The organism is Citrobacter sp. Cpo126, assembly GCF_030332445.1.
Lineage (GTDB): Bacteria > Pseudomonadota > Gammaproteobacteria > Enterobacterales > Enterobacteriaceae > Citrobacter > Citrobacter portucalensis.
Genome location: NZ_JAOWHT010000026.1, coordinates 1 through 115,343 on the forward strand (window position 1 = coordinate 1; position 115,343 = coordinate 115,343).

Annotated in this window: 104 protein-coding genes and 1 pseudogene (1 of these 105 running past the window's edge); 65 read left to right on the top strand and 40 right to left on the bottom strand. The window is 52.4% G+C overall.

The genetic code is table 11. The features are described 5' to 3' along the window. From OGY17_RS04170 to OGY17_RS04190, 5 genes are all read right to left on the bottom strand, one after another. Positions 1-455 (bottom strand): IS110 family transposase (locus OGY17_RS04170; protein WP_267445968.1); only part of this gene is annotated, 455 nt, incomplete at its 3' end. Positions 456-689: 234 nt separating this feature from the next. Beyond that, positions 690-1,199, bottom strand: coding sequence for a hypothetical protein (locus tag OGY17_RS04175; RefSeq protein ID WP_239497872.1), 510 nt, complete (start codon positions 1,197-1,199; stop codon positions 690-692). 183 nt (positions 1,200-1,382) lie between these two features. Then, entirely contained in the window at positions 1,383-2,477 is a 1,095-nt protein-coding gene (locus OGY17_RS04180; RefSeq protein WP_286606462.1) for a 4Fe-4S binding protein, read from the bottom strand. Between the two features lie 219 nt (positions 2,478-2,696). Next, the gene (locus tag OGY17_RS04185; RefSeq protein WP_174770653.1) at positions 2,697-4,085 is read right to left on the bottom strand and encodes a diguanylate cyclase; all 1,389 of its coding nucleotides are present in this window, start codon (positions 4,083-4,085) and stop codon (positions 2,697-2,699) included. 79 nt (positions 4,086-4,164) lie between these two features. Then, positions 4,165-4,797 carry a LysE family transporter gene (locus tag OGY17_RS04190; protein WP_008783857.1) on the bottom strand — a complete coding sequence of 211 codons (633 nt, stop codon included), beginning with the start codon at positions 4,795-4,797 and terminating at the stop codon, positions 4,165-4,167. A gap of 325 nt (positions 4,798-5,122) precedes the next feature. Here OGY17_RS04190 and yahO point away from each other — a divergent pair, with 325 nt between their 5' ends. After that, the gene (yahO, locus tag OGY17_RS04195; RefSeq protein WP_032942474.1) at positions 5,123-5,398 is read left to right on the top strand and encodes a DUF1471 family periplasmic protein YahO; all 276 of its coding nucleotides are present in this window, start codon (positions 5,123-5,125) and stop codon (positions 5,396-5,398) included. Between the two features lie 32 nt (positions 5,399-5,430). Here yahO and prpR read toward each other — a convergent pair whose 3' ends face one another. Continuing rightward, positions 5,431-7,041: a propionate catabolism operon regulatory protein PrpR gene (gene prpR, locus OGY17_RS04200; RefSeq protein ID WP_057067073.1), complete on the bottom strand. Its 1,611-nt coding sequence runs from the start codon at positions 7,039-7,041 to the stop codon at positions 5,431-5,433. Positions 7,042-7,294: 253 nt separating this feature from the next. On the opposite strand from prpR, the gene prpB reads away from it, so the two are divergent. From prpB to prpE, 4 genes are all read left to right on the top strand, one after another. Continuing rightward, on the top strand, positions 7,295-8,176 hold the full coding sequence (gene prpB, locus OGY17_RS04205) for a methylisocitrate lyase (protein WP_003830903.1): 882 nt from the start codon (positions 7,295-7,297) through the stop codon (positions 8,174-8,176). Between the two features lie 80 nt (positions 8,177-8,256). Next, positions 8,257-9,426: a bifunctional 2-methylcitrate synthase/citrate synthase gene (gene prpC / locus OGY17_RS04210; RefSeq protein ID WP_032942476.1), complete on the top strand. Its 1,170-nt coding sequence runs from the start codon at positions 8,257-8,259 to the stop codon at positions 9,424-9,426. Between the two features lie 40 nt (positions 9,427-9,466). Further along, positions 9,467-10,918 carry a bifunctional 2-methylcitrate dehydratase/aconitate hydratase gene (locus OGY17_RS04215; RefSeq protein WP_048214832.1) on the top strand — a complete coding sequence of 484 codons (1,452 nt, stop codon included), beginning with the start codon at positions 9,467-9,469 and terminating at the stop codon, positions 10,916-10,918. 40 nt (positions 10,919-10,958) lie between these two features. Next, the gene (gene prpE, locus OGY17_RS04220; RefSeq protein WP_286606466.1) at positions 10,959-12,845 is read left to right on the top strand and encodes a propionate--CoA ligase; all 1,887 of its coding nucleotides are present in this window, start codon (positions 10,959-10,961) and stop codon (positions 12,843-12,845) included. A gap of 94 nt (positions 12,846-12,939) precedes the next feature. Here the strand turns inward: prpE and OGY17_RS04225 are convergent, their stop codons facing one another. The 3 genes from OGY17_RS04225 to OGY17_RS04235 form a co-directional block, all read right to left on the bottom strand. After that, a complete protein-coding gene (locus OGY17_RS04225; protein ID WP_032942480.1) occupies positions 12,940-14,193 on the bottom strand; it encodes an MFS transporter in 1,254 nt (417 codons plus the stop codon). 51 nt (positions 14,194-14,244) lie between these two features. Further along, entirely contained in the window at positions 14,245-17,328 is a 3,084-nt protein-coding gene (locus tag OGY17_RS04230) for a beta-galactosidase (protein WP_286606469.1), read from the bottom strand. Between the two features lie 121 nt (positions 17,329-17,449). After that, on the bottom strand, positions 17,450-18,532 hold the full coding sequence (locus tag OGY17_RS04235) for a LacI family DNA-binding transcriptional regulator (RefSeq protein WP_286606471.1): 1,083 nt from the start codon (positions 18,530-18,532) through the stop codon (positions 17,450-17,452). A gap of 114 nt (positions 18,533-18,646) precedes the next feature. Here OGY17_RS04235 and OGY17_RS04240 point away from each other — a divergent pair, with 114 nt between their 5' ends. Beyond that, positions 18,647-19,306 carry a class I SAM-dependent DNA methyltransferase gene (locus OGY17_RS04240; RefSeq protein WP_502872488.1) on the top strand — a complete coding sequence of 220 codons (660 nt, stop codon included), beginning with the start codon at positions 18,647-18,649 and terminating at the stop codon, positions 19,304-19,306. Here the strand turns inward: OGY17_RS04240 and OGY17_RS04245 are convergent. Both OGY17_RS04245 and OGY17_RS04250 read right to left on the bottom strand, forming a co-directional pair. After that, on the bottom strand, positions 19,303-20,253 hold the full coding sequence (locus OGY17_RS04245; protein WP_286606473.1) for a GlxA family transcriptional regulator: 951 nt from the start codon (positions 20,251-20,253) through the stop codon (positions 19,303-19,305). The genes OGY17_RS04240 and OGY17_RS04245 overlap by 4 nt on opposite strands. An 18-nt stretch (positions 20,254-20,271) precedes the next feature. Further along, positions 20,272-21,048 (bottom strand): MBL fold metallo-hydrolase, encoded by a 777-nt coding sequence (locus OGY17_RS04250; protein WP_234096087.1) that lies wholly within the window; start codon positions 21,046-21,048, stop codon positions 20,272-20,274. Positions 21,049-21,424: 376 nt separating this feature from the next. Between OGY17_RS04250 and OGY17_RS04255 the strand changes: the two genes are divergently transcribed. The 3 genes from OGY17_RS04255 to OGY17_RS04265 all read left to right on the top strand — a co-directional run bounded on the left by OGY17_RS04255 (position 21,425) and on the right by OGY17_RS04265 (position 23,030). Further along, positions 21,425-21,670, top strand: coding sequence for a YmjA family protein (locus tag OGY17_RS04255; protein ID WP_286606477.1), 246 nt, complete (start codon positions 21,425-21,427; stop codon positions 21,668-21,670). Positions 21,671-21,756: 86 nt separating this feature from the next. Beyond that, the gene (locus tag OGY17_RS04260; RefSeq protein WP_003830914.1) at positions 21,757-22,233 is read left to right on the top strand and encodes a cold-shock protein; all 477 of its coding nucleotides are present in this window, start codon (positions 21,757-21,759) and stop codon (positions 22,231-22,233) included. Positions 22,234-22,472: 239 nt separating this feature from the next. Next, on the top strand, positions 22,473-23,030 hold the full coding sequence (locus OGY17_RS04265; protein WP_286606479.1) for a hypothetical protein: 558 nt from the start codon (positions 22,473-22,475) through the stop codon (positions 23,028-23,030). Positions 23,031-23,221: 191 nt separating this feature from the next. On the opposite strand, the gene OGY17_RS04270 is transcribed toward OGY17_RS04265, so the two are convergent. Together OGY17_RS04270 and OGY17_RS04275 are read right to left on the bottom strand one after the other, a co-directional pair. Continuing rightward, entirely contained in the window at positions 23,222-23,524 is a 303-nt protein-coding gene (locus tag OGY17_RS04270) for a putative quinol monooxygenase (protein ID WP_008783873.1), read from the bottom strand. A gap of 135 nt (positions 23,525-23,659) precedes the next feature. Continuing rightward, a complete protein-coding gene (locus tag OGY17_RS04275; RefSeq protein WP_048226474.1) occupies positions 23,660-24,472 on the bottom strand; it encodes a DNA-binding transcriptional regulator in 813 nt (270 codons plus the stop codon). 191 nt (positions 24,473-24,663) lie between these two features. On the opposite strand from OGY17_RS04275, the gene OGY17_RS04280 reads away from it, so the two are divergent. The 10 genes and pseudogenes from OGY17_RS04280 to OGY17_RS04325 form a co-directional block, all read left to right on the top strand. Further along, positions 24,664-26,328: a bifunctional 3-(3-hydroxy-phenyl)propionate/3-hydroxycinnamic acid hydroxylase gene (locus OGY17_RS04280; protein ID WP_057067123.1), complete on the top strand. Its 1,665-nt coding sequence runs from the start codon at positions 24,664-24,666 to the stop codon at positions 26,326-26,328. A 1-nt stretch (position 26,329) separates the two neighbouring features. Then, the gene (mhpB, locus tag OGY17_RS04285; RefSeq protein WP_048236000.1) at positions 26,330-27,274 is read left to right on the top strand and encodes a 2,3-dihydroxyphenylpropionate/2,3-dihydroxicinnamic acid 1,2-dioxygenase; all 945 of its coding nucleotides are present in this window, start codon (positions 26,330-26,332) and stop codon (positions 27,272-27,274) included. A 28-nt stretch (positions 27,275-27,302) separates the two neighbouring features. After that, a complete protein-coding gene (mhpC, locus tag OGY17_RS04290) occupies positions 27,303-28,169 on the top strand; it encodes a 2-hydroxy-6-oxonona-2,4-dienedioate hydrolase (RefSeq protein WP_079935123.1) in 867 nt (288 codons plus the stop codon). Between the two features lie 9 nt (positions 28,170-28,178). Continuing rightward, a complete protein-coding gene (gene mhpD / locus OGY17_RS04295; protein WP_048235999.1) occupies positions 28,179-28,988 on the top strand; it encodes a 2-keto-4-pentenoate hydratase in 810 nt (269 codons plus the stop codon). Then, a complete protein-coding gene (mhpF, locus tag OGY17_RS04300; RefSeq protein WP_048235998.1) occupies positions 28,985-29,935 on the top strand; it encodes an acetaldehyde dehydrogenase in 951 nt (316 codons plus the stop codon). The genes mhpD and mhpF overlap by 4 nt, the downstream gene beginning before the upstream one ends. Further along, positions 29,932-30,945: a 4-hydroxy-2-oxovalerate aldolase gene (mhpE, locus tag OGY17_RS04305; protein ID WP_137377069.1), complete on the top strand. Its 1,014-nt coding sequence runs from the start codon at positions 29,932-29,934 to the stop codon at positions 30,943-30,945. Before mhpF ends, mhpE begins: the two co-directional genes overlap by 4 nt. A gap of 68 nt (positions 30,946-31,013) precedes the next feature. Beyond that, on the top strand, positions 31,014-32,225 hold the full coding sequence (gene mhpT / locus OGY17_RS04310) for a 3-(3-hydroxy-phenyl)propionate transporter MhpT (RefSeq protein WP_020996588.1): 1,212 nt from the start codon (positions 31,014-31,016) through the stop codon (positions 32,223-32,225). 274 nt (positions 32,226-32,499) lie between these two features. Then, positions 32,500-33,903, top strand: a complete 1,404-nt coding sequence (gene mmuP / locus OGY17_RS04315) for an S-methylmethionine permease (protein WP_001373486.1) — start codon at positions 32,500-32,502, stop codon at positions 33,901-33,903. Next, positions 33,890-34,822, top strand: coding sequence for a homocysteine S-methyltransferase (gene mmuM, locus OGY17_RS04320; protein ID WP_191215115.1), 933 nt, complete (start codon positions 33,890-33,892; stop codon positions 34,820-34,822). The genes mmuP and mmuM overlap by 14 nt, the downstream gene beginning before the upstream one ends. A gap of 115 nt (positions 34,823-34,937) precedes the next feature. Further along, positions 34,938-35,078 (top strand): annotated as a pseudogene (locus OGY17_RS04325) (penicillin binding protein PBP4B); the annotation flags it as partial. A 43-nt stretch (positions 35,079-35,121) separates the two neighbouring features. Here OGY17_RS04325 and OGY17_RS04330 read toward each other — a convergent pair. The 8 genes from OGY17_RS04330 to OGY17_RS04365 form a co-directional block, all read right to left on the bottom strand. Continuing rightward, on the bottom strand, positions 35,122-35,553 hold the full coding sequence (locus OGY17_RS04330) for a hypothetical protein (protein ID WP_174770641.1): 432 nt from the start codon (positions 35,551-35,553) through the stop codon (positions 35,122-35,124). Beyond that, positions 35,525-37,393, bottom strand: a complete 1,869-nt coding sequence (locus tag OGY17_RS04335) for a PAAR domain-containing protein (protein ID WP_286606481.1) — start codon at positions 37,391-37,393, stop codon at positions 35,525-35,527. The genes OGY17_RS04330 and OGY17_RS04335 overlap by 29 nt, the downstream gene beginning before the upstream one ends. A gap of 609 nt (positions 37,394-38,002) precedes the next feature. Then, on the bottom strand, positions 38,003-39,049 hold the full coding sequence (gene fbpC, locus OGY17_RS04340; RefSeq protein WP_000192349.1) for a ferric ABC transporter ATP-binding protein: 1,047 nt from the start codon (positions 39,047-39,049) through the stop codon (positions 38,003-38,005). An 11-nt stretch (positions 39,050-39,060) separates the two neighbouring features. Continuing rightward, on the bottom strand, positions 39,061-41,139 hold the full coding sequence (locus OGY17_RS04345) for an ABC transporter permease (RefSeq protein WP_195995167.1): 2,079 nt from the start codon (positions 41,137-41,139) through the stop codon (positions 39,061-39,063). Positions 41,140-41,207: 68 nt separating this feature from the next. Beyond that, positions 41,208-42,239, bottom strand: a complete 1,032-nt coding sequence (locus OGY17_RS04350; RefSeq protein WP_003830932.1) for an ABC transporter substrate-binding protein — start codon at positions 42,237-42,239, stop codon at positions 41,208-41,210. Then, on the bottom strand, positions 42,236-43,540 hold the full coding sequence (gene uhpC, locus OGY17_RS04355) for an MFS transporter family glucose-6-phosphate receptor UhpC (RefSeq protein WP_167820259.1): 1,305 nt from the start codon (positions 43,538-43,540) through the stop codon (positions 42,236-42,238). The genes OGY17_RS04350 and uhpC overlap by 4 nt, the downstream gene beginning before the upstream one ends. 85 nt (positions 43,541-43,625) lie before the next feature. Further along, the gene (locus OGY17_RS04360) at positions 43,626-45,167 is read right to left on the bottom strand and encodes an MASE1 domain-containing sensor histidine kinase (protein ID WP_071444589.1); all 1,542 of its coding nucleotides are present in this window, start codon (positions 45,165-45,167) and stop codon (positions 43,626-43,628) included. Then, positions 45,167-45,796 (bottom strand): response regulator transcription factor, encoded by a 630-nt coding sequence (locus tag OGY17_RS04365; RefSeq protein WP_008783889.1) that lies wholly within the window; start codon positions 45,794-45,796, stop codon positions 45,167-45,169. Before OGY17_RS04365 ends, OGY17_RS04360 begins: the two co-directional genes overlap by 1 nt. Before the next feature lie 326 nt (positions 45,797-46,122). On the opposite strand from OGY17_RS04365, the gene tauA reads away from it, so the two are divergent. From tauA to tauD, 4 genes are read left to right on the top strand one after another with little or no spacing between them, the layout of a single operon-like run. Further along, positions 46,123-47,085 carry a taurine ABC transporter substrate-binding protein gene (gene tauA, locus OGY17_RS04370; protein ID WP_003830936.1) on the top strand — a complete coding sequence of 321 codons (963 nt, stop codon included), beginning with the start codon at positions 46,123-46,125 and terminating at the stop codon, positions 47,083-47,085. A gap of 14 nt (positions 47,086-47,099) precedes the next feature. Further along, positions 47,100-47,867 carry a taurine ABC transporter ATP-binding subunit gene (gene tauB / locus OGY17_RS04375; RefSeq protein WP_048235995.1) on the top strand — a complete coding sequence of 256 codons (768 nt, stop codon included), beginning with the start codon at positions 47,100-47,102 and terminating at the stop codon, positions 47,865-47,867. Beyond that, on the top strand, positions 47,864-48,694 hold the full coding sequence (gene tauC / locus OGY17_RS04380) for a taurine ABC transporter permease TauC (protein WP_008783892.1): 831 nt from the start codon (positions 47,864-47,866) through the stop codon (positions 48,692-48,694). Before tauB ends, tauC begins: the two co-directional genes overlap by 4 nt. Continuing rightward, positions 48,691-49,542, top strand: a complete 852-nt coding sequence (gene tauD / locus OGY17_RS04385; protein ID WP_204191551.1) for a taurine dioxygenase — start codon at positions 48,691-48,693, stop codon at positions 49,540-49,542. Before tauC ends, tauD begins: the two co-directional genes overlap by 4 nt. A 77-nt stretch (positions 49,543-49,619) precedes the next feature. Here tauD and hemB read toward each other — a convergent pair whose 3' ends face one another. After that, the gene (hemB, locus tag OGY17_RS04390; protein WP_003830941.1) at positions 49,620-50,594 is read right to left on the bottom strand and encodes a porphobilinogen synthase; all 975 of its coding nucleotides are present in this window, start codon (positions 50,592-50,594) and stop codon (positions 49,620-49,622) included. A 500-nt stretch (positions 50,595-51,094) separates the two neighbouring features. On the opposite strand from hemB, the gene ehaB reads away from it, so the two are divergent. Then, entirely contained in the window at positions 51,095-54,016 is a 2,922-nt protein-coding gene (ehaB, locus tag OGY17_RS04395) for an autotransporter adhesin EhaB (RefSeq protein ID WP_286606487.1), read from the top strand. Positions 54,017-54,105: 89 nt separating this feature from the next. Then, positions 54,106-54,729 (top strand): hydrogen peroxide resistance inhibitor IprA, encoded by a 624-nt coding sequence (iprA, locus tag OGY17_RS04400; protein ID WP_103285695.1) that lies wholly within the window; start codon positions 54,106-54,108, stop codon positions 54,727-54,729. A gap of 1 nt (position 54,730) precedes the next feature. Here the strand turns inward: iprA and ampH are convergent, their stop codons facing one another. Continuing rightward, on the bottom strand, positions 54,731-55,888 hold the full coding sequence (gene ampH / locus OGY17_RS04405; RefSeq protein WP_003830945.1) for a D-alanyl-D-alanine-carboxypeptidase/endopeptidase AmpH: 1,158 nt from the start codon (positions 55,886-55,888) through the stop codon (positions 54,731-54,733). Positions 55,889-56,272: 384 nt separating this feature from the next. Between ampH and sbmA the strand changes: the two genes are divergently transcribed. Beyond that, a complete protein-coding gene (sbmA, locus tag OGY17_RS04410) occupies positions 56,273-57,493 on the top strand; it encodes a peptide antibiotic transporter SbmA (RefSeq protein ID WP_191226343.1) in 1,221 nt (406 codons plus the stop codon). Positions 57,494-57,508: 15 nt separating this feature from the next. Beyond that, on the top strand, positions 57,509-58,612 hold the full coding sequence (locus OGY17_RS04415) for a DUF1615 domain-containing protein (RefSeq protein WP_048214809.1): 1,104 nt from the start codon (positions 57,509-57,511) through the stop codon (positions 58,610-58,612). Here OGY17_RS04415 and OGY17_RS04420 read toward each other — a convergent pair. Next, on the bottom strand, positions 58,597-58,920 hold the full coding sequence (locus tag OGY17_RS04420; protein WP_032942507.1) for a DUF2755 family protein: 324 nt from the start codon (positions 58,918-58,920) through the stop codon (positions 58,597-58,599). The genes OGY17_RS04415 and OGY17_RS04420 overlap by 16 nt on opposite strands. Positions 58,921-59,184: 264 nt before the next feature. On the opposite strand from OGY17_RS04420, the gene OGY17_RS04425 reads away from it, so the two are divergent. After that, on the top strand, positions 59,185-59,403 hold the full coding sequence (locus OGY17_RS04425) for a DUF2754 domain-containing protein (protein ID WP_003830949.1): 219 nt from the start codon (positions 59,185-59,187) through the stop codon (positions 59,401-59,403). Between the two features lie 23 nt (positions 59,404-59,426). On the opposite strand, the gene ddlA is transcribed toward OGY17_RS04425, so the two are convergent. Further along, positions 59,427-60,521, bottom strand: a complete 1,095-nt coding sequence (gene ddlA / locus OGY17_RS04430; protein WP_126319067.1) for a D-alanine--D-alanine ligase — start codon at positions 60,519-60,521, stop codon at positions 59,427-59,429. Positions 60,522-60,822: 301 nt separating this feature from the next. Between ddlA and OGY17_RS04435 the strand changes: the two genes are divergently transcribed. From OGY17_RS04435 to adrA, 5 genes are all read left to right on the top strand, one after another. Then, on the top strand, positions 60,823-62,019 hold the full coding sequence (locus OGY17_RS04435; protein WP_100272851.1) for a multidrug efflux MFS transporter: 1,197 nt from the start codon (positions 60,823-60,825) through the stop codon (positions 62,017-62,019). A gap of 248 nt (positions 62,020-62,267) precedes the next feature. Next, positions 62,268-62,510, top strand: coding sequence for a sigma-S stabilization anti-adapter protein IraP (locus OGY17_RS04440; RefSeq protein ID WP_079935136.1), 243 nt, complete (start codon positions 62,268-62,270; stop codon positions 62,508-62,510). A 104-nt stretch (positions 62,511-62,614) separates the two neighbouring features. After that, positions 62,615-64,030, top strand: coding sequence for an alkaline phosphatase (gene phoA, locus OGY17_RS04445; protein ID WP_008783904.1), 1,416 nt, complete (start codon positions 62,615-62,617; stop codon positions 64,028-64,030). Positions 64,031-64,127: 97 nt separating this feature from the next. Next, on the top strand, positions 64,128-64,448 hold the full coding sequence (gene psiF, locus OGY17_RS04450; protein WP_003830956.1) for a phosphate starvation-inducible protein PsiF: 321 nt from the start codon (positions 64,128-64,130) through the stop codon (positions 64,446-64,448). Positions 64,449-64,539: 91 nt separating this feature from the next. After that, on the top strand, positions 64,540-65,655 hold the full coding sequence (adrA, locus tag OGY17_RS04455; protein ID WP_095533161.1) for a diguanylate cyclase AdrA: 1,116 nt from the start codon (positions 64,540-64,542) through the stop codon (positions 65,653-65,655). Between the two features lie 17 nt (positions 65,656-65,672). Here adrA and proC read toward each other — a convergent pair whose 3' ends face one another. Further along, positions 65,673-66,482, bottom strand: a complete 810-nt coding sequence (proC, locus tag OGY17_RS04460; protein ID WP_008783907.1) for a pyrroline-5-carboxylate reductase — start codon at positions 66,480-66,482, stop codon at positions 65,673-65,675. 273 nt (positions 66,483-66,755) lie between these two features. On the opposite strand from proC, the gene OGY17_RS04465 reads away from it, so the two are divergent. The 5 genes from OGY17_RS04465 to ppnP all read left to right on the top strand — a co-directional run bounded on the left by OGY17_RS04465 (position 66,756) and on the right by ppnP (position 69,441). Continuing rightward, on the top strand, positions 66,756-67,211 hold the full coding sequence (locus OGY17_RS04465) for a YaiI/YqxD family protein (protein WP_048214806.1): 456 nt from the start codon (positions 66,756-66,758) through the stop codon (positions 67,209-67,211). Between the two features lie 186 nt (positions 67,212-67,397). Continuing rightward, on the top strand, positions 67,398-67,943 hold the full coding sequence (aroL, locus tag OGY17_RS04470) for a shikimate kinase AroL (protein WP_284880183.1): 546 nt from the start codon (positions 67,398-67,400) through the stop codon (positions 67,941-67,943). A 26-nt stretch (positions 67,944-67,969) separates the two neighbouring features. Then, on the top strand, positions 67,970-68,161 hold the full coding sequence (gene yaiA, locus OGY17_RS04475) for a protein YaiA (protein WP_003021472.1): 192 nt from the start codon (positions 67,970-67,972) through the stop codon (positions 68,159-68,161). 246 nt (positions 68,162-68,407) lie between these two features. Next, a complete protein-coding gene (locus OGY17_RS04480) occupies positions 68,408-69,085 on the top strand; it encodes an AroM family protein (protein WP_003830963.1) in 678 nt (225 codons plus the stop codon). Positions 69,086-69,156: 71 nt separating this feature from the next. Continuing rightward, entirely contained in the window at positions 69,157-69,441 is a 285-nt protein-coding gene (ppnP, locus tag OGY17_RS04485; RefSeq protein ID WP_003021477.1) for a pyrimidine/purine nucleoside phosphorylase, read from the top strand. Between the two features lie 50 nt (positions 69,442-69,491). Here ppnP and rdgC read toward each other — a convergent pair whose 3' ends face one another. Then, positions 69,492-70,403, bottom strand: coding sequence for a recombination-associated protein RdgC (gene rdgC / locus OGY17_RS04490; RefSeq protein ID WP_003021479.1), 912 nt, complete (start codon positions 70,401-70,403; stop codon positions 69,492-69,494). Between the two features lie 91 nt (positions 70,404-70,494). Between rdgC and mak the strand changes: the two genes are divergently transcribed. Then, a complete protein-coding gene (gene mak / locus OGY17_RS04495; RefSeq protein WP_100272848.1) occupies positions 70,495-71,403 on the top strand; it encodes a fructokinase in 909 nt (302 codons plus the stop codon). Positions 71,404-71,430: 27 nt separating this feature from the next. On the opposite strand, the gene araJ is transcribed toward mak, so the two are convergent. After that, positions 71,431-72,603, bottom strand: coding sequence for an MFS transporter AraJ (araJ, locus tag OGY17_RS04500; RefSeq protein WP_020996583.1), 1,173 nt, complete (start codon positions 72,601-72,603; stop codon positions 71,431-71,433). A gap of 549 nt (positions 72,604-73,152) precedes the next feature. Between araJ and OGY17_RS04505 the strand changes: the two genes are divergently transcribed. The 4 genes from OGY17_RS04505 (at position 73,153) to OGY17_RS04520 (ending at position 78,098) form a co-directional block, all read left to right on the top strand. Beyond that, positions 73,153-73,710 carry a fimbrial protein gene (locus tag OGY17_RS04505; RefSeq protein ID WP_057067587.1) on the top strand — a complete coding sequence of 186 codons (558 nt, stop codon included), beginning with the start codon at positions 73,153-73,155 and terminating at the stop codon, positions 73,708-73,710. Between the two features lie 100 nt (positions 73,711-73,810). Beyond that, the gene (locus OGY17_RS04510) at positions 73,811-74,533 is read left to right on the top strand and encodes a fimbrial biogenesis chaperone (protein WP_286606492.1); all 723 of its coding nucleotides are present in this window, start codon (positions 73,811-73,813) and stop codon (positions 74,531-74,533) included. A gap of 2 nt (positions 74,534-74,535) precedes the next feature. Beyond that, positions 74,536-77,085, top strand: coding sequence for a fimbria/pilus outer membrane usher protein (locus OGY17_RS04515; protein ID WP_286606495.1), 2,550 nt, complete (start codon positions 74,536-74,538; stop codon positions 77,083-77,085). Between the two features lie 14 nt (positions 77,086-77,099). Then, on the top strand, positions 77,100-78,098 hold the full coding sequence (locus tag OGY17_RS04520; RefSeq protein ID WP_286606498.1) for a fimbrial protein: 999 nt from the start codon (positions 77,100-77,102) through the stop codon (positions 78,096-78,098). Positions 78,099-78,183: 85 nt separating this feature from the next. On the opposite strand, the gene sbcC is transcribed toward OGY17_RS04520, so the two are convergent. Together sbcC and sbcD are read right to left on the bottom strand one after the other, a co-directional pair. Next, positions 78,184-81,327 (bottom strand): exonuclease subunit SbcC, encoded by a 3,144-nt coding sequence (sbcC, locus tag OGY17_RS04525; protein WP_286606500.1) that lies wholly within the window; start codon positions 81,325-81,327, stop codon positions 78,184-78,186. Then, on the bottom strand, positions 81,324-82,526 hold the full coding sequence (sbcD, locus tag OGY17_RS04530; RefSeq protein WP_032942519.1) for an exonuclease subunit SbcD: 1,203 nt from the start codon (positions 82,524-82,526) through the stop codon (positions 81,324-81,326). The genes sbcC and sbcD overlap by 4 nt, the downstream gene beginning before the upstream one ends. Positions 82,527-82,716: 190 nt before the next feature. Here sbcD and phoB point away from each other — a divergent pair, with 190 nt between their 5' ends. The 5 genes from phoB to malZ all read left to right on the top strand — a co-directional run bounded on the left by phoB (position 82,717) and on the right by malZ (position 89,888). Next, a complete protein-coding gene (gene phoB / locus OGY17_RS04535; protein ID WP_003830970.1) occupies positions 82,717-83,406 on the top strand; it encodes a phosphate response regulator transcription factor PhoB in 690 nt (229 codons plus the stop codon). A 50-nt stretch (positions 83,407-83,456) separates the two neighbouring features. Then, positions 83,457-84,752: a phosphate regulon sensor histidine kinase PhoR gene (gene phoR / locus OGY17_RS04540; protein WP_003830971.1), complete on the top strand. Its 1,296-nt coding sequence runs from the start codon at positions 83,457-83,459 to the stop codon at positions 84,750-84,752. 405 nt (positions 84,753-85,157) lie between these two features. Beyond that, entirely contained in the window at positions 85,158-86,477 is a 1,320-nt protein-coding gene (gene brnQ, locus OGY17_RS04545) for a branched-chain amino acid transporter carrier protein BrnQ (RefSeq protein WP_003021501.1), read from the top strand. Positions 86,478-86,558: 81 nt separating this feature from the next. Then, a complete protein-coding gene (proY, locus tag OGY17_RS04550; RefSeq protein WP_008783922.1) occupies positions 86,559-87,932 on the top strand; it encodes a proline-specific permease ProY in 1,374 nt (457 codons plus the stop codon). Positions 87,933-88,070: 138 nt separating this feature from the next. Continuing rightward, positions 88,071-89,888, top strand: coding sequence for a maltodextrin glucosidase (malZ, locus tag OGY17_RS04555; protein WP_286606503.1), 1,818 nt, complete (start codon positions 88,071-88,073; stop codon positions 89,886-89,888). On the opposite strand, the gene OGY17_RS04560 is transcribed toward malZ, so the two are convergent. Beyond that, on the bottom strand, positions 89,882-90,784 hold the full coding sequence (locus OGY17_RS04560) for a LysR family transcriptional regulator (protein WP_048235979.1): 903 nt from the start codon (positions 90,782-90,784) through the stop codon (positions 89,882-89,884). The genes malZ and OGY17_RS04560 overlap by 7 nt on opposite strands. A 273-nt stretch (positions 90,785-91,057) precedes the next feature. Here OGY17_RS04560 and OGY17_RS04565 point away from each other — a divergent pair, with 273 nt between their 5' ends. From OGY17_RS04565 to OGY17_RS04575, 3 genes are all read left to right on the top strand, one after another. Next, a complete protein-coding gene (locus OGY17_RS04565; RefSeq protein ID WP_003021513.1) occupies positions 91,058-91,699 on the top strand; it encodes a hydrolase in 642 nt (213 codons plus the stop codon). Positions 91,700-91,872: 173 nt separating this feature from the next. Then, positions 91,873-92,418 (top strand): antibiotic biosynthesis monooxygenase, encoded by a 546-nt coding sequence (locus tag OGY17_RS04570; protein WP_003830975.1) that lies wholly within the window; start codon positions 91,873-91,875, stop codon positions 92,416-92,418. A gap of 21 nt (positions 92,419-92,439) precedes the next feature. Next, a complete protein-coding gene (locus OGY17_RS04575) occupies positions 92,440-94,308 on the top strand; it encodes an amidohydrolase (protein WP_100272841.1) in 1,869 nt (622 codons plus the stop codon). A 67-nt stretch (positions 94,309-94,375) separates the two neighbouring features. On the opposite strand, the gene OGY17_RS04580 is transcribed toward OGY17_RS04575, so the two are convergent. Together OGY17_RS04580 and acpH are read right to left on the bottom strand one after the other, a co-directional pair. Continuing rightward, positions 94,376-94,978 (bottom strand): peroxiredoxin, encoded by a 603-nt coding sequence (locus OGY17_RS04580; protein WP_003021524.1) that lies wholly within the window; start codon positions 94,976-94,978, stop codon positions 94,376-94,378. A 168-nt stretch (positions 94,979-95,146) separates the two neighbouring features. After that, complete coding sequence (acpH, locus tag OGY17_RS04585) at positions 95,147-95,728, bottom strand: ACP phosphodiesterase (protein WP_003830978.1); 582 nt, start codon at positions 95,726-95,728, stop codon at positions 95,147-95,149. A 90-nt stretch (positions 95,729-95,818) separates the two neighbouring features. Here acpH and queA point away from each other — a divergent pair, with 90 nt between their 5' ends. The 7 genes from queA (at position 95,819) to OGY17_RS04620 (ending at position 102,683) form a co-directional block, all read left to right on the top strand. Beyond that, positions 95,819-96,883 (top strand): tRNA preQ1(34) S-adenosylmethionine ribosyltransferase-isomerase QueA, encoded by a 1,065-nt coding sequence (gene queA, locus OGY17_RS04590; RefSeq protein ID WP_032942525.1) that lies wholly within the window; start codon positions 95,819-95,821, stop codon positions 96,881-96,883. 208 nt (positions 96,884-97,091) lie between these two features. Further along, positions 97,092-98,219, top strand: coding sequence for a tRNA guanosine(34) transglycosylase Tgt (gene tgt / locus OGY17_RS04595; RefSeq protein ID WP_003021535.1), 1,128 nt, complete (start codon positions 97,092-97,094; stop codon positions 98,217-98,219). A gap of 22 nt (positions 98,220-98,241) precedes the next feature. After that, the gene (gene yajC, locus OGY17_RS04600) at positions 98,242-98,574 is read left to right on the top strand and encodes a preprotein translocase subunit YajC (protein ID WP_003021544.1); all 333 of its coding nucleotides are present in this window, start codon (positions 98,242-98,244) and stop codon (positions 98,572-98,574) included. Positions 98,575-98,601: 27 nt separating this feature from the next. Next, positions 98,602-100,449, top strand: coding sequence for a protein translocase subunit SecD (gene secD / locus OGY17_RS04605; RefSeq protein WP_003021547.1), 1,848 nt, complete (start codon positions 98,602-98,604; stop codon positions 100,447-100,449). A gap of 10 nt (positions 100,450-100,459) precedes the next feature. After that, complete coding sequence (gene secF, locus OGY17_RS04610; RefSeq protein ID WP_003021550.1) at positions 100,460-101,431, top strand: protein translocase subunit SecF; 972 nt, start codon at positions 100,460-100,462, stop codon at positions 101,429-101,431. Positions 101,432-101,601: 170 nt separating this feature from the next. Further along, the gene (locus OGY17_RS04615; RefSeq protein WP_032942527.1) at positions 101,602-101,967 is read left to right on the top strand and encodes a VOC family protein; all 366 of its coding nucleotides are present in this window, start codon (positions 101,602-101,604) and stop codon (positions 101,965-101,967) included. Positions 101,968-101,990: 23 nt separating this feature from the next. Further along, positions 101,991-102,683 carry a helix-turn-helix transcriptional regulator gene (locus tag OGY17_RS04620; RefSeq protein ID WP_057067578.1) on the top strand — a complete coding sequence of 231 codons (693 nt, stop codon included), beginning with the start codon at positions 101,991-101,993 and terminating at the stop codon, positions 102,681-102,683. Between the two features lie 45 nt (positions 102,684-102,728). On the opposite strand, the gene OGY17_RS04625 is transcribed toward OGY17_RS04620, so the two are convergent. Together OGY17_RS04625 and OGY17_RS04630 are read right to left on the bottom strand one after the other, a co-directional pair. Further along, entirely contained in the window at positions 102,729-103,592 is an 864-nt protein-coding gene (locus OGY17_RS04625; protein ID WP_003021561.1) for a nucleoside-specific channel-forming protein Tsx, read from the bottom strand. Between the two features lie 298 nt (positions 103,593-103,890). Then, positions 103,891-104,430, bottom strand: a complete 540-nt coding sequence (locus OGY17_RS04630; protein WP_286606505.1) for a SadB/YajI family lipoprotein — start codon at positions 104,428-104,430, stop codon at positions 103,891-103,893. 153 nt (positions 104,431-104,583) lie between these two features. Here OGY17_RS04630 and nrdR point away from each other — a divergent pair, with 153 nt between their 5' ends. From nrdR to pgpA, 6 genes are all read left to right on the top strand, one after another. Further along, positions 104,584-105,033, top strand: a complete 450-nt coding sequence (gene nrdR / locus OGY17_RS04635; protein WP_003021571.1) for a transcriptional regulator NrdR — start codon at positions 104,584-104,586, stop codon at positions 105,031-105,033. Between the two features lie 3 nt (positions 105,034-105,036). Continuing rightward, positions 105,037-106,140 carry a bifunctional diaminohydroxyphosphoribosylaminopyrimidine deaminase/5-amino-6-(5-phosphoribosylamino)uracil reductase RibD gene (ribD, locus tag OGY17_RS04640; protein WP_008783929.1) on the top strand — a complete coding sequence of 368 codons (1,104 nt, stop codon included), beginning with the start codon at positions 105,037-105,039 and terminating at the stop codon, positions 106,138-106,140. Between the two features lie 90 nt (positions 106,141-106,230). Further along, entirely contained in the window at positions 106,231-106,701 is a 471-nt protein-coding gene (gene ribH, locus OGY17_RS04645) for a 6,7-dimethyl-8-ribityllumazine synthase (protein WP_003021575.1), read from the top strand. A 19-nt stretch (positions 106,702-106,720) separates the two neighbouring features. Beyond that, on the top strand, positions 106,721-107,140 hold the full coding sequence (nusB, locus tag OGY17_RS04650; RefSeq protein ID WP_000801129.1) for a transcription antitermination factor NusB: 420 nt from the start codon (positions 106,721-106,723) through the stop codon (positions 107,138-107,140). 77 nt (positions 107,141-107,217) lie between these two features. Beyond that, entirely contained in the window at positions 107,218-108,195 is a 978-nt protein-coding gene (gene thiL / locus OGY17_RS04655; protein WP_286606508.1) for a thiamine-phosphate kinase, read from the top strand. Then, positions 108,173-108,691: a phosphatidylglycerophosphatase A gene (gene pgpA / locus OGY17_RS04660; protein ID WP_003021578.1), complete on the top strand. Its 519-nt coding sequence runs from the start codon at positions 108,173-108,175 to the stop codon at positions 108,689-108,691. Before thiL ends, pgpA begins: the two co-directional genes overlap by 23 nt. Before the next feature lie 99 nt (positions 108,692-108,790). On the opposite strand, the gene yajO is transcribed toward pgpA, so the two are convergent. The 4 genes from yajO to xseB are packed head-to-tail and all read right to left on the bottom strand — an operon-like array spanning position 108,791 to position 112,851. Further along, positions 108,791-109,765, bottom strand: a complete 975-nt coding sequence (gene yajO / locus OGY17_RS04665) for a 1-deoxyxylulose-5-phosphate synthase YajO (RefSeq protein ID WP_008783931.1) — start codon at positions 109,763-109,765, stop codon at positions 108,791-108,793. 56 nt (positions 109,766-109,821) lie between these two features. Continuing rightward, a complete protein-coding gene (gene dxs / locus OGY17_RS04670; protein ID WP_003830996.1) occupies positions 109,822-111,684 on the bottom strand; it encodes a 1-deoxy-D-xylulose-5-phosphate synthase in 1,863 nt (620 codons plus the stop codon). 24 nt (positions 111,685-111,708) lie between these two features. Further along, positions 111,709-112,608 carry a (2E,6E)-farnesyl diphosphate synthase gene (ispA, locus tag OGY17_RS04675; RefSeq protein WP_008783932.1) on the bottom strand — a complete coding sequence of 300 codons (900 nt, stop codon included), beginning with the start codon at positions 112,606-112,608 and terminating at the stop codon, positions 111,709-111,711. Beyond that, entirely contained in the window at positions 112,609-112,851 is a 243-nt protein-coding gene (gene xseB / locus OGY17_RS04680) for an exodeoxyribonuclease VII small subunit (RefSeq protein WP_003021586.1), read from the bottom strand. 196 nt (positions 112,852-113,047) lie between these two features. Between xseB and thiI the strand changes: the two genes are divergently transcribed. After that, the gene (gene thiI / locus OGY17_RS04685; protein WP_008783933.1) at positions 113,048-114,496 is read left to right on the top strand and encodes a tRNA uracil 4-sulfurtransferase ThiI; all 1,449 of its coding nucleotides are present in this window, start codon (positions 113,048-113,050) and stop codon (positions 114,494-114,496) included. 65 nt (positions 114,497-114,561) lie between these two features. Here the strand turns inward: thiI and OGY17_RS04690 are convergent, their stop codons facing one another. Continuing rightward, positions 114,562-115,343 carry the 3' portion of a hypothetical protein gene (locus OGY17_RS04690; protein ID WP_286606510.1) on the bottom strand. 301 nt of this gene lie beyond the right edge of the window, so the window shows 782 of its 1,083 coding nt (coding positions 302-1,083); its start codon lies beyond the right edge, outside the window; it ends in the stop codon at positions 114,562-114,564.

The following is a 115,343-nucleotide window of genomic DNA, read 5'->3' on the forward strand; positions in this document are numbered from 1 at the left end:
AGGCGATTCAGTTCCTGCGTACGCATATCCGTCAGTGACTGATGGCGCAGCACCAGTGCCCGTAACGCCCGTTCAACCGGATGCGGAGCTTCCCAGACTGCCGGGCGCTTCTGACGGCAAAACTCTGCCAGCATGCGGGCATCAACGGCATCGGTTTTGCTGCGCAGCCCCTCGCTCTGTGCGAAGGCTTTGCCGAGGGCAGGATTGATGATGGAGACGGTGAATCCGGCATCACTGAGATGGGCGGCCACGTCTTCCATATACGTACTGGTGGCTTCCATACAGATATGCGCCGGCGCCACGTTATGGCTGTTGAGCCAGTGGAGGAGTTCATTGTGGCCCTTCAGGGTGTTCGCAAATTTTTTACTGCGGTGACGGCCATCGGGACGCAGCACATCGACATCCAGCTTGGCTTTAGAGACGTCAATACCGATAAAATGAAGTTCCTGTTCCATAGTGAGACCAACCTTGTGAATGCGGATTACCGGGAAAACCGGTCCATGATACTGTCCGGTTTGTCACTTGTGGAGAACGGCAGTCCGCTGCATAAATCTACAATACAGGTTGTTAACCTAAGGCCGGATACGGCATGCGGACGGCATGGCAGGGAGAACTGGCCGGCCCTCTCTGCACAGAGAGGATAATACAAGGCCGGATAAGCGCAGCGCATCAGGCATAGTGGATTGAGGTTATTGTGTAAAACCGTTCTGCATACAAATCTGCGCGCTGGTTCTCAGCGTAAAGGCGACTTTGTCTGGGTACTGGCTGTAATAGTTATGCTCTTCTTCCAGCCCTTTTGCCTGCGCCAGACGTACCGTTTCCAGCGAGCAGGTACGGTAGATCAGGTCTTTATTCATATTGGTCTGCTTCTCGCGCTGTTTATCTGCGGACAGCGCCAGCCAGCTTTCGGACAGTGAGTAATCGTAGACCACCCGATTTCCTTTCGCCTGCACGTTCTCAATGGTAATGAATTCGTCGATTTTCAGTCTTGGCTGCCCACGCATTTTTTTCTTATCTTCTGCGGCGGCATATTGGGCCAGCGCATGAATATCCATACTGGCTATTTTCTGTTTATAAGCATCTACATAAGCGGTAGGTTGCTGATAATGCTGAGCGTAAGCGTTTCTTAATTCCCCGTCATTCATCGTACAACCTGCCAGAAACAGAGGTAATAGCAGTGCCAGTTTTATTTTAGTCATGATGTTATCCCGTTCATTATTTTGATCCCAGTCGCCCATAACAAAATAGAAAAATTATTACAGATGATATTTAAGGTTGTATAAACGAGAGCGCGATGGCACAAGTTCAATTGTCTTAAAATGGCAGGACAGGCGGGAAACCCTGCCAGAATTGGCAGGGTTTTGAACATACTGATAAAAAAATTAATGGCCGATCATCTTTGCCTTCGGGATCAGCTGGAAATACATATGATCAGGCACTGGTGTATCCCAGACATTGGCATAAACGGCATAACCAATGGTGGCAAACAGAATGCCAAGCACCAGTAGCGTCATGGCAACACCTGATAGCGTCTTCTGTCGCCATAACGGTTTACCGTTGTCTTGCGCCCCCGGCGGTGTTTGCAGTGAGAAACTCAGCGTTGAGGCCACCGGGCAGGATTCAACGCAGGTCATGCAGCCAGTGCATTCCACGGTACGCACCTGAATCAGTTTGTCGACCGGGATATGCGACGGGCAGTTTTTCGCGCATTTTCCGCAGTCGATGCAACTGTCTGCGTTACGGCGGATTTTAAACGGCGAGAGCAGCGAGAACAGACCGAGCAGCGCACCATAAGGGCACAGATAGCGGCACCAGGCATTGCGAATAAACAGGCTCAGGACACTGATAACGACAACAAAGATGAGCGTAGCGGAGCCAATATGGCGAAAGAAATCGAGCATCTTCACGTCGATAATCATGCCATAGGCCGACATTAGAAAATACTGAATCCCCTGTGCAGGCATCGACAGGGCGATATACAAAAAGAAACTCAGCAGCAAATACTTCAGACTGAGCAGCGGGATATCCAGCCAGCGCGGCAGCGTGAAGTTGCGACCAAATACTTTTTTCCCCAGATTGCCGAGCAGTTCGGACAGCGTGCCCACCGGGCATAACCACGAACAGAAGGCTTTTTTTAACAACAAACTAATCAGGATAAACGCAACTAACAGCAGCATGGAGGCGGCATGGATAGGCGGAAGAAAACCAGTCTCCAGCGTATAGCGGATATTCATCAAACCCGCGATTGGTAGCCATCCCTCAATACCACCAGGCCTTGGAATATAGACGCTGGTGCCGGCGGTTTCGAAATAGCGGACCCAGTAATAGAACGTTACGCCAATATAAATATTAATAGCCAGCAGGAGAAACTGGGTGGCTTTTCGCCAGCTGCTGGCGTTGCGCCAGTCATTCCACGGCAGTTTGCCTCCGATCGTGCCTGGACGGCGCTGCCAGCGCGTTCTTTTCTTCCCGTTCATGGTTTTATACTATCCCTCATATTTCCCCTTCTGCATTCAGAAGGCGTCATCACCGGGATATGCTAGCGCTATTCAGATTTGGTGTATTTGATTTGCATCTTATTACGTGGCTGTTATTTTCATCATGCCAATATGCCTGAATAAAAATAACAGCTCGATATTTATCGCAAGTCAGATAAATACCCTGAACGGGGTATTTATTTCTCTGCAGGGCAATGGTTATTCCTGATAAACCTCAACGCGGTCGCGACCATTACTTTTTGCCTGATAAAGTGCGCGATCGGCTTTATCAACCAGCTGTTTGTAGTCGGGATGATAATCATATTCGGCAATACCGATACTGACGGTAATAGAAAACGTTTCTGTCGCAGAGGCTGCCATGCGCATCCCGGCAATTTTCATACGCAGCGTTTCCAGAATAATACTGGCCTGCGATTCATCTGACTCGACGAGCAGGATCATAAATTCTTCACCACCGTAGCGGAACACGTAATCGCTGCTACGGATATGATCATAAATGACCGCTGCGACATTTTTGAGCGTCAGATCGCCGGTATTATGCCCGAAGTTATCGTTAATTTGCTTGAAGTAGTCGATATCCAGCATCGCCAGGCTAAAAGGCTTCCGCGCATGTAACGCTAACGAAATCTCACGCCGCATGATGGTCGGAATAAAGCGGCGATTAAGCAACTGGGTCAGCGAATCTTTACCATTTTCCTGCTTAACCAGCGCCTCAAACATTGAAGCGAGCAGGAAATGGATTTTTGCCGACAGCTGGCGAACATCCTGTAATAAGCTCATTCGCTCGGGTTCTGTCGGCTGATGCTGAGGTGACAGGGTGGTCGTCAGACGGGTGTCGATCTCTGCTATCAGCGACTCCATTTCTTTCAACAGATTGCTATTGCCAAGAATATGTTTTCCCTTATGTGAGAACCACATACCAAAATCAGAGTTCGCCAGAAACACCATTTCACCGAAAGGCATTCCGGTGGCAATGTTATAGATAAACTGGTTTTCCCAGTCAGTAAACGAACGGATTTGCCGCTCACGCTCGACGTTAACGTCATCGTAAATGGTCTGCAGGCGATACTGCTCCTGAGTATGCAGCGAGTTTTGATGGCTTGGGGAATAGGAGACGGTCATGGCCTCCAGTGCAGTATCCATTGCCAGACTGCTGAAACAGATAGCATTGCTCAACAGGGAAGACGAGTCGTCAGCTTTGGTTTTCAATACCCGATACAGCTCATCCTTGAGCTTACGCGCGCCGCGGTTTACCAGATCGATGGGCAGACCGATACGGGCATGCACCACGCCAATTTTGCGTTGTTTGGCCAGCAGCTGCGGTAGATCTTCGTGCGCGCTGCCGAGCACGCTGCGTAACCAGTCAAACATACTACCACTGAGGCGGGTACTGACCTGTTCTGTATTAAGGAACAATGCGCTCTGGGCATGGGAGAGCATATAGTCATAAAAAACGGTCACTAAATGGCGGATCTCTTCATCGCTTAACGATGTGAGGAGCGTGTGAACTTCAGGCGATGTTTGTCGTATCAGCGCCTGCCATTCTGTAAGGAGTAATGTGTCGTTTACCGGTTCAACCTGTTCCATCTCACTGCCACTCAACCTGCGATTAAAAATTCAGGCGGTATTACGGACAATTACCTCACGATGGTCAAGTTAAACTCTCTTATCGATGGCTAATACCTTCATAAATAAGTCTTAGCGCGAAAACACCTATTATTGCGCCAATCACCCGGCTGGCAACACGTTGGATACGACCATACGCCCGTCGCACGGCAGGCAAAGAAAATGCCTGGCTGAGAAATATACGCCAGATAACGGAAGACAACACAATGCCTGCCCAAGCCATCAGTCTGGCCCACGTAGGTGTGTCTGCGCTTAAGGTGACCGAGAAGATACTAATAAAAAACAGCACGGTTTGCGGGTTTGATAAATCTGTTAGTAATCCACGGCGGAAAAACACATACCAGGGGGCGGAAAGCGGCTGCTGTAGCGTGGGCATTTGCGGCGTGGCCTGATGGCGGATGCTGTTCCAGGCAAACCACAGCAGATAGGCGCCGCCGACAATCTTAATCAATGAAAATATCTCTTCACACTGGGTGATTAGCGTTGCCATACCAAAGAGCCCAAGGCCGGAGTAAAACGCATCACCTAAGGCAACACCCAGACCGGTCATCACACCTGCGCGTCGTCCGGATGCCAGGCTAGTTTGTACTACCACAAACAGGTTTGCGCCGGGGTTAAAAAAGGTTAAAACAAAGAGGCTGATGGTAAGAACGACGGCGTGCAGAGGTTCCATAGACAACATTTCCATTAGTAAGCGCTTAAGTGACAGCTAACACTATAATTTTAGTGTGTTCATCATTCTGCGTATTCACTCACACTGCGCAGTGAAACGCGCTGAGATTTGCAAATGACTTCATAGATTATTTTGTGCAAACCTGGCGCGTCAGATAACGCGACGGCACAGGTTTTCTGTTATCAACGATTCGCAAAATCTCTTTATATTTCCGCCTGCTCTGGATCTTTTTGCCAGGCTGAACTACTTATTAATCATCCTTGACTCGCATGTCGAATGTTCAGGGGTCGATGATGGCATATATAACAAAATCTGGAGCTTTTATATGAAAACTGGAATTAAAGTACTTATTGGTGCGTTAGCTTTTGTTGTGACCAACGCGTACGCCGCGGAATTTATGACGAAGGTTGAGTTTGAAAAGGTTGAGTCTCAGTATACAAAAATCGGTGATATTTCAACGAGTAATGAAGTCTCTACTTCGGATGCTAAAGAAGACCTTCTGAAGAAAGCTGAAGAGAAAGGTGCTGACGTGGTGGTATTAACCTCCGGCCAAACGGATAACAAAATCCATGGCACAGCGAATATTTACAAGAAAAAATAACGCGCTACTGTAAAAGACACGATACCCGCCGGTCATTGTACCGGCGGTTTTTCTTTTAGCCTGCGCCAGAACGTGGTTCTGCTAATTCCGAGATACCGCGCGGCGGCAGTTTTGTCACCATCAAATTGTGCCAACACCTGTTGCGGCGTCAGCAATGACGATGCTTGCGGTGAGTCTGCAACAATGGCCAGTTCCGGTAACAGCTGCTGTAAAAAATCTACGTTCAGCTCTGGCTGCGGTTCGACGCTTAAAAACAGTGCCAGACGTTCCATCATATTACGCAGTTCGCGGATATTCCCCGGCCAGCCATAATTAAGCAACGTCGGCTGACTTAACCCCAGCCCCTTGCGAACAGGCTCAGAAAACGGCACGTCCAGTTCCGCCAGCGACTGTTTTAAAAAGCCTTCCGCCAGTGGCAGGATATCGGGCAACCGTTCGCGCAGCGGCGGCAGCTTGAGGCGTAAAATGCTCAACCGATAAAACAGATCGGTACGAAATTCCCCCTGCTTCATCTCCTGTTCCAGATTACAGTGCGTGGCGCTAATCACCCGGACATCGACCGGAATCGGCTGATGTCCACCGACCCGGGTAACCTCTTTTTCTTCCAGCACACGCAGCAGTCGGGTTTGTAACGGCAGCGGCATCTCGCCTATCTCGTCAAGAAACAGGGTTCCGCCGTGAGCGATTTCAAACAGGCCCGCGCGTCCCCCTCGGCGAGAGCCGGTAAAGGCGCCATCCTCATAGCCGAACAGCTCCGCTTCCAGCAATGACTCGGTGATTGCCCCGCAGTTGACGGCAACAAACGGCGGTGAGGGTTTACCGCGCCGATTCTCCTGACGGGTGAAAAACTCACGGTGAATGGCCTGTGCGGCCAGCTCTTTACCCGTTCCTGTTTCGCCCTGAATGAGGACCGGCGCACGCGAACGGGCGTACAGCATAATGGTGTGCCGTACCTGTTCCATCTGCGCAGAGTGACCGCGCATATCTCCGAGCGCGTAGCGAGTGCGCAACGTATCGCCAGAGGCGTACTGACCGTTTCTGCGTAATGTCAGGCGGGTCATATCCAACGCATCGACAAAGGCCTGGCGCACGGTGGCCGCCGAATAGATAAAGATGCCGGTCATGCCTGCTTCTTCTGCCAGATCGGTAATCAACCCCGCACCAACTACCGCTTGTGTACCGCCAGCCTTCAGCTCGTTGATTTGCCCACGAGCATCTTCCTCGGTGATATAGCTACGCTGTTCAAGCTGCAAATTGAAAGTTTTTTGAAACGCGAGAAGCGCCGGGAGGGGTTCCTGATAGGTAATGATGCCAATTGACGAGGTGAGTTTTCCCGCTTTTGCCAGTGCCTGTAGCACGTCGAATCCGCTGGGTTTAATCAGGATCACCGGAATAGACAAACGGCTTTTCAGATATGCGCCGTTGGAGCCCGCCGCAATGATGGCATCGCAACGCTCGGTAGCCAGCTTCTTACGGATATAGGCCACCGCTTTTTCGAAACCAAGCTGAATGGGGGTGATGGTCGCCAGGTGGTCGAACTCCAGACTGATGTCGCGAAACAGTTCAAACAGGCGGGTGACCGAGACTGTCCAGATAACCGGTTTGTCGTCGTTCACTCGCGGCGGTAGATGCGTATCTGCCATAACTAACCCCAAAAATTAAGGAACCGAGTAGTAGGGTTTAGTTGTGTTTCATAAATGTTGCAATGAAACGTGAAGGAACGTTTCATGAAACGATAGCTGACACGCTTTTGTGCAACAAAAATAGAAACATTGGATTTAATCTGTTGTTTTAAAAGATAAAAAATTAAATCGAAGAGAAAATAAGCTCCCTGGCATACCCCTTGCTTTAGAAATATCAACGAACGATAACAAGTTGATAACAAGAGGACGGGATATGTCTCTACACTCCCCAGGGCTGGCGTTTCGCGCTGCGCTCACTAAAGAAAACCCATTACAAATCGTTGGCACCATCAACGCCAACCACGCTCTGCTGGCTCAACGTGCCGGGTATCAAGCGATTTATCTCTCCGGCGGCGGTGTCGCTGCGGGGTCGCTGGGTCTGCCGGATCTCGGCATTTCTACCCTTGATGATGTGCTGACTGATATTCGTCGCATTACGGATGTTTGCCCGCTGCCATTGCTGGTGGATGCGGATATTGGTTTTGGATCGTCTGCATTCAACGTGGCGCGTACCGTCAAGTCGATTTCCAAAGCGGGTGCTGCTGCGCTGCATATTGAAGATCAGATCGGCGCCAAGCGCTGCGGTCATCGCCCGAACAAGGCGATCGTCTCGAAAGAAGAGATGGTCGACAGGATCCGCGCAGCCGTTGATGCGCGCACCGATCCCAACTTTGTGATTATGGCGCGGACCGATGCGCTGGCGGTGGAAGGGCTAGAGGCTGCCATCGATCGTGCCCAGGCGTATGTCGAAGCGGGCGCTGACATGCTGTTCCCGGAAGCCATTACCGAACTTGCGATGTACCGCCAGTTTGCCGATGCGGTACAGGTACCAATTCTCGCCAACATTACTGAATTTGGCGCCACACCGCTGTTTACCACCGATGAACTGCGCAGCGCGAACGTTGCGATGGCGCTATACCCGCTGTCAGCTTTCCGCGCCATGAACCGCGCGGCGGAGAAGGTTTACAACGTGCTGCGTCAGGAAGGTACGCAAAAGAACGTTATCGACATTATGCAGACGCGCAACGAGCTGTATGAAAGCATCAATTACTACCAGTTCGAAGAGAAACTCGACGCGTTGTACACAAAAAAGTAACCGTCGTAGGCCGGATAAGGCGTAGCCGCCATCCGGCAATAAATTAGTACCCTACATATTACAATAATGACGAGGACAACATGAGCGACACAACGATCCTGCAAAATAGTACCCATGTCATTAAACCTAAAAAATCGGTTGCGCTGTCAGGCGTCGCTGCCGGAAATACTGCCTTATGTACCGTGGGTAAAAGCGGTAACGATCTGCACTATCGTGGCTACGATATTCTTGACCTGGCACAACAGTGCGAATTTGAAGAAGTTGCGCATCTGCTGATTCACGGGAAATTACCCACCCGCGATGAGCTCACCGCCTATAAAAGCAAACTGAAAGCGCTGCGCGGATTGCCCGCTAACGTGCGTACCGTACTGGAAGCGCTGCCTGCCGCCTCGCATCCGATGGACGTGATGCGCACTGGTGTTTCCGCGCTGGGTTGTACGCTGCCGGAAAAAGAAGGACATACCGTCTCCGGCGCACGCGATATTGCCGACAAACTGCTGGCATCGCTCAGTTCTATCCTCCTGTACTGGTATCACTACAGCCATAACGGCGAGCGTATTCAGCCGGAGACCGATGATGATTCTATTGGCGGTCACTTCCTGCATTTGCTGCATGGTGAAAAGCCATCACAAAGCTGGGAAAAGGCGATGCACATTTCGCTGGTGCTGTACGCCGAGCACGAGTTTAACGCTTCCACCTTCACGGGGCGTGTGATTGCGGGAACTGGCTCTGATATGTACTCCGCGATTATCGGTGCGATTGGCGCACTGCGTGGGCCGAAACACGGCGGCGCGAATGAAGTGTCGCTGGAAATTCAGCAGCGCTACGAAACGCCGGATGAAGCCGAAGCGGATATCCGTAAACGCGTTGAAAACAAAGAAGTGGTGATTGGCTTTGGTCACCCGGTTTACACCATCGCCGACCCGCGCCATCAGGTGATCAAGCGAGTGGCGAAACAGCTTTCTCAGGAGGGCGGTTCGCTGAAAATGTACAACATTGCCGACCGTCTGGAAGAGGTGATGTGGGAAACGAAAAAGATGTTCCCTAACCTCGACTGGTTCTCGGCAGTCTCTTACAACATGATGGGCGTCCCCACTGAAATGTTCACACCGCTGTTCGTTATCGCCCGCGTCACCGGCTGGGCGGCGCACATCATCGAACAGCGCCAGGACAACAAAATTATCCGTCCTTCCGCCAACTATACCGGCCCGGAAGATCGCGAATTTGTCCCGATTGAAAAACGTTGCTAATGCAAAACCTCTAAAGATAAAAAAACAGGAAATGTACCCTATGTCTGCACATATTTCGAACGTCCGCCCTGAATTTGACCGTGAAATCGTTGATATCGTTGATTATGTCATGAACTACGAGATCACCTCGAAGGTGGCGTATGACACCGCGCATTATTGCCTGCTTGATACCCTTGGCTGTGGCCTGGAAGCGCTGGAATATCCGGCCTGTAAAAAACTGCTGGGGCCGGTTGTACCGGGTACCGTCGTCCCGAACGGTGTGCGCGTACCGGGTACCCAGTTCCAGCTCGATCCGGTGCAGGCGGCGTTTAACATCGGTGCGATGATCCGCTGGCTGGACTTTAACGACACGTGGCTGGCCGCAGAATGGGGTCATCCTTCCGATAACCTCGGCGGTATTCTGGCGACGGCTGACTGGCTGTCGCGCAATGCGGTGGCGGTGGGTAAAGCGCCGTTAACCATGAAAAAAGTGTTAACCGGAATGATTAAAGCCCATGAAATTCAGGGCTGTATCGCGCTGGAAAACTCCTTCAACCGCGTCGGTCTGGATCACGTCCTGCTGGTAAAAGTCGCTTCCACGGCGGTGGTTGCCGAGATGCTCGGCCTTAACCGGGATGAAATTCTCAACGCCGTCTCGCTGGCGTGGGTCGACGGTCAGTCGCTGCGTACCTATCGTCATGCGCCGAATACCGGCACGCGTAAATCCTGGGCGGCTGGCGATGCCACCTCACGTGCTGTGCGTCTGGCGCTGATGGCGAAAACCGGTGAAATGGGATATCCATCTGCACTGACGGCGAAAACCTGGGGCTTCTATGATGTCTCTTTCAAAGGCGAATCTTTCCGCTTCCAGCGACCGTACGGTTCGTACGTGATGGAAAACGTGTTGTTTAAAATTTCCTTCCCGGCAGAGTTCCACTCGCAGACCGCGGTAGAAGCGGCGATGACGCTGTACGAGCAGTTACAGGCTGCAGGTAAGACCGCTGCCGATATCGAAAAAGTGACCATTCGTACACACGAAGCCTGTATCCGCATCATCGATAAAAAAGGCCCGTTGAATAACCCGGCGGATCGTGACCACTGCATCCAGTACATGGTGGCTATCCCGCTGCTGTTCGGACGCTTAACGGCGGCAGATTACGAAGACGGCGTGGCGCAGGATAAACGCATTGATGCACTGCGTGAAAAGATTAACTGCTTCGAAGATCCGGCCTTTACTGCCGATTACCACGACCCTGAAAAACGCGCCATCGCGAATGCCATCACGCTTGAATTCACCGACGGCTCACGCTTTGAAGAAGTGGTAGTGGAATACCCAATTGGCCACGCGCGCCGTCGTAACGACGGTATGCCGAAGCTGGTCGAGAAGTTCAAAATTAACCTGGCGCGTCAGTTCCCGACCCGTCAGCAGCAGCGCATCCTGGATGTCTCCCTGGACAGAGCCCGCCTGGAGCAGATGCCGGTCAATGAGTATATGGACCTTTATGTAATCTAAACCTGCGTGCGGCAAGGCGTAAGTTCAACAGGAGAGCATTATGTCTTATAGCGAGTTTTATCAACGTTCTATTACGCAGCCGGAGTCGTTTTGGGCCGAACAGGCCCAGCGTATTGACTGGCAGCAGCCGTATACGCAGGTGCTGGATCACAGCAACCCGCCGTTTGCCCGCTGGTTTTGCGGCGGCAAGACCAATTTGTGTCATAACGCCATCGACCGCTGGGTGGAGAAACAGCCTGACGCGCTGGCGCTGATTGCCGTTTCTTCAGAAACTGAAGAAGAACGCACGTTTACCTTTCGTCAGCTGTACGACGAAGTGAACGTGGCGGCGGCAATGTTGCTGTCGCTGGGCGTACAGCGTGGCGATCGGGTACTGGTTTATATGCCGATGATCGCCGAGGCGCACATTACGCTGCTGGCCTGCGCGCGCATTGGGGTGATCCATTCGGTGGTGTTCGGTGGCTTTGCCTCGCACAGCGTGGCGGCACGCATCGACGACGCCCAACCGGTGATTATCGTTTCGGCGGATGCCGGCGCGCGCGGGGGCAAGATCCTGCCGTATAAAAAGCTGCTCGATGATGCAATCAGTCAGGCGCAGCACCAGCCGCGTCATGTGGTATTGGTCGATCGCGGTCTGGCGAAAATGGCGCGGGTAGAGGGGCGAGACCTCGACTTTGCCGCGCTGCGCCAACAGCATCTTGGCGCGCGGGTGCCGGTGACGTGGCTGGAATCGAATGAAACCTCCTGCATTCTCTATACCTCCGGGACAACCGGTAAACCGAAGGGCGTCCAGCGTGACGTTGGTGGCTACGCGGTCGCGCTGGCGACTTCAATGGACACCATTTTCGGCGGTAAAGCGGGCGGTGTGTTCTTCTGCGCGTCGGACATCGGCTGGGTGGTTGGGCATTCGTATATCGTGTATGCCCCACTGCTGGCGGGGATGGCGACGGTGGTGTACGAAGGGCTGCCAACGTATCCAGACTGTGGCGTTTGGTGGAAAATTGTTGAGAAGTATCAGGTCAGCCGGATGTTCTCCGCCCCAACCGCCATCCGCGTGCTGAAGAAATTCCCGACCGCGCAAATCCGCAATCACGATCTCTCCTCGCTGGAGGTGCTGTATCTGGCGGGTGAGCCGCTGGATGAACCGACCGCCAGTTGGGTAACGGAAACGCTGGGCGTCCCGGTTATCGACAACTACTGGCAGACTGAATCCGGTTGGCCGATTATGGCGATCGCCCGCGGGCTGGACGACCGCCCGTCGCGGCTGGGTAGCCCAGGCGTGCCGATGTACGGCTATAACGTGCAGTTGCTCAATGAGGTAACCGGTGAGCCCTGCGAAGCGAATGAAAAGGGCATGCTGGTGATTGAAGGGCCGCTGCCGCCGGGCTGTATCCAGACTATCTGGGGTGATGACGCGCGGTTTGTGAATACCTACTGGTCGCTGTTTTCTCGTCAGGTGTACGCCACCTTTGACTGGGGTATTCGCGATGCGGACGGCTATTACTTCATCCTTGGCCGTACGGATGATGTCATCAACGTGGCCGGGCATCGGTTGGGGACGCGTGAGATAGAGGAGAGTATTTCCAGCTATCCGAACGTTGCCGAAGTGGCTGTGGTCGGCGTGAAGGACGCGCTGAAGGGGCAGGTAGCGGTCGCGTTTGTCATTCCGAAACAGAGCGACAGCCTTGAAGATCGCGACATCGCACATTCGGAAGAGAAGGCGATTATGGCGCTGGTGGACAGTCAGATTGGTAATTTTGGCCGCCCGGCGCACGTCTGGTTTGTATCGCAGTTGCCGAAAACGCGCTCTGGCAAAATGCTCAGACGGACGATCCAGGCGATCTGTGAAGGCCGCGATCCCGGCGATCTGACGACCATTGACGATCCGGCGTCGCTGCAGCAAATCCGTCAGGCGATCGAAGAGTAACATCGTGTGATGCCCGGTGGCGCAATGCTTACCGGGCCTTTTAGTATCGTAGGCCGGATTAACCACATGAGTGGTGCATCCGGCAAAGAGGCTTTTACTGCGCGACGCTTTCGCGACGACGCCGCAGGGAAAACGGTCCCGGACCGCTAAGGGTAAATACGGAAATCAGCGTGAAGCTCAGCGCAATAATCCCCAGCACCAGATAAGCTCCCTGGAAACCAATACTCTCATACATTTTCCCGGCCAGAACTGACATGAAAATCATGGCTAACTGTTTGAAGAAACAGAAACACACCAGATAAATCGTGGCCGAGAAACGTACTTCGAACTGGCTGGTGATGTACTTGAAGCAGCCGACGATCAGGAACGGTATCTCAAACATATGCAGCGTTTTGAGAATAACGACCTCCAGTGCAGTGGTGGCGAATGACGAGCCAATAATCCTTACCGACATAATCGTGCCGGCCAGCAGCAGGGCGTTCTTTCCGCCGATTCGGTTCACTATCAGCGGTGCAAAGAACATGATCGAGGCGTTGAGTAATTCTCCCATCGTCGTGACGTAGCCAAACACGCGGGTACCCTGTTCACCGGTGGCAAAGAATGAGGTAAAGAAGTTGGCAAACTGCTGGTCAAACACATCGTAAGTACAGGAAACGCCGACCACATACAGGGAGAGGAACCAAAGTTTCGGCTGTTTAAATAACTCCAGCGCCAGCTTCAGGCTGAATGCCGAGTTATTGGCGCCTACCGCATCCGCGACTTTTGCAGAAGAGGGGGCATCTGTTTTTGAAAATAACAGCAGCAATGCCAGAATGACCGCACAGCCAGAACCTAACCAGAAGACGAATTGGTTATTGATGGTGAACATAATTCCGGCAATCGAGGCGCACAGCGCCCAGCCCACGCAGCCAAACATGCGCGCGCGACCAAATTCAAAGTTGCTTCTGCGGCTGGCTTTTTCAATATAGGCTTCAATCGCTGGGGCACCGGCATTGTAAATAAATCCAAGGTAAATCCCGCCGACAATTGAACCCAGTAAAATATTAACCTGCAATAATGGGCCAAATACGTAAATAAAGAACGGGGCAAACATTACCAGCATGCCGGTAATTACCCACAGCAGATGTTTACGCAGGCCAAGCTTATCGGACAGTAGCCCGAAAATTGGCTGGAACAACAAGGAAAACAGTGAGATACAGGCGAAGATGATGCCGGTATCGCCTTTGCTGATATGGTTTACATCGTGTAACCAGATAGGGAAGAAGGGGAAATACGCACCCATAATAAAAAAGTAAAAGAAGAAGAAAAAGCCGAACATCCAAAAGTTAGTGTTTTTTAAATAATACATAACAGACTTCCTATAAATGCGGGCAGGTATCAACCTGCCCTGCTTATATTATTATTTTTGGCCCCAGACGAACTGGAAGTGGTAGCGTCCGGCGCTCAGCTGGAATTCCGGCGACACGGAAGGACTCCACGAATCATCGCCGCCGACGCCCATATGGAAGCCATCAATATTGAGCCAGGTGCCCGCCTCAGGTTGCAGCAGATGGCGGTGGCTGGTTTCCATCAGTTGCTGCTGGCTAAAGCGGCTGATGTTGAACAGGAAGTCTCCGCGCCACTGGTGCGCACCGTAGTACAGTTCGCGCGTACCGCAGCGCAGACCGTTTTCGCTCGGGAAAACATACGGGGTGTACATCTCATCAAGCGACAGATCCCAGCGATCGAAACAGGCGGCGCCCAGACGGTCCGGGTAGTTCTCATGCGGGCCGAGACCTAACCAGTTCACTCGCTCCGCAACCTGCGCCAGCTGGCAGCTCAGGCCGATGCGGGCCGGATGTGGCGTACTGCTGGCAACGTCGACATCCACCGTTACCTGCATTTCACCATTGCCGTCAATACGGTAGCTTTTTCGGCTGATGAACAGCGTTTCGCCCTGATACTGCCACGCATGTTCGGTGGCGATCAGTACCGCGCTGCTCAGCGTATCGGCAGCACAGTGCAGTAACGTTGCTTCAGCCTGATAGTGACCGGCGGCCTTCCAGCGTTCAACCCAGGCGTTAGGGTCGATGCGGGTTGACTCGCTCACGCCGATGTCGTTGTCCAGCGGCGCGCGGGTGAACTGGTCAATAAGCGGGCTTACCAACTGGGCTTCATCGCTAATCCAGTATTGTGTTAGCAGGCCGGACTGACGATCGAATTGCCAGCGTGTGTTGTTGGCCAGCACGGTAAAATTGCTCTCACTAACATCCAGATGTGGTGCGCTGCTGGCGTGTGATGGACGTACCAGGCTGAGCTTCTCTTCCAGCTTCCACTGTTGCCAGGCGCTGATATGCCCGGCTTCTGACCATGCGGTTGCCTGAGGCTGCTCTACGCGCACCGTCAACCACAGTTCGCCTGCGGTGTCCGGCATCGGAACGTTCGGCAGGGTAATCACCTGGCGGCCCTGTGGGGCGATATCCAGAACGATTTCTCCGGCGGCCAGCGGGTTGCCGTCAAGGGCAATCGACCAGTGCAGAACTTCGTTATCGCTGCGGCGGAACAGATATTCGCTGGTCACTTCAATCTGGCGTTCAGCGCCCGGCAGTAACGTGAACTGGAAAAACTGCTGTTCATGCTTGGCCTCATATAACGCCGGATGTGGAGTGCGATCGGCGAACACCAGCCCGTTCATGCAAAACTGACGATCGTTAGGCGTGTCGCCAAAATCGCCACCGTAGGCTGACCATGCTTTGCCGTTCTCATCATATTTGGTCAGCGACTGATCCACCCAGTCCCAGACAAATCCGCCCTGCAGGCGCGGATACTGACGGAACGCTTGCCAGTATTTGGCGAAGCCGCCAAAGCTGTTGCCCATAGCGTGGGCGTATTCACAAAGGATCAGCGGACGCTGTTCGCCGGGCATCGACAGCCACTTTTTAATCGACCATTTGGGTACTGCGGGGAAGGGCTGATCCTGATCGACGCGGGCGTACATCGGGCAAATAATGTCGGTGGCGGCAGTATCAGCTCCACCGCCCTCGTACTGCACCGGACGTGACGGGTCTTCTGATTTTATCCAGCGGTAGAGCGCGTCGTGATTGACGCCATGGCCGGATTCATTGCCCAGTGACCAGATAATAATGCTCGGGTGGTTGCGATCGCGCTGCACCATGCGCGTGACGCGCTGGCTCATGGCAGGCAACCATGCGGGATCGTCGGTGAGGCGATTCATCGGCACCATGCCGTGGGTTTCAATGTTGGCTTCGTCGACCACATACAGGCCGTAACGATCGCACAGGGTGTACCACAGCGGATGGTTCGGGTAATGGGAACAGCGCACGGCGTTGAAGTTATTCTGCTTCATCAGGATGATGTCTTGCACCATCGTCGCCTCATCTATCACCTGGCCGTTGACCGGATGGTGCTCATGGCGGTTGGTACCGCGAATCAACAGCGGCTTGCCGTTTAACAGCAACAGGCCGTTTTCGATACAAACCTGACGAAAACCAACGTCACAGGCTTCCGCTTCAATCAGTACTCCGCCTGCGGTGTGTAACTGCACAACGGCGCGGTACAGATTGGGCGTTTCGGCACTCCATAGCGCCGGTTTTTCGACGTTCAGACGCAGAGTCACCCGGTCATGATAAGCGCCGCGCTCATCAATGATCTCACTGCCGAGCGGTGAGGTCGTTTCGCGGGTGAGCGTTTCACCTTCCCACAATTGCAGGGTGACGCGTAAATCTTCGCTCTCGTTGCCACCCACTCTGACTTCCGCTTCCAGCGTGGCGCGGCTGAAGTCGTCATTAAAACGGGTATTAATGCGCAGGTCGCGGATTTGCGTAGTGGGCTTATGCAGCAGGGAGACATCGCGAAAAATACCGCTCATGCGCCACATGTCCTGGTCTTCCAGATAGCTGCCGTCGCTCCAGCGCAGCACCATCACAGCCAGACGGTTTTCGCCGCGCAGCAGATAATCGCTAAGATCAAACTCAGACGGCAGACGGCTATCCTGACCGTAGCCGACCCAGCGACCGTTGCACCACAGATGAAACGCGGAATTGACGCCGTCAAAAATAATGCGCGTCTGGCCTTCCTCTAACCACGCGTCTTCAACATTAAATGTGAGCGAGTAACATCCTGTCGGGTTCTGTGCCGGAACGTACGGGGGATTCACCGGGATTGGGTAGGTGACGTTGGTATAAATTGGCGCATCATAACCGGCCATCTGCCAGTTAGAGGGGACGTTGATGATGTCTGCCTGTGGCAGATCGCTTGTCAGCCAGCTTTCTGGGACAGCCTCCGGCGCGGCAAACCAGGCAAATTGCCACTGGCCATTCAGCGAGCGTAACTGACTCGAACGCTGATTGGTACGTGCATCATCCGCTGAGCGCCAGCTACAGAACGGCGGATGTGCTTCCAGCCGGTTGAGCTGCGTGACGCCGGGATTTTCCCAGTCGCGGCGGGCCAGAACAGCGGAGAGTGAATCTGTGTTCAGGTTCATAACGGTATCCTGTTTGAATTTGTTACTCGCTCACAATTTCAATCAAAATACGAACAAGCGCTCCTTGCTGTAAAGGATAGGGCGTTCAATAAGTGAACTGACTCACACAATTGTTATGCGTTCACAATTTGGGGGTGAGCTGAGAAACTTGCCGCGCCAGCTGGATCAGTGAATCAGCCAGCGCCTGGGGAGTGGTGGTTTGCGTATCGGGAGGCAGAACCGTTTTGCGCTTGACCAGGGTGACGGGAAGCAGTTGGTTACCCACGCTGGAGCCGCCACGGGGGAGTTGCAATAGCCTGTCGACGCTGGTTTCACCCAGCAACGGAAAATCCTGCCTGATGGTGGTCAGCGGTGGGATGTAACAGGCGCTGTCTTCGGTGTCATCGTAGCCAATTACCGATATATCCTCTGCAACCCGCAGACCGAACTCGCTGATTGCCCGCATCGCGCCCAGCGCCATTTGATCGTTAGCGACCAGCATGGCGGTAGGGAGGTTACCGTTATTCAGCATGTGCATCGTTTGCTGAAAACCAGACATCGCGCTCCAGTCGCCTTCCAGCTCCACAACGGGTTGTAGCTGGTAATGTGCCAGATACTTGTGCCAGCCCGCATGCCGAAGCCTTGCCGAAACGGAAGTGTGCGGCCCGCTCAGCAGGGCGATCCGTTGATGTCCGTGCTGCACCAGATGTTCAACGCCAAGGCGCGCGCCGTCGTCATGAGAGAAAATCACGCTGTTAATTGGCGTCAGGTCAGAGACATCGAGAAACAGCACCGGCACCGTACCGCAGGCAGCGGCCACGGCAATGGCATCTTCTTCATCCAGCGGATAGTTGATGATAAGCCCGGTTACGCGTTGAGAAAGCAGATTGTGGACCGCGGCTTTACAGGACTCAACGCCGCTGCGCTCGACCATGGCGATCACCACGCTGGCACCGGACTGGTCGGCGCGGGATTTTATGGCAGCAACGATTTGTGAGGGGGCGTGCAGAGCTAGGTTTGCCGTCACAACGCCAATCAGTGGCGTCTGTTTGCCAGCCAGCTGCTGTGCAACGCGGTTAGGAATGTAATTGAGTTCCGCCATCGCGGCCTCAACTTTCTGTCGGGTTTTTGCGGAAACGTGGCTGGCCTGGTTCACGACGCGAGAGACGGTCTGGTAAGAGACACCTGCATGGTCTGCCACATCGTATAGCGTTACCGGTTTCACGTTTATCACCCCTGTCATGACGTTATCTGTGCGCTATGATGCCACAGCGGGACGGTTTTGGGGTATTTGCGCATGAGTTCTGCGAGGCGCATTCCAGGGTTTGAGGATAGCGTGATGAAGGATTTATCGCCGTTATACCTAACAGAAGAAAAAAGTGAGGATATTGTGAGCGATTCTGCGGCAAAAAATATTCTGTCCATCTACCGACGCCATGCGGATGCTTTTGCCAGCCAGCGCTCGCGCACCTTGTTCGAGAAAAGCTGGCTCGATAAATTTATTTCCGTGATGGGCGGGCAGGGCAGCATTGTGGATATTGGCTGCGGCAACGGTCAGCCGATCGCCGGTTATTTTATCCAGCAAGGTTTTCAGCTTACCGGCGTTGATGGTTCCCCGGCGATGCTGGCGCGGGCCCGAAACACTTTTCCCGCACAGCGCTGGCTGGAACAGGATATGCGCGAGTTGGCACTCAATGAGACTTTCGATGGTCTGATCGCCTGGGACAGCTTTTTCCATTTAACTCAGCAGGACCAGCAAAAGATGTTCCCGATTTTTGACCGCCTCAGCCATCCCGGCAGCGCGCTGATGTTTACCAGCGGTACGGACAACGGCATCGCGATGGGGCAATTTGAAGGTGAGCCGCTGTTTCACGCCAGCCTCGCACCGGATGAATACCGCGCACTGCTGTCAGCACACGGTTTTGCGGTGGTCGAGATGGTGATGGAAGATCCGCACTGCACCGGGCACACCATCTGGCTGGCGCAAAAAAGAGGCTAATCGCCGCGAAAGGTTTTACGCCATTCAGCCGGGCTAACGCCAAAGTGGGATTTAAAATGCTGGCGCCAGGTGACGGGCGACTGAAAACCAACCTGTTCTGCGATGCGTTCAACGGGTAACTGGCTGGACTCCAGCAACGTCTGGCTACGGCGCAGGCGCTCGGCAATCAACCATTCGGCCACGCTTGACCCTGTGGCCTTCATAAAATGACGGGTGAGGGTGCGACGGCTCATCATCACCCGTTGCGCCAGCTCGTCAAGATTATGCGGTTCATGGAGATGCTGGCGCAAATAGTCGAGCAGGACGTTGATGCGCTGATCTTTGGTATTTTTCGCCACCGGTTGCTCGATAAACTGTGCCTGGCCGCCCTCGCGATGTGGCGGCACAATCATCCGTCGGGCAATCTGATTCGCCACCGTGCTGCCAAAACGCTGGCGGATGACGTACAGGCAGCAATCCAGCGCAGCGGCGGTGCCTGCCGAGGTAATAATACCGTCGTCATCCACGTACAGCGCGTTGATATCCAGATGAGCTGCCGGAAAGCGGGCCTGAAAATCCTGCTCGAACTCCCAGTGCGTAGCCGCCCGTTTGCCATCCAGCAGACCGGCGTAGCCGAGGACAAACGCACCCAGGCATAACCCAACAATCTGCGCGCCGTTTTGTCGCGCACGATTGAGCGCATCAAGCAGGCTTTGTGGTGGCCGATGTGCCGTGGTACCCCACCAGGGGATCACCACGATGTCGGCGGCCTCCACCGCTTCATAGCCGTAGGCTGCGTTAATGGAGAAGCCATCCTGCGAGGAAACGATACCCGACTGTTCTGCACACAGTTGCACCTCAAAACGCTTTTTCGCCGTCACTTTGTCACTGAAAATAATACACGGCACCGAGAAGTGAAACGGGCTGAAATCTTCCACGGCAACAATGGCGACGTTAAGCGGTTGCATACGAGTCCTCTGTGGAGTTTAAAACGTCAGGGTTTCGCCATCTTCCGGCACGTTAACGAATTGCGCAATCTGGTTGTCGCAGGCGTACTCTTTCAAGGCCGCGCGGGTCAGCAGACAGTGGTTAATCGCCTCCATGTGGGTCGCCACAATTTGTGTTTCGGGCAGCGTGAAGTGGGTTTTTAGCACATCTTCCGCGCCCATGATAATTGGGCCAAACCCGATAACGTGAGCAAAGCCTGCGTTCAGAATGACCACGCCTGGCTGGAAAGTCCGCATGTTGGTTTCCACCTCGTCGCGCCAGATGGTGTCCCCGACCAGATACAGCGTTTTTTCCGCCGGATGCTGGAAGATAACTCCGCAGGCATCACCCAGACGCTCAGCCATTTGTGGGATGGCGTAAGCGCGATCCGAACCGTGCTGGCCGGCGGTTTTACGCAGGGTGATATCACCAAGCGCAGTGTTTTGCGTCAGTACGGTCAGTTGCGTGAAACCTTGTTCCCGCAGTACCTGCGCATCGCGATCGTTTTGCACATAAATCGGTTTGTCTTTCGGCACGACACGAGCCGCGGCTTCATCCCAGTGGTCTTCATGCAGATGGGTCACGATCAGCGCATCAACGTTGAGCAGGGTGTCGATATCGACAGGCAGATCAACGGTCGGGTTGCGGATCTCGGCGCGTGCCGTACCGGCAAAGCCCGGATAAGTGCCTTTTGCCGCCAGCATAGGGTCGATCAGAAAGGTTTTGCCACCAAAAGTGATGTGCTGCGTAGCGTTACGGATTTGCGTGATGTTCATGGTGTTTGCTCCACGTGTTGGGTCAGTGGTGTCATCGTAGAGTGTTGTCCAGAAGATGAATGTGGGCAAATGGGCGACTAGCGATGGGATTGGGCCAACTGCAGATGACAGATATCAATTATGTAATTAAAGTAAATTAATATTTCCTTGGTGGCTCGTTATTTAATAAGCAGCCATTATATCGAACTGAATAAGAATGCTGTTATTTAAATACGGAAAGGTTTATTAAATGCGAAGTGGTGCCGGAAAACATTATTGATATATGTAATGCATAGTGACCAATAAAACAGATCGCGAACCATGAAATAAGAATGCTATCATTCACACCAGACGCGGCAGGCAACTGCTGGCACCCGCATTTACCCCGGAGCAACTGATGAACAACGACATTCCGCTTAAATATTATGATATCGCCGACGAGTACGCGACCGAGGCCGCAAAGCCGGTGAGCAACACAGAACGTGACGCGCTGGCGCACTACTTCCAGCAGCTGATCACTCGTTTGATGAACAACGAAGAGATCAGCGAAGAAGCGCAGCAGGAGATGGCTACCGTGGCAGGTGTCGACGCTCAGCGTATCGATGATATTGCGGAGTTCCTCAATCGTTGGGGTAACGAGTAGCCAAAGACATGGCCTGTGTTTTACACTGCGCGCAAATTGAGTAGGTATACTCTACAAGTAATAGGTTTAATCAGGCGGAAACAGCAATGAACGGAACAATCACAACGTGGTTTAAAGATAAAGGCTTTGGATTTATCAAAGATGAAAACGGCGACAACCGCTATTTTCATGTGATTAAGGTTGCTAATCCTGAGCTGATCAAGAAAGACGCGGCGGTGACTTTTGAGCCCACCACCAATAACAAAGGCTTGTCTGCCTACGCGGTAAAAGTCATACCAGACAGCAAGTACATCTATATCGCAGGCGAGCGTCTGAAGCTCACCTCGATCAAGTCATTCCTGGTCTACAGCGAAGAAGTCCCTGTAGAGACCCGTATCGACAAAGAAAATGCTGTGCTGTCTGTCGGCGTGCTGATGAACAGCATCCGACCGAAATCAGACGTCAAGCCTGGTGAAATGCGCACGCTGAAAAAGCTGGCCATCACTACCTTCCAGGGCACGACGCTGATCTTCTCGGAAGATGAAATTGACATCGACGCGACGGTGAAACTGCTTAAAGTCTGAAACCCTTCAGACTGAATAAAAACCGGAACGCTGCTCTTTTCAGGAGCGGGTTTCGGTTTTTTTTTGATATGTGTAATTTACGTGATTCAGGTATGTAGTGATAAAATTAGTAGGTAGCAATCCGTTTCTGAATAGGTATATATTATCCGTATTAAATAAATATGATCGCCAACTATTTGCAGATTAGTAGCGCGGTTAACTAATAGTGATTCACCGGTATAACTAATGGGGTAATATAAGTGATTTTTAAAAAAATATGGAAAGCTATATCTTCTGAATATATACCATCGGCCATTTGCTTTTTTCTCCTTGCAAAAATGGATTATGAAATAATATCTATCTGGCCACAGAATGAATCGGTTGATGACAGAATTAAACTTTCTTTACTATTCATTCATTTGGTGATGATTTTAGTGATGTTTACTCCGATAATTAATCGGTTTTTGTCACGAGTAGACAATGAGAAACTTGAAAAGTTTATAGCTCTTCCGCAGAAAGATAAAAACATCACATACATCGATTATTATGATTTTCTGAGCGGGCTTGCTTTATCAGCATTTTACTTATCTATCCTTATTTTTACAATGAAGAGTATTTACGAAGAAGCAGGATGGATAATTTCTGGTATTTATATATTTACAATGTTTGTGTCTTCTATTTCTATTGCTGCATTGTCATTGCTTAGATTTATCTGGTTATTTACAAAGTTTAATAATTATATATATTGGTTTATTGTTTTACTTGCGAGCAGTATGTGTATGGCAGTTATTGGTGCCGCGATGAAAATGGCCTCGTAAAAATGCGCTTAATATCTGGAACAGTGATGATTCCGTTTTGTAATCCGTGGGATGCATTGTTGCAAAGCTTAAAGCCTCTTTTGAAGAGGCTTTAAGCCCTCAGCGACCAGGGAAGTAAAAGACTGTCTTTCCTGGTGTTGAGCATTCTGCCAAAAACATAATTAACAGTATTCCAACTACTTTCTTCATTATCACGAGACTGCCGGATTTACCACGTCATCCATCAGTATGTAACGTGCTTCCTGGCGCGTGTATTGATCGATTAATGGTACAAGTCGCTGGAAATGCTCGCTGGCACAATGTTCATCGAGAGCCGCGTGGTTTGGCCATTCTTCGATAAAAATAAAATGCCCCGGATCTTTTTCATCAATATACAGGTCGTAAGCAATGCAGTGCGGTTCTTTCTTCGTTGCCGCTATTAGCTCACGATACAACGGGAGAACAGTTTCAATATACTCAGGTTTGATGAAATCCTCAGCAATGACCTTTAACATGCAGCCTCCTGGCAGAAAACGAATGCACACTATGTAATGAAGATATTTTTTGGGCAAGAGGTCACAGAGTTTTATCGGCCGGTTAGTGAGTTATGCCAGCTATCAATCAGATAATCCGCATAACTGTGATCCATCTCACCTCCCGGCAACCAAAATCTCCTGCGATTCGACGCCGTCCTCTATCTGTTTCGCCACCTTTTGTAAGGCCGGAAGATGCTTTTCCGCGGCCTGTTCGATGGTCATGGCGCTGGCCATATACACCAAATTCAGGCAGCCGATCACCCGCTGTTCGCTGCGGATGGGGACGGCGATAGAAGCGATTTTCTCCTCCTGATCCCAACCGCGAAAGTTCTGCCCAAAACCGTCTTTTCGCGCGCGGGTCAAAATGGCATTGAGCTTCAGCGGCTCGCGCGCAAGCTGGAACTCTTCTCCCGATCGGGAGGCAAGCATTTCAATCAGTTCCTGCCGTTCATTCTCCGGGCAAAATGCCAGCCAGGTAAGGCCGGATGCGGTTTTCAGCAGTGGCAAACGACGCCCTACCATCGCCCGGTGAAACGACAGACGGCTGAAACGGTGGGTGGTTTCACGTACCACCATCGCGTCCACATCCAGCGTGGAAACGTCGGTCGGCCAGATGACCTCGCGCAGCAAATCTCCCAGCAGCGGGGCGGCGAGTGCAGAAATCCACTGCTCGTCACGAAACCCCTCGCTGAGCTGGCGGACTTTAATGGTTAAGCGAAAGCTGTCATCGGACAGGCTGCGCCGGACGTAACCCTCATCCTGCAGGGTTTCCAGCAGCCGTCTGACCGTGGTGCGATGCAGGCCGCTTAACTCAGCAAGCAAGCCAACACTGGCCCCACCATCGAGCCGGTTTAACATATTTAATAACATTAATCCGCGCGTTAATCCGCGTACGGTTTTGTACTCAGTGCTCTCGTCATTTTTCATATTCATTGACAAATCTACAGGTAAAACAACGTTGTGCACTTAGTGCACATCCTGGCATGTTTTGATTGTAGCGCAAAAACTCGCTTCTATACTGACCGCACAACAAAAAATTATTCACATATTTTTAACAAAACAAATTGCGCCTCACCAGGGTCCGCAATTGCGTTTTGTCCGAGTCGTGAGGTTCTGAAATGACAACAAAAAACCCGGATATCCAACCCGCTGTGCAGCATACCGCGCAGGTGGCGATTGCCGGTGCTGGTCCGGTAGGGCTGATGATGGCCAACTATCTTGGGCAGATGGGCATTGAGGTGTTGGTAGTGGAGAAGCTCGACACGCTGATCGACTATCCTCGCGCCATCGGCATTGATGATGAAGCGCTGCGCACTATGCAGTCTGTGGGGCTGGTCGAGAACGTTTTGCCGCACACCACGCCGTGGCACGCGATGCGCTTTCTTACCCCGAAAGGCCGCTGTTTTGCTGATATCCAGCCGATGACCGACGAATTTGGCTGGTCGCGCCGCAATGCTTTTATTCAGCCGCAGGTGGACGCGGTGATGTTGGAAGGGTTGTCGCGTTTTCCCAACGTGCGCTGCCTGTTCTCCCGCGAACTGGAGGCCTTCAGCCAACAAAACGGCGAAGTGACGCTAAATCTGAAAGCGCCAGACGGTCAACGTGAAACGGTGAAGGCTCAGTGGCTGGTGGCCTGCGACGGCGGCGGCAGCAACGTCAGACGTTCTCTGAACGTGCCGTTTGAAGGTAAAACCGCGCCGAATCAGTGGATTGTGGTGGATATCGCCAACGATCCGCTCAGCACGCCGCATGTGTATTTGTGCTGCGATCCGGTGCGCCCGTATGTCTCTGCCGCGCTGCCGCACGCGGTGCGCCGTTTTGAGTTTATGGTTATGCCGGGGGAAACCGAAGCGCAGCTTAGCGAGCCGCAGAATATGCGCCAGTTACTGAGCAAAGTGCTGCCGAACCCGGACAACGTCGAGCTGATCCGCCAGCGCGTGTATACCCATAATGCTCGTCTGGCCGAACGTTTTCGTATTGACCGCGTGCTGCTGGCGGGCGATGCGGCGCACATTATGCCGGTCTGGCAGGGGCAGGGATACAACAGCGGCATGCGCGATGCTTTCAACCTGGCATGGAAACTGGCGCTGGTGATTAACGGTAAAGCCGACGATGCGCTGTTGGATACCTACCAGCAGGAACGCCGCGACCACGCCAAAGCGATGATCGACCTCTCCGTGACCGCTGGCAACGTACTTGCGCCGCCCAAACGCTGGCACGGCGCGGTACGCGATGGGGTTTCCTGGCTGTTGAACTATATTCCGCCGGTCAAACGTTACTTCCTTGAAATGCGGTTTAAGCCGATGCCGCAGTACCACGCCGGGGCGCTGGTGCGTGAAGGCGACGCGAAAACTTCACCGGTCGGCAAGATGTTTATCCAGCCGAAGGTGACGCTGGAATCGGGCGAAGTGACGTTGCTCGACAACGTCATCGGACCGAATTTCGCGGTGATTGGCTGGGGCTGTAACCCACTATGGGGCATGAGCGAGGCGCAGATCCAACAATGGCAGGCGCTGGGGACGCGTTTTATCCAGGTCGTGCCGGATACGCAGATACATACCGATCAGGATAACCACGACGGCGTTACCCGCATAGGCGATACGCAAAACCGCCTGCGCGCGTGGTTTGCCCAGCACAACGCCGCGCTGGTAGTCATGCGCCCGGACCGCTTCGTGGCCGCCATCGCCATTCCGCAAACCCTGGGCAGCACCCTGAATAAACTGGCGTCGGTGATGACGCTCACTCGCGCTACTGCCGACATTCCTGTTGAAAAGGTTGCCTGATATGCACGCTTATCTTCACTGTCTTTCCCACTCGCCGCTGGTGGGCTATGTCGACCCGGCACAGGCTGTGCTCGACGAGGTTAACGGCGTGATCGCCAGCGCTCGGGCACGTATTGCGGCGTTCGAACCTGAACTGGTCGTGCTGTTTGCCCCCGATCACTACAACGGATTTTTCTACGACGTGATGCCGCCGTTCTGTTTAGGCGTTGGCGCTACGGCGATCGGCGATTTTGGTAGCGCGGCGGGGGAATTACCGGTGCCGACAGATCTGGCTGAAGCCTGCGCCCACGCGGTAATGAAAAGCGGTATCGATCTCGCCGTGTCCTACAACATGCAGGTCGATCATGGCTTCGCGCAGCCGCTGGAGTTTTTGCTCGGCGGCCTGGATAAGGTGCCGGTGCTGCCAGTGTTTATTAACGGCGTCGCCACGCCGCTGCCGGGCTTTCAGCGTACCCGCATGCTCGGTGAAGCGATTGGCCGTTTCGCCAGCTCGCTGAATAAGCGCGTGCTGTTTTTAGGCTCCGGCGGGCTATCGCACCAGCCGCCGGTACCGGAGCTGGCGAAGGCTGATGCCCATATGCGTGACCGCCTGCTCGGCAGCGGCAAACAGTTACCTGAAAACGAGCGCGAGCTGCGTCAGCAGCGGGTGATCAGCGCCGCCGAGAAGTTTGTGGTCGATCAAAACACGCTACACCCGCTTAACCCCGTCTGGGATAACCGTTTTATGACCCTGCTTGAGCAGGGGCGTTTGCAGGAGCTGGACGCGGTCAGTAACGAAGAGCTGTCCGCGATGGCGGGCAAATCAACGCACGAAGTTAAAACCTGGGTTGCCGCCTTTGCCGCCATTTCTGCCTTTGGCAACTGGCGCAGCGAAGGCCGTTATTACCGCCCGATCCCGGAGTGGATCGCCGGATTCGGCTCCCTGAGCGCCACTACGCAGAACTAAAACAGAACTGAATATGCAGGAGAACATCATGACTTACCAACCGCAAACCGAAGCCGCTACCAGTCGTTTTCTGGAGGTGCAGGAAGCAGGCGAAACCCTACGCGTGCATTTCAATGACTGTGGGCAGGGCGAAGAGACCGTCGTGCTGCTGCACGGATCCGGTCCTGGCGCGACGGGCTGGGCAAACTTCAGCCGCAATATCGATCCGCTGGTACAGGCCGGATACCGGGTGATCCTGTTGGATTGTCCTGGCTGGGGTAAAAGCGATGGGATCGTTAACCGCGGTTCGCGATCCGATCTCAACGCCCGCATCCTGAAAAGCGTGGTCGATCAGTTGGATATTCAAAAAGTCCACCTGCTGGGTAACTCGATGGGCGGTCACAGCGCTGTGGCGTTTACCCTGAGCTGGCCGGAGCGCGTGGGCAAACTGGTGCTAATGGGCGGCGGAACGGGCGGCATGAGCCTGTTTACCCCGATGCCGACCGAAGGTATCAAGCGCCTGAATCAGCTGTATCGCGAGCCGACCATCGAGAATCTGAAGCTGATGATGGAGATCTTTGTCTTCGACACCAGCGACCTGACCGAGGCGTTGTTTGAGGCACGCCTGAATAACATGCTGTCGCGTCGCGATCACCTGGAAAACTTTGTCCAGAGCCTGGAGGCCAACCCGAAACAGTTCCCGGATTTCAGCCCGCGTCTGGGTGAAATCAAAGCTCAGACTCTGATTGTCTGGGGACGCAATGACCGCTTTGTACCGATGGATGCCGGTCTGCGCCTGCTCTCCGGAATTGCCGGTTCTGAGCTGCATATCTACCGCGACTGCGGGCACTGGGCGCAGTGGGAACATGCGGATGCCTTTAACCAACTGGTGCTGAACTTCCTCGCACGCCCTTAAGGAACGGACATGACGAATCGTAATCTTGAGCAGCTAGCCGCCGATTTACGTCAGGCTGAAGAAAAAGGGGAAGCCATCGCCCCGCTGCGTGAATTGATTGGTGTGGATAACGCCGAAGCGGCCTACGCCATTCAGCGCATCAACGTACAGTACGACGTGGCGCGCGGGCGTCGCGTGGTCGGGCGCAAAGTGGGGCTGACGCACCCGAAAGTGCAGCAGCAGCTGGGTGTCGATCAACCGGACTTCGGTACGCTGTTTGCTGATATGTGTTATGGCGATAACGAAACCATCCCGTTTTCCCGTGTGCTGCAACCGCGTATTGAAGCCGAAATTGCGCTGGTGCTGAACCGCGATCTGCCCAATACCGACACCACTTTTGACGAGCTTTACAACGCCATAGAGTGGGTACTTCCCGCGCTGGAAGTGGTCGGCAGCCGTATCCGCGACTGGTCGATCAAATTTGTTGATACCGTGGCGGATAACGCCTCCTGTGGCGTGTATGTGGTCGGCGGTCCGGCACAGCGTCCGGCAGGATTAGATCTGAAAAACTGCGCGATGAAAATGACGCGCAACAACGAAGAGGTCTCCAGCGGGCGCGGCAGCGAATGCCTGGGACATCCGATCAACGCCGCCGTCTGGCTGGCGCGCAAAATGGCCAGCCTCGGCGAGCCGCTGCGTGCCGGAGACATTATTCTCACCGGAGCGTTAGGCCCGATGGCGGCGGTGAATGCGGGCGATTGTTTTGAAGCCCATATCGACGGTATTGGTTCAGTCGCCGCCACCTTTTCAGCGGCGGTTACAAAAGGAAGTCAGTCATGAGTAAGCGTAAAGTCGCCATTATCGGCTCCGGCAACATCGGTACCGATTTGATGATAAAAATTCTGCGTCACGGCGTGCATCTGGAAATGGCGGTGATGGTCGGTATCGATCCAGAATCTGATGGCCTGGCGCGTGCCCGACGCATGGGCGTTTCCACCACCCATGAAGGGGTGACAGGGCTTATCGCCATGCCGGAATTCGCTGATATCGACATTGTGTTTGACGCCACCAGCGCAGGCGCGCATGTGAAGAACGACGCTGCGCTACGTGCCGTTAAACCAGGCATCCGCCTGATCGACCTGACGCCCGCGGCAATCGGTCCTTACTGCGTGCCGGTGGTGAATCTGGCAGCCAACGTTGATCAGCAGAACGTCAATATGGTGACATGCGGCGGACAGGCAACCATCCCAATGGTGGCGGCAGTTTCTCGCGTGGCAAAAGTCCATTACGCCGAGATTATCGCCTCGATCGCCAGTAAATCGGCGGGGCCGGGTACCCGCGCCAATATCGACGAGTTTACCGAAACTACCTCGAAGGCGATTGAAGTGGTCGGCGGCGCGGCAAAAGGCAAAGCCATTATTGTCCTTAACCCGGCCGAGCCGCCGCTGATGATGCGTGACACGGTGTATGTGCTGAGCGAAGCGGCCTCTGAGGTTGAAGTTGAAGCGTCGATTAATGAGATGGCGGCGGCGGTGCAGGCCTACGTGCCGGGCTATCGCCTGAAACAGCGTGTCCAGTTTGAAGTCATCCCGGAGGATAAACCGGTGAATCTGCCGGGTATCGGCCAGTTCTCTGGGCTGAAAACCGCGGTGTATCTGGAAGTGGAAGGCGCGGCGCACTATTTACCAGCCTACGCGGGCAACCTCGACATTATGACCTCCAGCGCGCTGGCGACCGCTGAGAAGATGGCGCAGTCCCTCGCTCGTCAGGCAGGAGAAGCAGCATGAACGGTAAAAAAATCTATATCTCTGACGTGACCCTGCGCGACGGTATGCACGCCATTCGGCATCAATATTCGCTGGGGAATGTGCGCCAGATAGCCAAAGCGCTGGACGACGCACGGGTTGATTCTATTGAAGTGGCCCACGGCGACGGTTTACAAGGTTCCAGCTTTAACTACGGCTTTGGTGCGCACAGCGACCTGGAGTGGATTGAAGCGGCGGCGGACGTGGTGAAGCATGCCAAAATTGCCACGCTGTTGCTGCCGGGTATCGGCACTATTCATGACCTGAAAAATGCATATCAGGCCGGCGCACGGGTAGTGCGCGTGGCGACCCACTGCACTGAAGCGGATGTGTCGGCCCAGCATATTCAGTATGCGCGTGAGCTTGGCATGGATACCGTCGGCTTTCTGATGATGAGCCATATGACCACACCGGAGAACCTGGCACAGCAGGCGAAGCTGATGGAAAACTACGGCGCGACCTGTATTTATGTAGTCGATTCCGGCGGCGCAATGAACATGAGCGATATTCGCGCCCGCTTCCGCGCACTGAAAGCGGTGCTGAAGCCGGAAACAGAAACCGGAATGCATGCGCATCACAACCTGAGTCTTGGGGTGGCGAACTCCATTGCCGCGGTAGAAGAGGGGTGTGACCGTATCGACGCCAGCCTGGCCGGGATGGGCGCAGGCGCGGGCAACGCGCCATTGGAGGTATTTATCGCCGCTGCGGATAAGCTTGGTTGGCAGCACGGCACCGATCTCTACGCACTGATGGACGCCGCCGACGATTTAGTGCGCCCACTACAAGACCGCCCGGTGCGGGTGGATCGTGAAACGCTGGCGCTGGGCTATGCCGGGGTGTACTCCAGCTTCCTGCGTCATTGCGAAGTGGCGGCAGCACGTTATGACCTGAGCGCAGTAGATATTCTGGTGGAACTGGGCAAACGTCGGATGGTGGGTGGCCAGGAAGATATGATCGTCGACGTAGCGCTGGACCTGCGCAACCGCAAATAAAAATGATTACGCGGCTGGCAACGTATCAGCCGCGATTCACCTGCATCGTGACCTCAGAGGGACATCTTATGACGACCCGTACCCCCGCATCTTACCGCCTGACGTTGACCGTTGGGCTTTGCTTTTTAGTTGCCCTGATGGAAGGGCTGGATTTACAGGCCGCCGGTATCGCTGCCGTCGGTATCGCCCACGCGTTTGCGCTGGATAAAATGCAGATGGGCTGGATCTTCAGTGCGGGCATTCTCGGGCTGCTGCCCGGCGCGCTGGTGGGTGGCATGCTGGCTGACCGCTACGGCCGCAAGCGTATTCTCATTGCCTCTGTGGCGCTGTTCGGCCTGTTCTCGCTGGCGACGGCGATTTCCTGGGATTTCTCATCGCTGGTTTTTGCCCGTCTGATGACCGGTGTCGGGCTGGGCGCGGCGTTGCCGAATCTGATCGCGCTGACCTCCGAGGCGGCGGGCCCGCGTTTTCGCGGTACGGCAGTGAGCCTGATGTACTGCGGCGTGCCGATTGGCGCGGCGCTGGCGGCGGCGCTTGGGTTTAGCGGTCTGGCCTCCGCCTGGCAAACGGTGTTCTGGGTAGGCGGGGTGATCCCGCTGTTGCTGGTGCCGCTGTTGATGCGCTGGCTGCCGGAATCACAGGTTTATACCCAACAAACGCAAGTGGCCGCCGCACCGCTGCGTGCCCTGTTTGCGCCAGCGACGGCGAGTGCCACGCTGCTGCTGTGGTTGTGCTATTTCTTCACCCTGCTGGTGGTGTATATGCTGATCAACTGGCTGCCGATGCTGCTGGTGGAGCAGGGCTTTCGACCATCGCAGGCGGCAGGCGTAATGTTTGCTCTGCAAATTGGCGCGGCCAGCGGCACGTTAATTCTCGGGGCGTTAATGGATAAACTGCGCCCGGTGGTGATGTCGCTGCTGATCTACACCGGGATGTTGGCTTCACTGCTGGCGCTGGGTACGGTGTCGTCATTGAGCGGCATGCTAATGGCGGGATTTGTGGCCGGGATGTTCGCCACCGGCGGGCAAAGCGTGTTGTATGCGCTGGCGCCGCTGTTTTACAGCACGCAGATCCGCGCCACAGGTGTGGGCACCGCCGTCGCAGTCGGGCGTCTGGGAGCGATGAGCGGCCCGCTGCTGGCAGGGAAAATGTTAGCGCTCGGTACCGGAACGGTAGGGGTGATGGCGGCTTCTGCGCCGGGCATTTTGCTGGCAGGCCTGGCGGTATTTATTCTGATGAGCCGCAAATCGCAGATGCCGATCCCGGCCAGCGGTGCTTAAGCATTCATCCGGTTGTGTGAGTGGGGAGATTTGGTTCCTACTTCCGGGTGAACGCCGTCAGTCAACTGTGTTGCCAAAGTTTAGATAAAACATGGCAACGGAGGCGTTATGAGCTGGCGGCCCTTTTTGTATCTGATTATTAATCCCCACCCGCTATTAAGCGCCCGACGCGGTCATCTGCGTCTGGTGCAGGGTTGACTTTGCATTCTGTTAACAAACGCGGTATAACAAACCTTCTTTGGATGTTTAGATGTCCATACGTTTAGAAGGTTATATGCAAACAACACAACAAAATGCGCCACTGAAGCGCACAATGAAAACGCGTCACCTGATTATGCTTTCCTTGGGCGGCGTGATTGGCACAGGATTATTCTTCAATACCGGGTACATCATCTCCACCACCGGAGCGGCGGGAACGCTGCTGGCCTATCTGATTGGCGCGCTGGTGGTCTGGCTGGTTATGCAGTGTCTGGGCGAGCTGTCGGTCGCGATGCCGGAGACCGGGGCGTTTCACGTTTATGCCGCGCGCTATCTTGGTCCGGCTACCGGGTATACCGTGGCCTGGCTCTACTGGCTGACCTGGACCGTGGCGCTGGGTTCGAGCTTTACCGCCGCCGGATTCTGTATGCAGTACTGGTTTCCACAGGTGCCGGTATGGGTCTGGTGCGTGGTGTTCTGCGCGATTATTTTTGGTCTGAATGTTATCTCCACGCGCTTTTTTGCCGAAGGGGAGTTCTGGTTCTCGCTGGTCAAAGTGGTCACTATCATCGCCTTTATCATCCTCGGTGGGGCGGCGATTTTCGGCTTTATTCCGATGCAGGATGGCTCGCCCGCGCCGGGGCTGAGTAATATCACGGCGGAAGGCTGGTTCCCGCACGGTGGCTTACCGATTTTGATGACTATGGTGGCAGTGAACTTTGCTTTTTCGGGTACCGAGCTTATCGGCATTGCCGCCGGTGAAACGGAAAACCCGCGCAAAGTTATCCCGGTAGCGATTCGTACTACCATCGCGCGACTGATTATTTTCTTTATCGGCACCGTGTTTGTGCTGGCAGCGCTGATCCCGATGCAGCAGGCGGGCGTGGAGAAAAGCCCGTTTGTGCTGGTGTTTGAGAAAGTAGGAATCCCGTACGCCGCTGATATTTTTAACTTCGTGATCCTGACGGCTATTCTTTCTGCAGCGAACTCCGGGTTATATGCCTCCGGGCGCATGCTGTGGTCGCTGTCGAATGAACGTACGCTACCGGCCTGTTTTGCGCGAGTAACGAAAAACGGCGTGCCACTGACGGCGCTGTCGGTCAGTATGCTCGGTGGTGTGCTGGCGCTGTTTTCCAGCGTGGTGGCCCCGGACACGGTATTTGTTGCGCTGTCGGCAATCTCCGGGTTTGCGGTGGTAGCGGTGTGGCTGAGTATCTGCGCCTCGCATTTTGTTTTTCGTCGCCGTCATCTGCAACAAGGTAAGGCATTGAGTGAATTACATTATCGCGCGCCGTGGTATCCGCTGGTGCCAGTATTAGGTTTTGTGCTGTGCCTGGTGGCCTGTGTAGGGCTGGCATTCGATCCAGCGCAGAGAATTGCGTTGTGGTGCGGGTTACCGTTTGTTGCGTTGTGCTATGGTGCTTATTTCCTTACTCAACCCCGAAACGCAAAACAGGAGCCAGAACATGTCGCAGAATAATCCGTTACGCGCTCTCCTTGATAAACAGGATATCCTGCTGCTGGATGGCGCGATGGCGACGGAGCTGGAAGCGCGAGGGTGTAACTTAGCCGACAGCCTGTGGTCAGCCAAAGTGCTGGTAGAAAACCCGGAGCTTATCCGCGAAGTGCATCTTGATTACTACCGGGCGGGGGCGCAATGCGCGATCACTGCCAGCTATCAGGCGACGCCGGCGGGCTTCGCCGCGAGAGGTCTGGATGAATCGCAGTCGAAAGCGCTGATTGGCAAAAGCGTGGAGCTGGCGCGTAAAGCCCGTGAAGCGTATCTGGCAGAGAACCCGCAGGCGGGAACGCTTCTGGTGGCGGGATCCGTCGGGCCTTACGGCGCGTATCTGGCGGATGGCTCTGAATACCGTGGCGATTATCATTGTAGCGTTGAGGCATTTCAGGCGTTTCATCGCCCGCGCGTGGAAGCCTTGTTGGATGCCGGGGCCGATCTGCTGGCCTGCGAAACCCTGCCGAATTTCGCCGAGATTGAGGCGTTGGCTGAGCTGTTGACCGCATATCCGCGTGCGCGGGCGTGGTTCTCATTTACCCTGCGCGACAGCGAGCACCTGAGCGACGGTACGCCGCTGCGTGACGTGGTTGCGTTGCTGGCGGGTTATCCGCAGGTGGTGGCGCTAGGCATTAACTGCATTGCGCTGGAAAACACCACCGCTGCGTTGCAGCATTTACACGGTTTAACGGCGCTGCCGCTGGTGGTGTATCCGAACTCGGGCGAGCAGTACGATGCCGTGAGCAAAACCTGGCATCATCACGGTGAGCATTGCGCGCAGCTGGCGGATTATCTGCCGCAGTGGCAGGCCGCTGGCGCACGGTTAATTGGCGGGTGCTGTCGCACCACGCCTGCGGATATCGCCGCGTTAAAAGCGCGAAGCTGAGAGTTTATCGGGTCTACATCGTTCACTGTAGGCCTGATAAGCGCAGCGCATCAGGCATTGCTGGGTGGCGGCACAAGCGCCTTAGCGGGTCTACAGTTAATGATGTGACGATAGGGCTATTGTGATTTTAGGTAACAGACCACATTAGCCAGTAGCCGCTCCTAAAGCAAATCCAAACGTTTTTGTGAGTGGGTTATTACCTGCTGCTAAGTATGGGTGGATTGTTGATCAGATTTATGGTGCATTGAGAAAATAAATATACTAAAGCCCTCCAAGTGTGGAGGGCTTTGTTTCAATAATTAAAAAATATCAGGGCCAAATAAAATATTAAGAAATATAAAACAAGCAAATGCGATAAAACCTAGTAACCAAAATACAGCTTCAACTTTAAAACCTATTGTTAATTCCCTTGGTAAGTTTCTGATAAAATTATAGGCCTCGATACTCATATCATGATTTGTAACTCTATTATAGGGATAAATTAAGCTCCCCATAATAAAACCGATCTTTGCATGATATATGGCAGGTGATCCAATTAAACTAGCTCCTTTTGTCATTCTTGCTGTTTGAGGAAGACAACCAAATTTATTTTCATATAGTGAAGTTATTTTTTTATAATTTTCACTATTAATAATGTATGACATGAAAATTAGAATCAAAAATATAAAAATAAGTAATGTAATTAATGTTACATTAATTTTTTCAAAATTTTCCATTAAATATTTTTTCATATATAAGCATACCAGCCTCTTCATTGAAAGTGTCAGGATCATGTATGAACTCATCTGAGTTTTCAATTTCGTTATATATTACTTTCCCCAACGATTCACCAGCATTTTCTCCAAGCTTTTCTGCAATTTTTCCCCCGGCAATACCTGAACCAATACCTACGACTAAACACAACCCAGCACCAGTACCTCCAACTTCTGATGTGAGTAGTCCCATTGCCCACATACATGCGCTTCTTCCGATAACTCCTCCAGCAGTTCCTCCAAATGCACTCACTGTTTGTTTACCACCAAATTTGCTATATTCTATTATAGTCGCTTTTCTACATTCATTTTCACGGCCTTTTGCGCAAGCCTCATAAACGTTAGTTGTATAACTCGCAAAATCTAGACCAATACCGACATAGCCTGTTGTTCTCATTACTTTTAAAAGTTTGGCAGATTTTTCTATGTAGCTTGCATAACCTTCAATATCTTTCACACCTGTTTGATCCCACTTATGCATAATGGATTTTGTGGATAAACCCAATGCGTCTTTTATTTGTTCGTATTGTTTTAAATTCAATTGTTCTTTTGAAAATTTATTCAAAATACCATCTAGCTTTTTAAATAACCTTTCTCTCTGACCAAAAAACTCCTCTCCAGAAATGCGTCCAGAATTTTGGTTATATGTTTTTTTATAAAGTTCCTGAATTTCGTTCAGTATTTTATTTATTTCTTCATAATAACCTCCTCCAGCATCTTTTATATAACCAAAAACATCTCCGCTTTGTCCTAAAGCATCGCTGTATATATTAGACGAAAACATATCTATTGAAGTTCTGTTTTCATACAGTAATTTAGCTTCCTCAGTAGTCAGCGGTTCCAGTGCTTTATCAATTTTATCCCTTGCTGTTTGTATTTGCGCAATTTTTTCAGGTGACTGGGATAGTGGGTCAGCAACAACTAAGATTGAACCGGGCTTTTTCTTTTTTTCCGGATTCAACTGATGATATAACTCTTTTACTCCTGATGGTGGACTAACCATTAATTCACATTCATATAATTTTGGTGTCGTCAATTCTGGTACTACACAAAAGCCCGGTTCAACTGATTGTCTGGACTCTGGACTTTGTCTTGTTGCGTGAACTGGTGGTGGTGAATTTTGAGGCCTGTTTGCTGCTTCATAGCTTGCTAAAATATAATCATCATATCTGTAGGTAATATTCAAATGGGGTATAAATCGACATTGGCAAGGACATGTACCTCTGCTATGTGCTGAACCTGCCAGCAGGCATATGATTTCTGTCTCGTATTGAGACATATCACGCCCCATTATTAAGTAATGATTATATAATTCATTACTTACTCTAGTTCGGAATCGGAAATTAGATGTTCTATGTGAAAAAATATTTTCTTTTTCATTATTAAGAATTATTCTTTTTCTCAGGTTTATCGTTCCCCCCGCGCTTCCGACAAATCTACAACGTTCATTTACCTTTTCAGAATCCCGAAGATAATCGGGTTGACGCTTATACAAAGATGTTCCTTCTTTGAGTCGCTTTATCCTTGATGATGGAGGTTCTACTTTTCGCCCCTCCGAATCAATATTATTATCCCAGGAACTTACGCGTGTTTGACGAAATAAATCTTTCCCTCTTTCAATCCATGAACCTTTCGGTACGCCACCTTTTATTTTATATGTTTTGCCATTAACTCCGCATACGTATTCATCCATTTCATATACTATTTCCATTCCTTCGACAGTATGGCATTCCTTACTCTTTAATATAAATCCACCACAACTCGTTCGATCTCCCGGCGATAATAAAAAACCTTCAGAACGCTTATCACAAGATCTCATAATTAAAGTTCCCGCAAATAATAACAACGTTTATATCAGTCTATTTTTATTTATTTTATTGTGATGTCAATCTCGTTTTTTCAAAAAAATTCTGAATATTCATATTGAAGATTCAGGGTGTAAATGTCATGGGGATGATTCATTTGTTCAGTGTGTTAAAGCTTTTGTTCCTTTTCAATTATCAATTGAATCTCAGTAACTCTATTATTTGCAGGCTGATTAACAATATTTTTCTCATTTTCAGTAAAATGAAGTATTCCTGATAATGTTTTAAGAAACTTCTTGTATCACTTATTAAAAAATAGACTCCAGATTTTTTTGCAAAATCATTCACTGGTGCTGACTAATATGAGGAACTTAACCCAACACTAAGTTTTAATGCACGATTAAGAGGTTTTGTTATTTTTGCATTATAGGCATCTGGTTGCTTTTCGTAATTGCATAACAGCGGGTGATGTTGTTACTGTAAAATCGTATGCACCCATTTTGGAGATTTCATAACTGTTAAATCAATCGTAAAATCATAGCATTACGATTGATTTGCGATTAAGTCATAGGCAATCATTTTGAACGATGTAGGCCTTACCCGGCCTACAAAGCCACAAAACGTTATGCCGCATCCGCCAGAACAAACATGCCGTACGGATGGATTTCGAGATAATACTGTTCGCCGACGTCCGGTTGCAGACGCGTAGCGTTGACCTGCAATAAAATCTCCTGCCCGTGCCATTCCACCGTCACTTCATACTGCGGCCCCATATAGGCGACATGGCGGATCACGCAGCGCTGGCTCTCCTCGCCGCGATCGCTGAGCGTGATCGCTTCCGGGCGCACACCGACCATCCCTTCGCCCTGTGTACCAAAGTGCAGCGGGCGCGGCAGATGATAGCCGTAGATATCAACGTATCCGTCGCTGAAGGTAGCCGGGAACAGGTTGGCATCGCCCATAAAGCTCGCCATAAAGCGGGAGGCGGGCTGGCGGTAAAGATCCTGCGGTGAGCCGATCTGCATGATGTGTCCCTTGTTCATCACCAGCACGGTATCAGAAACCGCAAAGGCTTCGCTCTGATCGTGGGTGACGTACAGCGAGGTGATATCAAACTGCTTTTGCAGCTCGCGGATCTTGTCGCGCATGCTGCGACGCAGGTTGGCGTCGAGGTTACTCAACGGCTCATCAAACAGCAGCACTTTCGGCTTGAGGATCAGCGCGCGGGCCAGCGCCACGCGCTGCTGCTGACCGCCGGAGATCTGATCGACAAAGCGGTCTTCGAATCCTTCCAGATCCACCATCGCCAGCGCCTCTTTGACGCGGGCTTTCAGCTCTGCGCGCGGTACACCGAGCATTTTCAGGCCATAACCGACATTCTCTCCCAGCGACATATGCGGGAACAGGGCATAGGACTGAAACACCATGCAGATATCGCGCTGCTGAATAGAGCGATGGGTGACGTCTTCGCCATCAATGAAAATTTGCCCTTCGCTCGGTTTTTCCAGCCCGGCAACCAGGCGCAAAATAGTGGTTTTGCCGCAGCCGGATGGGCCGAGCAGCGTCACCATTTGCCCCTGCGGGATGGTGAGGTTGATATTGTCGATTACCGTATTACTGCCAAATCGTTTAGTGACGTTGCGCAGTTCAACGAAATTTTTCTGAGTCATAGTGCGCTCCATTACGCCTGGTTTTTGGCTTTTGAACGGGAGGTACGTGATTCACCGATCAGCCAGTCAAAGATGAAAATAATCGCCAGCATCACCACGATCAGAATGGAACCGTAGGCAATCGCTACACCGTATTCGCCATCTTCCACGCGGTTCAGGATGTAGGCCGTCGCTACGCGGGTATCCGGCGTGACGAGGAACACGATGGCGCTAACGGTGGTAATGGCGCGCACAAAGCTGTAAATCAGCGCCGAGAGGATCGCCGGGCGCAGCAGCGGCAGCAGGATGTGCGTAATGGTACGCAGGGAACCGGCGCGCAGGCTGAGTGAGGCTTCATCGAGCGATTTATCGATTTGGCCCAAGCCCGCGATGCCTGCGCGGATACCGACCGGGACGTTACGCATCACCATTGAGATAATGACAATCGCCGCCGTACCAGTGAGGTACACCGGGGCGCTGTTAAAGGCCAGAATATACGACACGCCCGCGACGGTGCCCGGAACGGCAAAGCACAGCATGGTGGTGAATTCGATGGTCTTCTTGCCTTTAAACTGCTGGCGCACCACAATCCACGCGATCAGCAGGCCGAAGATCGCGGTGATCGGCGCGGCAATCCCGGCATAGAGCAGGGTGTCGAGCAGTGAAGGCCACGCGCCGTCGCTCATCCCCTGACCGAACAGTTTGGTAAAGTTCGCCAGCGTCAGGGTGTAGTCCACGCCCCAATTGACGGTGAAGCTACCGTAGAAAATGCTGCCGTAGAGCAGGGCGTTAAAGGCAATCCACACTGCCAGCAGCGCGACCACACTCCATACCAGCGTTACCGGCAGCGGCTGTACGTCGCCCCGGTAGGATTTGCCGGAAACGGTGACGTATGAGCGTTTACCAATCCACATATACTGCACGCAGAACACCAGCAGCGAAAACAGCAGCAGGAAGGCACCCAGCGTACTGGCGGCCTGGTAGTCAAGCTGCGAACCGGTGATGTAGAAGTAGATTTGCGTTGCCAGCACGTCGAAGTTACCGCCGAGCACCAGCGGGTTACTAAAGTCAGCCAGCGACTGCACGACCACAATCAAAAAGGCGTTAGCCAGTGCGGGTTTCAGCAGCGGGACAAACACGCCGTTAAAGGTCTGCCAGCGGCTGGCACGCAGGGTGTATGACGCTTCTTCCAGCGACGGATGAATGGTTTTGATTGCTCCGTCGAGGATCATAAACGCCATCGGCGTAAAGGCCAGAACCTGCGCCAGCCAGATGCCGGTAAAGCCATACAGCCAGTTGGTGTTGGTTAAACCAAACCACTCGACCATAAACTCGGTGATGTAACCGGAGCGTCCCATCATCAGCGTGACGCCTAAACCGACGACAAACGGCGGAGTGACGATCGGCAAAATCGAGAAGATACGTCCGATTATGGCGCTACGTCTGGCGATACGGGTGGTGTAGATAGCCAGTACGAGACCAAAGAAGGTACAGCCGACGCCGACGGCAATCGACAGCATAATCGAGTTGAGGATCACCTGAATGATATGTGCCTGCGACAGCACATTCATAAACGCCAGCGGGGCAAATTCCCCGGCGTCGTTGGTGAACATCGGAATGAAAATGGCGATGCTTGGCCAGACGATAAAAATACCGATCAGCGCGACAATCGCGGTAAGCGAGCCGATGACGAAACGGTCACCGCCCAGCCATTCGAGGCGGGTGAGTGCCAGGGTCATGATTGCGCCAAGCGCGACAAACAGCACGATGGTGGCATAGCCTAAGCCGCGACCCTCAAGGGCGGCGCTGGCGACAATAAAGGCCATACAGAAAAATGCCCAACCCGCGTCAAGATAATGGCGGCTGCGCTGTTCGCGCCTGGCTTCATGGAATGGGCGCACCAGCAGCAGGCTTGGCAGCAGATACCACAGCCAACTGATATTGAACTGCGACCAGCCGTAGGCGGCGAGTATTTCTTCCCGCGTTGACTCCAGCAGACCGTAGTCCAGGCTCCAGCTCGGCAGCAGGGCAAACGCCAGCCAGCCGAGCAAAACCCAAAGAAATATCGCATCCCGTTTTTTCACGGGATGGAGTGCAAGTGTGTGTGACATAGCGTTTCCGGTAATGTAGGCCGGGTAAGGCGTTTACGCCGCACCCGGCAAATGAACGCAACGTGGGCTTATTTACCCATCTTAACTTCGCTAACCCACTTATTGATCAACGCCTTACGTACGTCAGTCGAACCGTACTTATCCATGTCGTAATTGATAAGCTTCAGGTCGTCGAGCTTCAGCGAGTTAGGAGAGGTCTCGGCAGTGGTGTTGGTCAGGATCTGATAGGATTTGCCTTTCTTCCACGCCAGCTCCTGCGCGTCTTTCGACAGTACCCAGTCAACGAACAGTTTGGCGTTGTCGACGTTGCGCGCACCTTTCAGGATGCTGACGCCGCCGATTTCATAGCCGGTGCCTTCGCATGGAGAAATCAGCTCCAGCGGTGCGCCCTGTTCTTTTTCCAGCGAATAGTCGTGCAGGAAGCCAATGCCGATAGCCGTTTCGCCGCGGGCGGCGTTACGCGCCGGGGCAATGCCGGATTTGGTGTATTGAGAGACGTTGGCGTTGAGCTGTTTCAGGTAATCAAAGGCCTGATCTTCACCCCACAGTTGAGCAAAGGTCGCCAGCGCGGTGTAGGCGGTACCGGAGCTTTGCGGGTCAGCAATCTGGATTTCGCCCTTGTATTCCGGTTTGGTCAGATCCTTCCAGCATTTTGGCACCGGCAGGTTTTTCTCTTTCAGGCGCTGGGTATTAACGCCAAAGCCCAGAATACCGACGTAAACCGCCGAAGAGAGATTACCTTTGACCTTCGCGGGATCGCGGAATTTCTCCATGATCTGTTCGAGGTTTGGTGATTTATACGGCTGCAGCAGACCCATTTCACCGGCCTGGGATTGCGGATCCAGCGTACCGCCGTACCACACATCCGCCTGCGGGTTTTTCTTCTCGGCATCCACTTTCGCCAGCGTACTGCCTGAGCCGTTGCGAATGAATGAGGTTTTCACATCATATTTTTCACCGAAGGCTTTGGTTTCGGTTTCGCACATCTCGTTGGTGGCGCTGCAATACACCACCAGACGGCCCTGCGCCTGGGCTGCGTTGCTGAAGGCCGCCAGCGTCAGAGCGGAAGCAATCAGGGTAGAGGTAAGCGTCAGTTTCATTGTTTTATCCTTTGACTGAGAGAAGGGGTAATGCCCGCAATGAGCAACGGCATCAGCAATAAACCCATAAAGACAGCGGCAACCGAGAGCAAACTGAACATTCCCGACCAGCCGTAATGTTCTATGACCAACGACAGCGGCCAACCCGCCAGCGCGGCCCCCAGATAGGCGAACAGCCCGAGAAAACCGGTAATTGAACCTGCCGCTGCTTTGTGTCCGCATTCAACGGCTGCGAGGCCAATTAGCATCTGTGGGCCAAACACAAAAAAGCCCACGGTAAAGAAACACACTGCCAGTAGCGCGTAGTGGTGCACTGGTGCCAGCCACAGTGCGGCGACGGAAACCATCAGCCCCAGCGTGAACAGCAAAATCATCGGCGCACGTTGACCGCTGAACAGCAGATCCGATCCCCATCCGGCAAACAGCGCCCCCAGCAAGCCGCCAACTTCAAACAGCATCACCGTGGCATTGGCGCTGAGCAGATTCACGCCGTGGCTTTCGGTCAGCCAGATGTTGCCCCAGTCGTTGAGCGCAATGCGGATCAAATAGACCAACACATACGATACGCCGAGCAGCCAGATCATCGGGTTTTTCAGCATGGTGGTACGTAACATTTGCCACAGCCCCATCGGCGGGCTTTGCTGCTCCTGACGTAGCTCCAGCGGGTCATGCCGCCATTCCCCAACCGTGGGTAATCCTTCTTCCTGGGGCGTACCTTTCAATTGCAGGGTGAGCCAGATTCCCAGTGCCATACTGATTATCCCCGGTGCCAGCATGGCCGCCTGCCAGCCCCACCAGTGGGCGGCAAAAGCGCTAATTAGCGGGATAATGGCGCCACCGATGTTGATTGACATATTCCAGCAGCCCCACCAGAAGCCACGTTCGTTGCGCGAGTACCAGTGGGTCAGTAGTCGGGCACAGGGTGGCCAGCCCCAGCCCTGAAAAAATCCGTTCAGCGTCCAGACCACCAGCAGCAGCGTCAGCGATTCACCAAAGGCGAACAGCACGTTTAAAACGCCGGTAGCAAACAGACCAACCCCCATAAATGCGCGCTGTCCGTGGCTGTCGTGCCACAGCCCGGCGGTGAATTTCGACAGACCATAGGTCAGATAAAACAGTGAGCCAAGCAAGCCGATATCGCCTTTATCCAGACCCAGATCCGTTTGCAGCGCCGGGAGGACATAGTTAACGCTTTTGCGCGTCAGATAAAACGCGGCGTAACCAATTACCATACACATCAGCAGCCGGGGGCGTAGCGCCCGGTATTGTTGGTCTGTTTCGCTGGCTGAGCGTGTATGCATGGCAGTCTCCGTTTGTGCTGACTATAGGAAAGTGAAAGCAAAAGGGGATGAGAGAAAGTCCGCAGTGACTAAGACTTTTTCCTGGTTAGCGGCTGGTTTGTTGCAAATTTGTGGGCAGGTTAACAATTACTCGCGTGCCGTTGTTTGATTCGAGCGTCAGTTCACCGCCAAGGGCGCTCACCCGCTCACGCATCCCCTGGATACCGAAACCGGGAATTTTTTCTGGCAGAATACCAACGCCGTTGTCAGCGACGTCCAGAAACAAGCAATGTTCCCGCTGGCGCAGCGTAATCGACACATCGCTGGCATCGGCATGTTTGCAGACGTTATTGAGTAACTCCTGCAACAGGCGATACAGCGTGAAGCGCACCGTTTCGTTTTCTGGCGTATTTTCTAGCTGATAATCAAAGCGGCAGCGAATACCCCGTTCAGCAAAAGCAAATTCATTCACCAGATGATGTAGTGCATCTTTAAAAGACAGTTCATCGAGCGCGGGGGGGCGCAGCTGGCGCAGCAACTGACGGGTGGAGTGGTGAATACGCCGGGCCAGGTCGTTGATTTGATTCGCAGCCTCAAGCGTTTGCTCACGACCCGGTGCACGTTTGACCAGTTGCGACTGAATTTGAATGGCGGTGATGTTCTGACCAATTTCATCGTGCAGTTCCCGCGCCAGGCTTTTGCGCGTGTTTTCTTCGGTGCGGATCAGCTGTTCGGTCAGTGCGCGACGCGCCGCCAGTTCGGTTTCCAGACGCTGGCGATAATGGTGCAGGTTTTGCGCCAGATGCTGCTGGCGGCTGATGGCGATCCCCAGCCCTATACCCAGCAGAGCCTGGGTGGCGAGGAAAATCTCCAGCTCCAGTAAGTTACTGAACCCAACACCGATTTGCCGGGCGATGGTGATCATCATACTGCCGAGCAATCCGGACAACACGCCGCCCTGCCAGCCAAATTTCCACGCCATCACCACGTTCGGTAAGAACACCACGATCAGCAACAGGCGCTCGATCTCCGGCGACAGTACCATCTGAGTACCGATGCCAATAATAAAAAACAGGCTACACCAGATGATAAGCGAAGTGCGCAGCGGGGGATTGGTGGTATCCAGCCCGAGCAGATGATAGCGGTGCTGCTGGCGCAGAAATTCATAGATCAGATAAACAAACGGCGTCAGCAACACGCCGCCGGTAAACGACGCCAGGCCAATCAGCGTTGCCGGGCTCTGGATAAACGGTGAAAGCAGGGCTGTATTGAGCAATGAGGTGAGCGTTACGGCGGCCAGCAGCAGCGTTAAGCGTTGCCAGTAAAGGGGAAAGCGGTGCCAGTATGACTGGCCGATGCTCGCCGGAATCAGGCTAATTAACGGAGCAGCCAGCAGGATATAGCCATTCAGTAATTGCTCGCTGTGCAGCCAGAACAACATCAGCACCGGCGGCAGCACCAGCGCGGGCCAGTAACGGCGAGAAAGCAGGATTAACAGCGCGAGATAGACGCCATGTGGCAGGAACAATGCCGCCTGCTGTCCATTGTGGGTCAGGTAAAATCCCAGCGTCCACAGCATCAACCAGCCCGATCCCCAGGCCAGCAGAATAAACAGGGAGATCACCCAATGACGAAGGCTACGCGACATTAATGCCCCGTCAATAGTTGGTGGTCGAGGGCAAAATGCACCAGATCGATGGTGCTGTGGCATTGCAGTTTGCCCAGCACGTTCGCCCGATGAACGTGCACCGTCTTGTGGCTGAGGTCGAGCTTGAAGGCGATCTCTTTTACGCTGTCACCTTTAACCAACAGATCAAACACTTCACGCTCGCGCGGGGTCAGAACCTCCAGGACCTGCGCGGGTTGCTCGCCGCCGCGTAGTGCACGCAGCGCATCGGCGCACAGGTAATGGCCGCCCATGCCTACTGAGCGTACAGCCTGCACCAGTTCTTCCGGGCCGCAGCGTTTGGTCAGGTAACCGCTGGCGCCTGCGTCCAGCGCGCTTTGCACAAACGTGGGCGAGTCATAAATGCTGAGAATAATGGCGCGAAAACCGGGCTTCTGCGCCCGCAGTCGTTTTAACAGGCTCAGGCCATTTTCATCCGGCATGGCGATATCCATTACCGCGACGCTGACATCATCATGCAGAAGTGCAGGCCAGGCCTCCGCCGCGCTGCTGTACTGACCGGTAACGTTCAGATCGTCTTCGAGACTGAGTAATTGCGCAAAGCCGGAACGCACCACCACATGGTCATCCACCAGCACAACATGAATCATGATATTGCTCTCTTGCTGACAATGGCCTCTATGATGCCTGCCAGCGCCGCGCTGGCAATCATCGTGGCGCGGATATGTAACGAATGTAACAAAATCGCAATAATTTACAGCGAGTGTAGGCCTGATAAGCGCAGTGCATCAGGCATTGATTGCGGATGGCGGCGCAAGCGCCTTATCCGGCCTACGTTCTGTAATGAGCGAAATAGCTAACTATTGCCGCTTTTTTTCTAAAAACGCTTTGTTCTTAGCCAGAATTTTTAATTCCTTTATCAAAATGTGCCGCAACGAAATACTGCCTCCATAACAAGACAGGGGAGCAGACAATCATGGCTATTTCATCGCGTAACGCACTTCTTGCCGCACTGGCATTCATCGCATTTCAGGCGCAGGCGGTGAACGTCACCGTTGCTTATCAGACCTCCGCCGAACCTGCCAAAGTGGCGCAGGCGGACAACACGTTTGCCAAAGAGAGCGGGGCGACCGTTGACTGGCGCAAATTCGACAGCGGGGCGAGTATCGTTCGTGCGCTGGCGTCCGGCGACGTGCAGATCGGTAATCTTGGCTCCAGCCCGCTGGCGGTCGCTGCCAGTCAGCAGGTGCCTATTGAGGTTTTCCTGCTGGCATCAAAGCTCGGCAATTCTGAGGCGCTGGTGGTGAAGAAAAACATCAGTAAACCGGAAGATTTGATTGGCAAACGCATTGCCGTGCCGTTTATTTCCACCACCCATTACAGCCTGCTGGCGGCGTTGAAACATTGGGGGATTAAACCCGGCCAGGTGGAGATTGTGAACCTGCAACCACCGGCGATTATTGCCGCATGGCAGCGCGGAGATATTGATGGTGCGTATGTCTGGGCACCTGCGGTCAACGCGTTGGAAAAAGACGGAAAGGTGTTAACCGACTCCTCGCAGGTTGGCGAGTGGGGGGCACCGACGCTGGACGTGTGGGTAGTGCGCAAAGATTTTGCCGAGAAGCATCCTGAGGTGGTGAAAGCCTTTGCCAAAAGCGCTATCGATGCCCAGCAGCCTTATATCGCTAATCCTGATGAATGGCTGAAGCAGCCGGAGAATATCAGCAAACTGTCACGTTTGAGCGGCGTACCGGAGGCGGATGTTCCGGGGCTGGTGAAAGGTAACACTTACCTGACACCGCAACAGCAAACCGCTGAGCTAACCGGCCCGGTGAACAAAGCGATTATCGACACCGCGCAGTTCCTTAAAGAGCAGGGCAAAGTCCCCGCTGTCGCGACGGATTACAGCCAGTACGTGACCGATCGCTTCGTGCAATAAATAAGGAGGCGATGATGCTGCAAATCTCTCATCTTGCCGCCAGCTACGGTGGAAAACCGGCGCTGGAGGATATCAACCTGACGCTCGATAGCGGTGAACTGCTGGTGGTACTCGGGCCTTCCGGTTGCGGGAAAACCACGTTGTTAAATCTGATTGCCGGGTTTGTGCCGTATCAGCATGGCAGCATCACGCTGGCGGGTAACAGGGTTGATGGTCCGGGGGCAGATCGCGGGGTCGTGTTCCAGAACGAAGGACTGCTGCCCTGGCGCAACGTGCAGGACAACGTGGCTTTTGGGCTGCAGCTGGCGGGCGTGGACAAGCCGCAGCGTCAGCGTATTGCTCTGGAGATGTTGCAGAAAGTCGGGCTGGAGGGCGCGGGAAAACGCTTTATCTGGCAACTTTCCGGTGGACAACGTCAGCGCGTCGGCATTGCCCGGGCGCTGGCGGCCAACCCGCAGCTGTTGCTGCTGGATGAACCCTTTGGTGCGCTCGACGCCTTTACCCGCGAGCAGATGCAAACCCTGCTGCTGAAGCTGTGGCATGAGACTGGCAAACAGGTGCTGCTGATTACCCACGATATTGAAGAAGCGGTGTTTATGGCGACAGAACTGGTATTGCTGTCCCCAGGACCAGGCCGGGTACTGGAACGTCTGCCGCTCAATTTCGCCCGTCGCTTTGTGGCCGGAGAGTCGAGCCGCAGCATTAAGTCCGATCCGCAGTTTATCGCCATGCGCGAGTACGTGTTAGGTCGTGTCTTTGAACAACGGGAGGCATTCTCATGAGCGTGGTGATTAATGATAAACCCCGTCGCCAGCGGGTGCTGAACTGGCGCTGGCCGTTCTCGCGGCAGATTACCTTAAGCCTTGGTACGTTGGCCGTCATTCTGGCGGTGTGGTGGACGGTGGCGGCGCTGCAGTTAATCAGTCCGCTGTTTTTACCGCCGCCAGGACAGGTTTTACAAAAGCTGATCGTCATTGCCGGGCCGCAAGGGTTTATGGATGCCACGCTGTGGCAGCATCTGGCGGCGAGTCTGACGCGTATTGTTATCGCGCTGCTGGCGGCAGTGCTGCTGGGCGTTCCGGTTGGGATCGCGATGGGGCTGAGTCCGACGATGCGCGGCATTCTCGATCCGATCATTGAACTGTATCGTCCGGTTCCTCCCCTGGCCTATTTACCGCTGATGGTCATTTGGTTTGGCATCGGTGAAACCTCCAAGATCCTGCTGATCTATCTGGCGATTTTCGCCCCTGTGGCGATGTCGGCGTTGGCGGGGGTGAAAAGTGCGCAGCAGGTGAGAGTGCGCGCCGCGCAGTCGCTGGGGGCCAGCCGTGCGCAGGTGCTGTGGTTTGTTATTTTGCCGGGGGCATTACCGGAGATCCTCACCGGGTTACGCATCGGGCTTGGCGTGGGTTGGTCGACGCTGGTGGCAGCTGAACTGATCGCTGCCACGCGAGGGTTAGGATTTATGGTGCAGTCAGCCGGTGAGTTTCTGGCAACGGATGTGGTGCTGGCAGGGATCGCGGTCATTGCCGTTATCGCATTTATTTTAGAACTGGGTCTGCGCGCGCTTCAGCGTCGCCTGACGCCCTGGCATGGAGAAGTACAATGAGTGAACGTCTGAGCATTACCCCGCTGGGGCCGTACATTGGCGCACAAATTACCGGCGCGGATTTAACGCGTCCATTAAGCGATAATCAGTTTGAACAGCTTTATCATGCGGTATTGCGCCACCAGGTGGTGTTTCTGCGGCAGCAGGTGATTACGCCACAACAGCAGCGGGCACTGGCGCTGCGTTTCGGCGATCTGCATATTCACCCTGTCTATCCACATGCCGAAGGGGTAGAGGAAATTATCGTACTGGATACCCATAACGATAATCCGCCGGATAACGACAACTGGCACACCGATGTCACCTTTATCGACACGCCGCCTGCCGGGGCGATTCTGGCAGCAAAAGAGCTGCCATCGGCCGGGGGAGACACTCTATGGACCAGCGGAATTGCCGCTTATGACGCATTGTCTGAGCCGTTTCGTCAGTTGTTGAGTGGCCTGCGGGCAGAGCATGATTTCCGTAAATCGTTCCAGGAGTATAAATACCGCAAGACACCAGAAGAGCATCAGCGCTGGCTGGAGGCGGTCGCTAAACATCCACCGTTGCTACATCCGGTGGTGCGGACCCATCCGGTAAGCGGTAAACAGGCACTGTTTGTGAATGAGGGATTTACTACACGAATTGTCGATGTGACGGAAAAAGAGAGCGAGGCGTTACTGAGCTTTTTATTCGCCCATATCACCAAACCGGAGTTTCAGGTGCGCTGGCGCTGGCAGCCCAACGATGTGGCGATTTGGGATAATCGCGTCACACAACATTATGCCAATGCGGATTATCTGCCGCAGCGGCGTATTATGCACCGGGCGACGATCCTCGGGGATCAGCCTTTTTATCGGGCGGGGTGATTGTTGGTGGGGTTTTACTTATCGGGCCTGGAACTGTCGGCCCGATAAGGTGAAGTCGCCATTCGGCAACAAAGTGGTTAGCGCAGGATTTTTTTCTCAGCCAGATCCAGTGCGAAGTAGCTGAAGATCAGATCCGCGCCAGCGCGTTTGATCGAGCCTAAGCTTTCCAGAACCACTTTCTCTTCATCTATTGCACCTGCCATCGCCGCGAATTTGATCATCGCGTATTCACCGCTGACCTGATAAGCGCCAATCGGCAGCTCGGTGCGCTCGCGGATATCACGCAGAATATCGAGATACGCGCCAGCCGGTTTCACCATCAGGCAGTCTGCGCCCTGGGCTTCATCCAGCAGCGATTCGCGAATCGCTTCACGGCGATTCATCGGGTTCATTTGATACGTTTTACGATCGCCTTTCAGCGCCGTGCCTGCGGCTTCACGGAACGGGCCGTAGAAAGAAGAGGCAAACTTGGTGGAGTAGGACATGATCGCAGTATCGGTGAAGCCCGCGGCGTCCAGAGCCTGGCGAATCGCCTGTACCTGGCCGTCCATTGCGGCGGAAGGGGCGATGAAATCTGCGCCCGCTGCTGCGGCAACGACTGCCTGCTTGCCGAGGTTAGCAAGGGTTAAGTCGTTATCAACGCCGTGTTCGCATAATACACCGCAGTGACCGTGCGAGGTGTATTCACAGAAACAGGTGTCGGACATGACGATCATTTCCGGTACGGTCTGCTTACAGATACGCGACATGCGCGCCACCAGACCGTCTTCTTTCCAGGCATCGCTGCCGGTCTCATCGGTGTGATGAGAAATCCCGAAGGTCATGACCGAGCGGATGCCTGCATTAGCAATACGTTCGATTTCGCGCGCCAGGTGTTTCTCTGGTATGCGCATCACGCCGGGCATGGCGTCGATAGCTTTGTAATCGTCGAGTTCTTCTTCAACAAAGATCGGCAACACCAGGTCATTTAAGCTGAGTGTTGTCTCTTCAAACATAGCGCGCAGCGCAGGGGATTTGCGCAGGCGACGAGGGCGTTGGATTAGGTCTGTCATGGTATGCCTGATGTTTGTGGAATCGAAGGCCGTAGTATACCCGAACCTGAGGGCGAGGGGTTTACGAAAGTTGGCGTTATGCCGAGGTTATGGTGATGTTACCAATGCTTGGTATTATGTGTTATCTCTATTTTTGCAATTATGACTATTTTAAATAGTGATTAGTTTTATGGTGAATTTAGTTTAATTTGATTTTTAATTAAGTGGCGGGATTTAACGGTATTTATTTGCTGACGTTTGATTTTTAAGTTAATCATAAGTTCAATATATTGTTTTGCCAATGGTTTTACATGTAACTGTCTAAAATAAAAATGATTTTTACGTTTGTTTTCTGTTTCGAATAATTTGCATATCTATTGTCCGTAATCGGACTTAAGCCAAAGAATAATTGAACCTTTCCTTTGTGAAACCGCATAATCTTCCCTGCGAAACATAAAATGTTTTCTTTGCATTGATAATTGATGGATCAACTATATTACGTCCCTGAGGAGGGATGACAAATGCACACTTGGAAAAAGAAACTTGTAGTATCACAATTAGCATTAGCCTGCACTTTGGCAATCACTTCTCAGGCGAATGCTTCAACTGATATCTCTGGGACCACCTACACAACGTTTGCTCATTATAATGACGCATCCTATGCGGATGGCGTCTATTATGATGGATATGTTGGTTGGAACAATTACGACACCGATAGTATTTATAACGGTGATATTTATCCGGTAATCAATAACGCCACTGTCAACGGCGTTATTTCTACTTATTATCTGGATGATGGACTGTCAACTAACAGCAATAACAATAGCCTGACGATTAAAAACAGCACCATTCACGGTATGGTGACATCCGAATGTATGACCACGGATTGTACTAACCGTACGGGTACTGACTATTACTACGATCGCCTGGCGATGAACGTCATCAATTCAACTATCGATGACAACTACGAACATTATACCTACAACGGTACGTATAATGACGCAGCTGACACACACGTTGTCGACGTTTATAACCTGGGTACAGCTATCACGCTGGATCAAGAAGTTGATCTGTCTATCTCCGCCAACTCTCATGTCGCTGGCATAACCCTGACTCAGGGTTACGAGTGGGCAGATATTGACGATAATACCGTCAGCACTGGCGTAAACAGCAGTGAAGTATTTAACAACACTATCGCTGTCAGCGATTCTACTCTGACCTCTGGTTCATGGACTGACGAAGGCACCACCGGTTGGTTTGGTAACACCAGCAATGCAAGCGACTACAGCGGCTCTTATACTCCAGACGATATTGCGTTAGCGGTTATTGCTAATCCAAATGCGGATAACGCGATGCAGACCACCGCAACGTTTAACAATTCCACGCTGATGGGTGACGTGCTGTTCTCCAGCAACTTCGATGAGAATTTCTTCCCGAACGGTGCTGACACTTATCGCGATACCGATGCTGACCTGGATACCAATGGTTGGGACGGTACTGACCGTCTGGATCTGACTCTGAACAACGGCAGTAAGTGGGTCGGCGCGGCAATGTCCGTGCACCAGGTTGACACCGATGGTGACGGAGTTTATGACAGCTACGATGCGGGTACTGAAGCCACCGCTACGCTGATCGACATCACCGCTAACAGCCTGTGGCCGGATTCAACCTACGGTATTGATAGCGACACAACTTCTTATGACGAAAATGGTCATGTAGTGGGCAACGCTGTCTACCAGAGCGGCCTGTTCAACGTCACGCTGAACGGTGCTTCACAGTGGGATACCACCAAAACTTCCCTGATTGATACCCTGAGCATCAACAGCGGTTCTGTCGTCAACGTGGGTGATTCTGAGCTGGTTGCTGACTCTATCTCTCTGACCGGTGCTTCTGCACTGAACATCAACGAAGATGGTCACGTTGCGACGGATACGCTGTCTATCGACAACAGTACTGTCACAATCGCCGATGATGTTTCTGCTGGCTGGAATGTGCTTGAAGCTGCGCTGTATGCAAACACCATTAACGTCACTAACAACGGCGTTCTGGATGTGGGTAACAGTACCGGTAATGCACTGCAGGTTGATACCCTGAACCTGACTAGCTACACCGACGCTTATAACCATGTTAACGCGGGTGTTTTCGACATCAACAGCACTGACTATGTGCTGAATGCTGATCTGACCAACGATCGCACTAACGATAAATCTCAGTCTAACTACGGTTATGGCGTGATCGCGATGAACTCTGATGGTCATCTGACTATCAACGGTAACGGCGATTCCGACACCTCAGGCGATCAGTCTGAAGTTGATAACTATGGTGACCACGTAGCGGCGGCAACTGGTAACTATAAAGTCCGTATCGACAACGCGACTGGCGCAGGTTCTGTTGCGGATTACAAGGGTAACGAGCTGGTCTACGTTAACGACGCGAACAGCACTGCGACCTTCTCTGCAGCTAACAAAGCTGACCTGGGTGCTTACACCTATCAGGCACAGCAGCAGGGTAACACCGTTGTTCTGCAGCAGATGGAACTGACAGACTACGCGAACATGGCGCTGAGCATTCCGTCTGCTAACACCAATATCTGGAACCTGGAACAAGATACCGTTGGTACTCGTCTGACTAACGCGCGTCATGGTCTGGTTGATAACGGTGGTGCATGGGTTAGCTACTTCGGTGGTAGCTTCGATGCAGATAACGGCACCATTAACTACGATCAGGATGTTAACGGCATCATGGTCGGTGTTGATTCCAAAATTGATGGTAACAACGCTAAGTGGATTGTCGGTGCTGCAGCAGGCTTCGCGAAAGGTGATATGAGCGACCGTACCGGTCAGGTGGATCAGGATAGCCAGACTGCCTACATCTACTCTTCTGCTCACTTTACCAACAACATCTTTGTTGACGGTAACTTAAGCTACTCTCACTTCAACAACGATTTGACTGCTAACATGAGCAACGGTCAGTATGTTGATGGCAGCACCTCTTCTGATGCCTGGGGCTTTGGCTTGAAACTGGGTTATGACCTGAAACTGGGTGACGCAGGTTACGTAACGCCATACGGCAGCGTATCCGGTCTGTTCCAGTCTGGTGATGACTATAAGCTGAGCAACGACATGAAAGTTGACGGTCAGTCTTATGACAGCATGCGTTATGAACTCGGTGTCGATGCAGGTTATACCTTCGCTTATAGCGACGACCAGGCGCTGACCCCGTACTTCAAACTGGCCTACGTTTACGACGACTCTAACAACGATTCTGACGTAAACGGCGACTCTATCGACAACGGTGTAGAAGGTTCTGCGGTACGTGTTGGACTGGGTACTCAGTTCAGCTTTACCAAAAACTTCAGCGCATACACCGATGCTAACTACCTCGGTGGTGGCGATGTTGATCAAGACTGGTCTGCAAATGTTGGTGTTAAATATACCTGGTAAGACATCTCTTGTTGTTAAAGAAAAGATAATCTAACTCAGAAAAATGCCCGTCACGGATTTGACGGGCATTTATTGCAAGGGATGCCCAAATGTTGTCTGCAAATAAACCGCTTGTGGAATTTGGTAAGCTTGATAAATGTTTGTCAAAATATGGCAAACACTTTGAGTGTGATAACGATAAAGAAATAATTTATTCCAGTGATATAAACAGTGACGATACCTTTATCATTTTAAATGGTGTAATTTCCCTGAGGCGAGGGGAGAATGTGCTGGTCGGTATTGCGCAGGCACCGTTTATTATGGGGCTTTCAGATGGTGTGATAAAAACAGATATACAATACAGATTAATCACGGAAAGCGATTGTACGGGATACCATCTACCCGCCTCGCAAACAATTAATATAATTGAAGAGTGCCAGCTTTGGCGTGAAGCTTTTTGTTGGTTGGCATGGCAAAACTCCATGCTTGAATTACGCGATCTGCAGTTGATCGGCAACAACTCCTACGATCAGATCCGCGCGACATTGATCTCTATGACGAAATGGGATGAAGCCCTTCGTTCACGCATCGGCGTTATGAACTATATTCACCAACGCACACGAATTTCACGCTCGGTTGTCGCTGAGATTCTCGCAGCATTGCGTAAAGGCGGTTACATTGAAATGAATAAAGGCAAACTGGTATGCATTAACCGTTTGCCTTTTGAGTATTGAATCAGGATGCAGGAATGACCTGTGGCTTGTACCCGCTCAACTCTGCAACCAGTTCGTTGATACCGTCGCTCATATTGGTAAAACGGGTCAGCGGAGAGCGCGTCACTACGACAAATGCCCCAACGTTTTGCTGTGGGATCATCGCCATATAGGTAATGAATCCACCGCCGCCACCGGTTTTTTGAATAATTCCCGGTCTGCCATTCTTCGGCGCCATGTAGACCCAGCCCAAACCAAGCGCATCGGCTCTGCCTGGAACGTCCATTCCCACCACTTTAGTTAACTGCGTACGCTGGTAAATCAGCGTCTGCATCCGGTCGGCCTGCTGGCTACGATGATAAAAGTCAGAAGAAAGATACTGCTGCATCCAGCGCATCATATCGCCAGGCGTTGAATAGACGCCGCCGCTGCCCATCGCTGCCAGCGTATTGTTACAAGGACTGGCACCTTTTTCCGCGACCATCAGGCGTCGACACTGATCGGGGGACGGCGTAAAGGTGGTGTCTTTCATCCCCAGCGGGCGGGTGATTTTTTCTTCAAACAGCTGCGGATAAGGCTTACCGGACGCGGTACCCAGCGCATCGGCCAGCAGGTCAAACGCCAGGTTGGAATAAGAAGCCTGCGATCCTGGTGCGGCTTTAAGCGTAGCCGTTGAGAGATAGCTCCAACGCTGCTCGCGGGTTGGCCAGACAAACACCGGGCGCTTGGCCGCGCCGCCAGGCTGTTCGCGCGGCAGTGCGCTCGTATGCGTCGCCAGATTCACCAGCGTAATTGGTGTTCCTTGATAAGTGGGTACGCGTGCGCCAGGAGGTGCATATTTACTCAATGGATCGTTGAGTTTGACCGTGCCCTGATCGAGTAATTTCACCAGCATTTCGCTGGTCATTAATTTGGTAATTGAGGCAATGCGGATTACGGAATCCAGTTGCGGGTGAACATTATTGCCGGGGCGTGTTTCACCAAAACTGCGAAATACACGCTGATTACCATCAATCACCACGAGCGCCATCCCCGTAGCACCACTGCCGTAAAATATATGGTCGGCATAACGATCAACGATATCAGAGGCGAAGACCGGATCGGTTATAGGCTGTGCCGCCTGGACAGATGTCAATGACGCCGCACACAGCGCGGCAGAAAAAAGCAGACTACGTTTCAACGGTGGTGTCCATGAGTTAGAGAAAGTGAAAAAGGATGTCGTGCGTATGCGTATTTATACTACTCATCGGCGTATTGCAAAGCGCTTATCAACCAATGATAGTGGGAAAAACGTAACGATGAGTAAACACAGGAGTTTCCTGGATTGCGGATGTTCGCTTTTGTGATCTCACGCTGTGATAATCTGCACATACTGGAACGTTGTCGAGTGTGAAAACCACAGAAACAATTCTTCATAACCGAGGTGCGAACTAAGTGCCTCGGTTTTGGTCACAATTGTCGGTTTCAGCTTGTGTTTTTGGGCGTAAGCCGTCTGGCCTCCGCACTCTACGGTGGCAAATGCACAGCAGTCGTCATAACGATAAGAAGTTAGCAGGAGAGCACTATGTTTAAGTCTTTTTTCCCAAAGCCGGGGCCGTTCTTTATTTCGGCATTTATTTGGGCACTCGTCGCCGTTGTATTCTGGCAAGCAGGTGGAGGAGCCTGGGTTGCACATATTACCGGCGCGTCGGGAGACGTACCTATTAGCGCAGCGCGTTTCTGGTCGTTGGATTACCTGATTTTTTATGCGTACTACATTCTTTGTGTCGGGGTGTTTGCGCTGTTCTGGTTTCTCTACAGCCCACACCGCTGGCAGTACTGGTCTATTCTGGGCACATCGCTGATTATTTTTGTGACCTGGTTTCTGGTTGAAGTCGGCGTCGCCGTCAACGCCTGGTATGCGCCATTTTATGACCTGATTCAAACTGCGCTCAGCGCACCACACAAGGTGAAGATTGAGCAGTTCTATCATGAAGTGGGCGTTTTTCTCGGCATTGCGCTGATAGCCGTGGTCATTGGTGTGATGAACAACTTCTTCGTTAGCCACTATGTGTTCCGCTGGCGTACCGCGATGAACGAACACTATATGGCGCACTGGCAGCATTTGCGTCACATCGAAGGCGCAGCGCAGCGTGTGCAGGAAGACACCATGCGTTTTGCTTCTACGCTGGAAGATATGGGCGTCAGCTTTATCAACGCGATTATGACGCTGATTGCCTTCCTGCCTGTACTGGTAACGCTCTCAGCCCATGTTCCTGACCTGCCGATTGTTGGACATGTGCCTTATGGCCTGGTGATTGCCGCGATTGTCTGGTCGCTGATGGGAACCGGTTTACTGGCCGTGGTCGGGATAAAGCTTCCCGGGCTGGAGTTTAAAAACCAGCGCGTGGAAGCGGCCTATCGTAAAGAATTGGTCTATGGCGAAGATGATGGCAACCGTGCGACGCCACCGACGGTGCGTGAACTGTTCCATGCGGTACGGCAAAACTACTTCCGTCTCTATTTTCACTATATGTACTTCAATATTGCCCGTATTCTTTACCTGCAGGTTGATAACGTTTTCGGCTTGTTCCTGCTGTTTCCGTCGATTGTTGCCGGTACGATTACGCTCGGCCTGATGACGCAAATCACTAACGTGTTTGGCCAGGTGCGCGGCTCGTTCCAGTATCTGATTAACTCCTGGACAACGTTAGTAGAACTGATGTCTATTTATAAGCGTCTGCGCAGCTTTGAACGAGAGCTTGATGGTCAGGATATTCAGGAAGTTACCCATACGCTGAGTTAATAATAAGGAGATGTTATGTCGACGGTTTCCCGTCTTTACCCCTTGTCTGGTCTGGCAGCACTGGTGCTGGTGGGATGTAGTAGCCAACCTGCGCAGCCGCTAAAAAAGGGGGAGAAAGCCGTCGATGTGGCGAGCGTGGTGCGCCAGAAAATGCCCGCCAGCGTGAAAGACCGGGACGCATGGGCGCAGGATTTGGCAAAGACCTTTGAAAGCCAGAAGCTGGCACCAACGGTTGAAAATATCTGTTCGGTGCTGGCGGTTGCGCAGCAGGAGTCAAACTTCCAGGCCGATCCGGCTGTTCCTGGTTTAAGCAAAATCGCCTGGAAAGAGATTGACCGTCGCGCAGAACGCATGCATATCCCGCTGTTTGTCGTGCATACCGCGCTAAAGATTAACTCGCCAACGGGGAAAAGCTACAGCGAGCGTCTGGATACGGTGAAGACGGAAAAACAGCTTAGCGCCATCTTTGATGATTTCATCAACATGGTGCCGATGGGGCAGACATTGTTCGGATCGCTTAATCCGGTACATACCGGTGGTCCAATGCAGGTCAGTATCGCGTTTGCTGAGCAGCACACCAGCGGGTATCCGTGGAAAATGGCGGGGACGGTACGTCAGGAAGTGTTTAGCCGCCGTGGTGGGTTGTGGTTCGGTACGTATCATCTGCTCAACTACCCGGCGAATTACAGTGCGCCAATCTTCCGCTTCGCCGATTTTAATGCCGGATGGTATGCGAGCCGCAATGCAGCTTTCCAGAATGCGGTCAGTAAAGCCAGCGGAGTGAAGCTGGCGATGGACGGGGATCTGATTCTCTATGGCAGCAGTGAGCCGGGCAAAACGGAGCTGGCGGTACGTAAACTGGCCGGGAAGCTAGGGATGAGCGAGAGTGAGATCCGCCGTCAACTGCAAAAAGGTGACAGCCTGGCCTTTGAAAAAACCGCATTGTACGAAAAGGTTTATAAGCTGGCGGAAGCGAAGACCGGGAAAACGTTACCCCGTGAAATGCTGCCGGGCATTCAACTGGAAAGCCCGAAGATCACGCGTAATCTGACTACCGCATGGTTTGCTAAACGGGTGGACGATCGTCGGGCGAAGTGTATGAATCAGTCATCTTTATGATGACGGTGACGCCAGCGCATGACCGCCGCTATGACGCCAAGAATCAGGCTTCCGGCCAGGAAGGGGATCAGTCCAAAGAGGGTACCGACGCCTAAACCGATTTCAACCCGCGGGCGTCCTGTCTCCTGCATTTGCAGCTGCATCAGTTCTTCATAGATGCCGGGCGCGTGGGCCAACAGATTTAAAATCTGTGCACCCGCCCAGAAGCAAAACAGCACAAATACGGCATACGCAATGTTGCCGGGCAGGGAGGAGGGATCCCGATGCTTGCCCTTAAACAGGGATTTTGAGAGCGTAAAATCAGCCATAAAGACCTCCGGAAATAACCTGCTTTTTTTGACGTAATGCCTGGAACTGAGAGTGAGTCTGACAGGTGATCGGCAATGTCAATATCAGAATGATGGTAATTTCAGGTAGAGATTATTCCTGGATTTCGGTTTTTTGTTGGCGGTCACAATTATGTAACCTTAAGTTAAACTGAGTTACATTTAAGAAATTCCGCACAGGCCACAGACGCCCTCGGGGAAATGTGCGAGGATGCCTTACTGTGTTGTATTTCCACCGGAGCTGTTATGAACCTGCCTGTAAAAATCCGCCGAGACTGGCACTACTATGCTTTCGCTATTGGGCTTATCTTTATTCTGAATGGCGTGGTGGGGTTATTAGGTTTTGAAGCGCAGGGATGGCAAACTTATGCGGTGGGGCTGGTGACCTGGGTGATTAGCTTTTGGCTGGCCGGATTAATCATCCGCCGCCGCGTTGAAGATGATGAAGCAAAGGATGCCCAATAGCTCTATCAGGCATCCTGACGGGTTTACATACTGGTTTTCAGCGCGCTATCCGCAGCATGGCGTTCCAGCGCCAGTTCGATCAGGCGAGTGATCAAATCGGTATAGCCTAAACCGCTCGCTTGCCACAGTTTCGGATACATACTGATGTTGGTAAAGCCTGGCAGCGTGTTGATCTCATTGATCACAACGTCGTTTTCAGCAGTTAAGAAGACGTCCACGCGCGCCATGCCGGCACAGCCCAGAGTCTGGTAGGCCTGAATGGCGATTTCGCGGATCTTATCGTTAATCTCTGGCGCAATTGCTGCCGGAACGACAACTTTGGCACCGTTATCGTCAATGTATTTAGTGTCGTAAGCGTAAAAATCGCTGTTCAGCACGATCTCACCACAGGTACTGGCCTGCGGATGATCGTTGCCCAGTACCGCACATTCGATCTCGCGGCCTTTGATCCCTTGCTCCACAACGACTTTATGATCGAATTCAAATGCCAGCGCGACGGCCTGATCGTATTGGGCTTCGCTGGTTACTTTACTGACGCCAACGGACGATCCCTGGTTGGCCGGTTTTACAAACAGCGGCAGACCCAGGCGGGATTCCACTTCGGCAAAGCTGATGCTGTTGCGATTCGCGCGAGTGAGCGTAATAAATGGCGCGATGTTTAACCCGGCATCACGCAGCAGACGTTTGGTCACGTCTTTATCCATACAGGCAGCAGAACCCAGCACATCAGAACCGACAAACGGCAGGTTCGCCACGCGCAGCATGCCCTGCAGAGAGCCATCTTCACCCAAAGTACCGTGTACGATTGGGAAAATAACATCGACCGTCGGCAGCGGTTGACCGTTTTGTGCATCGATCAACTGGTGCTCTTGTTTACCCGGTACCTGCGCCAGGCTGGTCTCAGAAGGTCGCAACGCAATATGCGCCGGATCGTCTGAATTGAGCAGATAGTTACTGGCATCGCTGACGTGCCATTGCCCTTGTTTATCAATACCTAACAGCACAACGTCAAAGCGAGTCTTGTCGATGGCATCGACAATATTTTTTGCCGATTGCAATGACACTTCATGTTCCGCTGATTTACCACCAAATACGATTCCTACCCGCAACTTTGCCATCTTAAAAACCCATTCCATGAATGCAAAGCACATACATTACCACGACAAAACGCAGGTTTCCTCGGCTTCTGGCAGATTGTTTTGGCGAATGACAGGGGATTAGAAGGGGACAGACACGCAGATCGCGCGGGAAGCACAATCCCCTGTTTATATTATGGGTTTGATGTGAGCTATATCACAAATATGATGAGCGGGAAGATAAAATCCTAAACTGTGATTTATCGCACCTGTAGACCCTTATTCGGCTAAGTAATTTGTTAAGCTGCTCGCAGTTTTCAGCTACTTATCGTTATGAGTCCTTATGGAATCCTGGAGAGTTAACCTTATTTCCGTTTGGTTCGGATGCTTTTTTACCGGACTGGCGATTAGCCAAATCTTGCCTTTTTTACCACTCTATATCTCCCAACTGGGCGTGACCTCGCATGAAGCGCTATCAATGTGGTCCGGATTAACGTTCAGCGTCACCTTCCTGATTTCAGCCATTGTTTCTCCGATGTGGGGCAGTCTAGCCGACCGCAAAGGACGCAAGCTGATGCTGCTGCGGGCCTCACTGGGGATGGCCATTGCGATTTTGCTACAGGCATTTGCCACTAACGTCTGGCAGCTTTTTCTGCTGCGCGGGGTGATGGGGTTAACCTCCGGCTATATTCCTAATGCGATGGCGCTGGTTGCGTCCCAGGTTCCACGCGAGCGCAGCGGCTGGGCGCTGAGTACGCTCTCTACGGCGCAAATTAGCGGCGTCATTGGCGGACCGCTGATGGGAGGCTTTATCGCCGATCATGTTGGCTTACGGGCGGTATTCTGTATTACCGCCGCCTTACTGGTGGTGAGTTTTCTGGTCACACTGTTCTTGATCAAAGAGGGCGTTCGCCCGACGATTAAAAAAAGCGAACGTCTGAGTGGGAAGGCCGTGTTTGCCTCGCTTTCGCATCCGGCGTTGGTGATCAGCCTGTTTTTTACCACCATGGTGATTCAACTGTGTAACGGCTCAATTGGGCCTATTCTGGCGCTATTTATTAAATCAATGGTCCCGGACAGTTCGAATATTGCTTTTCTCAGTGGGCTGATTGCCTCAGTACCGGGCATTTCTGCTCTGATTTCCGCGCCCCGACTTGGTAAATTAGGCGACCGTATTGGTACTGAGCGGATTTTAATGGCGACGTTAATCTTCGCGGTGGTGCTGTTTTTTGCCATGTCGTGGGTTACCACGCCGTTGCAGTTGGGAATTCTACGTTTTCTGCTCGGCTTTGCTGATGGTGCGATGTTGCCGGCGGTGCAGACGCTGTTGGTGAAATACTCCAGCGACCAGATAACCGGACGCATCTTTGGCTATAACCAGTCATTTATGTACCTTGGCAACGTCGCAGGGCCATTGATGGGGGCAACGGTTTCGGCAATGGCGGGGTTCCGTTGGGTGTTCATTGCTACAGCAAGCATTGTGCTTATCAATATCTGGCAACTGGCTATCGCGTTGCGACGTCGGCGCGCGGCTCGTTGAGGTCCTGATTAACAACGCTGCTTGTCAGCGTTGTTAATCCATAATTGTGTATTATATATTTGTGTGATTATTAATTTTCTTACCTTTTTATATTGAATCATTCTGCTTCAGGACTCATTTTCCCTTATTTTGTGTTGTGATTGTTTTCGCAAATCGTTTTATTTCTTATAAAAATACAACTTTCATCCTCTAGGCAGTCGTGAGCCTTAATGATAACGTGACCCATATTTTGTTAAGGGAATAGGCAAATGAAAAACCTCGTCACTGAGTTGTTACTTAAGCTCGCGCAAAAAGAAGAAGAATCGCAAGATCTGGCGGCACAGGTCGAAACGTTAGAGCGGGTAATCATCGAAATGCTGCGCAATATGGCGTGGAACGATCGGCAAATATTTATTCGTCAAATTGAGGGGGCGCTGGCTGGCGGAAACCGCATGCCCGCGTTTCTGACGAACATACATAATGCTGGTGAGTGCGTACCAAAAGCGTTGTGATCCATCTGTGGTGGGGTAACCACAAATTATCATAAAAGTGTCACATCAAATACTTATAGTCGCTTTGTTTTAATTTTACCGTATTTATACATGGAGAATATAAAGTGAAACAAAGCGCTCTGGCTATTGCCCTGTTACCTTTGCTGTTTACCCCGGTTATTAATGCAGAAACATCTACTGTAGCGGTTATGGATAATCGTGCTGCTCAGGGAGATATCACCACGCCGGGTGGCGCTCGCCGATTGTCTGCCGATCAAACGGCAGCTCTGCGCGAATCCCTGAACGATAAACCGGCCAAAAATATAATTTTACTGATTGGCGATGGGATGGGCGACTCCGAAATAACGGCAGCGCGAAATTATGCTGAAGGCGCGGGCGGCTTTTTTAAAGGTATTGATGCTTTACCGTTGACCGGACAATACACACATTATGCGTTGGATAAGAAAACGGGCAAGCCCGATTATGTGACAGATTCAGCAGCATCTGCGACAGCATGGACAACCGGCGTGAAGACCTATAACGGGGCGCTGGGTGTGGATATTCATGAAAAAGATCACACCACGATTCTGGAAATGGCCAAAGCGGCAGGTCTGGCGACAGGCAACGTTTCCACGGCTGAATTGCAGGATGCCACGCCGGCCGCACTGGTTGCCCATGTCACTTCGCGTAAATGCTATGGTCCGAGCGTGACGGCTGAAAAATGCCCGACGAACGCGCTGGAAAAAGGCGGTAAAGGGTCAATTACCGAACAATTATTGAATGCTCGTGCGGATGTTACGTTAGGCGGCGGAGCAAAGACTTTTACTGAAACCGCTACGGCAGGTGAGTGGCAGGGTAAAACGCTGCGAGAACAAGCCCAGGCCCGTGGTTACCAGATGGTGAGTGATGCCGCGACGCTGGCGGCTGTTAGCGAAGCGAATCAGGATAAACCGCTGTTGGGTCTGTTCTCAGACGGTAATATGCCAGTGCGTTGGGAAGGGCCGAAAGCGTCTTATCACGGCAACCTGGATAAGCCGGTAGTGACCTGTACGCCAAATCCAAAACGTAACGACAGCGTGCCAACGCTGGCGCAGATGACGGATAAAGCGATTGAGCTGTTAAGCAAAAATGAGAAAGGTTTCTTCCTGCAAGTAGAAGGCGCGTCGATCGATAAACAAGATCACGCCGCTAACCCGTGTGGACAAATTGGTGAAACGGTCGATCTGGATGAAGCGGTGCAGCGTGCACTTGCCTTTGCGAAGAAAGATGGCAACACCCTGGTTGTGGTAACCGCTGACCACGCGCATGCCAGCCAGATTGTCGCACCGGATACTAAAGCACCCGGTTTAACGCAGGCGCTGAACACTAAAGATGGCGCGGTGATGGTCATCAGCTATGGCAACTCTGAAGAAGAGTCCCAGGAGCACACCGGCAGCCAACTGCGTATTGCAGCCTATGGCCCTCATGCGGCGAATGTGGTTGGCCTGACCGATCAAACCGATCTGTTTTACACCATGAAAGCCGCGTTAGGACTGAAATAAGCTGACACCCGACGGCAATACTTTTGCCGTCGGGTGGTATTTTTATCGTTAGCAGCCAAACTTACCTGTGTGTCGTCGTTCAGAAAAGGATGGTGCTATGAAAATTACATTATTAATGACGTTACTCTTTGGCCTTATTTTTTTAACTACCGTCGGTGCTGCCGAGAAGACGTTAACCCCGCAACAACAGCGTATGACCACCTGCAATCAGCAGGCCACGGCGCAGACCTTAAAAGGGGATGCGCGTAAGACCTATATGAGTGATTGCCTGAAAAACAGTAAATCTGCGCCTGAGGAAAAGAGCCTGACGCCGCAGCAGCAGAAAATGCGTGAATGCAACGTCAAGGCGACGGAGCAGTCTCTGAAAGGCGATGATCGTAATAAGTTTATGAGCGCTTGCCTGAAAAAATCTGCTTAGCACTTCCGGGTGAGCAGGTAAAATCGCTCACCCGAAATATCATACTTCCGCCACCAGACCCCTTCCTATAATTTGGGAAATTTGTTTCAGAATATTCCCAAATACGATGAATGATGAAAACTTTTATCAAAAGAAGGTCGTCCCGAATGAAGCATTTATATTGCTTCATCAAAATGACCACCAACGTTCCGGTCTGCGATTTGCCCGACGAATCAGGCTGCCGCGAGCGGTGGGACTGGGGGGAATGTTTTTCCCTATCGCGTCGGTATTAGTTTCTCAGCCAATAACCGGAGGCTGGTGGCTTTTGCTGGTGGGATGGGCGTTTGTCTGGCCGCATCTGGCATGGCAATTGGCAAGTAAAGCTATCGATCCACTGCATAGCGAATATACCAACTTAAAAGCCGATGCCATTCTCGCCGGGATGTGGATGGGGATTATGGGGATAAACTTGCTGCCATCCACGGCGCTGTTGATGATTATCTGTATCAACCTGATGGGCGCAGGGGGTATGCGTGTCTTCATCGCAGGCGCCGTGTTGATGGTGGTTTCCTGCCTGGTGACGTTACAGTTAACGGATATTCCCGTGGCTTTTAGCAGTACGCAACTGAGTGTGCTGTTGTCGCTGCCGGTGTTAGTGGTTTACCCGTTGCTGTTTGCCTGGGTGAGTTACCAGACGCTCATCAGGCTGGCAGAACATAAACGTCGCTTACAGGTTATGAGCACGCGAGATGGGATGACCGGGGTTTATAACCGACGTCATTGGGAACTGTTGCTGCGGAATGAATTTGATAATTGCCGCCGCCATCAGCGTGATGCCACGCTCCTTATCATCGATATCGACCATTTTAAGAGTATCAATGATACGTGGGGCCATGACGTCGGGGATCAGGCCATTGTTGCACTGACCCGCCAGTTACAGATGACCTTACGCGGTAGCGATGTGATTGGTCGCTTTGGCGGTGATGAGTTTGCGGTAATCATGTGTGGCACGTCAGCGAGCAGCGCGATTGCAGCGATGTCTCGTGTTCACGAACGGCTTACCCAACTGCGTTTATCCTGCGCGCCGCAGGTTGACCTGCGCATTAGCGTGGGCGTTGCGCCGCTGACGTCTGAAACTGAACACTATCGAGAATGGTTAAAATCAGCAGATATGGCTCTCTACAAAGCAAAGAATTCCGGACGTAACCGCACTGAAGCGGCGGCCTGACGTCCGGCGGTGTTAACTCAGGAGCGGCTGAGTTTTTCCGACTGCTCCATGCACTTAATCATCGCTTCAATCACCGATGAACGGAAACCGCGTTCTTCCAGGACGCGTACCGCCTCAATGGTGGTTCCACCTGGCGAGCACACCATATCCTTCAATTCGCCAGGATGTTTACCCGTTTCCAGAACCATCTTCGCCGAACCCATTACCGCTTGTGCTGCAAATTTATAAGCCTGCGCGCGGGGCATCCCCCCCTGAACGGCGGCATCAGCCATCGCTTCGATAAACATAAATACATAGGCCGGTGCTGAACCGCTGACGCCAACGACCGGATGAATCATTGCCTCCGCAATGACTTCTGCTTCACCAAAGCAGCGGAAGATATTCAGCACATCGGCTGTTTCTTCTGGCGTGACTAAGGCGTTCGGCGTGACGGAGGTCATTCCGGCGTTCACCAGCGATGGCGTGTTTGGCATCGCGCGAATGATTTTACGGTCGTGACCCAGCGCGCGGGCCAGCTGATCGAGAGTGACGCCTGCGGCAATCGAGACGACCAGGGAATCTTTGTTCAGGCTGGAGGTAATTTCACTCAGCACCTTAATCATGATGCCTGGTTTTACGGCCCCAAAAACAATATCAGCGATTTGCGCGACTTCTTGTGCAGACTGCGCCGCATTAATGCCGTACTGGTCGTGTAGCGCGGCGACCTTATCGGGGGAAGGGGTGTAGACCCAGATTTGTCCGGGGAGAACCTGGCCGCTGGCGATCATGCCGCCAAGAATGGCTTTGCCCATATTACCGCAGCCGATAAAACCAATTTTCTTGTCCATCTTGTCACTCCCTATGGATGATATTCATTGTTTTATACCCGTCATACTTCAAGTTGCATGTGCGTTGGCTGCGTTCGCTCACCCGAATCACTTACCAGAGTAAGCTCATCGGGACTCACTCTCTTGCCGCCTGCCTGCAACCCGAATTATTTAGGGTAAATCTGGGAAAGCTAAGCTTAGCGCGGAATGAATATGTTCAGAAGGAGAAACAGCACTTTGCCTGAAAGTAAAAGCACGCGACAATGTGCGACAGCACACCAGTGGGGAGAAGCTATGACAATATGGGTGGATGCCGATGCGTGTCCGAATGTGATTAAAGACATTTTGTACCGCGCCGCTGAGCGCATGCAAATGCCGCTTGTTTTGGTGGCCAACCAAAGCCTGCGCGTCCCGCCTTCGCGTTTCATCAGCACATTACGTGTGCCTGCGGGCTTTGACGTGGCTGATAACGAGATTGTGCGTCAGTGCAGCGCCGGTGATTTAGTGATAACGGCAGATATTCCGCTGGCGGCTGAAGTGATTGAAAAAGGTGCGGCGGCGCTTAACCCGCGCGGCGAACGTTATACCGAAGCGACGATCCGTGAGCGTCTGATGATGCGTGATTTTATGGATACACTGCGTGCCAGCGGTATCCAGACCGGGGGGCCGGACAGCCTTTCGCCCCGCGACAGACAGCATTTTGCGGCTGAACTGGATAAGTGGTGGCTGGAAGTTCAGCGTAGAAAATAGAGTGTGTAATTTATTATTTACACTTTATTCATTGTGAATTCTTGTTATAGTAGGGGTTAACTCATCTCGCCATTCTTTCTGTAATTTTTTCTTTACGGTTTTGGCGATGTACTAGTTTGATGATATGATTATATTTTTAACCGCATCAGATCCCGCTTGTTGGCGGCTCTCTGGGGAAATTCTGTGATGACGCAACCTCTTTTTCTTGTTGGCCCCCGGGGGTGTGGTAAGACGACAACCGGTATGGCGCTGGCAAAGGCTATTGATTTCCAGTTCGTTGATACCGATCGCTGGTTGCAATCGCACGTGCAAATGACCGTGGCGGAAATCGTCGAAAGAGAAGGATGGGAAGGGTTTCGTGCCCAGGAAACGACCGCTCTGCAGGCTGTTACAGCTCCTGCCACGGTTGTTGCGACCGGCGGCGGTATCATTCTTACCGAATTTAATCGTCATTACATGCGCAGCCACGGCGTGGTTATCTATCTAAGCGCACCGGTATCGGTACTGGTTGATCGTCTGGAGGCCACGCCTGAAGAAGGATTGCGACCGACTCTAACCGGCAAACCGTTGACCGAAGAGGTTCAGGAAGTGCTCGCCCAGCGCGATGTTTTGTATCACGAGGCTGCGCACTATATCGTTGATGCCACCAATCCGCCTTCGCAGGTAGTGGAAGACATTCTTGGGATACTGGCGCAGGCAGCGCCACGGTTGCAGGGCGGTGTCTATACTTAATGTTCATCCAGTGAAAAGGAAGAACTATGCCGACACAACCACCTTACCCACGTCAAGCGACCATTGTTACGGTTGAAAAAGGGACGCCAGGCCAGACGGTAACCTGGTATCAACTTCGTGCCGACCACCCTAAACCGAATTCGTTGATCAGTGAGCATCCTTCAGCTCAGGAAGCGATGGATGCTAAAAAACGCTACGAAGACCCCGATAAAACCTGATATGAAGACCGCTCTGGCACGAGTCTTAAAAGTGCCAGTCCGGGCGTACATCACATTATTTTAAATTTCGCCGTATACAGTAAAAATTGAAAATTAAACAATAACAATCCAGTACTGGAATGATCTGGAATCTTTACACAATACACCGCCGATCTACTGCTACGCTTTTGAGCATTTGTAGCACAGGTCAGCGCCCGGCACTTATCCGGGATTTCACAGCAAAGTAAGAAGACGGTGGAGCAACAAATGAGTACGTCGTTGGCTATCCTCACGATTGGCGTTGTGCCGATGTGTGAGATGTTACCGCTCCTGACGGAATATATTGATGAACAGCACATTACTCACCACAGTCTGCTGGGGCAGATGCAGCGAGAAGATGTGATGGCCGAGTACGGGGCTTCACCCGGTGACGAGCTGTTATTAACGCTGCTTAGCGACCACCAACTTGCTCATGTCTCACGTCAGAAAGTGGAACGCTCGCTGCAAAGCATTGTGGAGGTTCTCGATAATCAGGGATTTGATGTGATCCTGCTGATGAGTACCGCCTCAATCACCCGTCTGACCGCCCGCAATAGTATCTTGTTGGAACCTATACGCATTATTCCCCCGTTAGTGGCTTCGATTGTCGAAGGGCATCAGGTTGGGGTCATTGTACCTGTTGCTGAATTGCTCAAAGCCCAGACACAAAAGTGGCAGGTGTTACAAACTCCGCCAGTGTACGCCGTGGCGAATCCAGTAGAAGGTTCTGAACAACAGCTGATTGATGCCGGGAAATATCTCCTTGAGCAAGGTGCTGATGTTCTTATGCTGGACTGCCTGGGGTTTCATCAACGTCATCGTGATTTACTGCAAAAGTCGCTGGATGTCCCGGTTCTGCTGTCCAATGTGTTGATTGCCCGACTGGCTTCGGAATTGCTGGCGTAATTTTGCGTGACAGGTGGAACGTCAGCCCCCTATATTGGTTCCTAACTTAATCACGAGATAGGGCCAGTTGTATGCTTCAAAGTAATGAATACTTTTCCGGCAAAGTAAAATCGATCGGTTTTACCAGCAGCAGTACTGGCCGCGCCAGTGTAGGCGTGATGGCTGAAGGTGAATATACCTTTGGTACTGCGGCGCCTGAAGAGATGACGGTAGTTAGTGGCGCACTGAACGTGCTGCTGCCAGGGGAAACCGAGTGGAAAGTGTATGCCGCAGGAGACGTGTTTAACGTACCGGGCAATAGCGAGTTTCATCTGCAGGTAGCAGAGCCAACATCCTATCTTTGCCGTTACCTGTAAGCGTAAAAATGACGAATGGCGATATTGAGTCGCCATTCGCTAAACACGGCTTAACGTTGCGCTTCGCCGCCTAATCCTTCCACCAGACTTTTAATCAGCGCCGCCAGTTCACCTGTCATCAGGATGAAATCGGCATCAAAACGCTGAGCATAATCTTCGCGGTCGATATCTTCATTCTGATCGCGCAGCTCGTCGCTGAACTTCAGGCGCTTAATGGAGCCGTCGTCACACATAACGAACTGAATGCGCTGCTGCCAGTCGAGGGCCAGCTTAGTGACCAGTTTGCCCGCTTCGATATGCACGGCGATTTCGTCGCAGACCAGATCCTGCTTTTTCGCGCGGATCACACCGCCGTCTTCAAGGATCGCTTTCAGTTCAGCTTCATCCAGCAGTTGGAAGCCCTGCGCCGTGGTGCCGGAGCGAACCCATTCAGTCAGCGTCAGCTCAATAGGGTTTTCCATCGTCAGCGGAACGACCGGCAGCGAACCGAGACTCTTACGCAGCAGCGCCAGCGTATCTTCGGCTTTTTTCGCGCTCGCACAATCAACCATGATCAGATCGTTGACGGTATCGATCCACATCATTGTCTGGCTGAAGCGGCTAAAGGCGCGCGGCAGCAATGAGTGCAGAACTTCATCTTTCAGCGAGTCTTTTTCGGTCTTCTTAAGTTTGCGACCTTGCTCAGCTTCCAGTTTGAATATTTTGGCTTCCAGCGCCTGTTTGATAACCGGCGACGGCAGAATTTTTTCTTCTTTGCGGGCGCAGATAATAATTTGGCCATTGGCGGTATGCGTTAATGCATCGCTGTGCGATCCCATCGGCGGAACCCAGCCCATTTTTGCCATATCCTGGCTACCGCAAGGGGTGAACGTCATTGATGCCAGCTGTTTTTCCATCTCTTCGGCTCGCAAAGAAACATCGCGGCTAAGACGGTAAACCATTAAATTTTTGAACCACAGCATGATAATTTCCACGGCCTTGTCGTTAAATCCAGCGGGCATGATAGCGAATTGTCGCTATGCTTGCATTGTTAATCGGGAAGAGGAGCAAACAGTGCGTATAGGTATCGATTTGGGCGGTACGAAAACGGAAGTTATTGCGCTTGGCGATGCGGGCGAACAGCTTTTTCGCCATCGCCTGCCCACGCCGCGTGATGATTATCGGCAAACGATAGAAACCATTGCCACGCTGGTGGAGATGGCGGAAAACGCCACCGGTCAGACGGGAACCGTGGGAATGGGCATTCCAGGTTCAATCTCGCCCTACACCGGGGTGGTGAAGAATGCCAACTCGACCTGGCTTAACGGACAACCTTTTGACAAAGACCTGAGTTCGCGTCTGAATCGTGAAGTGCGGTTGGCAAATGATGCCAACTGTCTGGCGGTTTCAGAAGCGGTGGATGGTGCGGCGGCCGGGGCGCAAACCGTGTTTGCGGTGATTATCGGCACTGGATGTGGCGCAGGCGTGGCACTGAATGGTCGGGCGCACACGGGCGGTAACGGTACCGCGGGCGAGTGGGGGCATAATCCGCTGCCATGGATGGACGAAGATGAGCTGCGTTTCCGACAGGAAGTCCCCTGTTATTGCGGTAAACAAGGCTGCATTGAAACCTTCATTTCCGGGACCGGCTTTGCCACCGACTACCAGCGTCTGAGCGGTAAGCAGCTCAAAGGCAATGAAATTATCAGCCTTGTTACTGCGCAGGATGCTCTTGCGGAGCAGGCGTTGAGCCGCTATGAGCGTCGTCTGGCGAAATCACTGGCACATGTGGTGAATATTCTCGATCCGGACGTCATTGTGCTGGGGGGCGGAATGAGCAATGTCGATCGACTGTATCAAAACGTTCCGACGTTGATTAAGCAGTTTGTCTTTGGCGGCGAATGCGAAACGCCTCTACGCAAGGCGCTACACGGGGATTCCAGCGGTGTACGCGGTGCGGCCTGGCTGTGGCCGCAGGAGTAAGGTTCGCGTAGCCGGGTAGCGCAGATGCTATCCGGCAGCGTGTGTCATCTGGGGTACTGCGCGCTTCAGGCGACCGTACAGCAACAGTGACGACATCGCAGAAAACGACAGCAGTGCCGCCGGCAGCGTCACGTAGTTGTAGGCAAAGCCCAGTGTCAGCATCATGCCACCGCTGTAGGCGCCAATCGCGCTGCCGAGGTTAAAGGCAATTTGCCCGCCAGCCGCACCCAGCAGCTCCCCTCCTTTAGCATTTTGCAGCAATAAAATTTGCAGCGGTGCCGACAGGGCAAACAGGCCCGCGCAGCAAATAAAGGCAAAGGTTAGCGACGCAGTTTTGATCCCGCCAAAGGCAAAGAGCAACAGCAGAGCCAGCACAATCACGAAGTCGGTTATCACCGCAATGCGCAGCGGCGTATAGCGACCAGACAGCCGACCGCTCAGCAGATTTCCCAACACCATTCCTAATCCTACCAGCATCATGATGAAGGTCATCAGCGCTTCGGAAAAGCCGGAGATGAACATCATGTATGGTTTGACGTAGCTAAACCAGGCGAAAACCCCGGCGTTACCAAACATGGTGGCGGAGAAAATGAGCCACGGGGCGGGGCTTTTCAAAAAGTGAAATTGTTCGCGCAGGTTTCCTTTTGCTTCATCGCTGATGTTGGGCACCCAAAAAGCGACCGAGACCATCACGGCGATATTAAAGACGGCAATCAGCAGGAACGTATAGCGCCAGCTAAATTCCTGACTCAGCCAGGTGCCGACGGGAATGCCAACCAGATTGGCAACGGTCATACCCGAAATCATGCCCGCGACGGCGGCGGTGACTTTTCCCGGGCGGGCGAGCTTCGACAGGATAATTGCGCCAACGCCAAAAAACGCGCCGTGCGGGAAGCCTGAAACAAGCCTGCCTACCGCCAGCATAAAATACGAGGAGGAGAGGGTGAAAATGGCGTTGCCAATCACACACAGCGTGACCAGAAACAGCAGAATATGCTTGAGCGAAAAGCGGCTGGAAAAGAGTGCAATAATGGGCGCGCCAAGCACCACGCCAAAGGCGTAAAACGAAATCATATGGCCAGCGGCAGGAATGGAGATTCCCACGTCCCGCGCCAATTCGGTGAGTACACCCATGATGCCAAACTCGGCCATGCCCAGCCCAAACGTCCCCAGGGCTAAAGAGAAAATGACTTTTTTCATACCACCTGTCATACACAGCAACAACAGCTAAGTAGGGCTAATGCTATCATATTTGTGAAGTCTGAACGAACGATTGCAATTATTCTTGAAAGCAATTATTTGCATGTTAGATGCCGATAACATACGGACTCGGAATTGTAGTCTTTTCAATATATAAAATACACTAAAATATTGTTTTATTGATGGGCGGTTTCTGGTTGGGAATGGGTTGTTGTATTCATAACGAATATGAATCGATAGTGATTTATTTTTTATATATAAAACGCATAGCTATAAATTATTTAAATATTGTTTTTCTTTGTGTGATTAATTTATTTTAACTTACTGTTTTATAATGGTATTGTTTTTTGTCTTTGTGCTATTGATGAAATAAAAATCATATTATATTATATATGCCGACCACAATATCCATTGGGTTAGAACGCATAAGATTCTATCTTTCGGACCTCTTCTGAGGACTGTTTGGGATTTTTATATGCAAAAGTCTTTGGCGGGAATTTCAGAGGCAGCATTCGAAAGATAATAAAATTTATTATAGGGAAATTTCATATGAAAAAGAAAGTACTCCTTTCTGCCTCTTTGTTGCTTGTTGCAGCTATCAATGTTGCGCATGCGGCAGACTTAACTGATGACCAGGGCACCGTCACTTTTACTGGTACCATTATTAACCCGCCTTGCCAGGTTGATACAGACAGCGAAGATGTTCAGGTACCCTTTACCCCGCTGGGGACGAACGCCTTTGCTGGTATTGGCGAAGAAGCGTCTCAGGTTCAGCCGTTTGCAATTAAACTGACTAAGTGCCCGGAAAATACTGTGGTAAACCTGACCTTTGCAGGTGATACCGCAACGGAAAATACGCAGCTGAAAGCGCTTACTGGCGGCGTTGATACCGGTGTTGGCATTGTGGTTTATGGCGCTGATGCCAGCAATGATAAAGTCGTTTTTAACGACGAAGCGAACTCTGCTTTTGCTCAAACGACCGGGGCAAGCGAAGAAAATGACCTGACGTTTAACTTCACATCAAAAGTTGTGGCAACCGTTGATCCGGCGAGTATCAAAGGCGGCGAGTTTGCCGCAACCACAACCTATACCATTTACTATCCATAAGGGATGTAGAGTGGGAGTGACGTAAGTTCAGACAGGATATGCCATAGGATAATCAGGGTATGTCCTGTAATTCTTTTCGAGATTTAGCCATAAGGGATGAATGATGAATCTCAACATTTCTGGTTTGCTGTTTTCAGCAATATTCATTCTTTTTCAAAACGCTGCTTCGGCGGGGGTGCAAATTAGCAATACGCGTATTATTTATCCTGGAGATGTGGATGAAGTTCAGGCAACGGTAAAAAACACGGGTAATGGTAATCAGCTTGTTCAGGCATGGGTTGATAACTTCGATAAGAATGATAAAAGTAAGCCTCCTCTTATTATTACTCCTCCGTTATTTAAACTTATTGGCGGACAGACGAATATCCTACATTTTATCTCAGTCGATAAAAATGACATCCTGAAAAAAGATCGTGAACAAATTTTTTGGGCTAATATCAAGTCTATCGAAGCGACGCCTAAAGTGTTATTACAACAAAGTAAGCTACAATTGGCTACCCGCAGCCGTATTAAGCTGATATGGCGACCAAAAGGATTAAATAAAAACGACGCGCAAGAAGCATACAAAAGCCTGATATTTTCTGTTTCAGGTGGACGTTTGGCTGTGGATAACCCGACGGCATACTATATTTCTTTGCATAATATGACCGTTGACGGCAAAGAGGTAAAGCCGCCGAAAGATACGCTTTCTGCTGTGTCTATGATGATTTCACCCTATTCAAAAATGATCTATTCCCTACCGGGTGGGAACGCTAAGTCTGTTCGATGGCGTGCAATCGACGACTACGGCAATGCCACTTCCGAACAGGAAAAGTCACTTTAAATTTGGCGGATAAGGATATCCACAATATGCGGCCTATCAATAATAATCATGAAATTCTCTCATTGAAATTATCAGCTATTGCCACCGCGTTGATGTTGTGTAGTCCGTTTTGTATCGCTGAATCACAAGTTGCTGATGATGAGTTTAATATTGATGCGCTACGTTTTGATTCCCCAATAGACAGCGCAGAGGCGATCCGTACTTTTTTAGACGATAATGCACTTGCACCAGGCGTCTACCTCAGTTCTGTTTATTTTAATAATCATTTTGTTGAAAAAAAGAATGTGACGTATGTGCTTAATGAAGCCCATACCGCACTCATTCCCGTGTTAAAAAAATCAGAACTGGCCGCCTATGGCGTCAATGTCAGCAAAATGCCATTGATGAAAACGATGTCTGATGACGCCACGGTTGATGATATCGGACGTTACATTGAAGAGGCTTCCTGGACTTTCTCCACTCAGCAACAACGGCTGGATATTCGTGTTCCGCAAGTTGCTGTTAATCAGGAAGTGCAGGGGTATATCGACCCTGATAATTGGGATGATGGGATACCTGCTGCACTGTTGGGTTATTACTATAGCGGCTCTAAAACACACTACAGCTCCCAGGGCTCGTCGACACAAAATTACCTGAGTTTAAACAGTGGACTGAATGTAGGGCCGTGGCGCATACGAAACAATGGAAATTACCAAAGCGGAGACGGTTGGGAAAACATTTCGACGTATATTCAGCGGGATATAAAGCGCCTGCGTAGCCAACTGACGCTCGGCGATAGCTCTACTGCGGGAGATATTTTTGACAGCCTTCCGATTCGTGGTATTCGTCTGCAAACAGATACCGCTATGCTGCCCTATAGCCAACAAGGGTTTGCGCCGGTGATCCGGGGGATTGCGAAAAGCGATGCTAAGGTGACCATTAAGCAAAATGGCTACACTCTCTATCAAACCTATGTCAGCGCAGGGGCGTTTGAAATTACGGATGTACCGCAGGTATCTTCCGGCAGTGATTTTGATATAACAATCACGGAGACTGATGGGAGCGAGCGTAGCTTCGTTCAGACGTCGTCTTCTTTACCTATCATGCAGCGACAGGGGGCATTGCAATATAGCGTTGCCGCCGGGCATTACCAAAATAATGATACATCAGAGGATCCTAATCTGGTCGAAGCGCAACTTATCTATGGGTTGCCTTATGGTTTTACCGTGTATAGCGGCGTGTTGGGCAGTGATTTTTATCGTTCCGCGGCATTAGGTTTTGGTATCGATCTTCATGATTTTGGCGCGTTTTCGTTTGATGCCACAACGGCCAGAAGCGAAGTGGCTGATAACGTCTGGCAGGGGATGTCTTATCGTGCCCAGTATGCGAAGAATATCGATACGACCAACACCAATCTTACGCTTGCGAGTTATCGTTACTCTACCCGTAATTTTTATACGTTTACGGAAACGTTAAATAACCGAACTAACGATATTGATGACGACAGTTTTTATGCTTATCGCAATACCAATAACCGTCGTAGCCGCTTTCAGGTAAATATCAGCCAGAGCCTGAATGAGCTAGGTTCTTTCTATATCTCCGGTTATCAGCAAGATTACTGGGGACTGGCGGGATATGAGCGCACGGTATCTGTCGGTTATAACCAGAACTGGGAACGGATCCGATTTATGCTCAACTATTCGTTGACGCAAACGCCAACCTCACATCGTGATGAGCAGGTTTCATTTACTGTCAGCATTCCCTTAGATAAATGGTTACCCAGTGCCTGGGCGAATTATACTTATACAGATAACCGTCATCGTAGTCAGCAACATCTGATTGGGATCAGTGGTACTGCATTGCAGGATGATAACCTTAATTATAATCTCCAGCAGTCCTGGGGGAATAATGGAATGGGGGAGAATGGAAGTATGAATGCCACCTGGCAAGGCTCATTTGGCTCTGTTTCTGGTGGGTACAATTATGACAACAACAGCCGGCAAGTGAATTATAAGTTACAAGGTGGGATTATCGGCCATGCTGGCGGGATTACTTTAGCACAGTCGCTACCTGAAACGGTGACCTTAGTCGATGCCGACGATGGACCTGATATTAAAGTAGAAAACAGTACCGGTGTATATACTAATTCCTATGGCTACGCCGTTATTCCATATGCCTCACCCTATCGAACGAATAACATTATATTGAATACAGCGAGTAACCCTCAGGTTGATATCGCGGAACCCGTCAAACAGGTAATTCCTTCGCGTGGTGCGGTCACACTGGCAACATTTTCTGCACGCACCGGTATACGTGTTTTGTTATCGCTACAACATAATGGAAATAACGTTCCTTTCGGCGCGCTTGCGGCATTGGCAGGAGAAAACGAAAAAAATTATGCCAGTATCGTGGGTGATAACGGACAGGTTTATTTAACCGGTGTATCGGCAGGCGATCGCGTTATGGTGAAGTGGGGTGAGAAAGCGACACAGCAGTGTACCGCGCAGATTGCTATTCCTGCCGATGAACTTACCAACAAAGCCGTTGCTATATTAGCGGCAGAGTGTAAATAAAGGTGAAAGTGATAATGATATCCTTCATTAGGTATGTGATTGTATTTTTTGTACTAAACTGGTCAGTGGTAAGTTATGCTTCATGTTATTATAGAAATGATACGACAGCTGCAACCTATACGGTCACCGTTCCGACTATTAACGCTCAGCGCGATGTCCCTGCAGGAACTGTCCTATGGGATAGCGGTTATCTTAGTGCTCCAAATCAATCCGATATATTTTGTAATGGGGTGCACCCAATCTATCGTGGATATGATGACTCATCATTGACGCTGGTAAATGGCGTTGAAGAATATGTTTATCAGACGAATAACCCAGGTATTGGGATTAAAATTTGGTGGTTGTCTGTTGAGAGTGGCAAAAGCTACTCACCAAGTGATGCCCGTATTTTTTATTCTCCGGCAAAGGCCGAGGGTAATAAAACATGTAATGGGTGTGAATACATAAATGTATCGGCAATGTTTGAGGTGCGATTAATCTCAACCGGGCAACCTATTACAGATACTCCCTTGCAATTATCACGATTTAGTGCTTCCCGAATATATGAATCCGCCGCCCAACTTCATATTAACTTTACCGATGCAGATGTGGTGGTTAACAGTGCCAGTTGTGTGCTTAATAGTAAGAATATTTCTGTTAATTTGGGACGTTACTTTAAAACTGTCAGTCTGAATAACCCGGGTGATACTGGTTATGCGGTTGATTTTAAAATTGATTTGACGTGCGATCCTGATACCAATGTCAATGTATTATTTTCTGGTACAACGGCAGCAGGCGATAGCACTATTCTGACATTAAATGATCTTGATTCTCCGGCGTCTGCGCAAGGTGTCGGTGTGCAAATTTTATATAACGATCGGTTAGTGACTTTTGGTGAACTCCTGCCCACGGTGAAAAATGTTGCAGAAGGGAGCGTCAACCTGCCGTTTAAAGCACACGTCATACGTTTAAATGAGAACTTGCGGGCCGGCGAAATCAACGCCACGGCGACCTTTGATATGATTTACCGCTAGCGGTTATTTTTTAAGCGTAAGAATAATATGCAGGGAATGATATTGCCGATCTTGTCGGCAATATCAATACGTCGAAAAATCAGCGTCATTCCACTCTGAAAGTGTTGTCGAGTTTGCTGTAGCCCAGCCCGTTGATTTTTTTCACTTTGATTTGCACCGGAATGCGTTCTTTCATTGCTTCGACGTGGCTGATCACGCCAATGGTTTTACCGGTAGCGTTGAGTGCATCCAGTGCGTCCAGCGCGGTATCCAGCGTTTCGCTGTCCAGCGTGCCGAAGCCTTCGTCGAGGAACAGGGAGTCAATTCGTGTTTTGTGGCTGACCAGATCGGACAATGCCAGCGCCAGCGCCAGACTCACCAGGAAGCTCTCGCCGCCGGAGAGCGTACGCGTGTCACGCACCGCATCGGCTTGCCAGGTATCGACCACCTCCAGCTCCAGCGCTTCGCTGGCCTTGCGCTGCAACAGATAGCGACCGTGTAGACGGGTTAACTGGTTGTTGGCAAGCCAGACCAGGTTATCCAGCGTCAGTCCCTGGGCAAATTTGCGGAACTTATCTCCCTCTTTCGAGCCGATCAGCGCATTCAGATAGCCCCAGTCTTCGACCTGTTGCGCGACGTTATCAATCTCCTGCATCAGCGCCTGCTGTTGCTGGCGGTTTTCAGCATCCTGCCTGAGTTGCTGGCGAATCTCTCCCTGACGAGTGGTGTTATCCCGCAGCAGTTGGGTGAGCTGCGCCAGCGTGTCGCGAAGATGTTGTGCCGTGAGCGTGAGATCCACCCCGGTTGGTTGCTGCTGTTGATGAGTCACCAGCGCCTGCTGGGCCTGATTAAGCAGCGTTTGTGCCTGTTGTTGCTGGACTTCCAGCGATTGTTTCAACTGCTCAAGACGGTTGAAGGTCTCTTCATCCAGCAGGGCGGCGATAAAGGCGTCACGATTGTCAAAGATGCTGGCCTGCAATGCGGCATCAAACTGCGCCTGAATGTCTGCGGCGCGCTGAACGTCCTGTGCTTCCTGCTGCTGCAAGGTTTGCCACTGTCCCTGTAAAGAGAGGCAATCGTCGTGCACCTGCCGCCAGTTTTCCAGCGACAGATCCTCAATGATTTCAGAAAGCGCCTCAGATTCTGGCAGCGTTTCCAGCAGCGGCGCAAGCTGGGCAATCCGGGCCTGTAACTCAGTCAGTTCATTCTGGCGCTGTTGCCACATTTGCGCTTCGTTCGCCCGTTCTCTTAGCCATGAGGAGACTTCATCCTCGGGCGGAAGGGCCAGACCATGACGGTCCAGCTCTGAGGTTAACGTTGCCTGGCGCTGGTCAATATGCTGTTGGAGTTGAGTAATCTGTTCGGTATGCGCGGCGATTTGCGCCTGCAGGGTATGACGCAAGCTTAACTGGTGAAGCTGTTGTTCGTACTCTTCCTGAGCGGCTAGCCACGGGGCAATGTCATCCTGCGGTTGTAGCGATACGTTGAGGCTGGCGGTAACGGTCAACCACTCTTTAGTAAGTGCTTGCTCCTCCTGAGAAAGCCTCTGTGCTTCATGTTCATCGCGCTGAAGTTGCTGCGTTATCGCCTCAAGCTGCCCGCGCAGGGTTGAACCCTCATCGGCCAGCGTTTTGACCTCTTTTTCCAGCGCTTCACGTCGTGCCTGATTTACGCTCAGCTCAAGCGTCTGGTAACGCTCGATAGCCGGATGTGTGGTAGAGCCACAAAGCGGACAAGGTTTGCCGGATTCCAGTAATGCCCGATGGCTTTCCAGATCTTTGATGCGGGCTTCCTGCTCGCAAATGAGTCTCACATCGGCAAGTTGCTGATTTTTATCTTTATAGCGCTGACGTTTCTCGGCAAGTACCGCGTTGCGCTGGGTCAGCTCTTGCTGGCGCTGCACCAGTGAAGCGCGTAGCTGTGCCAGCTGCTTTTGCTTCGGGGCGATTTGCCCGTGCAGATTACTGAGGCGCTGGCGTAGTGGACGAAGCTGCACATGTTGCGCCTGCGCTTCTGTCACTTCCTGCGGCGAAAGGGTCAACGTGGGAAGCTGAAGGGCATCGAGTTTACGTGTGTCGTTCTCCCGCAGCTGCTGCCACTGGCGTAGCTGGGCGCTGGCGTCGGACTGTTGCGCCAGCAGCGCTTTCCATCCTGCCAGTTCGCTACTCCATAAGCGGAAGCGGTCATGTTCGTTCAGCCAGTTGGTTAACGTCTGTTGTTCGGCGAGTATCGCGGTCGATTGCGTGTGCGCTTGCTGACGGATACGCCCGCGCAGCGCTAAGCTGCTTTGTAAGCGAGTATTCACTTCCTGAATCTTCTGGCGCATACGCTCGATAGTAGCCGTTTGTTCCTGGATTCGCTCCCAGTGAGGGCGCAATGCTCTGGCCGGCTGCGCCAGGCTCAGCGCTGCCAGCTGCGGCTGCGCGTCTTCTTGCGCCTGAAGTGCTGCCTGTAATGCCTGCTGGTGGCGGTTTATGTCCGTCTGAAGCTCATTTTGCCGAATAAGCCAGTTGAGGTGCTGTTGCTGGGTTTGTTGGCTGGTAAGGTATTGTTTTTCTTCGTCAGTAAGTACCTGCAAACTTTCCGTCAGGGACTGCACCTGCTCTGGTGCTAACAGCGCCACGCCGCTGGCCTGGGCCTGCAGTTTTTCCAGCTCCGTACGCGCCGACTTGTGCTTTTCAAACACCATGGCGGAGATTTGGCCGTAGATCTCAGTACCAGTTAACTCCTCCAGAAGCTCGGCGCGCTCTTTCGGTTTGGCATTAAGAAAGGCGGCAAACTGGCCCTGAGACAGTAGCATCGAACGGGTAAAACGCCCGTAGTCCAGCCCGGTAAGCTCGGCGGTCATCTCCAGCTTGTCTTTGACTTTATCGGCGAGGATTTTACCGTCAGCGCAGCGGGCTAGCTCTACGCGCGGGACCTGCAGGTTGCCCTCGGGCTGATTGCGCGCCCGGTTCTGGCTCCAGAATGCGCGGTAGGCTTCGCCGCGCACCTCAAACTCAACTTCGGCCAGACACTCCGCGGTATCGCGAGTCATCAGGTCGTTTTGCGACTGTGACACGGTATTCAGGCGCGGTGTTTCGTGGTACAGGGCGAGGCAAATCGCGTCCAGCAGGGTGGTTTTCCCCGCGCCCGTTGGCCCGGTAATGGCGAACAACCCGTTGCTGGCAAAAGGTTCTGCTGTGAAATCGACTTTCCATTCTCCCTTCAGGGAGTTGAGGTTCTTCAGGCGCAGGCTGAGAATTTTCATGCTTCACTCTCCCCGGCAAGCGTGTGTAAGGTTGCGCTAAACAGCTGATTCAACCGCTCACGCTGAGGCTCCTCGAGCTCTTCCAGCGCCAGGCGGCGGTCAAAAACTTCCGTTACGCTTAGCTCGCTTAACGTTTCGCGTCGTTCATTGGCCATAATACGTTCACGTTGTTCCCGACTGCGGCGCACCAATAACACCTCGACCGGTAAATCTTCGGTTAAGGCCTGGATCTTACGTTGCATGTCATGCAGATAGTCGTCGGTGGTGATTTCAATATCCAGCCATATCGGCGGCTCTTGTGGCACGTTACGCCACTGTTCAAGCTGGGCGGTAATGGCGGCTAAATCGCCTTTCAGTACCGCAAGCGGCTGGGTGACCGGTACGGTGAGATTTTCAACGGCGCTGAGTCTCCCCGCTTCGAAACTCACCAGATGTACACATTTGCTTTTGCCGCACTCGTCAAAACTGAGGGCAATCGGTGAACCGCAGTAGCGAATATGGTCCGTCCCGCCGATAACCTGCGCCCGGTGAATATGCCCCAGTGCGATGTAGTCCGCAGGTGGAAAGTTTTGCGCCGGAAAGGCGTCCAGCGTACCGATATAAATGTCACGTACGGCGTCACTTTTACTGGCGCCAACGGTGGTCAAATGCCCGGTCGCAATGATGGGCAGGTTTCGCTCGCCACGCAGCGTGCAGGCGTCCTGATACTGCTGCTGGTAATAGTCGGTGATTGCCCCCAGCAGATGCTGCTGTTTTTCTTGTCCGGTTAGCCCGGCCTGGCTGGTAATGATGTCACGTGGTCGTAAGAAAGGAACCGGACACAGGATCGCTCCCGGCGTGCCATCACGTTGCGGCAGCACCTGCGGCGCATGGCCGGCGCTGGCAACGACCGTGGTATTGAGAAACGCCAGAATATCGCGGGATTCATTGAGCGTGGCGACGGAATCGTGGTTGCCTGCCAGCACGACCAGATGACAGCCAGTTTGCTGCAAATTGACGACAAAACGGTTATACAGCTCACGGGCGTAGCTTGGCGGTGAGCCGGTATCGAAAATATCGCCCGCCACAATAATGGCATCCACCTGCTGGGATTGTGCCGTTTCCAGCAGCCAGTCGAGAAAGGCCTGATGTTCAGCGGCGCGGCTCTTGCTGTAGAAATTTTGGCCCAGATGCCAGTCAGACGTGTGAAGGATGCGCATAAGAGTTCCATGACGATAAAACAGTGGCGGGGATTATAACCTTTCAAGGACGGTAATATCTTGTCTCCGGGCTGTCATAATTCGTCTGGCTGCGTTAAACCTGGACTATCTTTTCATAAATCTGTCATAAAACTGACGCATAATGGCACCGTATTGATGGCAAACGATTTAATTATAAACAGGGCAAATCATGGCGAGACGTATTCTGGTCGTAGAAGATGAAGCTCCAATTCGTGAAATGGTCTGCTTCGTGCTCGAGCAAAACGGTTTTCAACCCGTAGAAGCCGAAGACTATGACAGTGCTGTGAACCAACTCAATGAACCCTGGCCGGATCTCGTCCTGCTTGACTGGATGCTTCCCGGCGGCTCGGGTCTACAGTTTATTAAGCATCTCAAGCGCGAAGCCATGACGCGGGACATCCCCGTGATGATGCTGACGGCGAGGGGAGAAGAGGAAGATCGCGTCCGGGGTCTGGAAACCGGTGCGGATGACTATATTACCAAGCCGTTTTCTCCCAAGGAGCTGGTGGCGCGTATTAAAGCTGTGCTGCGTCGAATTTCCCCCATGGCGGTGGAAGAGGTTATTGAGATGCAGGGGCTGAGTCTTGATCCCACTTCGCATCGCGTGATGACCGGCGAAGAACCGCTGGATATGGGGCCGACCGAATTCAAACTGTTGCACTTCTTTATGACTCACCCCGAACGCGTATACAGTCGTGAACAACTCCTCAATCATGTCTGGGGAACCAATGTCTACGTAGAAGACCGGACAGTGGATGTGCATATCCGCCGCTTACGTAAAGCGCTGGAGCACAGCGGACACGATCGTATGGTGCAGACAGTTCGCGGGACGGGATATCGTTTTTCGACCCGCTTTTGACTGACAAGAATCAGGGCCTGATGGATTAGGCCGTTTATGGAGTAAGACGTTTGCTAGAACGATTGTCATGGAAAAGGTTGGTACTGGAGCTGATCCTGTGCTGCATACCGGCATTTATCCTTAGCGCTTTTTTCGGTTACCTGCCCTGGTTTTTACTGGCGTCGGTAACGGGCCTGCTTATCTGGCATTTCTGGAATTTATTACGTTTATCCTGGTGGTTATGGGTCGACAGAAGTATGACGCCGCCACCGGGGCGAGGCAGTTGGGAGCCGTTGTTATATGGGCTGCATCAAATGCAGCTTCGCAACAAAAAGCGCCGTCGAGAACTGGGTAACCTGATTAAACGTTTTCGCAGCGGGGCGGAATCACTACCCGACGCGGTGGTGTTGACCACCGAAGAAGGCGGTATCTTCTGGTGTAACGGACTGGCTCAGCAGGTTCTGGGACTGCGTTGGCCGGACGATAGCGGGCAAAATATTCTTAACCTGCTGCGCTACCCGGAATTCACACAATATCTGAAAACGCGCGATTTTAGCCGGCCAATCAATCTGGTGCTCAATACCGGACGGCATCTGGAAATTCGCGTGATGCCCTATACCGATAAGCAATTGTTGATGGTGGCGCGCGACGTTACCCAGATGCACCAGCTGGAAGGTTCACGGCGTAACTTTTTCGCCAACGCCAGCCATGAGTTGCGCACACCGCTGACGGTGCTGCAAGGCTACCTGGAAATGATGCAGGAGCATCCGTTGGAAGGGACAACGCGCGAAAAAGCGCTGCATACCATGCGCGAACAAACGTACCGTATGGAAGGCCTGGTGAAGCAGCTGCTGACGCTGTCAAAAATTGAAGCTGCGCCGACGTTGCAGCTGAATGAGAAAGTCGATGTGCCCATGATGCTGCGCGTGATCGAGCACGAAGCGCAAACCCTGAGCCAGCATAAACATACGTTTACCTTTGATGTCGATAACAGCCTGAACGTGCGAGGCAACGAGGAGCAGTTGCGTAGCGCTATCTCGAATCTCGTGTACAACGCGGTGAACCACACACCAGCGGGAACGCACATTACCGTACGCTGGCAGCATGTGGCGTCGGGGGCGGAGTTTTGCGTGGAAGACAACGGTCCGGGCATTGCCCCCGAGCATATACCACGTTTGACCGAGCGTTTTTATCGTGTGGATAAGGCGAGATCGCGACAAACGGGCGGTAGCGGGCTGGGTCTGGCTATCGTGAAACATGCGCTGCATCATCACGACAGCCGTTTGAACATCGAAAGCGAACCAGGCAAAGGGACGCGATTTAGTTTCATGATCCCGGAACGTTTCATTGCCAAAAGTAACGGCTAAGACGTATTCGTAAGATAATCTTTCCAAAAGCCAGCGCAAGCTGGTTTTTTTTATGTGGTCAATAGATGCCTCCTGAATTTTACGACGTTTGATTGTTTTTTGTTCGAATGATTACCCATACCTTTTTCCATGAAATGGTGTTTTGTGCTAACTCTATTTTTCATATCGCTATATTGTTCTGGTTTTTGGATCCCACCTTGCTTTAAAACGTTATAAGCGTTTAAATTGCGCTCCAGGTGCTGTCATACCGACTGCATTTACGCGGTAAATCGAAAAACTATTCTTCGCCGCGCCAGGTCGGGAGTGTTTCCCGCTGGAATTGAGCAAAAATGCCGCTGTATTGTCCCCCAGGGAAAGGCAAAAATTTACTATTTTCAACACCACATCCACAGGCAGTAAGACTTTATGACCCATCAGTTAAAATCGCGCGATATTATCGCTTTGGGATTTATGACATTTGCACTGTTCGTTGGTGCAGGTAACATCATCTTCCCTCCAATGGTTGGTTTGCAGGCAGGTGAACACGTCTGGACTGCGGCTTTTGGCTTTTTGATTACGGCCGTTGGCCTGCCGGTTCTTACCGTTGTCGCGCTGGCGAAAGTCGGCGGTGGTGTGGACCGACTGAGCACGCCTATCGGTAAAGTTGCCGGTCTGCTGCTGGCGACCGTTTGCTATCTGGCCGTTGGGCCGTTATTCGCTACCCCGCGTACCGCGACGGTCTCTTTCGAAGTCGGGATTGCACCGCTGACTGGTGATTCTGCGCTGCCGCTGTTTATCTATAGCGTTATCTATTTCGCGATTGTCATTCTGGTTTCGCTTTATCCGGGCAAACTGCTGGATACGGTGGGTAATTTCCTGGCACCGCTGAAAATTCTGGCGCTGGTGGTCCTGTCTGTCGCTGCAATCGTCTGGCCAGCAGGCCCGATCAGTAATGCGATGGAAGCCTATCAAACTGCGGCGTTTTCTAATGGCTTCGTGAACGGGTATCTGACCATGGATACGCTGGGCGCGATGGTGTTTGGTATTGTTATCGTTAACGCCGCTCGCTCGCGTGGTGTTACTGAAGCGCGTCTGCTGACTCGTTATACCGTTTGGGCGGGTTTAATGGCGGGTGTGGGCTTAACGCTGCTGTATCTCGCGCTGTTCCGTCTGGGTTCAGATAGCGCGATTCTGGTCGATCAGTCTGCTAACGGCGCGGCGATTCTGCATGCGTATGTTCAGCACACCTTTGGCGGTGCAGGAAGCTTCCTGCTGGCGGCGCTGATTTTCATCGCCTGTCTGGTCACCGCGGTTGGCCTGACCTGTGCGTGCGCAGAGTTCTTTGCCCAGTACGTTCCACTGTCTTATCGCACGCTGGTATTTATCCTCGGCGGCTTCTCGATGGTGGTTTCTAACCTGGGTCTGAGCCATCTGATTCAGATCTCTATTCCTGTGCTGACGGCTATCTATCCGCCATGTATCGCACTGGTTGTATTAAGCTTTACCCGCTCATGGTGGCATAATTCTTCCCGCGTCATTGCTCCTGCGATGTTTATCAGCCTGATTTTTGGTATCCTTGATGGCATTAAAGCTTCTGCAATTGGCGACGTGTTACCGGCCTGGACCCAGCGTTTACCGCTGGCGGAGCAGGGGCTGGCGTGGTTGATGCCAACAGTCGTGATGGTGGTCCTGGCAGTTATCTGGGATCGCGCCGCGGGTCGACAAGTGACCTCCAGCGCACACTAATATCACTGACAATAAGTTTTAACCACGGGGCTATTAACATGGCCCCGTGGTTTTTTTATTGTGTTAACAGGTTAGGAATCGATGGAAAGTAATAACAAGCTAAAGCGTGGGCTGAGCACCCGGCACATCCGCTTTATGGCATTAGGTTCAGCAATTGGTACCGGGCTGTTTTACGGCTCGGCCGACGCTATCAAAATGGCGGGGCCAAGCGTATTGCTGGCCTATATTATCGGCGGTGTCGCGGCGTACATTATTATGCGTGCTCTGGGCGAAATGTCTGTTCATAACCCGGCAGCCAGCTCCTTCTCGCGCTACGCGCAGGAAAACCTCGGACCGCTGGCAGGCTACATTACCGGCTGGACCTACTGTTTTGAAATCCTGATTGTCGCCATTGCCGACGTGACAGCCTTCGGCATATACATGGGCGTCTGGTTCCCGGCGGTACCGCACTGGATTTGGGTACTCAGCGTGGTGCTGATTATCTGCGCCATCAACCTGATGAGCGTGAAGGTGTTTGGTGAGCTGGAGTTCTGGTTCTCGTTCTTCAAAGTCGCCACCATTATCATCATGATTGTCGCCGGTTTCGGTATCATCATTTGGGGGATTGGCAACGGTGGGCAACCTACCGGTATCCATAACTTATGGAGCAACGGTGGCTTCTTCAGCAACGGCTGGCTCGGCATGGTGATGTCGCTGCAAATGGTGATGTTTGCCTATGGCGGGATTGAGATTATCGGGATTACCGCAGGCGAAGCCAAAGACCCGGAAAAATCTATTCCGCGCGCCATCAATTCCGTACCAATGCGTATCCTGGTGTTTTATGTGGGGACGCTGTTCGTCATTATGTCTATCTACCCGTGGAACCAGGTGGGTACCGACGGTAGCCCGTTCGTTATGACGTTCCAGCATATGGGCATTACCTTTGCTGCCGGGATCCTCAACTTTGTGGTTCTGACTGCGTCGCTGTCGGCTATTAACTCTGACGTCTTCGGTGTGGGGCGTATGCTGCACGGCATGGCGGAGCAGGGCAGTGCCCCGAAAATGTTCGCCAAGACGTCGCGTCGTGGCGTGCCGTGGGTGACGGTAATGGTGATGACTATCGCGCTGCTGTTTGCGGTGTATCTTAACTACATCATGCCGGAAAACGTCTTCCTGGTGATCGCCTCTTTGGCGACCTTCGCCACGGTATGGGTGTGGATTATGATCCTGCTGTCGCAGATTGCTTTCCGTCGTCGTCTGCCGCCGGATGAGGTCAAAGCGCTGAAATTTAAAGTTCCGGGTGGGGTAACGACGACCGTTGTTGGCCTGATTTTCCTGGTCTTTATCATCGCGCTCATCGGCTATCATCCGGATACCCGCATTTCGCTGTACGTCGGCTTTGCGTGGATTGTCCTGCTGCTGGTCGGATGGGGATTCAAGCGCCGTCGCGAGCGCCAACTGGCTGAAGCACAGTAATATTTTTGCCGGGTAGCTTTGCGTTACCCGGCAATTTTCTCCTCCCCCGAACTCCTCCCCCAATAAACGTTAAGATGATGAGTGATCCTGCACTTCGCTATGGCAAGGTGACGTCATTATCATCAAAGGGGATACGTGATGTTGAACGCCTGGCACCTTCCGGTTGCCCCATTTGTTAAGCAAAACAAAGATCAACTGACGATTACATTATGGTTGGTGGGGGAAAATCCACCCCTGCGGGTGACGCTACGCGCAGAAAACGATAACGAAGAGATTTCGCTGGCTATGCACAAGCAGCGCAGCCAGCCGCAGCCGGGTGTGACCGCGTGGCGAGCGGCGATCGATCTCTCCAGCGGGCAGCCTCGTCGACGCTATAGCTTTAAATTACTTTGGCTCGATCGTCAGCTGTGGTTCACCCCACAGGGATTCAGCCGTTTTCCGCCTGCGCGTCTGGAGCAGTTTGCGGTTGATGTGCCGGATAACGGTCCGCAGTGGGTTGCCGATCAGATTTTCTATCAAATTTTCCCGGACCGTTTTGCCCGCAGCCAGTCGCGTGAAGCGGGCCAGGATAACGTCTATTACCACCACGCCGCCGGACACGACATCGTGCGGCGCGAATGGGACGAACCGCTTACGGCTCAGGCCGGTGGCTCCACGTTTTATGGCGGCGATTTGGACGGCATCAGCGAAAAACTACCGTACCTGAAAACGTTAGGGGTCACGGCGCTGTACCTGAATCCTGTATTTACCGCCCCGAGCGTGCATAAATACGATACCGAAGATTACCGTCATGTTGATCCGCAATTTGGCGGCGACAGGGCGCTACTGCGTCTGCGGCACAACACCCAACGGCAGGGCATGCGTCTGATTCTCGACGGCGTCTTTAACCATAGCGGCGATTCGCACGCCTGGTTTGACCGACATAATCGGGGGACAGGCGGGGCGTGCCATAATCCAGAATCCCCCTGGCGCGACTGGTATCATTTCTCAGCCGACGGCGTTGCGCTCGACTGGCTGGGATATTCCAGCTTACCTAAGCTGGACTTTTCCTCGGAAAGCCTGGTGAATGAAATTTATCGTGGTGAAGACAGTATCGTCCGCCACTGGCTGAAAGCGCCGTGGAGTATGGACGGCTGGCGTCTTGATGTGGTGCACATGCTGGGAGAGGCCGGAGGCGCACGTAACAACCTACAACATGTGGCCGGAATTACGCAGGCGGCAAAAGAAACCCAGCCAGAGGCGTATGTGGTGGGTGAGCATTTTGGCGATGCGCGCCAGTGGTTGCAGGCTGATGCAGAAGATGCCGCCATGAACTATCGCGGATTTACCTTCCCCCTCTGGGGATTTCTCGCCAATACCGATATCTCATACGACCCGCAATCCATTGATGCCCAGACCTGTATGGCGTGGATGGATAACTACCGCGCGGGGTTGTCGCATCAGCAACAGCTGCGGATGTTTAATCAGCTCGACAGCCACGATACCGCCCGCTTTAAATCTCTGCTCGGTAAAGACGTCGCACGGTTACCGCTAGCGGTGGTGTGGCTGTTTACCTGGCCTGGCGTGCCCTGTATTTACTACGGTGACGAAGTGGGGCTGGACGGGAACAACGATCCGTTTTGTCGCAAACCGTTCCCGTGGCAGCCTGAAAAACAGGACGCTACTCTGCTGGCGTTGTATCATCGGTTGGCAAAATTACGCCACCAGAATCAGGCGCTGCGCCACGGTGGTTGCCAGGTGATTTACGCCGAGGATAACGTGGTGGTGTTTGTTCGCGTGCTAAACCGACAGCGCGTCCTGGTGGCGATTAACCGTGGCCACGCTTGTGAAGTGGTCCTGCCAGCCTCGCCATTACTGAGCGTGAGTCAATGGCAGCACAAAGAGGGCAATGGCATGCTTGCCGACGATATCCTGACGTTGCCGGCGATTTCCGCCTCGGTATGGATAGGTCATTGATATAAGCGCGCAATCTCCGGGCTTGCCAGCAGCGTTTCCCGCCACCAGCGCTGTGCCAGCCCATCGCGGTTATTGCGCCATGCCATATATGCCACGTCTTTTTGGCGAAATGAGATAACCGTTTTTTCCACCAGCTCGCCCGTGGTAAGCCACGGGCTGGCAATATGGCGGGGGAGAAATCCGCAGCCCATACCGGCTCGTAGTAGCATCACCTTACTGTGGAAGTCATCGACGCGGATTTGCGCCTGTTCCTCCATCAGATTGGTTTGTAACGGATGGCAGAAGCGGGCGCTGTCGCTGATAACAATCGCCCGATGCAGGCATAACTGTTCGTTGGTCAGGCCGTCTGCTGCTGCTGCCAGCGGATGCTCAGGCGCAACGACAAACACATTGTCCAACGTGCCGAGCATTTTATAGGACCAGGCTGCAGACGTTGGCGGTTCATTAATTGCCCCCAGAATAATATCGGCTCCATTATGGGTCAGCTCCTCCCAGGAGCCCGCCAGCGTATGGTGGGTAAAACTGAGGCGAGTTTGCTTATTCAGCGCATGAAATTCATCGATAATGGGCAACAGCGCGGAGAAAGGGAAGGAGTCGTCCAGCGCAATTGCCAGCTCTTTTTCCCAGCCTGAACTCAGCTGTACCGCCTGCTTTTCGAGATCTTTTGCCGCATTCAGCAGCAAACGCCCTTTTTCCAGCATCATCTGTCCGGTATCGGTAAATTTTGCCCGGTGCCCGGAACGGTCAAGCAGCTCGATATTCAAATCGCTTTCCAGCTTCTGAATCATATAGCTGAGTGCGGCAGGGGTTTTAAACAGCGACTCGGCCGCTGCGGCAAATGAACCCTGTTTGTCGAGTGCGTCGAGAATAAGCAAAACATCCAGATTAATGCGCATAAGCAGAAAATATCCTGAAAATTAAACCCTTCTGTTGTACCGAATGAAGAAAAACAATGCCAGTGAATAAATTAGATGAGTCATGCGCATTTTTTTGATGTTGTTTAGGATATATCGCAACACAAAATTAATAGTTTCACAGGATGGTAAGTTTTCTTTAATAACTCGTTAGAAATTTCCCGCTATACTCAACAAGCTTTCTGATTCAGGATCCTGCTGCTGACGGCAGATACAGACCGTTGCCTTTTAACTTATTGATTAAGAAGGTGTGCTATGTCTATTCGGGAACTGATTGACCCTCAAAACTCTACGCTTATTTTTATTGATCATCAGCCGCAAATGTCATTCGGTGTGGCGAATATTGATCGCCAGACTTTAAAAAATAATACCGTGGCATTAGCGAAAGCCGGGAAAATATTCAATGTTCCGGTGATTTATACTTCTGTAGAAACCAAAAGTTTTAGCGGGTATATCTGGCCGGAATTGTTAGCGGTTCATCCTGATGTCAAACCCATTGAACGCACCTCAATGAACTCCTGGGAAGATGCGGCGTTTGTGAAAGCAGTGGAAGCGACCGGGCGTAAAAAACTGATTATCTCCGCGCTGTGGACCGAAGTATGCCTGACTTTTCCGGCGCTGATGGCACTGGAGGCAGGCTATGAAGTTTATGTGGTAACTGATACCTCCGGCGGCACGTCCGTAGATGCTCATGAGCGTTCTATCGACCGCATGGTACAGGCAGGTGCCGTACCCGTAACCTGGCAACAGGTTCTTCTCGAGTACCAGCGCGACTGGTCCCGCAAAGAAACCTACGACGCCGTAATGGATCTGGTACGCGAGCACAGCGGCGCCTACGGTATGGGCGTGGATTATGCCTATACCATGGTGCATGGCGCGCCGGAACGTAAAGCTTAAATACATGTCATCCTTCATGTTGCATCTTTGTTGGCTTCGCTTGCGTACCCCGGTCACTTACTTATGTAAGCTCCCGGGGATCCACAACCTTGCCGCCTCGATGCACCATGAATGATTTTGTGTATTGCTTTCCTGGCCTAAGCGGCCTGTTTCCTGTCAACAAGGAACCCTTCATGGCGCAGAACAAACATGTGACGTTGGTAATTACTCACACTCTGCTACCTGAGCAGGCGCAGCGGTATGAGCAGTGGCTGGGGAAAATCATGCCTGTAGCGGCTGAATTTCCCGGTCATCTCGGGGCGAACGTGATTCGCCCGGCAGATGGCAACAACCTGTGGAACATCATTATCCGCTTCGACACGCTTGAGCATCTGTATAGCTGGACCCAGTCCGATACGCGCCGCGTGTTGGTCGAAGAGATTGCTCCACTGCTGGCTGAAGGTGACAAAACTGAAATTCGCACCGAAGCAGCGTTCTGGTTTACGCCGCCCGCGCCCCATGTACGCCAGCCCAAACGCTGGAAACAGTTTCTGATAACCCTGCTGGTGATATTTCCCAGTACCAATCTGGTGCCGTGGTTGACCGGCATTGTGTTGCCTGCAATGAAGGGCTCGTTACTCCTGCATCTCATCAATGATGCCTTTGTGGTTGCGCTAGTGGTCTGGTTCTGGATGCCCATCGTAACCCGTCTGTTTGCCGGATGGCTGAAAAAAGCCTGACCGGTATCTCAGGAGATTGTTATGTCTCAAACTGCCACACTGATTCTGACTCACGGAAAAATTCATACTCTCGACAGGCAAAGTCCGCAGGTCGAGGCGGTGGCGATCGCCAACGGAAAGATCCTGGCGACCGGTAGCCACGAACGGGTAATGAGCTTTGCCGCCGAAGGGACGCAGGTTGTCGATCTGCAAGGACATACGGTGATCCCGGGCCTGAACGATTCGCACCTGCACCTTATTCGTGGTGGACTGAATTACAACCTGGAATTGCGTTGGGAGGGCGTGCCGTCACTGGCGGACGCGCTACGCATGCTCAAAGACCAGGCTGACAGAACGCCGTCGCCACAATGGGTACGCGTGGTGGGCGGCTGGAGTGAATTCCAGTTTGCCGAACGTCGCATGCCAACCCTCGAAGAACTGAATGAAGCCGCTCCTGATACTCCGGTTTTTGTTCTGCATCTCTACGACCGGGCTTTGCTCAACCGCGCCGCGCTGAAAGCGGTTGGCTATACCAAAGCGACGCCGGATCCGGCGGGCGGTGAGATTGTGCGTGATAGCAACGGCAACCCGACCGGAATGCTGATCGCTAAACCGAACGCCATGATCCTTTATTCGACGCTGGCAAAAGGACCAAAACTGCCGCTGGAAATGCAGGTTAACTCGACCCGTCAGTTTATGCGTGAACTGAACCGTCTGGGACTGACCAGCGCCATCGATGCGGGAGGCGGCTTCCAGAACTACCCGGAAGATTACGAGATCATTGAGCAGTTACACGCCAACAAACAGATGACGGTGCGTATTGCCTACAATCTGTTTACCCAGCGTCCAAAGCAGGAACTGGAAGACTTTGAACGCTGGACCGATATGCTCAAGCCAGGGCAGGGAACCGACTTCTATCGTGCCAACGGGGCAGGGGAAATGCTGGTCTTTTCTGCAGCGGATTTTGAAGACTTCCTTCAGCCACGTCCGGATCTGCCGGAGGGTATGGAAGATGAGCTGGAGCGCGTGGTTCGTCACCTGGTGGAGCATCGCTGGCCGTTCCGCCTGCACGCCACCTACGATGAATCTATCAGCCGAATGTTGGACGTATTTGAGAAAGTTAATCGTGATATCCCGTTCAATGGCCTGCACTGGTTCTTCGATCACGCCGAAACAATTACCGAACGGAACATCGAGCGTGTAAAAGCACTGGGCGGCGGGATTGCGGTCCAGCACCGTATGGCGTTCCAGGGAGAGTATTTTGTTGATCGCTACGGCAAAGACGCGGTTAAACATACGCCGCCGGTGGCGAAAATGCTGGCGGCTGACGTTCCGGTTGGGCTGGGGACTGACGCCACCCGCGTGGCCAGCTACAACCCGTGGACCGCGCTCTACTGGCTGGTTTCGGGCCGTACCGTTGGCGGGATGGCAATGTACGATGATAACAACCGTCTGCCGCGTGATGTTGCCCTGGAACTGTGGACGGCCGGTAGCGCCTGGTTTTCCAGTGAGCAGGGTAAGAAAGGGCGCATCGAGAAAGATCAACTGGCCGACTTGGTGGTGCTGTCTAAAGATTACTTCAGCGTGCCGGAAGAAGAGATCAAAGGTATTGAGTCGGTGATGACCGTTGTTGATGGCAAAGTGGTTTACGCCGCCGGGCATTTCACCCCGCTGGCACCACCTGCTATTCCGATTGTGCCGGACTGGTCGCCAGTGGTGAAGGTGCCGGGGCACTATCGCTCAGCGCCACCTGCTGCGGCGAAAATTGGCGCAATGGTGCAGATGCACCAGTGCTGCGGCAGCTGCGGCGTACACGGTCACCAGCATGATATTGCGCGGAAATCGGGGATTCCGGTGTCAGATGACCGGGCTTTCTGGGGCGCGCTTGGCTGTTCCTGCTTCGCGTTTTAATCGCTTATCGGATCTGCTAACAATAAAAAAGGCCCGCATTTGCGGGCCTTTTGTCGATTCATGCCAATTACAGGCTGGAAACGTTCTCGGTCAGGTATTTTGCCACGCCGTCCGGAGACGCGTTCATACCTTCTTTACCTTTTTCCCACTGTGCCGGGCAAACGTCACCGTGCTCTTCGTGGAACTGCAGCGCGTCAACCATGCGCAGCATTTCGTCGATGTTACGACCCAGCGGCAGATCGTTAACCACCTGGTGGCGAACAACGCCGTTAGCGTCGATCAGGAAAGAACCGCGCAGCGCAACGCCCGCTTCCGGGTGCTCGATGCCGTAGGCTTTCTGGATTTCGCGTTTGATGTCAGCAACCATTGCGTATTTCACTGCACCGATGCCGCCTTTGTCGACAGGGGTGTTACGCCATGCGTTGTGGACAAATTCAGAGTCGAAGGAAACGCCAACAACTTCAACGCCGCGCTTCTGGAATTCTTCGTAACGTTTGTCGAATGCGATCAGTTCAGACGGGCAAACGAAGGTGAAGTCCATCGGCCAGAAGAACAGAACGGTGGTTTTACCGTTGGTATGCTGTTTGAAGTTGAAGTTTTCAACGATCTCACCGCTACCCAGTACCGCAGCTGCTGTGAAATCCGGAGCCTGACGAGTTACCAGTACCATATAATTCTCCTGCAAAGTTAAGGGGTTTTTGGAACGCAACGCGGGCCAGTATAGAGAGTGTTCGGGAATAAGACAAAGAGGCGCTGGCAATCAATGAGACAGGTTTTGTCTATCAATCTTTTGCCGGACGGCGGCTACTGCTTATCCGGCGGGGAATGCGGGCTGCGATTAAAGGGTTTTACACCGCGCCTGTTCCATCATTTGCGGATAAAACTGCCAGAATCGTTCTTCTAACGCATCGTAATGCGTATCGAGGTCATACCATGAGTCGCGTAGGGCATCGAGCCGTGGACGGCGGCTGGCCATGCCGTTCAGGACGTTCTGGATAAAATCCATGTCCCGGTAGCGCTCAAGCCATTTCTCTGACCATATATAGTTGTTCAGATTGATAAAGCGCGGCGGCGATTCCGGCAAAATAGTGGTTACCTGGGTACGGGCATAGCGCACAAAGTCCGTCAGCGGGAAGTCAGGGGAGATTTCCGACCAATGGCGCGACAGAAAATGATCCCACATAACGTCCAGCGTAATCGGCGCGACGCGGCGCGTTTCGCTACGAAACCACTCTTTGGCTTCACGCACCTGCGGTAAGTTATCGGTCATCACGTCGATACGACGATGCATGAAGATGCCTGCTACCACATCAGGCGAGTAGTGTGTTTCCGGATTACCCCGGACAAAATCGGCCAGCAGATTGCCGGAAAGCGAGCTATCGGCAAGGTGAGCGAGATGCAAATGTGCAAGAAAATTCATAGTTAAACGTTTATCCAGAGGGGTAAAGGTTGCAGGGAGAACGCCCCGGCACTAGACTACCCGCCTCTTATTTTAGTCTGAGTCAGTGTCATGCGCGTTACCGATTTCACCTTTGAACTACCCGAATCCCTGATTGCCCACTATCCGCAAGCTGAGCGCAGTAGCTGCCGCTTGCTGTCTTTGGACGGGCCGACGGGCGCGCTGACGCACGGTACTTTCACCGATTTGCTCGATAAGCTCAACCCTGGAGACTTGCTGGTCTTTAACAACACCCGCGTCATTCCTGCGCGTCTGTTTGGTCGTAAAGCCAGCGGCGGCAAGATTGAAGTGCTGGTCGAACGTATGCTGGATGACAAACGTATTCTGGCGCATATTCGTGCCTCGAAAGCGCCGAAACCGGGTGCCGAGCTGCTGCTGGGCGACGACGAAAGTATTAAGGCGACGATGGTCGCCCGCCATGACGCGCTGTTTGAAGTTGAGTTTAACGACGAACGCAGCGTGCTGGATATCCTCAACGCCATCGGCCATATGCCGTTGCCTCCGTATATCGACCGTCCGGATGAAGACGCCGACCGCGAGCTGTACCAGACCGTGTACAGCGAAAAACCGGGTGCCGTCGCTGCACCGACCGCGGGTCTGCATTTTGACGATCCGCTGCTGGCTAAACTGCGCGATAAAGGCATTGAAATGGCGTTCGTCACCCTGCACGTTGGCGCGGGTACTTTCCAGCCGGTGCGCGTAGACACCATCGAAGACCACATTATGCATTCCGAATATGCGGAAGTGCCGCAGGATGTAGTGGACGCGGTGCTGGCGGCGAAAGCGCGCGGTAATCGCGTGATTGCGGTAGGTACCACCTCCGTGCGTTCGCTGGAAAGTGCGGCGCAGGCGGCCAAAAACGATCTCATCGAGCCGTTCTTTGGCGATACACAAATCTTTATTTATCCAGGCTATAAATATCAGGTGATTGATGCTCTGGTCACCAACTTCCACCTGCCGGAATCAACGCTGATTATGCTGGTTTCCGCATTTGCTGGTTATAAAAACACCATGCACGCCTATCATGAAGCGGTAAAAGCGGAATATCGCTTTTTTAGTTACGGGGATGCCATGTTTATCACGTACAATCCGCAGGCTATTTCTGAGCGACCGTGAGAAGGCTATCTCACTTGCCATTTTGATGTCGGGCAGTGCTCGCCATCCTCACGTACTGCGTGTACGCTCCGGTGGCTGTGCGCTGGTCGCCCCCAAACTGGCTGCGCCGATTGCGCCTTCGCCAGTGGGTTAATATATTTTTACTCCGTGGAGTGATTCCGTGGGGAAAGTTTAATCATCAGACTGTCTCTCTGATGCAGGAGAAAAAATGAAATTTGAACTGGATACCACAGACGGTCGCGCTCGCCGTGGCCGCCTGGTTTTTGATCGTGGCGTAGTAGAAACGCCTGCTTTTATGCCGGTCGGTACTTACGGCACAGTAAAAGGCATGACGCCGGAAGAAGTTGAAGCGACCGGCGCACAGATTATCCTCGGCAACACTTTCCACCTGTGGCTGCGTCCGGGTCAGGAAATCATGAAACTGCACGGCGATCTGCACGATTTCATGCAGTGGAAAGGGCCGATCCTCACCGACTCCGGCGGCTTCCAGGTGTTCAGCTTGGGCGATATCCGTAAGATAACCGAGCAGGGTGTGCATTTCCGTAACCCGATCAATGGCGATCCGATTTTCCTCGATCCCGAGAAGTCGATGGAGATTCAATACGATCTCGGTTCCGATATCGTGATGATCTTCGATGAATGTACACCGTATCCGGCCGACTGGGACTATGCTAAACGCTCAATGGAGATGTCTTTGCGTTGGGCGAAGCGCAGCCGTGACCGTTTTGATAGTCTTGGCAACAAAAATGCGCTTTTTGGCATCATTCAGGGCAGTGTTTACGAAGATTTACGTGATATCTCCGTCAAAGGTCTGGTAGATATCGGCTTTGATGGCTACGCTGTCGGCGGTTTGGCTGTCGGTGAGCCGAAGGAAGATATGCACCGCATTCTGGAACATGTTTGCCCGCAGATTCCGGCAGATAAACCGCGTTACCTGATGGGCGTCGGCAAACCAGAAGATCTGGTTGAAGGCGTGCGTCGCGGTATCGATATGTTTGACTGCGTGATGCCAACGCGAAATGCCCGTAATGGTCATTTGTTTGTGACTGACGGCGTGGTAAAAATTCGTAACGCGAAACATAAAAGCGACACCAGTCCGCTCGATGCTGAGTGTGATTGTTACACCTGTCGCAATTATTCGCGCGCTTACTTGCATCATCTCGACCGTTGCAACGAAATATTGGGCGCGCGACTCAACACGATTCATAACCTTCGCTACTACCAGCGTTTGATGGCGGGTTTACGCAAGGCTATTGAAGAGGGTAAATTAGAGAGCTTCGTGACCGATTTTTACCAACGTCAGGGTAGACCAGTTCCACCTGTGAACGTTGATTAATTTTAATAATGAGGGAATTTGAATGAGCTTTTTTATTTCTGATGCGGTAGCGGCAACAGGTGCTCCGGCGCAGGGCAGCCCGATGTCTCTGATTCTGATGCTGGTGGTGTTTGGTCTGATTTTCTATTTCATGATCCTGCGCCCACAGCAAAAGCGTACCAAAGAACACAAGAACCTGATGAACTCCATTGCGAAAGGCGATGAAGTACTGACTAACGGTGGTCTGGTGGGGCGCGTGACTAAAGTAGCAGAATCTGGCTACATCGCTATCGCGCTGAACGACACCACTGAAGTGGTTATCAAACGTGATTTCGTAGCTGCCGTTCTGCCGAAAGGCACCATGAAGGCGCTGTAATTTATTGTTTTCCCAAAGGGAACTGCCGTGTTAAACCGTTATCCTTTGTGGAAGTATGTCATGCTGATCGTCGTTATTGTCGTCGGTCTGCTCTATGCGCTTCCCAACCTGTATGGTGAGGATCCGGCTGTTCAAATCACTGGCGTGCGCGGTGCTGCCGCCAGTGAGCAAACGCTGATCCAGGTCCAGAAAACGTTACAAGAAGATAAAATCACACCTAAGTCTGTGGCTCTGGAAGAGGGTGCTATTCTCGCGCGCTTCGACTCCACTGATACCCAACTGCGCGCACGTGAAGTATTAATGGGCGTACTGGGCGATCAGTACGTCGTGGCGCTTAACCTTGCTCCGGCAACCCCGCGCTGGCTGGCTGCCATTCACGCAGAACCGATGAAACTCGGTCTTGACCTGCGTGGCGGCGTTCACTTCCTGATGGAAGTGGATATGGACACCGCGCTGAGTAAGTTGCAGGAACAAAATATCGATAGCCTGCGCAGCGATCTGCGTGAAAAAGGCATTCCTTATACTACCGTTCGCAAAGAAGATAACTACGGTCTGAGCATCACTTTCCGTGATAGCAGCGCCCGTGATGAAGCTATCTCTTACCTGAGCAAACGTCACCAGGATCTGGTTATTTCCAGCCAGGGCAGCAATGCTCTGCGTGCGGTAATGACCGATGCGCGCCTGAGCGAAGCCCGTGAATACGCAGTACAGCAGAACATCAACATTCTGCGTAATCGTGTTAACCAACTGGGTGTTGCTGAGCCGGTGGTACAACGTCAGGGTGCTGACCGCATTGTGGTCGAACTGCCGGGTATTCAGGATACCGCGCGTGCGAAAGAAATTCTGGGCGCAACCGCGACGCTGGAATTCCGTCTGGTAAATACCAACGTTGACCAGTCTGCTGCGGCATCCGGGCGTGTACCGGGTGACTCGGAAGTGAAACAATCTCGCGAAGGTCAGCCGGTTGTGCTGTACAAGCGTGTGATCCTGACCGGTGACCATATCACCGACTCCACTTCCAGCCAGGACGAATACAATCAGCCGCAGGTTAACATCTCGCTGGATAGCGCAGGTGGTAACATCATGTCCAACTTCACCAAGGACAACATCGGTAAGCCGATGGCGACCCTGTTCGTGGAGTACAAAGACAGCGGTAAGAAAGATGCCAACGGTCGTGCAGTGCTGGTGAAGCAGGAAGAGGTGATTAACATCGCCAATATCCAGTCTCGCCTGGGTAACAGCTTCCGTATCACCGGTATCAACAACCCGAACGAAGCACGCCAGCTTTCCCTGCTGTTACGTGCCGGTGCGTTGATTGCGCCGATTCAGATTGTTGAAGAACGTACCATCGGCCCAACCCTGGGTATGCAGAACATTAAACAGGGTCTGGAAGCATGTCTGGCCGGTCTGGTGGTGTCTATCCTGTTCATGATCTTCTTCTATAAGAAGTTCGGTCTGATTGCGACCAGTGCGCTGATTGCTAACCTGGTGCTGATTGTCGGTATTATGTCGTTGCTGCCGGGTGCTACGCTGAGTATGCCGGGGATTGCGGGGATCGTCTTAACCCTTGCCGTCGCGGTCGATGCGAACGTACTGATCAACGAACGTATCAAAGAAGAGTTGAGTAACGGGCGTTCGGTGCAGCAGGCCATCAATGAAGGTTATGCGGGCGCATTTAGCTCCATCTTTGATGCGAACATTACGACGCTGATCAAGGTCATCATCCTGTACGCAGTTGGCACCGGGGCAATTAAAGGGTTCGCGATTACTACCGGTATTGGTGTGGCGACGTCGATGTTTACCGCGATTGTCGGTACACGTGCCATCGTAAACCTGTTGTATGGCGGCAAGCGCGTCAAAAAGCTGTCAATCTGAGGAGTGCGAAGTGGCACAGGAATATACTGTTGAACAATTGAACCACGGCCGTAAAGTCTGGGACTTTATGCGCTGGGACTACTGGGCTTTCGGCATTTCAGGTTTCCTGCTGATTGCGGCCATCGTGGTGATGGGCGTACGCGGGTTTAACTGGGGGCTCGATTTCACCGGTGGTACGGTTATTGAAATCACGCTGGAAAAACCGGCCGATATGGACGTGATGCGCGATGCGCTGGAGAAAGCGGGCTTCGTTGATCCGCTTCTGCAGAACTTCGGCAGCAGCCACGACATTATGGTACGTATGCCGCCAACTGAAGGTGCAGACGGCGGTCAGGTGCTGGGTAGCAAAGTGTTGAGTGTGATTAACGAATCCACCAACCAAAACGCCGCGGTGAAGCGAATTGAATTCGTGGGTCCGAGCGTGGGTGCAGACCTGGCGCAAACCGGTGCGATGGCGCTGATGGCGGCGTTGATCTCCATCCTGGTGTACGTCGGTTTCCGCTTTGAGTGGCGACTGGCGGCAGGGGTAGTTATCGCGCTGGCGCACGACGTTATTATCACACTTGGGATCCTGTCGTTGTTCCATATCGAGATTGACCTGACTATCGTCGCATCACTGATGTCGGTAATCGGTTACTCGCTGAACGACAGTATCGTTGTATCTGACCGTATTCGTGAAAACTTCCGCAAAATTCGTCGCGGTACGCCTTACGAAATCTTTAACGTGTCACTGACTCAAACGCTGCACCGTACGTTGATTACGTCCGGTACAACGTTGATGGTTATTCTGATGCTGTTCCTGTTCGGTGGTCCGGTACTGGAAGGATTCTCGCTGACGATGCTGATCGGTGTTTCTATCGGTACTGCGTCTTCTATCTACGTGGCATCGGCGCTGGCGCTGAAGCTGGGTATGAAGCGTGAGCACATGCTGCAGCAGAAGGTCGAGAAAGAAGGGGCGGATCAACCGTCGATTCTGCCTTAACCCATCCAGGAGTGAAGATACTGGAATCCCGATCGCAAGGTCGGGATTTTTTTTGCCTGTGAATTAGCGACAGGTAATTATCTTTTCCTGTCGCCACACTACTGACAGTATGCTGTCAGTAGCCCTGTCATATAGTCCTCCTGAGATTACCCACACAGGCAGGAGGAAGTATGAGCAATGTAATTAATTGGTTTGAAATCCCCGTGGTACAAATGGATCGCGCCATCGCTTTTTATGAGCCAGTAATGCAGGTTTCTTTGCGCCGGGAGAACATGGACTGCGCTGAGCTCGCCGTATTTCCGCATCAGGATCCCGCTCCCGGCGGGGCGCTGGCTAAATTTGACGGTATTACGCCTTCAGCGCAGGGCGCTATTATTTATCTGCATACGGACGATTTGGCTGCAACGCTTGAACGCGTCGCCACTGCTGGCGGTCAGTGTGTGTTTGGCCCACTCGAACTGGGGCAGGACATTGGTACGATTGCGCTATTTACTGACAGCGAAGGCAATCGTGTTGGTTTACATCAACCCGCGTAATATTTTCAGCACTGAGGATTAAAATGAGCAGACGCGCCGACCGCTTGTTTCAGATTGTGCAAATCCTGCGTGGCAGGCGAGTGACAACGGCGGCGCTGCTGGCAGAGCGTCTTGAGGTTTCTGAACGGACGATTTATCGCGATATCCGCGATCTCTCTTTATCCGGTGTGCCTATTGAAGGCGAAGTGGGCAGCGGATACCGCTTAATGGCCGGGTTTGATCTACCGCCGTTGATGTTAACGCATCACGAATCAGAAGCATTGATGGTAGCGATTCGATTGCTGAAAACATGGGGTGGGGATTCACTCTCACAGGCGTTGGAATCCGCGCAGGAAAAAGTGTTGGCGATATTGCCGCCAGAGAGTCGGCGCAGAGCCGAGCAAACGCGGATTTTCGCGCCAGATTTTGGTAATCAGCCGCATTCACGCAGTGCCTTCGATCTCATACATCGCGCGGTTTCAGCACAGCAGGTGCTGGCGCTGCATTATCGCGATGAGTCCGGGAACCTCTCCTGGCGCGACGTTCAGCCGCTGGGATTATTTTTCTGGGGCGAGCACTGGCTGCTGGTTGGCTGGTGCGAGAAGCGTGACGATTATCGTTGCTTTCGCGTTGATCGATGTCTGAAGATTACGCCACTCGAAAGGCATTTTCGCGAATCGGCAGATCGCTCGCTAAGTGACTTTTTGCGTAAAGTACGCTGTGAAGACCAGCCATAAAAAAGCCAGCGGTTAAGCTGGCTTGTCTGCGAGACATTGTCTGGATTAGAAGTTGTAACCTACGACCAGGTAACCACCCCAACCGGTAGATTTCGCGCTGAAGTCGCCTTCGCCCCAGTTCAGGGTATCTCCACCTTTCCACTGGCCGCCGTTATGGAAGTAACGCGCTACGACGGAGTAGTGCCAGTGATCGTAGTTCAGCGCCAGGACGTGGCTGGACGCGATAGAGTTGCTGGTGCGGTTCGGATCATCACCCAAATCTGAGCCCCAGTCGAAGTTGGTGAAGCCGATGTAGGTCAACTGGCCGCCCCAAACCTGGGTGATCGGCACAAAGTATTTCACTTTGAAACGGTAGCCATCCCACTCGTTTTCGTTGGATGCGCCATAGTTCTGCCACTGGTATTTAGCATACACGTTCAGGGACAGACCCATCGGCAGACCGGTATCGATATCGGTACCCAGACCCATATACCAGGTGCTCTGGCGGCTGGCTTTGTTATCACCCATATCGTAGATGTAGTTGTTGGCGAAATACCATTCTTTGAACGGACCAAAGCTCAGGTCAGCACCGGTCAGTTTGTCGATGGAGAAACGCGGTTCGATTTCCATAAACAGCGGGGAACCGTCAGACCAAATACCTTTATCGTTGCCGTTACCCCAGTCGAAGGTTTTCGGAATATCGATGTAGCCATAGAAGTCAAACCAGTCTTTTTTGGCAAACGCTTCGTATTCCAGATACACGTCGTTGTTCAGTTTCGGGGAGAAACGGGTGTGATAGCTACCCACCACGTTGACACTCTGGTGCCACCAGTCGGACAGATATTGCGGTTTGTCATTTTCTGCTGCGTTGGCAGTAAAAGACGAGGAGAGCGCCAGCACTGCACCGGCTGCAAGTAATGTTTTTTTCATATGTATGCCACTGTTTGAAATCCCTTTCGGGAGTGAAAAATGCGCAATTTGCGTTTCTAAATATTTCGTAATTCTTCGGAGCCTATTATAAAAATCATTGTTCACAAAAATATGTCTTGTTTCACAGTTCTATCATTTACGTAATCGATTGCGTTCACGTTTGCGTACTTTAGGCGGCGAATTGTACTGGCTCCCATGAATGTTGCCAAGTTTTACCAGAAATATCGGTTATGTCAGGGGAGTAACAAAAAGAAGCAGAGTGATGTTGCGGAACGCACAAAACGTTCCGCAAAAAAGTTTATTGGCTAACAGGCTGGACGTCGTGGATGCGCACAAATCCTAACTGATCTGGAGTGAGGCCATTTATCTGTGACGGAATGTCTACGTCGCTGGGAGCAAGAATACTCGCCGGAGCGTTGACCAATTGGTTATGAACGTTCACTTCCTGATAGTTGTCCGTGGTGCCCTGAATTTGCCCGTATTCGACGGTGGCGCTAAAGGCGGGTAAAGGCGTGTTGGATTCACCCTGAATTCGTAGCGTCAGGCGCGTACCATCGGCGTTCGGCGCAATGTTCACCAGCGACATGCGTAAGGTGCCAATCTGGCTGTCCAGTCGTGCCGGGGTTTTGGAGCCCGGCAGCAGATAGGCGCCGCTGGTTGATTTTGCATTCAACATATTTTGTTGCGTAATTTTTACCGTTTCCTGATTAAGCTGCGTCATCTCTTTATTCAACGTGCTAACGCTTTGATGCATCTGGCGTACTTCGCTTTGCTGTGCGCAGGCACTAAGACTAAAGAGACTTCCCACCAGGAGAATTCTTAGGTAACGTCTTGTCATTGTGATTACTTCCTTCATTGTCGCGATAGCATAATGGTAGTGTGCACTGAGCACGAAGGCATCGATCCTTTGTCTCAAAAGCGCAGCGCCTTTGTTGTCACGGCAGTTCAGGGTAAAATAGATTCTGTTAACCACTGAGGTACAGGACGCCGTATGCATTGCCCATTCTGTTTCGCCGTAGACACTAAGGTAATTGACTCTCGTCTTGTAGGCGAGGGCTCCTCGGTACGCCGCCGTCGGCAGTGTCTGGTCTGTAACGAACGTTTCACCACTTTTGAAGTGGCTGAACTTGTTATGCCGCGCGTTGTGAAAAGCAACGATGTGCGTGAACCCTTTAATGAAGAAAAGCTGCGCAGCGGCATGCTCAGAGCGCTTGAGAAACGGCCTGTCAGCGCAGATGACGTCGAAATGGCGTTAAACCATATCAAATCACAGCTGCGTGCGACGGGCGAGCGTGAGGTGCCGAGCAAGATGATTGGCAACCTGGTGATGGAGCAGTTGAAAAAGCTCGATAAAGTCGCTTACATCCGCTTTGCCTCTGTCTACCGGAGTTTCGAAGATATCAAAGAATTTGGCGAAGAGATTGCTCGCCTACAGGACTAAGCCATGCAGGATGAATTGTACATGGCGCGCGCGCTAAAGCTTGCTGCGCGCGGACGTTTTACCACTCACCCCAACCCCAACGTGGGCTGCGTGATTGTGAAAGATGGGGAGATCGTCGGTGAGGGATATCATCACCGCGCGGGCGAACCGCATGCCGAAGTTCATGCTCTGCGGATGGCTGGAGAAAAAGCGCAGGGGGCAACTGCCTACGTGACGCTTGAACCCTGTAGTCATCATGGTCGTACGCCGCCGTGTTGCGATGCGCTGATTGCGGCGGGGGTGTCGCGTGTGGTTGCGGCGATGCAGGATCCCAATCCGCAGGTCGCAGGACGTGGGCTCTACCGTTTGCAGCAGGCGGGTATCGACGTCAGCCACGGGCTGATGATGAGCGAAGTTGAGCAATTGAATAAAGGCTTCCTCAAGCGCATGCGTACGGGATTCCCATATCTTCAGCTTAAGCTTGGCGCGTCGCTTGATGGCCGTACAGCGATGGCCAGCGGTGAAAGCCAGTGGATTACCTCGCCACAGGCGCGCCGCGATGTGCAACGCTTGCGCGCGCAAAGTCATGCCATTTTAACCAGCAGTGCGACGGTGCTGGCAGACGACCCTCAGCTTACCGTGCGTTGGTCGGAGCTTGGGGAGTCAACTCAGGCGAGTTACCCGCAGGAAGAGCTGCGTCAGCCAATCCGCATTGTTCTTGATAGCCAGAATCAGGTCACACCGGCGCACCGAATTGTGCAACAGCCTGGAGAAACCTGGATTGTCCGGACTGAAGACGACCCTCGTAGCTGGCCGGAGACGGTGCGCAGCCTGAAGGTGCCGGAACATAACGGACATCTGGATCTGGTGGTGCTAATGATGCAACTGGGCAAACAGCAAATTAACAGCATTTGGGTTGAAGCTGGCCCAACGCTCGCCGGGGCATTATTACAGGCCGGTTTGGTCGATGAGCTAATCGTGTATGTTGCGCCTAAACTGTTAGGCAGCGATGCGAGAGGATTATGTGTGCTTCCAGGCCTTGAGAAACTGGCTGACGCACCCCATTTCAAATTCAATGAGATACGCCAGGTGGGCCCGGACGTTTGCCTGCATTTAACGACTGCGTGAGGCTTTCTGATTTAGAGGAAGCAGCGCACAGAATATTATGATAAAATCCGCCCCCCTTACGGGGCCATAAATCGAACCCGAAGGAAGAATATGAACATTATTGAAGCTAACGTTGCTACCCCGGACGCTCGCGTCGCCATCACCATTGCGCGTTTCAACAACTTTATCAATGACAGCCTGCTGGAAGGTGCTATCGACGCCCTGAAACGTATTGGCCAGGTTAAAGATGAAAACATTACCGTTGTTTGGGTTCCAGGTGCATATGAGCTGCCACTGGCCGCTGACGCACTGGCAAAAACCGGTAAATACGACGCGGTGATTGCGCTCGGTACGGTGATCCGTGGCGGTACCGCGCACTTCGAATATGTGGCTGGCGGTGCAAGCAATGGCCTGGCGCATGTCGCTCAGGACAGTGGCATTCCGGTAGCCTTCGGTGTTCTGACCACCGAAAGTATTGAACAAGCCATCGAACGTGCTGGCACTAAAGCCGGTAACAAAGGCGCAGAAGCTGCACTGACTGCGCTTGAAATGATTAATGTATTGAAAGCCATCAAGGCCTGATTTTTGTAAGGGGAAATCCGTGAAACCTGCTGCTCGTCGCCGCGCCCGTGAGTGTGCCGTCCAGGCGCTCTACTCCTGGCAGTTGTCCCAGAACGACATCGCTGATGTTGAATACCAGTTCCTGGCGGAACAGGACGTTAAAGATGTCGACGTTCTGTATTTCCGTGAACTGCTGTCCGGGGTGGCGACTAACAGCGCGTACCTGGATGGATTAATGAAGCCTTACCTGTCTCGTCTGTTGGAAGAGCTGGGTCAGGTAGAAAAAGCCGTACTGCGTATTGCGCTGTTTGAATTGTCTAAACGTAGTGATGTGCCGTACAAAGTGGCCATCAACGAAGCGATTGAACTGGCAAAAACCTTCGGCGCTGAAGATAGCCACAAATTCGTGAACGGCGTACTGGATAAAGCAGCACCTGTGATTCGCCCCAACAAAAAGTAATCCCGAGGCCGGCTGGATGGTGGAACCTGTTTCCGCTGTCCCCGGCTTTTTCTTTTTTTTCTGCTGAGGCATAACGTATGGCATGTGGCGAGTTTTCCCTGATTGCCCGTTATTTTGACCGCGTAAGAACTTCTCGTCTTGATGTCGAAACCGGTATTGGTGACGACTGCGCACTTCTGAACATCCCTGAAAAACAAACGCTGGCGATCAGTACCGATACGCTGGTGGCAGGCAACCACTTTCTCCCCGACATTGATCCGACCGATCTCGCCTGGAAAGCACTGGCGGTGAATTTGAGCGATCTGGCGGCGATGGGGGCGGATCCTGCGTGGCTGACGCTGGCGCTCACGTTACCTGACGTCGATGAAGCCTGGCTGGAAGCCTTCAGCGATGGCCTGTTTGAACTCCTCAATTACTATGATATGCAGCTGATTGGCGGTGACACCACGCGTGGGCCGCTGTCGATGACGCTGGGTATTCATGGCTACGTCCCCATTGGGCGGGCCTTAAAACGCTCTGGCGCGAAACCGGGTGACTGGATTTATGTTACCGGCACGCCGGGCGACAGTGCGGCCGGGCTGGCGATTTTGCAGAACCGATTGCAGGTTGCAGATGCAACAGACGCGGACTATCTTCTGCAACGCCATCTGCGTCCCACGCCGCGTATTTTGCAGGGACAAGCCCTGCGCGATCTGGCCAGTGCGGCTATCGATCTCTCCGATGGCCTGATTTCCGATTTGGGACACATCGTTAATGCCAGCGGCTGTGGCGCGCGGGTTAACGTTGAGGCGCTGCCATACTCCACGGCATTGTCACAGCACGTTGAGCCGGAACAGGCCCTGCGCTGGGCGCTCGCGGGTGGCGAAGATTATGAGTTATGCTTTACCGTACCGGAAATTAATCGTGGTGCGCTGGACGTGGCGCTGGGAAATCTCGGCGTAGCGTTTACCTGTATTGGGCAGATGAGCGCGGACGTGGAAGGCATTCACTTTACGCGCGATGGAAAACCCGTCACGTTTGACTGGAAAGGATATGACCATTTTGCCGCGCCTTAAAAAAGATGTCGCCAAAAGCCGCCTGAGTATGCGCAATCCGTGGCACCTGTTAGCCACCGGTTTTGGCAGCGGGCTGAGCCCAATTGTTCCTGGCACCATGGGATCGCTGGCGGCGATCCCTTTTTGGTATTTAATGACCTTTCTGCCGTGGCAGCTGTATTCGCTGGTGGTGATGTTATCTATCTGTATCGGCGTTTATCTGTGCCATCAAACGGCGAAAGATATGGGCGTGCACGATCACGGTAGCATTGTCTGGGACGAGTTTGTCGGGATGTGGATTACCCTGATGGCGTTGCCGACCAACGACTGGCAGTGGGTTGCCGCCGGATTTGTGATTTTCCGTATTCTGGATATGTGGAAGCCGTGGCCGATTCGTTGGTTCGATCGCAACGTACATGGCGGGACGGGGATCATGATCGACGATATTGTGGCCGGGATACTCTCTGCCGGAATTTTGTATTTTATCGGTCATCACTGGCCGGTAGGTATCATTTAACCCTTTTCAGGGGCTATTGTAGGCCCGATAAGCGCCGCGACATCGGGCTATCAGTGCCGGATGCGCTATGCTTATCCGGCCTACAATCTTCAACCGCGCTTATTTAAATCCCACCACCGGATGCTGTTTGTACGGCGTTTCCAGCTCGGCAATTTGCTCCGGCTTCAACGTTAAATCTACCGCGTTGAGCAACTCATCCAGCTGTTCCTCACGTGAAGAACCAATAATTGGCGCTGCCACGCCGGGTTTGCTCAGCAGCCAGGCCAGCGCAACCTGTGCCCGCGTTACACCCAACTCCTCACTGACACCGGTCAGTCGTGCGGCGATTTGCGCGTCGTTTTCATCGCTCTCGTTGTACAAATTTTTACCGACTTCATCGGAAACCAGACGTGCGGTTGTTTCTCCCCAGGGACGCGTCAGGCGACCGCGCGCCAGCGGGCTCCATGGGATAACGGCCACGCCTTCCTGATAGCAAAGCGGCAGCATTTCGCGTTCTTCTTCGCGGTAGATTAGGTTGTAGTGATCCTGCATGCTGACGAACTGCGCCCAGCCGTGTTGCTTCTGTAAGGCCAGAGCCTGGGCAAACTGCGAAGCGTGCATGGATGAGGCGCCAATATAGCGAGCTTTACCGGCTTTCACGACGTCGTTTAGAGCCTCCAGAGTTTCTTCGATTGGCGTGTTGTAATCCCAGCGGTGAATTTGCAGGATGTCCACATAGTCCATACCCAGGCGTCTGAGGCTGTCATCAATCGAGCGCAGAATTTGTGCGCGGGATAATCCTTCTGCTAAATCATCAACCTGGTGAAAAACCTTGGTAGCGACCACGACATCTTCGCGGCGGGCGAAATCACGCAGCGCGCGGCCGACAATCTCTTCGCTGCTGCCAGCGGAGTAGCTGTTGGCGGTATCGAAAAAGTTAATGCCGCCCTCAAGGGCGTGTTTGATTATCGGGCGGCTGCTTTCTTCAGGTAGCGTCCAGGCGTGATTGCCGCGATTGGGTTCGCCAAATGTCATGCAACCCAGGCAAAGGCGGGAGACCCGTAGGTCGGTTTTTCCTAAGATGTTGTATTTCATCAATCCACTCCTGCTTAGCTCGTGATGAATTAAGCATAGCAGGAGCGGGGAGGGGATTATGCCAGCCAGGCCTTGATTTTGGTCTCAATTCCGGCGGCATTCAGACCCAGATCGGCACGAGCTTCATCCTGAGTTCCCTGCGGGATGAAGAAGTCTGGTAGGCCAATGTTCAGCACCGGGACGGGCTTACGATGGGCCATCAGCACTTCGTTTACGCCGCTGCCAGCACCACCCATAATGGCGTTCTCTTCAATGGTAACCAGCACCTCGTGTTGGGCAGCCATTTCAAGGATCAACGTTTCATCCAGTGGTTTTACAAAGCGCATATCGACCAGCGTGGCGTTCAGCGACTCTGCGACCTGAGCGGCTTCCGGCATCAGGGTGCCGAAGTTGAGAATCGCCACTTTTTCCCCGTGACGTTTCACGATGCCTTTACCAATTGGCAGTTGTTCCAGCGGGGTCAGCTCAACGCCTACCGCGTTGCCGCGTGGGTAGCGCACGACCGTTGGACCGTCGTTGTAGTGATAGCCGGTGAACAGCATCTGGCGGCATTCGTTTTCATCACTCGGGGTCATGATGACCATTTCCGGGATGCAGCGCAGGAAGGAGAGATCGAACGCCCCCTGGTGGGTTTGCCCATCTGCGCCAACAATCCCTGCCCGGTCAACGGCGAACAGGACCGGCAGTTTCTGGATGGCAACATCGTGCAGCACCTGATCGTAGGCGCGTTGCAGGAAGGTCGAGTAAATGGCTACCACCGGCTTGTAGCCGCCAATCGCCAGACCGGCAGCAAACGTCACAGCGTGCTGCTCGGCAATCGCCACATCGAAATAGCGGTCCGGGAATTTACGTGAAAACTCCACCATTCCGGAACCTTCGCGCATTGCCGGGGTGATTGCCATCAGCTTATTGTCTTTCGCTGCGGTCTCGCACAGCCAGTCACCGAAAATTTTTGAATAGCTCGGCAGACCGCCGCTGCTTTTCGGCAGGCATCCGCTGGACGGATCGAATTTGGGTACCGCGTGGAAGGTTATCGGATCTTTTTCCGCAGGCTCGTAGCCACGACCCTTTTTGGTCATGATGTGCAGGAACTGCGGGCCTTTCAGATCGCGCATGTTTTTGAGCGTAGTAATAAGCCCCAGCACGTCGTGACCGTCCACCGGACCGATATAGTTAAAGCCCAGTTCTTCAAACAGAGTCCCCGGCACAACCATACCTTTAATGTGTTCTTCGGTACGTTTGAGCAGTTCTTTAATCGGCGGCACGCCGGAGAAGACTTTCTTCCCGCCTTCGCGCAGCGAGGAGTAGAGTTTGCCAGAGAGCAGCTGTGCCAGATGATTGTTCAGCGCGCCAACGTTCTCTGAAATCGACATTTCGTTGTCGTTGAGGATAACCAGCATGTCGGGCCTAATATCGCCCGCGTGGTTCATCGCTTCAAACGCCATCCCTGCGGTGATAGCACCATCACCAATCACACACACGGTACGGCGCTCTTTACCTTCTTTCTCGGCGGCAACGGCAATACCGATACCTGCGCTGATGGAGGTAGAAGAGTGCCCAACGCTCAGTACGTCATACTCGCTTTCACCGCGCCATGGGAACGGATGAAGGCCGCCTTTCTGACGAATGGTGCCGATTTTATCGCGGCGACCGGTCAGAATTTTGTGCGGATAAGCCTGATGTCCCACATCCCAGATTAACTGGTCAAACGGGGTGTTGTAGACATAGTGCAGCGCGACGGTGAGTTCCACCGTGCCCAGACCAGAGGCGAAGTGCCCGCTGGAACGGCTTACGCTGTCGAGCAAATAGCGGCGCAGTTCGTCGCAAAGCTTTGGCAGGCTCTCTTTTGGCAGCAGACGTAACTCCTGGGTGGAGTCGACCAGCGCCAGGGTCGGGTATTTGGCTATATCAAAACTCATCGCAAGCTCATGGGATATGTTGGTTTATTTATCACGCTGGATTATGTAGTCCGCTAGCGCTTCCAGTGCCGAGGTATCGAGTGACTGTGCGGCCAGCAGACTTAGCGACTGGCGGGCATCCTCGATTAAATCCCGGGCTTTATTCTGGGCTTGCTCAAGACCCAGAAGTGCAGGATAGGTACTTTTGCCAAGCTGCTGGTCAGCACCCTGACGTTTACCCAATGTTGCAGTATCGCCTACCACATCCAGGATGTCATCCTGAACCTGGAAAGCCAGACCGATGCTTTCTGCGTATTTGTCGAGTATTGGCAGGCATTCTCGCCCTTTATCGCCAGCACTTAACGCCCCCAAACGCACGGCGGCGCGAATCAATGCTCCGGTTTTATGGCGATGAATCCGCTCCAGCGCATCCAGCTCAACCTGATGACCTTCAGCTTCCAGATCCAGTGCCTGGCCGCCGCACATACCGGCGATGCCGCTGGCCTGAGCCAGTTCAGAGATCATCGCGATGCGGTCACGGTCAGTGACTTCCGGCATTGGGGCGTCGCTGATAATGGAGAATGCCAGCGTTTGTAGCGCATCTCCGGCCAGGATCGCATTTGCCTCGCCAAATTTTACGTGGCAAGTCGGCAGACCGCGTCGCAGGTCATCGTCATCCATCGCGGGCAAATCATCGTGCATCAGCGAATAGGCATGAATGCATTCGACGGCGGCAGCGGGAGCATCAAGCGTACTCAGGCTGACACCAAACATCTGACCGGTCGCATACACCAGGAACGGGCGCAGACGTTTACCGCCTAATAATGCGCCATATTGCATGGTTTCGACCACGGGAGTGTTCTGAAAGGGCAGTGGCGCGATAAAACGGCTCAGTGCCTGGTTTGCCTGCTCAACGCAAGCCTGTAGCTGCTGCGTAAAATCCATTTACTCATTATCCGGTGTAAAAGGCGTAAGGGCGGCGTCTTCAGTATCTGACAGCAGGATTTGTACGCGCTGTTCAGCCTGTTGCAATTTGACCTGTCCCTGACGCGCTAACTGTACGCCACGTTCGAATTCGTTCAACGCTTCTTCTAACGGCAGGTCGCCGCCTTCCAGACGGGTAACAATTTGTTCCAGCTCGCTCAGCGCGGTTTCAAAACTGGCGGGCGCTTCATTTTTCTTCGGCATAATGAATGTCTGACTCTCTGTATTGGCAGCACAAGACTATGGTAACGGACTCGCACTGATAAGCAAATAACGCGCAATGTGCACAGTAGCCGCGTGATGGTGATATACTTGCGCGCCTGGATGCAGTCGCGGGTATGGGCTGCTGTATTTTTTTCCATTACAAGTCATTCAGACTTGCCTAAGAACCATTGCCGCCATGAAGTTTATCATTAAATTGTTCCCAGAAATCACCATCAAAAGCCAATCTGTGCGTTTGCGCTTTATAAAAATTCTGACAGGGAACATTCGTAACGTTTTAAAGCACTATGATGAAGACCTTGCCGTTGTCCGTCACTGGGATCACGTTGAGGTTCGCGCTAAAGATGAAAGCCAGCGCCTGGATATTCGCGACGCGCTGACCCGTATTCCGGGTATCCACCACATTCTCGAAGTAGAAGACGTGCCGTTTACCGATATGCACGATATTTTCGAGAAGGCACTGGTGCAGTATCGCGATCAACTGGAAGGTAAAACCTTCTGTGTTCGCGTGAAGCGTCGCGGGAAGCATGAGTTTAGCTCCATTGAGGTGGAACGTTATGTTGGCGGTGGACTGAACCAACATATTGAATCTGCACGCGTGAAGCTGACGAAGCCGGATGTTACGGTAAATCTTGAAATCGAAAACGACCGTCTGCTGCTGGTTAAAGGCCGCTATGAAGGTATTGGCGGTTTCCCGATTGGTACGCAGGAAGACGTACTGTCGCTGATTTCCGGCGGTTTCGACTCCGGTGTGTCCAGTTATATGCTGATGCGTCGCGGCTGCCGTGTACACTATTGCTTCTTTAACCTTGGCGGCGCAGCGCATGAAATCGGCGTTCGCCAGGTGGCGCATTACCTGTGGAATCGCTTCGGTAGTTCGCATCGCGTGCGTTTTGTTGCTATCAACTTTGAACCGGTGGTCGGTGAGATCCTGGAGAAAGTTGATGACGGCCAGATGGGCGTGGTTCTCAAACGTATGATGGTTCGCGCGGCGTCGAAAGTCGCTGAGCGCTACGGCGTACAGGCGCTGGTAACCGGTGAAGCACTGGGCCAGGTGTCCAGCCAGACGCTGACCAACCTGCGTCTGATCGATAACGTTTCTGACACCCTGATCCTGCGCCCCCTTATCTCCCATGATAAAGAGCATATCATCAATCTGGCGCGTGAAATTGGAACCGAAGACTTTGCCCGTACCATGCCGGAATACTGCGGTGTGATTTCAAAAAGCCCGACGGTGAAAGCGATCAAAGCGAAGATTGAGGCCGAAGAAGAAAACTTCGATTTCTCTATCCTCGATAAAGTGGTTGAAGAAGCGAACAATATCGATATTCGCGATATTGCCCAGCAGACGCAGCAGACCGTGGTAGAAGTGGAAACCGTGAGCGGTTTCGGTCCGAATGACGTAATCCTTGATATCCGTTCTGTGGATGAACAGGATGATAAACCGCTGAAGGTTGAAGGTGTGGACGTCGTTTCTCTGCCATTCTACAAGCTGAGCACTAAATTCGGCGATCTGGACCAGAGTAAAACCTGGCTGCTGTGGTGTGAACGCGGGGTGATGAGTCGCCTGCAGGCGCTTTATCTGCGCGAGCAGGGCTTTGAAAATGTGAAGGTGTATCGCCCGTAATTGAGTAAACACCGTGTTGTAGGCCGGATAAGGCGGTTACGCCGCCATCCGGCAATATAACGATATTATTCAAAACGAACGGGAAGCGTCTTCCCGTTCGACTCCCAGACCCCCTGATAGACACCGTTTTTTAATTCCAGCGTTATCTTCTCTTGCGTTTGTTCAGCCGCAGATGTCTTCAGTTCATAATGTTGATTGTCGGCTGTGTCGCATTTGCCGGTCAATTCAATCGGTGCGCCAAATTTTTGGTAAAAGTAAGCCCCTTCAAAAAAATCACCGTATTTGCAGTCCACCTTCAACACAATACGCATGCTTTTTCCCAGCGTGCCGTACATGACTTTGCCGTCAATGCCGGGCGCTGGCGAAACTGGTGTTGTACTCTTTGCGGTAGTCAGATATTGGCCGTACGGTGTGAGTCGATTTTGCAGTTCCGCGGTTGGGATTTTCGTTGTGAAATCACCCAACTCGTCGAGCGCACGGCTGGCGTGGTTGCTACAGCGTCCGTTCAGGAAAGCCAGATGGTCTTTTTGCAGGGAGAATTTGTCGATGTAGTACAAACCGTCGGTGTAGGTTGCGCACGATGCGTAGAATTCGGCATAGTTAAAATCTTCACCTTTCTCTTCTTTTATTTGTTCTGGTGTTTGCGAATTATGCGCCGTAACAAAGGTATCGATTTGGCCGCGGATATCTTTTCTGGTGCGGGTGTTTAATTCGGCGATTGTAGCCCGGGAAAAGAGATCGTTAAGGGTAATTGCCGCACCGCTGGCTAAATCGAAGCTGATCGGCACATTGTACGACTCGCAATACGCCCCGCAACCTTCGACAAACATGTTGAGCGTCAGGATTT

Excerpts from the sequence above, each read along its gene's own strand:
- OGY17_RS04175 (WP_239497872.1), bottom strand. The coding sequence starts at position 1,199 with ATGACTAAAATAAAACTGGCACTGCTATTACCTCTGTTTCTGGCAGGT.
- OGY17_RS04180 (WP_286606462.1), bottom strand. The coding sequence starts at position 2,477 with ATGAACGGGAAGAAAAGAACGCGCTGGCAGCGCCGTCCAGGCACGATC.
- OGY17_RS04185 (WP_174770653.1), bottom strand. The coding sequence starts at position 4,085 with ATGGAACAGGTTGAACCGGTAAACGACACATTACTCCTTACAGAATGG.
- OGY17_RS04190 (WP_008783857.1), bottom strand. The coding sequence starts at position 4,797 with ATGGAACCTCTGCACGCCGTCGTTCTTACCATCAGCCTCTTTGTTTTA.
- yahO (WP_032942474.1), top strand. The coding sequence starts at position 5,123 with ATGAAAACTGGAATTAAAGTACTTATTGGTGCGTTAGCTTTTGTTGTG.
- prpR (WP_057067073.1), bottom strand. The coding sequence starts at position 7,041 with ATGGCAGATACGCATCTACCGCCGCGAGTGAACGACGACAAACCGGTT.
- prpB (WP_003830903.1), top strand. The coding sequence starts at position 7,295 with ATGTCTCTACACTCCCCAGGGCTGGCGTTTCGCGCTGCGCTCACTAAA.
- prpC (WP_032942476.1), top strand. The coding sequence starts at position 8,257 with ATGAGCGACACAACGATCCTGCAAAATAGTACCCATGTCATTAAACCT.
- OGY17_RS04215 (WP_048214832.1), top strand. The coding sequence starts at position 9,467 with ATGTCTGCACATATTTCGAACGTCCGCCCTGAATTTGACCGTGAAATC.
- prpE (WP_286606466.1), top strand. The coding sequence starts at position 10,959 with ATGTCTTATAGCGAGTTTTATCAACGTTCTATTACGCAGCCGGAGTCG.
- OGY17_RS04225 (WP_032942480.1), bottom strand. The coding sequence starts at position 14,193 with ATGTATTATTTAAAAAACACTAACTTTTGGATGTTCGGCTTTTTCTTC.
- OGY17_RS04230 (WP_286606469.1), bottom strand. The coding sequence starts at position 17,328 with ATGAACCTGAACACAGATTCACTCTCCGCTGTTCTGGCCCGCCGCGAC.
- OGY17_RS04240 (WP_502872488.1), top strand. The coding sequence starts at position 18,647 with ATGAAGGATTTATCGCCGTTATACCTAACAGAAGAAAAAAGTGAGGAT.
- OGY17_RS04245 (WP_286606473.1), bottom strand. The coding sequence starts at position 20,253 with ATGCAACCGCTTAACGTCGCCATTGTTGCCGTGGAAGATTTCAGCCCG.
- OGY17_RS04250 (WP_234096087.1), bottom strand. The coding sequence starts at position 21,048 with ATGAACATCACGCAAATCCGTAACGCTACGCAGCACATCACTTTTGGT.
- OGY17_RS04255 (WP_286606477.1), top strand. The coding sequence starts at position 21,425 with ATGAACAACGACATTCCGCTTAAATATTATGATATCGCCGACGAGTAC.
- OGY17_RS04260 (WP_003830914.1), top strand. The coding sequence starts at position 21,757 with ATGAACGGAACAATCACAACGTGGTTTAAAGATAAAGGCTTTGGATTT.
- OGY17_RS04270 (WP_008783873.1), bottom strand. The coding sequence starts at position 23,524 with ATGTTAAAGGTCATTGCTGAGGATTTCATCAAACCTGAGTATATTGAA.
- OGY17_RS04275 (WP_048226474.1), bottom strand. The coding sequence starts at position 24,472 with ATGAAAAATGACGAGAGCACTGAGTACAAAACCGTACGCGGATTAACG.
- OGY17_RS04280 (WP_057067123.1), top strand. The coding sequence starts at position 24,664 with ATGACAACAAAAAACCCGGATATCCAACCCGCTGTGCAGCATACCGCG.
- mhpB (WP_048236000.1), top strand. The coding sequence starts at position 26,330 with ATGCACGCTTATCTTCACTGTCTTTCCCACTCGCCGCTGGTGGGCTAT.
- mhpC (WP_079935123.1), top strand. The coding sequence starts at position 27,303 with ATGACTTACCAACCGCAAACCGAAGCCGCTACCAGTCGTTTTCTGGAG.
- mhpD (WP_048235999.1), top strand. The coding sequence starts at position 28,179 with ATGACGAATCGTAATCTTGAGCAGCTAGCCGCCGATTTACGTCAGGCT.
- mhpF (WP_048235998.1), top strand. The coding sequence starts at position 28,985 with ATGAGTAAGCGTAAAGTCGCCATTATCGGCTCCGGCAACATCGGTACC.
- mhpE (WP_137377069.1), top strand. The coding sequence starts at position 29,932 with ATGAACGGTAAAAAAATCTATATCTCTGACGTGACCCTGCGCGACGGT.
- mhpT (WP_020996588.1), top strand. The coding sequence starts at position 31,014 with ATGACGACCCGTACCCCCGCATCTTACCGCCTGACGTTGACCGTTGGG.
- mmuP (WP_001373486.1), top strand. The coding sequence starts at position 32,500 with ATGCAAACAACACAACAAAATGCGCCACTGAAGCGCACAATGAAAACG.
- mmuM (WP_191215115.1), top strand. The coding sequence starts at position 33,890 with ATGTCGCAGAATAATCCGTTACGCGCTCTCCTTGATAAACAGGATATC.
- OGY17_RS04330 (WP_174770641.1), bottom strand. The coding sequence starts at position 35,553 with ATGAAAAAATATTTAATGGAAAATTTTGAAAAAATTAATGTAACATTA.
- OGY17_RS04335 (WP_286606481.1), bottom strand. The coding sequence starts at position 37,393 with ATGAGATCTTGTGATAAGCGTTCTGAAGGTTTTTTATTATCGCCGGGA.
- fbpC (WP_000192349.1), bottom strand. The coding sequence starts at position 39,049 with ATGACTCAGAAAAATTTCGTTGAACTGCGCAACGTCACTAAACGATTT.
- OGY17_RS04345 (WP_195995167.1), bottom strand. The coding sequence starts at position 41,139 with ATGTCACACACACTTGCACTCCATCCCGTGAAAAAACGGGATGCGATA.
- OGY17_RS04350 (WP_003830932.1), bottom strand. The coding sequence starts at position 42,239 with ATGAAACTGACGCTTACCTCTACCCTGATTGCTTCCGCTCTGACGCTG.
- uhpC (WP_167820259.1), bottom strand. The coding sequence starts at position 43,540 with ATGCATACACGCTCAGCCAGCGAAACAGACCAACAATACCGGGCGCTA.
- OGY17_RS04360 (WP_071444589.1), bottom strand. The coding sequence starts at position 45,167 with ATGTCGCGTAGCCTTCGTCATTGGGTGATCTCCCTGTTTATTCTGCTG.
- OGY17_RS04365 (WP_008783889.1), bottom strand. The coding sequence starts at position 45,796 with ATGATTCATGTTGTGCTGGTGGATGACCATGTGGTGGTGCGTTCCGGC.
- tauA (WP_003830936.1), top strand. The coding sequence starts at position 46,123 with ATGGCTATTTCATCGCGTAACGCACTTCTTGCCGCACTGGCATTCATC.
- tauB (WP_048235995.1), top strand. The coding sequence starts at position 47,100 with ATGCTGCAAATCTCTCATCTTGCCGCCAGCTACGGTGGAAAACCGGCG.
- tauC (WP_008783892.1), top strand. The coding sequence starts at position 47,864 with ATGAGCGTGGTGATTAATGATAAACCCCGTCGCCAGCGGGTGCTGAAC.
- tauD (WP_204191551.1), top strand. The coding sequence starts at position 48,691 with ATGAGTGAACGTCTGAGCATTACCCCGCTGGGGCCGTACATTGGCGCA.
- hemB (WP_003830941.1), bottom strand. The coding sequence starts at position 50,594 with ATGACAGACCTAATCCAACGCCCTCGTCGCCTGCGCAAATCCCCTGCG.
- ehaB (WP_286606487.1), top strand. The coding sequence starts at position 51,095 with ATGCACACTTGGAAAAAGAAACTTGTAGTATCACAATTAGCATTAGCC.
- iprA (WP_103285695.1), top strand. The coding sequence starts at position 54,106 with ATGTTGTCTGCAAATAAACCGCTTGTGGAATTTGGTAAGCTTGATAAA.
- sbmA (WP_191226343.1), top strand. The coding sequence starts at position 56,273 with ATGTTTAAGTCTTTTTTCCCAAAGCCGGGGCCGTTCTTTATTTCGGCA.
- OGY17_RS04415 (WP_048214809.1), top strand. The coding sequence starts at position 57,509 with ATGTCGACGGTTTCCCGTCTTTACCCCTTGTCTGGTCTGGCAGCACTG.
- OGY17_RS04420 (WP_032942507.1), bottom strand. The coding sequence starts at position 58,920 with ATGGCTGATTTTACGCTCTCAAAATCCCTGTTTAAGGGCAAGCATCGG.
- OGY17_RS04425 (WP_003830949.1), top strand. The coding sequence starts at position 59,185 with ATGAACCTGCCTGTAAAAATCCGCCGAGACTGGCACTACTATGCTTTC.
- ddlA (WP_126319067.1), bottom strand. The coding sequence starts at position 60,521 with ATGGCAAAGTTGCGGGTAGGAATCGTATTTGGTGGTAAATCAGCGGAA.
- OGY17_RS04435 (WP_100272851.1), top strand. The coding sequence starts at position 60,823 with ATGGAATCCTGGAGAGTTAACCTTATTTCCGTTTGGTTCGGATGCTTT.
- OGY17_RS04440 (WP_079935136.1), top strand. The coding sequence starts at position 62,268 with ATGAAAAACCTCGTCACTGAGTTGTTACTTAAGCTCGCGCAAAAAGAA.
- psiF (WP_003830956.1), top strand. The coding sequence starts at position 64,128 with ATGAAAATTACATTATTAATGACGTTACTCTTTGGCCTTATTTTTTTA.
- proC (WP_008783907.1), bottom strand. The coding sequence starts at position 66,482 with ATGGACAAGAAAATTGGTTTTATCGGCTGCGGTAATATGGGCAAAGCC.
- OGY17_RS04465 (WP_048214806.1), top strand. The coding sequence starts at position 66,756 with ATGACAATATGGGTGGATGCCGATGCGTGTCCGAATGTGATTAAAGAC.
- aroL (WP_284880183.1), top strand. The coding sequence starts at position 67,398 with ATGACGCAACCTCTTTTTCTTGTTGGCCCCCGGGGGTGTGGTAAGACG.
- yaiA (WP_003021472.1), top strand. The coding sequence starts at position 67,970 with ATGCCGACACAACCACCTTACCCACGTCAAGCGACCATTGTTACGGTT.
- OGY17_RS04480 (WP_003830963.1), top strand. The coding sequence starts at position 68,408 with ATGAGTACGTCGTTGGCTATCCTCACGATTGGCGTTGTGCCGATGTGT.
- ppnP (WP_003021477.1), top strand. The coding sequence starts at position 69,157 with ATGCTTCAAAGTAATGAATACTTTTCCGGCAAAGTAAAATCGATCGGT.
- rdgC (WP_003021479.1), bottom strand. The coding sequence starts at position 70,403 with ATGCTGTGGTTCAAAAATTTAATGGTTTACCGTCTTAGCCGCGATGTT.
- araJ (WP_020996583.1), bottom strand. The coding sequence starts at position 72,603 with ATGAAAAAAGTCATTTTCTCTTTAGCCCTGGGGACGTTTGGGCTGGGC.
- OGY17_RS04505 (WP_057067587.1), top strand. The coding sequence starts at position 73,153 with ATGAAAAAGAAAGTACTCCTTTCTGCCTCTTTGTTGCTTGTTGCAGCT.
- OGY17_RS04510 (WP_286606492.1), top strand. The coding sequence starts at position 73,811 with ATGATGAATCTCAACATTTCTGGTTTGCTGTTTTCAGCAATATTCATT.
- OGY17_RS04520 (WP_286606498.1), top strand. The coding sequence starts at position 77,100 with ATGATATCCTTCATTAGGTATGTGATTGTATTTTTTGTACTAAACTGG.
- sbcC (WP_286606500.1), bottom strand. The coding sequence starts at position 81,327 with ATGAAAATTCTCAGCCTGCGCCTGAAGAACCTCAACTCCCTGAAGGGA.
- sbcD (WP_032942519.1), bottom strand. The coding sequence starts at position 82,526 with ATGCGCATCCTTCACACGTCTGACTGGCATCTGGGCCAAAATTTCTAC.
- phoB (WP_003830970.1), top strand. The coding sequence starts at position 82,717 with ATGGCGAGACGTATTCTGGTCGTAGAAGATGAAGCTCCAATTCGTGAA.
- brnQ (WP_003021501.1), top strand. The coding sequence starts at position 85,158 with ATGACCCATCAGTTAAAATCGCGCGATATTATCGCTTTGGGATTTATG.
- proY (WP_008783922.1), top strand. The coding sequence starts at position 86,559 with ATGGAAAGTAATAACAAGCTAAAGCGTGGGCTGAGCACCCGGCACATC.
- malZ (WP_286606503.1), top strand. The coding sequence starts at position 88,071 with ATGTTGAACGCCTGGCACCTTCCGGTTGCCCCATTTGTTAAGCAAAAC.
- OGY17_RS04560 (WP_048235979.1), bottom strand. The coding sequence starts at position 90,784 with ATGCGCATTAATCTGGATGTTTTGCTTATTCTCGACGCACTCGACAAA.
- OGY17_RS04565 (WP_003021513.1), top strand. The coding sequence starts at position 91,058 with ATGTCTATTCGGGAACTGATTGACCCTCAAAACTCTACGCTTATTTTT.
- OGY17_RS04570 (WP_003830975.1), top strand. The coding sequence starts at position 91,873 with ATGGCGCAGAACAAACATGTGACGTTGGTAATTACTCACACTCTGCTA.
- OGY17_RS04575 (WP_100272841.1), top strand. The coding sequence starts at position 92,440 with ATGTCTCAAACTGCCACACTGATTCTGACTCACGGAAAAATTCATACT.
- OGY17_RS04580 (WP_003021524.1), bottom strand. The coding sequence starts at position 94,978 with ATGGTACTGGTAACTCGTCAGGCTCCGGATTTCACAGCAGCTGCGGTA.
- acpH (WP_003830978.1), bottom strand. The coding sequence starts at position 95,728 with ATGAATTTTCTTGCACATTTGCATCTCGCTCACCTTGCCGATAGCTCG.
- queA (WP_032942525.1), top strand. The coding sequence starts at position 95,819 with ATGCGCGTTACCGATTTCACCTTTGAACTACCCGAATCCCTGATTGCC.
- tgt (WP_003021535.1), top strand. The coding sequence starts at position 97,092 with ATGAAATTTGAACTGGATACCACAGACGGTCGCGCTCGCCGTGGCCGC.
- yajC (WP_003021544.1), top strand. The coding sequence starts at position 98,242 with ATGAGCTTTTTTATTTCTGATGCGGTAGCGGCAACAGGTGCTCCGGCG.
- OGY17_RS04615 (WP_032942527.1), top strand. The coding sequence starts at position 101,602 with ATGAGCAATGTAATTAATTGGTTTGAAATCCCCGTGGTACAAATGGAT.
- OGY17_RS04620 (WP_057067578.1), top strand. The coding sequence starts at position 101,991 with ATGAGCAGACGCGCCGACCGCTTGTTTCAGATTGTGCAAATCCTGCGT.
- OGY17_RS04625 (WP_003021561.1), bottom strand. The coding sequence starts at position 103,592 with ATGAAAAAAACATTACTTGCAGCCGGTGCAGTGCTGGCGCTCTCCTCG.
- OGY17_RS04630 (WP_286606505.1), bottom strand. The coding sequence starts at position 104,430 with ATGACAAGACGTTACCTAAGAATTCTCCTGGTGGGAAGTCTCTTTAGT.
- nrdR (WP_003021571.1), top strand. The coding sequence starts at position 104,584 with ATGCATTGCCCATTCTGTTTCGCCGTAGACACTAAGGTAATTGACTCT.
- ribD (WP_008783929.1), top strand. The coding sequence starts at position 105,037 with ATGCAGGATGAATTGTACATGGCGCGCGCGCTAAAGCTTGCTGCGCGC.
- ribH (WP_003021575.1), top strand. The coding sequence starts at position 106,231 with ATGAACATTATTGAAGCTAACGTTGCTACCCCGGACGCTCGCGTCGCC.
- thiL (WP_286606508.1), top strand. The coding sequence starts at position 107,218 with ATGGCATGTGGCGAGTTTTCCCTGATTGCCCGTTATTTTGACCGCGTA.
- pgpA (WP_003021578.1), top strand. The coding sequence starts at position 108,173 with ATGACCATTTTGCCGCGCCTTAAAAAAGATGTCGCCAAAAGCCGCCTG.
- yajO (WP_008783931.1), bottom strand. The coding sequence starts at position 109,765 with ATGAAATACAACATCTTAGGAAAAACCGACCTACGGGTCTCCCGCCTT.
- dxs (WP_003830996.1), bottom strand. The coding sequence starts at position 111,684 with ATGAGTTTTGATATAGCCAAATACCCGACCCTGGCGCTGGTCGACTCC.
- ispA (WP_008783932.1), bottom strand. The coding sequence starts at position 112,608 with ATGGATTTTACGCAGCAGCTACAGGCTTGCGTTGAGCAGGCAAACCAG.
- xseB (WP_003021586.1), bottom strand. The coding sequence starts at position 112,851 with ATGCCGAAGAAAAATGAAGCGCCCGCCAGTTTTGAAACCGCGCTGAGC.
- thiI (WP_008783933.1), top strand. The coding sequence starts at position 113,048 with ATGAAGTTTATCATTAAATTGTTCCCAGAAATCACCATCAAAAGCCAA.